At 62.2% G+C, this 110,949-nt stretch carries 115 protein-coding genes and 1 pseudogene (2 of these 116 running past the window's edge); 65 read left to right on the top strand and 51 right to left on the bottom strand.

The genetic code is table 11. The features are described from left to right. The 4 genes from Q8O96_RS14070 to Q8O96_RS14055 all read right to left on the bottom strand — a co-directional run. Positions 1-475: the start of an ABC transporter substrate-binding protein gene (locus Q8O96_RS14070; protein WP_102861123.1), read on the bottom strand. 1,151 nt of this gene lie to the left of the window's left edge; 475 of the gene's 1,626 nt are visible here — the first part of the coding sequence; the start codon lies at positions 473-475; its stop codon lies off the left edge, out of view. 113 nt (positions 476-588) lie between these two features. After that, positions 589-1,026: a hypothetical protein gene (locus Q8O96_RS14065; RefSeq protein WP_102861124.1), complete on the bottom strand. Its 438-nt coding sequence runs from the start codon at positions 1,024-1,026 to the stop codon at positions 589-591. Between the two features lie 263 nt (positions 1,027-1,289). Further along, on the bottom strand, positions 1,290-1,853 hold the full coding sequence (locus Q8O96_RS14060) for a helix-turn-helix domain-containing protein (protein ID WP_102861125.1): 564 nt from the start codon (positions 1,851-1,853) through the stop codon (positions 1,290-1,292). A 222-nt stretch (positions 1,854-2,075) separates the two neighbouring features. Continuing rightward, positions 2,076-2,792 (bottom strand): SIMPL domain-containing protein, encoded by a 717-nt coding sequence (locus Q8O96_RS14055; protein WP_102861126.1) that lies wholly within the window; start codon positions 2,790-2,792, stop codon positions 2,076-2,078. 239 nt (positions 2,793-3,031) lie between these two features. Here Q8O96_RS14055 and Q8O96_RS14050 point away from each other — a divergent pair, with 239 nt between their 5' ends. The 3 genes from Q8O96_RS14050 (at position 3,032) to Q8O96_RS14040 (ending at position 6,672) form a co-directional block, all read left to right on the top strand. Continuing rightward, entirely contained in the window at positions 3,032-4,294 is a 1,263-nt protein-coding gene (locus Q8O96_RS14050; RefSeq protein WP_102861127.1) for an ATP-binding protein, read from the top strand. Then, entirely contained in the window at positions 4,287-4,847 is a 561-nt protein-coding gene (locus Q8O96_RS14045) for a response regulator transcription factor (protein ID WP_025132017.1), read from the top strand. Before Q8O96_RS14050 ends, Q8O96_RS14045 begins: the two co-directional genes overlap by 8 nt. Positions 4,848-4,944: 97 nt before the next feature. Then, a complete protein-coding gene (locus tag Q8O96_RS14040) occupies positions 4,945-6,672 on the top strand; it encodes an ABC transporter ATP-binding protein/permease (protein WP_102861128.1) in 1,728 nt (575 codons plus the stop codon). 181 nt (positions 6,673-6,853) lie between these two features. On the opposite strand, the gene Q8O96_RS14035 is transcribed toward Q8O96_RS14040, so the two are convergent. Beyond that, the gene (locus Q8O96_RS14035) at positions 6,854-7,045 is read right to left on the bottom strand and encodes a hypothetical protein (RefSeq protein ID WP_102861129.1); all 192 of its coding nucleotides are present in this window, start codon (positions 7,043-7,045) and stop codon (positions 6,854-6,856) included. A gap of 13 nt (positions 7,046-7,058) precedes the next feature. Further along, positions 7,059-8,699 (bottom strand): phospholipase, encoded by a 1,641-nt coding sequence (locus Q8O96_RS14030; RefSeq protein ID WP_305948965.1) that lies wholly within the window; start codon positions 8,697-8,699, stop codon positions 7,059-7,061. 166 nt (positions 8,700-8,865) lie between these two features. Between Q8O96_RS14030 and Q8O96_RS14025 the strand changes: the two genes are divergently transcribed. Beyond that, entirely contained in the window at positions 8,866-9,807 is a 942-nt protein-coding gene (locus Q8O96_RS14025; protein WP_305948964.1) for an AEC family transporter, read from the top strand. 68 nt (positions 9,808-9,875) lie between these two features. Here Q8O96_RS14025 and Q8O96_RS14020 read toward each other — a convergent pair whose 3' ends face one another. The 6 genes from Q8O96_RS14020 to gatC all read right to left on the bottom strand — a co-directional run bounded on the left by Q8O96_RS14020 (position 9,876) and on the right by gatC (position 15,042). Next, positions 9,876-10,256 carry a carboxymuconolactone decarboxylase family protein gene (locus tag Q8O96_RS14020; RefSeq protein WP_102861132.1) on the bottom strand — a complete coding sequence of 127 codons (381 nt, stop codon included), beginning with the start codon at positions 10,254-10,256 and terminating at the stop codon, positions 9,876-9,878. After that, positions 10,253-11,317: a calcium/sodium antiporter gene (locus Q8O96_RS14015; RefSeq protein WP_284449923.1), complete on the bottom strand. Its 1,065-nt coding sequence runs from the start codon at positions 11,315-11,317 to the stop codon at positions 10,253-10,255. The genes Q8O96_RS14020 and Q8O96_RS14015 overlap by 4 nt, the downstream gene beginning before the upstream one ends. Before the next feature lie 50 nt (positions 11,318-11,367). Further along, on the bottom strand, positions 11,368-11,748 hold the full coding sequence (locus Q8O96_RS14010; protein WP_110596015.1) for a septal ring lytic transglycosylase RlpA family protein: 381 nt from the start codon (positions 11,746-11,748) through the stop codon (positions 11,368-11,370). 82 nt (positions 11,749-11,830) lie between these two features. Next, positions 11,831-13,276 (bottom strand): Asp-tRNA(Asn)/Glu-tRNA(Gln) amidotransferase subunit GatB, encoded by a 1,446-nt coding sequence (gene gatB / locus Q8O96_RS14005; RefSeq protein ID WP_102878366.1) that lies wholly within the window; start codon positions 13,274-13,276, stop codon positions 11,831-11,833. Between the two features lie 10 nt (positions 13,277-13,286). Continuing rightward, positions 13,287-14,738, bottom strand: a complete 1,452-nt coding sequence (gene gatA, locus Q8O96_RS14000) for an Asp-tRNA(Asn)/Glu-tRNA(Gln) amidotransferase subunit GatA (RefSeq protein WP_207167064.1) — start codon at positions 14,736-14,738, stop codon at positions 13,287-13,289. A gap of 16 nt (positions 14,739-14,754) precedes the next feature. Beyond that, entirely contained in the window at positions 14,755-15,042 is a 288-nt protein-coding gene (gatC, locus tag Q8O96_RS13995) for an Asp-tRNA(Asn)/Glu-tRNA(Gln) amidotransferase subunit GatC (RefSeq protein WP_011059250.1), read from the bottom strand. A 211-nt stretch (positions 15,043-15,253) separates the two neighbouring features. On the opposite strand from gatC, the gene mreB reads away from it, so the two are divergent. The 8 genes from mreB to tldD all read left to right on the top strand — a co-directional run bounded on the left by mreB (position 15,254) and on the right by tldD (position 26,431). Further along, on the top strand, positions 15,254-16,291 hold the full coding sequence (mreB, locus tag Q8O96_RS13990) for a rod shape-determining protein MreB (protein ID WP_002555108.1): 1,038 nt from the start codon (positions 15,254-15,256) through the stop codon (positions 16,289-16,291). Positions 16,292-16,433: 142 nt separating this feature from the next. Continuing rightward, positions 16,434-17,531 carry a rod shape-determining protein MreC gene (mreC, locus tag Q8O96_RS13985; RefSeq protein ID WP_102861137.1) on the top strand — a complete coding sequence of 366 codons (1,098 nt, stop codon included), beginning with the start codon at positions 16,434-16,436 and terminating at the stop codon, positions 17,529-17,531. Next, positions 17,531-18,022: a rod shape-determining protein MreD gene (gene mreD, locus Q8O96_RS13980; protein ID WP_102861138.1), complete on the top strand. Its 492-nt coding sequence runs from the start codon at positions 17,531-17,533 to the stop codon at positions 18,020-18,022. Before mreC ends, mreD begins: the two co-directional genes overlap by 1 nt. Before the next feature lie 43 nt (positions 18,023-18,065). Further along, positions 18,066-18,671 (top strand): nucleoside triphosphate pyrophosphatase, encoded by a 606-nt coding sequence (locus tag Q8O96_RS13975; RefSeq protein ID WP_102861139.1) that lies wholly within the window; start codon positions 18,066-18,068, stop codon positions 18,669-18,671. A gap of 56 nt (positions 18,672-18,727) precedes the next feature. Further along, complete coding sequence (rng, locus tag Q8O96_RS13970; protein ID WP_102861140.1) at positions 18,728-20,185, top strand: ribonuclease G; 1,458 nt, start codon at positions 18,728-18,730, stop codon at positions 20,183-20,185. Between the two features lie 75 nt (positions 20,186-20,260). Continuing rightward, complete coding sequence (locus tag Q8O96_RS13965; protein WP_102861141.1) at positions 20,261-24,064, top strand: YhdP family protein; 3,804 nt, start codon at positions 20,261-20,263, stop codon at positions 24,062-24,064. Between the two features lie 58 nt (positions 24,065-24,122). Next, positions 24,123-24,962 (top strand): carbon-nitrogen hydrolase family protein, encoded by an 840-nt coding sequence (locus Q8O96_RS13960; RefSeq protein WP_102861142.1) that lies wholly within the window; start codon positions 24,123-24,125, stop codon positions 24,960-24,962. Positions 24,963-24,988: 26 nt separating this feature from the next. Next, positions 24,989-26,431: a metalloprotease TldD gene (gene tldD, locus Q8O96_RS13955; protein WP_102861143.1), complete on the top strand. Its 1,443-nt coding sequence runs from the start codon at positions 24,989-24,991 to the stop codon at positions 26,429-26,431. Positions 26,432-26,479: 48 nt separating this feature from the next. Here tldD and yjgA read toward each other — a convergent pair whose 3' ends face one another. Next, a complete protein-coding gene (gene yjgA / locus Q8O96_RS13950; RefSeq protein ID WP_102861144.1) occupies positions 26,480-27,001 on the bottom strand; it encodes a ribosome biogenesis factor YjgA in 522 nt (173 codons plus the stop codon). Positions 27,002-27,109: 108 nt separating this feature from the next. Here yjgA and pmbA point away from each other — a divergent pair, with 108 nt between their 5' ends. The 6 genes from pmbA (at position 27,110) to Q8O96_RS13920 (ending at position 32,475) form a co-directional block, all read left to right on the top strand. Beyond that, positions 27,110-28,456: a metalloprotease PmbA gene (gene pmbA / locus Q8O96_RS13945; protein WP_102861145.1), complete on the top strand. Its 1,347-nt coding sequence runs from the start codon at positions 27,110-27,112 to the stop codon at positions 28,454-28,456. Between the two features lie 237 nt (positions 28,457-28,693). After that, positions 28,694-29,089, top strand: a complete 396-nt coding sequence (locus Q8O96_RS13940) for a FagA protein (protein ID WP_102861146.1) — start codon at positions 28,694-28,696, stop codon at positions 29,087-29,089. Further along, the gene (locus Q8O96_RS13935; RefSeq protein WP_305948963.1) at positions 29,082-30,458 is read left to right on the top strand and encodes an aspartate ammonia-lyase; all 1,377 of its coding nucleotides are present in this window, start codon (positions 29,082-29,084) and stop codon (positions 30,456-30,458) included. Before Q8O96_RS13940 ends, Q8O96_RS13935 begins: the two co-directional genes overlap by 8 nt. Before the next feature lie 27 nt (positions 30,459-30,485). Continuing rightward, complete coding sequence (locus tag Q8O96_RS13930; RefSeq protein WP_102861148.1) at positions 30,486-30,935, top strand: hypothetical protein; 450 nt, start codon at positions 30,486-30,488, stop codon at positions 30,933-30,935. Position 30,936: 1 nt separating this feature from the next. Continuing rightward, positions 30,937-31,548, top strand: coding sequence for a superoxide dismutase (locus Q8O96_RS13925; protein WP_102861149.1), 612 nt, complete (start codon positions 30,937-30,939; stop codon positions 31,546-31,548). 33 nt (positions 31,549-31,581) lie between these two features. Continuing rightward, positions 31,582-32,475, top strand: a complete 894-nt coding sequence (locus tag Q8O96_RS13920; protein WP_207815829.1) for a ZIP family metal transporter — start codon at positions 31,582-31,584, stop codon at positions 32,473-32,475. Between the two features lie 29 nt (positions 32,476-32,504). Here Q8O96_RS13920 and Q8O96_RS13915 read toward each other — a convergent pair whose 3' ends face one another. From Q8O96_RS13915 to Q8O96_RS13870, 10 genes are all read right to left on the bottom strand, one after another. Continuing rightward, positions 32,505-32,777 carry an HPr family phosphocarrier protein gene (locus Q8O96_RS13915; protein ID WP_041115979.1) on the bottom strand — a complete coding sequence of 91 codons (273 nt, stop codon included), beginning with the start codon at positions 32,775-32,777 and terminating at the stop codon, positions 32,505-32,507. A gap of 16 nt (positions 32,778-32,793) precedes the next feature. Beyond that, complete coding sequence (rapZ, locus tag Q8O96_RS13910; RefSeq protein ID WP_016966640.1) at positions 32,794-33,651, bottom strand: RNase adapter RapZ; 858 nt, start codon at positions 33,649-33,651, stop codon at positions 32,794-32,796. 2 nt (positions 33,652-33,653) lie between these two features. Next, positions 33,654-34,118 carry a PTS IIA-like nitrogen regulatory protein PtsN gene (ptsN, locus tag Q8O96_RS13905; RefSeq protein ID WP_011059267.1) on the bottom strand — a complete coding sequence of 155 codons (465 nt, stop codon included), beginning with the start codon at positions 34,116-34,118 and terminating at the stop codon, positions 33,654-33,656. 12 nt (positions 34,119-34,130) lie between these two features. Continuing rightward, positions 34,131-34,436: a ribosome hibernation-promoting factor, HPF/YfiA family gene (gene hpf, locus Q8O96_RS13900; RefSeq protein WP_016966642.1), complete on the bottom strand. Its 306-nt coding sequence runs from the start codon at positions 34,434-34,436 to the stop codon at positions 34,131-34,133. A 125-nt stretch (positions 34,437-34,561) separates the two neighbouring features. Beyond that, the gene (locus Q8O96_RS13895; protein ID WP_102861151.1) at positions 34,562-36,055 is read right to left on the bottom strand and encodes an RNA polymerase factor sigma-54; all 1,494 of its coding nucleotides are present in this window, start codon (positions 36,053-36,055) and stop codon (positions 34,562-34,564) included. Positions 36,056-36,237: 182 nt separating this feature from the next. Further along, complete coding sequence (gene lptB / locus Q8O96_RS13890; RefSeq protein WP_011059270.1) at positions 36,238-36,963, bottom strand: LPS export ABC transporter ATP-binding protein; 726 nt, start codon at positions 36,961-36,963, stop codon at positions 36,238-36,240. Further along, the gene (gene lptA / locus Q8O96_RS13885; protein ID WP_102861152.1) at positions 36,963-37,508 is read right to left on the bottom strand and encodes a lipopolysaccharide transport periplasmic protein LptA; all 546 of its coding nucleotides are present in this window, start codon (positions 37,506-37,508) and stop codon (positions 36,963-36,965) included. The genes lptB and lptA overlap by 1 nt, the downstream gene beginning before the upstream one ends. Beyond that, entirely contained in the window at positions 37,495-38,067 is a 573-nt protein-coding gene (gene lptC / locus Q8O96_RS13880) for an LPS export ABC transporter periplasmic protein LptC (protein ID WP_102861153.1), read from the bottom strand. The genes lptA and lptC overlap by 14 nt, the downstream gene beginning before the upstream one ends. A 9-nt stretch (positions 38,068-38,076) precedes the next feature. Then, a complete protein-coding gene (locus Q8O96_RS13875) occupies positions 38,077-38,601 on the bottom strand; it encodes an HAD family hydrolase (RefSeq protein ID WP_102861154.1) in 525 nt (174 codons plus the stop codon). Continuing rightward, a complete protein-coding gene (locus Q8O96_RS13870; protein WP_102861155.1) occupies positions 38,601-39,575 on the bottom strand; it encodes a KpsF/GutQ family sugar-phosphate isomerase in 975 nt (324 codons plus the stop codon). Before Q8O96_RS13870 ends, Q8O96_RS13875 begins: the two co-directional genes overlap by 1 nt. A gap of 264 nt (positions 39,576-39,839) precedes the next feature. Between Q8O96_RS13870 and Q8O96_RS13865 the strand changes: the two genes are divergently transcribed. From Q8O96_RS13865 to hisC, 10 genes are all read left to right on the top strand, one after another. Continuing rightward, positions 39,840-40,649, top strand: a complete 810-nt coding sequence (locus Q8O96_RS13865; RefSeq protein WP_102861156.1) for an ATP-binding cassette domain-containing protein — start codon at positions 39,840-39,842, stop codon at positions 40,647-40,649. After that, a complete protein-coding gene (gene mlaE, locus Q8O96_RS13860; RefSeq protein WP_102861157.1) occupies positions 40,649-41,446 on the top strand; it encodes a lipid asymmetry maintenance ABC transporter permease subunit MlaE in 798 nt (265 codons plus the stop codon). The genes Q8O96_RS13865 and mlaE overlap by 1 nt, the downstream gene beginning before the upstream one ends. Next, positions 41,446-41,913, top strand: coding sequence for an outer membrane lipid asymmetry maintenance protein MlaD (gene mlaD, locus Q8O96_RS13855; RefSeq protein ID WP_011059277.1), 468 nt, complete (start codon positions 41,446-41,448; stop codon positions 41,911-41,913). Before mlaE ends, mlaD begins: the two co-directional genes overlap by 1 nt. 11 nt (positions 41,914-41,924) lie before the next feature. Next, positions 41,925-42,578, top strand: a complete 654-nt coding sequence (locus tag Q8O96_RS13850; RefSeq protein ID WP_102861158.1) for a phospholipid-binding protein MlaC — start codon at positions 41,925-41,927, stop codon at positions 42,576-42,578. After that, positions 42,575-42,880: a lipid asymmetry maintenance protein MlaB gene (locus tag Q8O96_RS13845; protein ID WP_102861159.1), complete on the top strand. Its 306-nt coding sequence runs from the start codon at positions 42,575-42,577 to the stop codon at positions 42,878-42,880. The genes Q8O96_RS13850 and Q8O96_RS13845 overlap by 4 nt, the downstream gene beginning before the upstream one ends. Positions 42,881-42,997: 117 nt before the next feature. Further along, positions 42,998-43,237, top strand: coding sequence for a BolA family protein (locus tag Q8O96_RS13840; protein WP_011059280.1), 240 nt, complete (start codon positions 42,998-43,000; stop codon positions 43,235-43,237). Positions 43,238-43,259: 22 nt separating this feature from the next. Continuing rightward, positions 43,260-44,525 (top strand): UDP-N-acetylglucosamine 1-carboxyvinyltransferase, encoded by a 1,266-nt coding sequence (murA, locus tag Q8O96_RS13835; protein ID WP_102861160.1) that lies wholly within the window; start codon positions 43,260-43,262, stop codon positions 44,523-44,525. 129 nt (positions 44,526-44,654) lie between these two features. After that, positions 44,655-45,290 (top strand): ATP phosphoribosyltransferase, encoded by a 636-nt coding sequence (hisG, locus tag Q8O96_RS13830; protein ID WP_016968619.1) that lies wholly within the window; start codon positions 44,655-44,657, stop codon positions 45,288-45,290. Between the two features lie 154 nt (positions 45,291-45,444). Further along, positions 45,445-46,773 carry a histidinol dehydrogenase gene (gene hisD / locus Q8O96_RS13825; protein WP_047283941.1) on the top strand — a complete coding sequence of 443 codons (1,329 nt, stop codon included), beginning with the start codon at positions 45,445-45,447 and terminating at the stop codon, positions 46,771-46,773. Positions 46,774-46,775: 2 nt separating this feature from the next. Next, on the top strand, positions 46,776-47,828 hold the full coding sequence (gene hisC / locus Q8O96_RS13820; protein ID WP_305948962.1) for a histidinol-phosphate transaminase: 1,053 nt from the start codon (positions 46,776-46,778) through the stop codon (positions 47,826-47,828). A gap of 89 nt (positions 47,829-47,917) precedes the next feature. Here the strand turns inward: hisC and Q8O96_RS13815 are convergent, their stop codons facing one another. The 3 genes from Q8O96_RS13815 to algW form a co-directional block, all read right to left on the bottom strand. After that, complete coding sequence (locus Q8O96_RS13815; RefSeq protein ID WP_305948961.1) at positions 47,918-48,646, bottom strand: DUF4198 domain-containing protein; 729 nt, start codon at positions 48,644-48,646, stop codon at positions 47,918-47,920. A 12-nt stretch (positions 48,647-48,658) separates the two neighbouring features. Then, positions 48,659-50,764, bottom strand: a complete 2,106-nt coding sequence (locus tag Q8O96_RS13810) for a TonB-dependent siderophore receptor (protein WP_305948960.1) — start codon at positions 50,762-50,764, stop codon at positions 48,659-48,661. Positions 50,765-50,849: 85 nt separating this feature from the next. Next, positions 50,850-52,004 (bottom strand): Do family serine endopeptidase AlgW, encoded by a 1,155-nt coding sequence (gene algW, locus Q8O96_RS13805; protein WP_305948959.1) that lies wholly within the window; start codon positions 52,002-52,004, stop codon positions 50,850-50,852. A gap of 102 nt (positions 52,005-52,106) precedes the next feature. Here algW and Q8O96_RS13800 point away from each other — a divergent pair, with 102 nt between their 5' ends. From Q8O96_RS13800 to cysN, 3 genes are all read left to right on the top strand, one after another. Beyond that, positions 52,107-52,865: a Nif3-like dinuclear metal center hexameric protein gene (locus Q8O96_RS13800; RefSeq protein ID WP_170001147.1), complete on the top strand. Its 759-nt coding sequence runs from the start codon at positions 52,107-52,109 to the stop codon at positions 52,863-52,865. Positions 52,866-53,100: 235 nt separating this feature from the next. Further along, the gene (cysD, locus tag Q8O96_RS13795; protein WP_102861165.1) at positions 53,101-54,018 is read left to right on the top strand and encodes a sulfate adenylyltransferase subunit CysD; all 918 of its coding nucleotides are present in this window, start codon (positions 53,101-53,103) and stop codon (positions 54,016-54,018) included. Between the two features lie 9 nt (positions 54,019-54,027). Beyond that, positions 54,028-55,926 (top strand): sulfate adenylyltransferase subunit CysN, encoded by a 1,899-nt coding sequence (gene cysN / locus Q8O96_RS13790; protein ID WP_250329075.1) that lies wholly within the window; start codon positions 54,028-54,030, stop codon positions 55,924-55,926. A 120-nt stretch (positions 55,927-56,046) separates the two neighbouring features. Here the strand turns inward: cysN and Q8O96_RS13785 are convergent, their stop codons facing one another. From Q8O96_RS13785 to Q8O96_RS13775, 3 genes are read right to left on the bottom strand one after another with little or no spacing between them, the layout of a single operon-like run. Further along, positions 56,047-56,952, bottom strand: coding sequence for an acyltransferase (locus Q8O96_RS13785; protein ID WP_207167073.1), 906 nt, complete (start codon positions 56,950-56,952; stop codon positions 56,047-56,049). Next, on the bottom strand, positions 56,953-59,052 hold the full coding sequence (pta, locus tag Q8O96_RS13780) for a phosphate acetyltransferase (protein WP_102861168.1): 2,100 nt from the start codon (positions 59,050-59,052) through the stop codon (positions 56,953-56,955). A 57-nt stretch (positions 59,053-59,109) separates the two neighbouring features. Beyond that, complete coding sequence (locus tag Q8O96_RS13775; RefSeq protein WP_102861709.1) at positions 59,110-59,448, bottom strand: DUF3565 domain-containing protein; 339 nt, start codon at positions 59,446-59,448, stop codon at positions 59,110-59,112. On the opposite strand from Q8O96_RS13775, the gene Q8O96_RS13770 reads away from it, so the two are divergent. The 3 genes from Q8O96_RS13770 to Q8O96_RS13760 all read left to right on the top strand — a co-directional run bounded on the left by Q8O96_RS13770 (position 59,417) and on the right by Q8O96_RS13760 (position 61,797). Beyond that, a complete protein-coding gene (locus tag Q8O96_RS13770; protein WP_102861169.1) occupies positions 59,417-59,902 on the top strand; it encodes a peptidylprolyl isomerase in 486 nt (161 codons plus the stop codon). The two genes, Q8O96_RS13775 and Q8O96_RS13770, sit on opposite strands and share 32 nt — an antisense overlap. Before the next feature lie 122 nt (positions 59,903-60,024). Beyond that, the gene (locus tag Q8O96_RS13765) at positions 60,025-60,507 is read left to right on the top strand and encodes a glutathione peroxidase (RefSeq protein WP_102861170.1); all 483 of its coding nucleotides are present in this window, start codon (positions 60,025-60,027) and stop codon (positions 60,505-60,507) included. 186 nt (positions 60,508-60,693) lie between these two features. Next, positions 60,694-61,797 carry an NADH:flavin oxidoreductase gene (locus tag Q8O96_RS13760; protein WP_207167074.1) on the top strand — a complete coding sequence of 368 codons (1,104 nt, stop codon included), beginning with the start codon at positions 60,694-60,696 and terminating at the stop codon, positions 61,795-61,797. Here Q8O96_RS13760 and Q8O96_RS13755 read toward each other — a convergent pair. Beyond that, positions 61,794-63,074 (bottom strand): glycosyltransferase family 1 protein, encoded by a 1,281-nt coding sequence (locus tag Q8O96_RS13755; RefSeq protein WP_102861172.1) that lies wholly within the window; start codon positions 63,072-63,074, stop codon positions 61,794-61,796. The genes Q8O96_RS13760 and Q8O96_RS13755 overlap by 4 nt on opposite strands. A gap of 45 nt (positions 63,075-63,119) precedes the next feature. Continuing rightward, positions 63,120-63,869, bottom strand: coding sequence for a sulfate transporter CysZ (gene cysZ, locus Q8O96_RS13750; RefSeq protein ID WP_102878389.1), 750 nt, complete (start codon positions 63,867-63,869; stop codon positions 63,120-63,122). A 310-nt stretch (positions 63,870-64,179) separates the two neighbouring features. On the opposite strand from cysZ, the gene trxB reads away from it, so the two are divergent. Next, positions 64,180-65,142, top strand: a complete 963-nt coding sequence (gene trxB / locus Q8O96_RS13745) for a thioredoxin-disulfide reductase (protein ID WP_060837566.1) — start codon at positions 64,180-64,182, stop codon at positions 65,140-65,142. Between the two features lie 67 nt (positions 65,143-65,209). On the opposite strand, the gene Q8O96_RS13740 is transcribed toward trxB, so the two are convergent. From Q8O96_RS13740 to Q8O96_RS13715, 6 genes are all read right to left on the bottom strand, one after another. Continuing rightward, positions 65,210-65,548, bottom strand: coding sequence for a HopJ type III effector protein (locus Q8O96_RS13740; protein ID WP_102861174.1), 339 nt, complete (start codon positions 65,546-65,548; stop codon positions 65,210-65,212). Further along, complete coding sequence (locus Q8O96_RS13735) at positions 65,541-65,837, bottom strand: DUF1244 domain-containing protein (RefSeq protein ID WP_102861175.1); 297 nt, start codon at positions 65,835-65,837, stop codon at positions 65,541-65,543. Before Q8O96_RS13735 ends, Q8O96_RS13740 begins: the two co-directional genes overlap by 8 nt. Positions 65,838-65,917: 80 nt before the next feature. Next, positions 65,918-66,289 (bottom strand): dihydroneopterin triphosphate 2'-epimerase, encoded by a 372-nt coding sequence (folX, locus tag Q8O96_RS13730; RefSeq protein ID WP_102861176.1) that lies wholly within the window; start codon positions 66,287-66,289, stop codon positions 65,918-65,920. A gap of 2 nt (positions 66,290-66,291) precedes the next feature. Next, a complete protein-coding gene (gene folE / locus Q8O96_RS13725; protein WP_305948958.1) occupies positions 66,292-66,852 on the bottom strand; it encodes a GTP cyclohydrolase I FolE in 561 nt (186 codons plus the stop codon). A 23-nt stretch (positions 66,853-66,875) separates the two neighbouring features. Further along, positions 66,876-67,586 (bottom strand): dihydromonapterin reductase, encoded by a 711-nt coding sequence (gene folM / locus Q8O96_RS13720; protein WP_207167077.1) that lies wholly within the window; start codon positions 67,584-67,586, stop codon positions 66,876-66,878. Positions 67,587-67,722: 136 nt separating this feature from the next. Further along, the gene (locus tag Q8O96_RS13715) at positions 67,723-68,292 is read right to left on the bottom strand and encodes an antibiotic biosynthesis monooxygenase (protein ID WP_102861179.1); all 570 of its coding nucleotides are present in this window, start codon (positions 68,290-68,292) and stop codon (positions 67,723-67,725) included. 209 nt (positions 68,293-68,501) lie between these two features. Between Q8O96_RS13715 and Q8O96_RS13710 the strand changes: the two genes are divergently transcribed. Continuing rightward, positions 68,502-69,461, top strand: coding sequence for a MerR family transcriptional regulator (locus tag Q8O96_RS13710; RefSeq protein ID WP_102861180.1), 960 nt, complete (start codon positions 68,502-68,504; stop codon positions 69,459-69,461). An 18-nt stretch (positions 69,462-69,479) separates the two neighbouring features. Here the strand turns inward: Q8O96_RS13710 and Q8O96_RS13705 are convergent, their stop codons facing one another. Then, on the bottom strand, positions 69,480-70,085 hold the full coding sequence (locus tag Q8O96_RS13705) for a hypothetical protein (RefSeq protein WP_102861181.1): 606 nt from the start codon (positions 70,083-70,085) through the stop codon (positions 69,480-69,482). Positions 70,086-70,138: 53 nt separating this feature from the next. Then, entirely contained in the window at positions 70,139-70,612 is a 474-nt protein-coding gene (locus Q8O96_RS13700) for a PAS domain-containing protein (RefSeq protein WP_102861182.1), read from the bottom strand. Between the two features lie 159 nt (positions 70,613-70,771). On the opposite strand from Q8O96_RS13700, the gene Q8O96_RS13695 reads away from it, so the two are divergent. Next, entirely contained in the window at positions 70,772-71,227 is a 456-nt protein-coding gene (locus Q8O96_RS13695) for a flavodoxin (protein ID WP_102861183.1), read from the top strand. On the opposite strand, the gene Q8O96_RS13690 is transcribed toward Q8O96_RS13695, so the two are convergent. Then, entirely contained in the window at positions 71,208-72,104 is an 897-nt protein-coding gene (locus tag Q8O96_RS13690; protein ID WP_102861184.1) for a LysR family transcriptional regulator, read from the bottom strand. The two genes, Q8O96_RS13695 and Q8O96_RS13690, sit on opposite strands and share 20 nt — an antisense overlap. 98 nt (positions 72,105-72,202) lie before the next feature. Between Q8O96_RS13690 and Q8O96_RS13685 the strand changes: the two genes are divergently transcribed. The 9 genes from Q8O96_RS13685 (at position 72,203) to Q8O96_RS13645 (ending at position 83,081) form a co-directional block, all read left to right on the top strand. After that, positions 72,203-72,589: a CidA/LrgA family protein gene (locus Q8O96_RS13685; protein WP_102861185.1), complete on the top strand. Its 387-nt coding sequence runs from the start codon at positions 72,203-72,205 to the stop codon at positions 72,587-72,589. After that, positions 72,579-73,265 (top strand): LrgB family protein, encoded by a 687-nt coding sequence (locus Q8O96_RS13680; RefSeq protein WP_060837578.1) that lies wholly within the window; start codon positions 72,579-72,581, stop codon positions 73,263-73,265. The genes Q8O96_RS13685 and Q8O96_RS13680 overlap by 11 nt, the downstream gene beginning before the upstream one ends. 144 nt (positions 73,266-73,409) lie before the next feature. Then, a complete protein-coding gene (locus tag Q8O96_RS13675) occupies positions 73,410-74,192 on the top strand; it encodes a class II aldolase/adducin family protein (RefSeq protein ID WP_305948957.1) in 783 nt (260 codons plus the stop codon). After that, complete coding sequence (locus tag Q8O96_RS13670; protein ID WP_305948956.1) at positions 74,192-75,094, top strand: alpha/beta fold hydrolase; 903 nt, start codon at positions 74,192-74,194, stop codon at positions 75,092-75,094. The genes Q8O96_RS13675 and Q8O96_RS13670 overlap by 1 nt, the downstream gene beginning before the upstream one ends. A gap of 168 nt (positions 75,095-75,262) precedes the next feature. Continuing rightward, positions 75,263-76,174: an SDR family oxidoreductase gene (locus Q8O96_RS13665; protein WP_305948955.1), complete on the top strand. Its 912-nt coding sequence runs from the start codon at positions 75,263-75,265 to the stop codon at positions 76,172-76,174. A 162-nt stretch (positions 76,175-76,336) separates the two neighbouring features. After that, positions 76,337-76,696: a hypothetical protein gene (locus tag Q8O96_RS13660; protein ID WP_102861188.1), complete on the top strand. Its 360-nt coding sequence runs from the start codon at positions 76,337-76,339 to the stop codon at positions 76,694-76,696. Positions 76,697-77,179: 483 nt separating this feature from the next. After that, positions 77,180-78,979 carry a DUF1302 domain-containing protein gene (locus tag Q8O96_RS13655; RefSeq protein ID WP_305948954.1) on the top strand — a complete coding sequence of 600 codons (1,800 nt, stop codon included), beginning with the start codon at positions 77,180-77,182 and terminating at the stop codon, positions 78,977-78,979. Between the two features lie 24 nt (positions 78,980-79,003). Then, on the top strand, positions 79,004-80,371 hold the full coding sequence (locus tag Q8O96_RS13650; protein WP_305948953.1) for a DUF1329 domain-containing protein: 1,368 nt from the start codon (positions 79,004-79,006) through the stop codon (positions 80,369-80,371). 148 nt (positions 80,372-80,519) lie between these two features. Continuing rightward, on the top strand, positions 80,520-83,081 hold the full coding sequence (locus Q8O96_RS13645) for a LuxR C-terminal-related transcriptional regulator (protein ID WP_305948952.1): 2,562 nt from the start codon (positions 80,520-80,522) through the stop codon (positions 83,079-83,081). A gap of 10 nt (positions 83,082-83,091) precedes the next feature. On the opposite strand, the gene Q8O96_RS13640 is transcribed toward Q8O96_RS13645, so the two are convergent. Next, positions 83,092-83,892, bottom strand: coding sequence for an IclR family transcriptional regulator (locus Q8O96_RS13640; RefSeq protein ID WP_102861192.1), 801 nt, complete (start codon positions 83,890-83,892; stop codon positions 83,092-83,094). 167 nt (positions 83,893-84,059) lie between these two features. On the opposite strand from Q8O96_RS13640, the gene hmgA reads away from it, so the two are divergent. From hmgA to Q8O96_RS13620, 4 genes are all read left to right on the top strand, one after another. After that, positions 84,060-85,364: a homogentisate 1,2-dioxygenase gene (gene hmgA / locus Q8O96_RS13635; RefSeq protein WP_060837587.1), complete on the top strand. Its 1,305-nt coding sequence runs from the start codon at positions 84,060-84,062 to the stop codon at positions 85,362-85,364. Between the two features lie 3 nt (positions 85,365-85,367). Then, positions 85,368-86,672, top strand: coding sequence for a fumarylacetoacetase (gene fahA / locus Q8O96_RS13630; RefSeq protein WP_115581624.1), 1,305 nt, complete (start codon positions 85,368-85,370; stop codon positions 86,670-86,672). Positions 86,673-86,683: 11 nt separating this feature from the next. Beyond that, complete coding sequence (gene maiA / locus Q8O96_RS13625; protein ID WP_102861194.1) at positions 86,684-87,322, top strand: maleylacetoacetate isomerase; 639 nt, start codon at positions 86,684-86,686, stop codon at positions 87,320-87,322. 138 nt (positions 87,323-87,460) lie between these two features. Beyond that, the gene (locus Q8O96_RS13620) at positions 87,461-88,831 is read left to right on the top strand and encodes an aromatic acid/H+ symport family MFS transporter (protein WP_305948951.1); all 1,371 of its coding nucleotides are present in this window, start codon (positions 87,461-87,463) and stop codon (positions 88,829-88,831) included. Positions 88,832-88,843: 12 nt separating this feature from the next. On the opposite strand, the gene Q8O96_RS13615 is transcribed toward Q8O96_RS13620, so the two are convergent. From Q8O96_RS13615 to Q8O96_RS13605, 3 genes are all read right to left on the bottom strand, one after another. Continuing rightward, positions 88,844-89,311, bottom strand: coding sequence for a GNAT family N-acetyltransferase (locus tag Q8O96_RS13615; protein ID WP_102861196.1), 468 nt, complete (start codon positions 89,309-89,311; stop codon positions 88,844-88,846). Between the two features lie 56 nt (positions 89,312-89,367). Beyond that, on the bottom strand, positions 89,368-90,180 hold the full coding sequence (locus Q8O96_RS13610) for a class I SAM-dependent methyltransferase (RefSeq protein WP_371826179.1): 813 nt from the start codon (positions 90,178-90,180) through the stop codon (positions 89,368-89,370). 75 nt (positions 90,181-90,255) lie between these two features. Next, complete coding sequence (locus tag Q8O96_RS13605; protein ID WP_102861198.1) at positions 90,256-91,059, bottom strand: SirB1 family protein; 804 nt, start codon at positions 91,057-91,059, stop codon at positions 90,256-90,258. A gap of 182 nt (positions 91,060-91,241) precedes the next feature. Between Q8O96_RS13605 and Q8O96_RS13600 the strand changes: the two genes are divergently transcribed. The 3 genes from Q8O96_RS13600 (at position 91,242) to Q8O96_RS13590 (ending at position 93,048) form a co-directional block, all read left to right on the top strand. Beyond that, on the top strand, positions 91,242-92,261 hold the full coding sequence (locus Q8O96_RS13600; RefSeq protein WP_102861199.1) for a Glu/Leu/Phe/Val dehydrogenase dimerization domain-containing protein: 1,020 nt from the start codon (positions 91,242-91,244) through the stop codon (positions 92,259-92,261). A gap of 110 nt (positions 92,262-92,371) precedes the next feature. Continuing rightward, positions 92,372-92,626 (top strand): hypothetical protein, encoded by a 255-nt coding sequence (locus tag Q8O96_RS13595; RefSeq protein WP_102861200.1) that lies wholly within the window; start codon positions 92,372-92,374, stop codon positions 92,624-92,626. Then, the gene (locus Q8O96_RS13590; RefSeq protein ID WP_305948950.1) at positions 92,623-93,048 is read left to right on the top strand and encodes a hypothetical protein; all 426 of its coding nucleotides are present in this window, start codon (positions 92,623-92,625) and stop codon (positions 93,046-93,048) included. The genes Q8O96_RS13595 and Q8O96_RS13590 overlap by 4 nt, the downstream gene beginning before the upstream one ends. A 177-nt stretch (positions 93,049-93,225) precedes the next feature. On the opposite strand, the pseudogene Q8O96_RS13585 reads toward Q8O96_RS13590, so the two are convergent. Continuing rightward, a pseudogene (locus Q8O96_RS13585) lies at positions 93,226-93,480 on the bottom strand (YebG family protein); the annotation flags it as partial. A gap of 266 nt (positions 93,481-93,746) precedes the next feature. On the opposite strand from Q8O96_RS13585, the gene Q8O96_RS13580 reads away from it, so the two are divergent. Beyond that, positions 93,747-94,247, top strand: a complete 501-nt coding sequence (locus Q8O96_RS13580) for a phosphate-starvation-inducible protein PsiE (RefSeq protein WP_102861203.1) — start codon at positions 93,747-93,749, stop codon at positions 94,245-94,247. Here the strand turns inward: Q8O96_RS13580 and Q8O96_RS13575 are convergent. From Q8O96_RS13575 to Q8O96_RS13565, 3 genes are all read right to left on the bottom strand, one after another. Further along, positions 94,244-94,561 carry a DUF3509 domain-containing protein gene (locus Q8O96_RS13575; RefSeq protein WP_305948949.1) on the bottom strand — a complete coding sequence of 106 codons (318 nt, stop codon included), beginning with the start codon at positions 94,559-94,561 and terminating at the stop codon, positions 94,244-94,246. The two genes, Q8O96_RS13580 and Q8O96_RS13575, sit on opposite strands and share 4 nt — an antisense overlap. Positions 94,562-94,780: 219 nt before the next feature. After that, complete coding sequence (locus Q8O96_RS13570) at positions 94,781-96,076, bottom strand: serine/threonine transporter (RefSeq protein ID WP_102861205.1); 1,296 nt, start codon at positions 96,074-96,076, stop codon at positions 94,781-94,783. A gap of 63 nt (positions 96,077-96,139) precedes the next feature. Further along, positions 96,140-97,516, bottom strand: a complete 1,377-nt coding sequence (locus Q8O96_RS13565) for an L-serine ammonia-lyase (protein WP_305948948.1) — start codon at positions 97,514-97,516, stop codon at positions 96,140-96,142. Between the two features lie 135 nt (positions 97,517-97,651). On the opposite strand from Q8O96_RS13565, the gene Q8O96_RS13560 reads away from it, so the two are divergent. Next, entirely contained in the window at positions 97,652-98,599 is a 948-nt protein-coding gene (locus tag Q8O96_RS13560) for a LysR substrate-binding domain-containing protein (protein WP_102861207.1), read from the top strand. 213 nt (positions 98,600-98,812) lie between these two features. After that, a complete protein-coding gene (locus Q8O96_RS13555; RefSeq protein WP_102861208.1) occupies positions 98,813-99,220 on the top strand; it encodes an HPF/RaiA family ribosome-associated protein in 408 nt (135 codons plus the stop codon). A 67-nt stretch (positions 99,221-99,287) separates the two neighbouring features. Here Q8O96_RS13555 and fecA read toward each other — a convergent pair whose 3' ends face one another. From fecA to Q8O96_RS13540, 3 genes are all read right to left on the bottom strand, one after another. Further along, entirely contained in the window at positions 99,288-101,648 is a 2,361-nt protein-coding gene (gene fecA, locus Q8O96_RS13550; RefSeq protein ID WP_250329089.1) for a TonB-dependent Fe(3+) dicitrate receptor FecA, read from the bottom strand. 133 nt (positions 101,649-101,781) lie between these two features. Next, the gene (locus Q8O96_RS13545) at positions 101,782-102,747 is read right to left on the bottom strand and encodes a FecR domain-containing protein (RefSeq protein WP_305948947.1); all 966 of its coding nucleotides are present in this window, start codon (positions 102,745-102,747) and stop codon (positions 101,782-101,784) included. Positions 102,748-102,755: 8 nt separating this feature from the next. After that, positions 102,756-103,274, bottom strand: a complete 519-nt coding sequence (locus Q8O96_RS13540) for a sigma-70 family RNA polymerase sigma factor (protein WP_371826178.1) — start codon at positions 103,272-103,274, stop codon at positions 102,756-102,758. Between the two features lie 190 nt (positions 103,275-103,464). On the opposite strand from Q8O96_RS13540, the gene Q8O96_RS13535 reads away from it, so the two are divergent. The 9 genes from Q8O96_RS13535 to Q8O96_RS13495 all read left to right on the top strand — a co-directional run. After that, positions 103,465-103,770 carry a DUF3649 domain-containing protein gene (locus tag Q8O96_RS13535; RefSeq protein WP_305948946.1) on the top strand — a complete coding sequence of 102 codons (306 nt, stop codon included), beginning with the start codon at positions 103,465-103,467 and terminating at the stop codon, positions 103,768-103,770. After that, positions 103,767-105,332, top strand: coding sequence for a PepSY domain-containing protein (locus tag Q8O96_RS13530; protein ID WP_102861212.1), 1,566 nt, complete (start codon positions 103,767-103,769; stop codon positions 105,330-105,332). The genes Q8O96_RS13535 and Q8O96_RS13530 overlap by 4 nt, the downstream gene beginning before the upstream one ends. Further along, positions 105,332-105,658: a DUF3325 domain-containing protein gene (locus Q8O96_RS13525; protein WP_102861213.1), complete on the top strand. Its 327-nt coding sequence runs from the start codon at positions 105,332-105,334 to the stop codon at positions 105,656-105,658. The genes Q8O96_RS13530 and Q8O96_RS13525 overlap by 1 nt, the downstream gene beginning before the upstream one ends. Before the next feature lie 14 nt (positions 105,659-105,672). Beyond that, positions 105,673-106,248, top strand: coding sequence for an RNA polymerase sigma factor (locus Q8O96_RS13520; RefSeq protein ID WP_115581634.1), 576 nt, complete (start codon positions 105,673-105,675; stop codon positions 106,246-106,248). Further along, on the top strand, positions 106,245-107,234 hold the full coding sequence (locus Q8O96_RS13515) for a FecR family protein (RefSeq protein WP_115581635.1): 990 nt from the start codon (positions 106,245-106,247) through the stop codon (positions 107,232-107,234). The genes Q8O96_RS13520 and Q8O96_RS13515 overlap by 4 nt, the downstream gene beginning before the upstream one ends. A 168-nt stretch (positions 107,235-107,402) precedes the next feature. Next, positions 107,403-107,810, top strand: coding sequence for a biopolymer transporter ExbD (locus Q8O96_RS13510; RefSeq protein ID WP_060837609.1), 408 nt, complete (start codon positions 107,403-107,405; stop codon positions 107,808-107,810). 4 nt (positions 107,811-107,814) lie between these two features. Continuing rightward, complete coding sequence (locus Q8O96_RS13505) at positions 107,815-108,585, top strand: energy transducer TonB (RefSeq protein ID WP_305948945.1); 771 nt, start codon at positions 107,815-107,817, stop codon at positions 108,583-108,585. A gap of 43 nt (positions 108,586-108,628) precedes the next feature. After that, a complete protein-coding gene (locus Q8O96_RS13500; RefSeq protein WP_102861217.1) occupies positions 108,629-110,869 on the top strand; it encodes a TonB-dependent receptor in 2,241 nt (746 codons plus the stop codon). A 28-nt stretch (positions 110,870-110,897) separates the two neighbouring features. After that, positions 110,898-110,949: the start of a MotA/TolQ/ExbB proton channel family protein gene (locus Q8O96_RS13495; RefSeq protein ID WP_102861218.1), read on the top strand. 587 nt of this gene lie beyond the right edge of the window; the window shows 52 of its 639 coding nt (coding positions 1-52); its start codon is at positions 110,898-110,900; its stop codon lies off the right edge, out of view.

Genomic DNA, 110,949 nt, shown 5'->3' with positions numbered 1-110,949 from the left:
TCTTGTCGTCGACTTTCTCGACCTTGGTGATGTTGGTGTCCATCCCCATGTCGGTGAAGTACGGGAATTCGGTCGGGTATGCCTTACGGAACGGCATGTCCTTGTCGATCATGCGGTTGAAGGTGAACAGCACGTCGTCGGCGTTGAAGGTCCGGGTCGGGGTGAAGTACGGCGTGGTGTGGAACTTGACCCCTTCGCGCAGGTGGAAGGTGTAGGTCAGACCGTCGTCCGAGATGTCCCAACTGGTGGCCAGGCCCGGAATGACTGCGGTGCCGCCACGTTCGAACTGGCTGAGGCGGTTGTAGAGGGTTTCGGCTGAGGCGTCGAAGTCGGTTCCGGTGGTGTACTGGCCAGGGTCGAAACCGGCCGGGCTCCCTTCAGAGCAGAACACCAGGTTAGTCGCCGCGTGGGCGAAGGGGGTGCTGGCCAGCAAGCCGGCACTGACTAAAAACGGAAGGACTGCTTTTTTGAACATGGTGGCCTCATGATTTGTTGTCATTTTTGGTGTAGAGGGCGACCTTGTGAGTCGACCCGCCGATACTTATGCAGCCCTCATACCCATTGCAAGATGCAGGGCCGACACAAGTCTCAAAGAGTGGAACGAACGTACACGAATGACGCATTTGTATAAATATTGACGCATTTGACCGTTTGCGCAGGTCTTTTCTGGTGCATGCGTTGCTTTTCTATTGGGCAAACAGGGCTGTTCGCGCCCTCGCTTGGTGCATCAATGGAATGGGCGCCGACTGGCTTGTGCTTGAGCCGCCAGACCTTTTCAGGCAGGCGCAAATCTTCGACGCATCCGGTTGACCGGATGGCGTAGAACGACGGGGTAGGGGAGGCCGTTGGAGACGGTTGCCCGGGACCTTGCAGGCGATGGCGAATGGACAGCGCATCGTCGGCGGTGTTGAAGTCGCGGCTCGCAGTGAAGTTGTCACTGTGGAGGTTGCTGGTGGCGCGTGACAGTGGCGTATCGAGGATCAGCCCCGCTGTCTGCCAAACCCGGAGCGGAAAGGTCTTACGCATGCAAACCTCATTTTTTCTTTTTCTAGGGCATATCTGAGGATTGGCCTTGTGGGCCGCGGTAACTCGCCTTTCTATGGGGCGTGGATGCAGCCCCATGGACCCTGTGCGGCGATGGCGATCACTTGTTGTGTTGTTGTTTGTCGATTCGCCGATGCCGAAATTAAGTCATGCTGAAATCGTGGTCAACGAAAATTAAGCCTGACTAACATTTCTCTTGCGCACAGGTACCTCTGTAAGGTTCGGCAGGCGACTGCGGGTGGGGCTTACGCCGCCGAATGGTCGTCGAACAGGCCCATGGTCGTGACCGTCAGGACTTCCGCCGGGCCGTTACCGACATTGGCCAGGCAGTGGGTCTTGGTCGAGTCGAAGTGCACCGAGTCGCCGGCGCCAAGTGGGTATTGCTGATCTTCGATGGTGTAGACGATCTGTCCCGAAAGAACGTAGGAAAACTCAGAGCCATCGTGGGAGATCAGTTCCGACTGATAGCCCACCGGGATGTTCATTTTCACCGCGTTGATCAGGTTGCCGGGAAAGGAGCTGGACAGCCGTTCGTAGGCCAGTGGCTGACCTTCGATGGTGTAGCGCACGCGCTTGCCGTCGTGGGAGTCGGGTTGCGCCTGGGTCGGCTGGTCGAACAGAGCGTTCAGCGGAACGTTCAGCGACTTGGCAATGTTGACCAGAGACGAGATCGATACACCGGTGAGATTGCGTTCCGCTTGGGAGAGGAAACTGGCGGTCAGGCCGGATTCACTGGCAATTTGGCGCAGGGTTTTCTTGGCGGCGCGGCGATAGCGGCGCAGGCGTTCGCCGATGCGATCTGCGGTCATTAGAGAGACTCTTATAGGAAAGAAGCAGTATACCCGGCAGACACCCATGACGCCTGGCAGGCGCAATACCGAGGTGCGTAACTTTAGCATCACCCTGGTGGCCGAACGCACCTTCCCTGAGCTGAGTTCATCGAGTGCCGGTTGAAATGCCTGGTCACGAAAAACGGCGGTGACCTCGGTTTGCGCTGGAGGTTACCGCCGTTGGGGGACGCTGGGAGAGGTTTACGGCATCAGCACTTCGATGGCGCCGTCGGCGGTCATGCTGACCTGGCTGGTGCCAGCCTCGACTTCCGGAGTCACGGGCGCCGAATCCATGCTGGCGGCCTTCATCATCATTGGCGCACGCAGGTAGGGCTGTGGATAACCGTTGCTGTTGAGGTTCAGGTTGACGATTTTGTAGCCCTTGCCACCCAGGGCTTCGGTGGCCAGTTGAGCACGGGCCTTGAACGCCTTGACCGCGTCCTTGAGCAGGGCATCTTCGCTGGCCTTGCGGGTCGGGTCGGCGATGGCGAAGTCCATGCCCGCCATTTTCAGGTCGCCCAGCAGTTCGCCGGTGAGCTTGGACAAGGCGGCGAAGTCGGAGCTTTCCAGGCGCAGTTCGGCGCGCTCACGCCAGCCGGTGATCTTCTGGCCTTTGTCGTCGTAGATCGGATAGCTGTTGCGGCTGCCCTGGCGCAGCGTCACATCCTTGACCTGGCGGGCCTGACCCAGGGCCTTGTTCATGGTGCTGGTGATTTCTGCAGCAAGTTTGGCCGGGTCGCTGTTCTGCGATTCGCTGTAGAGGGTCACGATCATCAGGTCCCGTGCCACTTCCTGGCTGACTTCGGCACGCAGGGAAATCTGGTTGTAGTGCAGTTCATCGGCGGCCAGGGCGGGCAGACTGGTGAGGGTGCCGGCGCTGAGGGCCAGAAGGGCGAGGCTGCGACTGAAATGCTGCATGGAAACTCCTTGAGTGCGGTCCGCAGGATCAGCTCAGAGCCTGCGTGAAACATTCAGACAGTGTGGGGCTGCGGCAAGTTTCAAGCCGCAAGCTGCATGTTGAGAGCCAATACGCTTGTAGCTCAAAGCGTGCAGCTTGCCACTGTTTTTCTGTGACGCTTTGCCGCAGTTTTGCCTGTGGCGGGGGCTGCTTGGTTATACTCCCGCCGATTGCCCTGGAGCGCTCATCAGGAGAGCTCATGCTCGCCCCCGTAAAATTATTGTCTGCCACTCGTCAGAACCTCTGGCGCCTGACCTTTATTCGTACCCTGGTTCTGGCTGCTCAGGCCGGTTCGGTGGGGCTCGCCTATTGGTTGGAACTGTTGCCACTGCCCTGGTTGCAACTGGGCGTCACCTTGATGTTTTCCATGGTGCTCTGTGCCTTCACCGCCATCCGCTTGCGAACCTCGTGGCCGGTGACGGAGCTGGAATATGCCCTGCAACTGGCTTGTGACCTGTTTATCCACAGTGTGCTGCTGTATTTCTCCGGCGGCTCTACCAACCCCTTCGTCTCCTATTACCTGGTGCCCCTGACGATCGCCGCCGTGACCTTGCCCTGGCGCTATTCGGTGGTGCTATCGGGTATTGCCCTGACCCTCTACACCTTGTTGCTGGCGCGGTTCTATCCCTTGCAGACTTTCCCCATCGCCCGGGAAAACCTGCAGGTCTATGGCATGTGGCTGAGTTTTGCCCTGGCGGCGGCGGTGATCACCTTCTTCGCTGCACGCATGGCCGAAGAACTGCGCCGTCAGGAAGAGTTGCGGGCGATCCGCCGTGAAGAAGGCCTGCGCGATCAGCAATTGCTGGCCGTGGCGACCCAGGCCGCCGGTGCCGCCCATGAGTTGGGCACGCCGCTGGCGACCATGAGCGTATTGCTCAAGGAGATGCGCCAGGACCATCCCGACCCGCTGTTGCAGGATGACCTCAGCGTGCTCCAGGACCAGGTCAAGTTGTGCAAGGAAACCCTGCAGCAACTGGTGCGCGCCGCCGAGGCCAATCGCCGTATGGCGGTGGAGATGCAGGAAGTCACCCAGTGGCTGGACGAAGCCTTGAATCGCTGGCACCTGATGCGTCCCGAGGCCAGCTACCGCTTTCATCTGCTGGGAGAGGGACCAGTGCCGCGCCTGGCGCCGCCGCCGGACTTGACCCAGGCCTTGCTCAATCTGTTGAACAATGCAGCCGATGCCTGTGCCGAAGGTCTGGAAGTGCGCCTGGACTGGGATGCGGAAAACCTCACCATCAGTATTCGTGACCACGGCGCCGGAGTACCCTTGGCCATCGCCGAGCAGATCGGCAAACCGTTTTTTACCACCAAGGGCAAAGGCTTCGGCCTGGGCCTGTTTTTGAGCAAGGCCAGCGTGACCCGCGCCGGTGGCTCAGTGAAACTCTACAGTCATGAGGAAGGCGGAACGCTCACCGAGCTGCGCCTGCCCCGTGCCGCCCGAGGAGACGACCATGAGTGAAGAGATCCAAGTCGAAGGCGAAGAACTGCCGCATCTGTTGCTGGTGGATGATGACGCCACCTTTACCCGGGTAATGGCACGCGCCATGAGCCGCCGGGGCTTTCGCGTCAGTACCGCAGGTTCCGCGGAAGAGGGCCTGACCATCGCCCAGCAGGATCTGCCGGACTACGCCGCGCTGGACCTGAAGATGGATGGCGACTCCGGGCTGGTGCTGCTGCCCAAGCTGCTGGAGCTGGACCCGGAAATGCGCGTCCTGATCCTCACCGGCTATTCGAGCATCGCCACGGCGGTGGAAGCCATCAAACGCGGTGCCTGCAACTACCTGTGCAAACCCGCGGACGCCGATGATGTGCTGGCCGCGCTGCTCTCCGAACATGCGGACCTGGACACCCTGGTGCCGGAAAACCCGATGTCCGTGGACCGTCTGCAATGGGAGCACATCCAGCGTGTGCTGACCGAGCACGAAGGTAATATCTCCGCCACTGCCCGGGCCCTGGGCATGCATCGCCGTACCTTGCAGCGCAAACTGCAGAAGCGTCCCGTGCGTCGCTGAACCGCGACTGAATGAATGTCGCTGGACACCGTGAAAAAGCGAGCCGATCTACTAAGATCGGCTCAACGCTTGTCCTTCTCCCTATCGAGCCACAACGATGAATCAGAACGCTGAGTACTCCGCGGTCAACGATGCTGTGCGCGGTCAATTTTTTCGCCGGGTCTGGGCCATGATTACCCCTTACTGGCGTAGTGAAGAGAAGGGCAAGGCCTGGCTGCTGCTGATCGCGGTGATTGGCCTGTCGCTGTTCAGTGTCGCCATTTCGGTATGGATCAACAGTTGGTACAAGGACTTCTACAACGCCTTGCAGAAGAAGGACGAGGCGGCTTTCTGGAGCCTGATCCTTTATTTCTGCGGGATCGCCGCGGTGGCCATTCTCGGTGCGGTGTATCGCTTGTACCTGACCCAGATGCTGACCATCCGTTGGCGCGCCTGGCTGACCGAAAGACACTTTGCCCGTTGGCTGGGCAACAAGAACTACTACCAGCTGGAGCAGGGCGGCTACACCGACAACCCCGACCAGCGGATTTCCGAAGACCTCAACGGCTTCACCACCAACACCTTGTCCCTGGGCCTGGGTTTGATCCGCAACGTGGTCAGTCTGGTGTCCTTCTCCATCATCCTCTGGGGCGTATCCGGCAGTATCGAGGTCATGGGCTATACCATTCCCGGCTATATGTTCTGGTGCGCCCTGGTGTATGCGGCGGTCGGCAGTTGGCTGACCCACCTGATCGGGCGTCGCTTGATCGGCCTGAACAATCAACAGCAACGTTTTGAAGCCGACCTGCGTTTCTCCATGGTGCGAGTCCGGGAGAACGCCGAGAGCATTGCCCTTTACGACGGCGAGAAGAATGAGAACCAGCGTCTGAGCAGCCGTTTCAGCAAGGTCTGGCACAACTTCTGGGACATCATGAAGGTCTCCAAGCGCCTGACCTTCTTTACCGCCGGTTATGGCCAGATCGCGATCATCTTCCCGTTTATTGTCGCCGCGCCGCGTTACTTCGCCGGCAAGATCGAGCTGGGAGAGCTGATGCAGATCAACTCGGCGTTCGGCAATGTCCAGGAGAACTTCAGTTGGTTTATCAGCGCTTATTCGGACCTCGCTGCCTGGCGCGCTACCTGTGACCGTCTGTTGAGCTTCCGCCAGGCCATGAGTGAAAACGAGGAGCGTCCTCCGGCGATTGACGTGCAGCACCAGGGCGAACAATTGCAGGTGCGTGATCTGGGTCTGGATCTGGCGGATGGCCGTCATTTGCTGGCCGGTGCCCAGATGACCGTGAATCCTGGCGAGCGACTGATGCTCAGTGGTCGCTCCGGCAGTGGCAAGAGCACCCTGTTGCGAGCCATGGGACGCTTGTGGCCGGCGGGGCACGGGAGCATCTTGCTGCCGAACCAGCGCTACCTGTTCCTGCCGCAGAAGCCCTACCTGCCCATTGGCAGCCTGCGGGAAGCCTTGAGTTATCCACAGTCGGGTGACAGCTACCCCCAGGAGCGTTATGCACAGGTCCTGGAAACTTGCCGCCTGCCCCATCTGGTGGCGCGTCTGGACGAGAGCAATCACTGGCAGCGCATGTTGTCGCCGGGGGAGCAGCAGCGGCTGGCGTTTGCCCGGGCGCTGCTCTATGCGCCGCAATGGCTGTACATGGATGAGGCGACTTCGGCCATGGATGAAGAAGATGAAGCCAATCTGTACCAGGCGTTGATCGATCAGTTGCCGGGGCTGAGCATTGTCAGCGTCGGCCATCGCAGCAGCCTCAAGCGCTTCCATCCCCGCCATGTACGCATTGAGCAGGGGCATTTGCTGGAACAGACGGTGACCGTATGACGCTGGCCAGGTAAGCCTTGCCGCTTGGCTTGAGTGCAAGGTTCGGGAGGACGTCTCGGTGAAATCGGGGGTTGGCGATCATTGAGGGCAATGACGCCGGCTGCGCCAGGGCCATGAACCGGCGCTGGCGCAGCGGAGCAGGAGGCCTGCTCGCGGGTGAGCCCGCTCCTACAGCGCGCGGTTAGGCTTTGTGCAGGATCGAACGGTCAACTCGTACGGCCAGTTGGCCGCTTCCCGGCTTGGCGTTGAAGGCCACGTTGCCGTGTTCATCCACGCAGGCGCGGGCAATCGGAGCGCCGTTGAGCAGCAGCTCCAGAGGTGCGTCCTTGAGGGATTGCCCGGAGGCCAGTTGCAGTTTCAGGTTGATAGCCATGGTGATTTCCTTATCAGGCGTGACGGTCGATGAAGCGGCTGGCGTTCTTGTCGATGGAGCCGATCAGCTCCGGCGAGCCACCGCGGAACTGACGGAACACATTGCGTCCGGTGGCGCTGCTGTTGCTGGTGCCGGCCGGGATGCTCAAGGTCGGCTGGAAGCTGTCGCTCAGTTCCATGTAGGCCGACCAGGGACCGATGTATGACTCGTTCAAGCCGTTGGTTTCGCTGAGGGCATAGCGCACCGCCTGGCCAGGGAGCCAGTTGGGCTCGCTGGGGGTGTGGCTTTGCCAGCCATCGGCCAGGATTGTCGGGACCGCGCTTGGGGTTTCCAGGTAGCCCGCCGGCTTGTTCGGGCTGTAGTTCTTCAGCAGCAGGTAGGTGCTCCAGCCCCACCAGTTGTCGATGGTCTTGCTGTCATTGAGATTGTTGACGTCGCTGCGGCGCAGCACTTTGTCACCGCTCATCACGAACAGTGGCGAGAAGTTGCCGCTCTTGGCGGCATTCAGGTCCGGTAAGGCCTTGAGGGCCGCGTAACTGGCGGGCGCCGGCAGGTTGCCGCTGAGGTAGCTGGTAAAGATCTCGTCTGCCGAACGCTGCACCGCCTGTTTCACCTGCTGGCGATTGCGATGATCGACGCTGTCGAAATAACGCTTGTCGCCGTAGGCGTGCCAGCGGTCGCCCTGGGCGTTACTGACATTGAGGCCGAACTTGCTGTCCTCGTCGTGCATGAAACGGGTAATCAGCGAGCCCAGGTCGCTGGGGGTGACCACCGCCGCCACCTGTTTGCGTGGCACTCGTACGTGGCCGGCAGAAAACAGGTCGGTGAGGAAGTGGTCGGCGAAGGCGTTCATCGCGTAGGCCAGTTCCAGTTGCTTGTCGTCGGCAGTCTTGCCCGCCAGTACCGCTTGTTGCAGGGCGGCCGTGTGCCCGGCGATATACGCCGCCAGGGCCCATTCGCCAAAATGGTCGGCATTGTTGGCCGCCAGCTTCAGGTAGCGCCCTAGAGGGAACAGGGCGGAGACCACGCTGCCGCCGCCGGTGATCCGGTTCCACTCTTCAGACAGGGTATCGCCCAGGGCGTCATAGGCTTCGTGGGGCTGTTTGCCGTCGCGGATCGCCTGGTTGGCGGCAACGATTTCCTTCTGCATCACCGCGAGGATCTGTCGGGCTTCGTCTTTCGCCGCCGGCAGTACGGCCAGGGAGTTGAAGGCCGCGGTAAAGCGTTGCACTCGATCAGCCGGCGTTGCGCCTTCGCAGATCGGCTGCTCGGGAATACCGTAGAAATCGCCGCCGAGGGCAACCACCTGGCCGTAAGTCAGGGCCAGGCCGTTGGGCAGGTGCAGTTCGACCTGCCACGCGGGAATGGCCGGCGCATCCTTGACGAAGCGCAGCAGGGTGCTGTCGCCGATGGCGGTGTGTTCACCGCCCTCGAAACGCAATTGAGGCAGGCCCCTGGCGGACTTTTGCGGGGGGCGGGGCAAATCTTCCGGGCGGTGGTACTTGATGGTGTGGTGGCCGTCGGCGACCAGCACCAGGGTGTCGCCATCGCCGGAAATGGCGATGCCTTGTTCAGTGAACAAACGGTCCAGATCGGCAATGATCTTGCCGGCCTGCTGTGGCTGTTGCTGCATCTGTGCAGAGAGTCCTGACATTTCTAGCTCCTTGATATGTCATGGTTATGCTTGGTTTAACTGTATGTATATACAGTTATCGTGAGCATAATTGAAAATGACACGCCGTCAAGAAGACGGTTACGTGAGGGCGGGTTGATTGGATTATCATTAGCGCCCTAACGACAGGCTCAAGGTCCCCCTGCGCATGCTGGCTATTTTTTTCGAAACCCTGGCGATCACTGCGCCGGTGTTTGCGATGCTGTTTCTGGGGCTGCTACTCAAGCGGGTGGGGTGGATCAACGACAACTTCATCCATACGGCGTCGGCCCTGGTGTTCAACGTCACCATGCCGGCCTTGCTGTTTCTCGGCATTGTCCATGCCGACCTGCATGCCTCACTGAAGCCTGGCGTGCTGATCTACTTTTCGCTGGCCACCCTGGTCTGTTTTGCCCTGGCCTGGGGCTGGGCCATCTGGCGTTGCCCGAAGGTGGATCGGGGGATCTATACCCAGGGGGCGTTTCGCGGCAATAACGCGATCATCGGCCTGGCCCTGGCAGCCAGCATGTATGGGGATTACGGGATTTCCCTGGGGGCGCTGCTCGCCGCGTTGGTGATTCTTTACTACAACACCCTGTCGACGGTGGTCCTGGCGGTCTACAGCCCGGCGATCAAGTCCGACCCTTGGAGCATCTGCAAAAGTGTGTTCAGCAATCCGTTGATTGTCAGCGTGCTGGTGGCTGCGCCGTTTGCCTACTGGCAGATCAGCCTTCCCGGCTGGCTGGAGACTTCGGGAAAATACCTGGCACAGATGAGTCTGCCTCTGGCGCTGATCTGCATCGGCGGCACGTTGTCCATGGCGGCCTTGCGCAACAGTGGGCGGATGGCCATGAGCTCCAGCCTGCTGAAGATGGTCAGCCTGCCGACGCTGGCAACCTTTGGCGCTTGGTTATGCGGTTTTCGCGGGGCGGAACTGGGGATTCTGTTTCTGTATTTCGGCAGTCCGACTGCTGCAGCGAGCTATGTCATGGCCCGGGCGGCCAATGGCAATCATGAGCTGGCGGCGGCCATTATCGTCATCACCACCCTGATGGCGGCAGTGACCACCAACATTGGGATCTTTGTGTTGCAGTGGGGTGGGTGGATCTGAAGCTGTTCGCCGGCAAGCCGGCTCTTACAAGGCGGCGCCAGGAGGCGGCTTGTCGGCGAACAACGGGTTCACTGCGGCTGCTGATAAGCGTCAATCACTTCCTGGGCTGCGCGAAACGCATCGATGGCGGCCGGCACTCCGGCATACACCGCGCAATGCAGCAGCGCTTCACGTATCTCTTCCACGGTGCAGCCGTTGTTCAGGGCGCCACGCACGTGGCCCTTCAACTCCTGGGGACACTTCAGCGCGGTCAGCGTTGCCAGGGTGATCAGGCTACGGGTTTTCAACGGCAGGCCATCACGGTTCCACACGCCGCCCCAAGCGTGTTCGTTGACGAACTCCTGCAGTGGCTGGGTGAATTCGGTGGCGTTGCCCAGAGCTCGGTCGACGAAGGCGTCGCCCATCACTTGGCGACGCATTTGCAGTCCGCTTTTCTTGTTTTCGCTCATGGCGCTTCTCTCTTGTGTTGGCGGCGCCAGGCCCGTAGCGAACTGAACAGCAGAAACGCCACCAGCGCTGGCAGGACGAAAAACAGCATCAAGTGTTCCAGCTTGCCCGCCAGGGGCATGCCCGTGGTGAAGGACACCACGTGCAGCCCATAGGCCAGGTACAGGCCGAGAAACAGCAAGCCTTCGGCCCGGGTCACGCGATACCCCGAATAGAACACCGGCAGGCACAGCACCGCGACGCCGAGCATCACCGGCAAGTCGAAATCCAGGGCATTGGGCGAAACCGAGAGCGGCGTCGGAGCCACCAGGGCGGTAAACCCCAGGACCCCCAGCAAGTTGAAGAGATTGCTGCCGATGACATTGCCCACGGCGATATCCCGCTGGCCCCGCAGGGCCGCGAGCAGGGAAGTGGCGAGCTGGGGCAGGGAGGTGCTGACGGCAATCACCGTCAGTCCCATGACCCGCTCCGACAAGCCCAGATCGTCGGCCACGGTGACGGCGGCGCCTAGCAGCAAGTGTCCGGCGAAGACCAGCAGCCCCAGGCCGATAAGCACCATCAGCATGCTGCTGAACCTGGGCGCGAAACCGCGCTGGCCGGCTGGAGCGGGCAGGTGATGGCGTGCCGAGTGCCGCGACTGGCGCAACAGCAGGAGCAGGTACAGCACCAGGGCCGCCAGCAGGATGACGCCGTCGGAGGGGCTGAGACGCTCGTTATAGGCCAGGATGAATACCAGCAGGCTGGCACCGATCATCAACGGGATGTCCAGGCGCACCAGCTGTCGCGATACCCGCAGCGGAATGATCAGGGCCGATAGACCCAGGGTCACCAGGATGTTGAAGATGCTGCTGCCGATCACGCTGCCTACGGCGATATCGGTGTTGTCGGCCAGGGTCGCCTGCAGGCTGATGGCCATCTGCGGCGCGCTGCTGCCGAAGGCCACGATGCTCAAGCCCATGATCAGCGGACGTACATGCAGGCGTGCGGACAAACGTACTGCGGCACGCACCAGCAACTCGGCGCCGACGATCAGCATCACCAGGCCGCTGATGAGTTGGATCAGGCTGAGCAGGGGCAGTTCGGCAAAGGCGGTAATGGCTCGGGCTCCGTCGTTCAGTCGCTGAGGGCTTGGATGCGTACTTTGGCGGTGCCGCTGCGCAGCATGCCCAGCTGTTGCGCGGCAGCGCGGGATAAGTCGATCAGGCGGCCGCGAGTGTGCGGGCCACGATCGTTGATACGGACCACGACGCTTTTGCCGTTGCCCTGGTTGGTGACTTGCACTCGGGTGCCGAACGGCAGTTCGCGATGGGCCGCAGTGAGGCCGTTCTGATCGAAGGGCTCGCCGCTGGCGGTGCGTTTGCCATGATGGCGGGCGCCGTAATAGGAGGCTGTCCCGGTCTGGTCATAACCTCGAGGGTCGATGATATGGCTGCTGGCGCAGCCCGTGAGCAGAGCGAGCAGGGCACAGGCCACGAACCAGGGACGGGGAGTCATTATTCGCAGGAGCTGGCTTGCCAGCGAAGACGGGCTTGCATCCCCGCAATTTCGACTGACAAGCCAAGGCTGCATTTTTCGATCAGCCTTCGAGCTTGCTTTTCAGCAGCTCGTTGACCTGTTGCGGGTTGGCCTTGCCCTTGGAAGCTTTCATCGCCTGGCCGACGAAGAAGCCGAACATCTTGCCGCGCTTGGCCTCGTCGGCGGCGCGGTACTGTTCGACCTGTTCGGCGTTGGCCGCGAGCATTTCATCCAGCACCGCGGAGATCGCGCCGCTGTCGGTGACTTGCTTGAGGCCGCGCTTGTCGATGATCTCGTCGGCGCTGCCCTCGCCATTGGCCATGGCTTCGAACACGGTCTTGGCGATCTTGCCGGAGATGGTGTTGTCCTTGATCCGCAGCAGCATGCCGCCCAGTTGTTCGGCCGAGACCGGGGCTGCGTCGATTTCCAGGCCCTGCTTGTTCAGCAGGCTGCCCAGTTCGACCATGACCCAGTTGGCGGCGAGCTTGGCGTCACCGGCAATGCTGGCGACTTTCTCGAAGTAGTCCGCCTGCTCGCGGCTGGTGGCCAGGACGCTGGCGTCGTAGACCGACAGGCCGAACTGCTCCTGGAAGCGCTCGCGTTTCTGCGGTGGCAGTTCTGGCAGGGTGGCGCGTACCTGGTCGAGGAAGGAATCCTCGATAACCACGGGTAGCAGGTCCGGATCGGGGAAGTAACGGTAGTCGTTGGCTTCTTCCTTGCTGCGCATCGGACGGGTTTCGTCCTTGTTCGGGTCGTACAGGCGGGTCTGCTGGATCACTTTGCCGCCGTCTTCGATCAGATCGATCTGGCGACGGATCTCGCTGTTGATCGCCTTCTCGATGAAGCGGAACGAGTTGACGTTCTTGATCTCGCAGCGGGTGCCGAACTCGACCTGGCCCTTGGGGCGGACCGAGACGTTGCAGTCGCAACGCAGCGAGCCTTCGGCCATGTTGCCGTCGCAGATGCCCAGGTAGCGAACCAGCGCGTGGATCGACTTGACGTAGGCCACGGCCTCCTTGGCGCTGCGCATGTCCGGCTCGGACACGATTTCCAGCAGCGGCGTGCCGGCGCGGTTCAGGTCGATGCCGGTGGCACCGTTGAACTCTTCGTGCAGGCTCTTGCCGGCGTCTTCTTCCAGGTGCGCGCGGGTGATGCCGACGCGTTTCATGGTGCCGTCTTCCAGAGGGATGTCCAGGTGGCCCTTGCCAACGATTGGCAGCTCCATCTGGCTGATCTGGTAGCCCTTGGGCAGGTCTGGGTAGAAGTAGTTCTTGCGGGCGAACACGTTGTGCTGGCCGATCTCGGCGTCTACCGCCAGGCCGAACATCACCGCCATGCGCACCGCTTCCTGGTTCAGCACTGGCAGTACGCCGGGCATGCCCAGGTCGATCAGGCTGGCCTGGGTGTTGGGCTCGGCACCGAAGGCGGTGGAGCTACCGGAGAAAATCTTCGATTGAGTGGTGAGCTGGGTATGAATCTCCAGCCCGATCACGACTTCCCATTGCATGTGTGTCTCCTCAGAAGCCGGTTGGGGTGCGGGTGTGCCAGTCAGTGTTCAACTGATACTGGTGCGCAACGTTGAGCAAGCGGCCTTCCTGGAAATACGGGGCGAGCAGTTGCACGCCGACCGGCAAGCCGTCGACGAAACCGGCCGGCATCGACAGGCCCGGCAGGCCCGCGAGGTTGGCGGTAATGGTGTAGACGTCTTCCAGGTACGCGGCGACCGGATCGCTGCTCTTGGCGCCGAGCTTCCAGGCCGGGTTGGGCGTGGTCGGGCCGAGGATGATGTCGACTTCGTTGAAAGCGGTCATGAAGTCGTTCTTCACCAGGCGACGGATTTTCTGCGCCTTGAGGTAGTAGGCGTCGTAGTAGCCGGCGGACAGCGCGTAGGCGCCGACCATGATCCGGCGCTGCACTTCGCTGCCGAAGCCTTCGCCACGGGAGCGCTTGTACAGGTCTTCAAGGTTGGCCGGGTTCTCGCAACGGTAGCCGAAGCGCACGCCGTCGAAACGCGACAGGTTGGAGGAGGCTTCCGCCGGGGCGATCACGTAGTACGCGGGAATCGCGTGCTGCATGTTCGGCAGGCTGATTTCCTTGATCACCGCACCGAGCTTTTCCAGCTCCTTGATGCTGTTGTGGATCAGTTCGGCGATGTGCGGGTCGAGACCGGCGCTGAAGTACTCCTTCGGCACGCCGATGCGCAGGCCCTGCAGCGAGCCGCTGAGGCCGGCGCTGTAGTCCGGCACCGGTTCATCGATGCTGGTGGAATCGTTCGGGTCGAAGCCGGCCATGCCTTGCAGCAGGATCGCGCAGTCTTCGGCGGTGCGGGCCAGTGGGCCGCCCTGATCGAGGCTGGAGGCGTAGGCGATCATGCCCCAGCGGGAAACGCGACCGTAGGTCGGCTTCAGGCCGGTGAGGTTGGTGAAGGCGGCGGGCTGGCGGATCGAACCGCCGGTGTCGGTGGCGGTGGCCGCAGGCAGCAGGCGCGCGGCTACGGCGGCGGCGGAACCTCCGGACGAACCGCCGGGCACGTGCTCCAGGTTCCACGGGTTTTTCACTGCGCCGTACCAGCTCGACTCGTTGGCCGAGCCCATGGCGAATTCGTCCATGTTGGTCTTGCCCAGGGTCACGGCCCCGGCCGCGGCCAGCTTGGCGACCACGGTGGCGTCATAGGGCGCCTTGAAGTTGTCGAGCATCTTCGAACCGCAGCTGGTGCGGATGCCTTGGGTGCAGAACAGGTCTTTGTGGGCGATCGGTGCGCCCAGCAGGGCTCCGCTCTCACCGTTGGCGCGACGTTCGTCGGCGGCCTTGGCCTGGCCCAGGGCCAGGTCTTGGGTGAGGCTGATGAAACTGTTGATCTGCGGATCCAACTGAGCGATGCGCGCCAGCAGGGTCTGGGTCAGTTCTACAGAGGAAAACTTCTTGTCGGCGAGGCCGCGGGCGATCTCGGCCAGAGTCATGTGGTGCATTGCAGGCTCTTTCCCTTTAGTCGATGACTTTCGGAACCAGATACAGGCCGCTTTCGACCGCTGGTGCGATGGACTGATAGGCCTCGCGATGATTGGACTCGGTCACAACGTCTGCGCGCAGGCGCTGGCTGGCTTCCAGAGGGTGGGCCAGGGGCTCGATACCATCGGTATCGACTGCCTGCATTTCATCCACCAGCCCGAGAATGCTGTTAAGGGCGGAGGTGATGTGTGGAAGATCGCCTTCATTGAGCTTGATGCTGGCCAAATGAGCGATTTTTTCCACGTCGGAGCGTTCAAGCGCCATGGGATTCTCCAGTGGAAAACAAAAACGGATTTCGTCCGCGTGTTAGATTGTCGGAACACTACCGCATTTCTACGGTCTTATGGCCGCGATTGTGGGGTTTGGTGCACAGAAAAGCGGCCAATTTAACATATTGGCGCCTTGCCCAAAATCCCTGTCGTTGTTAGAGTTTGCCGCACTTTTTTACCCACGCGTTGCCTAGGGTCCCTTTCCCATGTTCAAGAAACTGCGTGGCATGTTTTCCAGCGATCTTTCCATTGACCTGGGCACTGCCAACACCCTTATTTACGTGCGCGAGCGCGGTATTGTCCTGAATGAACCATCGGTTGTGGCCATTCGGACCCACGGTAATCAGAAAAGTGTTGTTGCGGTTGGTACTGAGGCCAAGCGCATGCTCGGTCGTACTCCGGGCAACATTGCCGCCATTCGTCCGATGAAGGACGGCGTGATCGCCGACTTCAGCGTCTGCGAAAAGATGCTGCAGTACTTCATCAACAAGGTTCATGAAAACAGCTTTCTGCAGCCCAGCCCTCGTGTGCTGATCTGCGTTCCATGCAAGTCCACCCAGGTTGAACGTCGTGCCATCCGTGAGTCGGCCCTCGGCGCCGGTGCCCGTGAAGTGTTCCTGATCGAAGAGCCAATGGCCGCTGCGATCGGTGCCGGCCTGCCGGTTGAAGAAGCCCGTGGTTCGATGGTCGTGGACATCGGTGGTGGTACCACTGAAATCGCCCTGATCTCCCTGAACGGTGTGGTTTACGCCGAATCCGTACGTGTTGGCGGCGACCGTTTCGACGAGGCCATCATCACCTACGTGCGTCGCAACTACGGCAGCCTGATCGGTGAGTCCACCGCTGAGCGCATCAAGCAGGAAATCGGTACTGCCTATCCAGGCGGCGAAGTGCGTGAAGTCGACGTACGCGGCCGTAACCTGGCTGAAGGCGTGCCACGTGCCTTCACCCTGAACTCCAATGAAGTGCTGGAGGCTCTGCAGGAGTCCCTGGCAACCATCGTTCAGGCGGTGAAAAGTGCCCTGGAGCAATCGCCTCCGGAACTGGCTTCGGACATCGCCGAGCGCGGCCTGGTGCTGACCGGTGGTGGCGCTCTGCTGCGTGATCTGGACAAGCTGTTGGCCCAGGAAACCGGTCTGCCGGTGATCGTTGCCGAAGATCCGCTGACCTGTGTTGCTCGCGGCGGTGGCCGTGCATTGGAAATGATGGACAAACACACCATGGACCTGCTCTCCAGCGAGTAACTTCGCCGGTTGCATCTATGCTGTTGCGCTCACAGGCAGCACTTTGCAGTGCTGCCTGTGGCGTTTATCTTCTGTCAATCTGCATCCAGGCCGGTTTGATGCCGTATGAATAAACACAACATTTGCCTGGGAGGAGCGGCTTATTAAACCGCTTTTCGCCAAAGGCCCCTCATTGGGCGTGCGCCTCCTGGTGCTGGTCGTACTGTCGGTCGCACTGATGGTGGTCGATGCCCGCTTCACACTGCTCAAGCCAGTGCGTAGCCAGATGTCGCTGGTGTTGATGCAGTCCTACTGGATCACCGACCTGCCGCAGCGGCTATGGCAGGGCGTTGCCAGTCAATTCGGCAGTCGCACCGAGCTGGTCGCTGAAAACGAAAAACTCAAGACCGAAAACCTGCTGCTGCAGGGGCGCATGCAAAAGCTTGCCGCCTTGACCGAGCAGAACGTGCGTCTGCGCGAGTTGCTCAACTCTTCGGCACTGGTCAACGAGAAGGTTGAAGTGGCCGAGTTGATCGGCATGGACCCGAACCCCTTCACCCACCGCATCATCATCAATAAAGGTGAGCGCGATGGCGTCTTTCTCGGTCAGCCGGTGCTCGATGCCCGTGGCCTGATGGGACAGGTGGTGGAGTTGATGCCCTACACGTCCCGCGTGCTGCTGCTCACCGACACCACCCACAGCATTCCGGTACAGGTCAATCGCAATGGCCTGCGTGCCATTGCCAGTGGCACTGGCAACCCGGAGCGCCTGGAGTTGCGCCACGTGGCCGACACCGCCGATGTCAAGGAAGGCGATTTGCTGGTCAGTTCGGGCCTTGGCCAGCGTTTCCCCGCTGGATATCCGGTGGCCACGGTCAAGGAAGTGATCCACGATTCCGGTCAGCCATTCGCCATTGTGCGAGCGGTGCCCACTGCCGCGCTGAACCGCAGCCGTTACCTGTTACTGGTATTCAGTGATCCGCGCACGGCCGAAGAGCGGGCCAATGATGCGGCCCAGGCTCAGGAAGCCCAGGACCAGCAGGGTGGCAATACCACCCCGGTGGTGCCGACCACGGTGCCCAAGCCTGCGGTGACTCCAGCTGCGACCGCAGCCCCTGCCAGCGCCCCCGCGACTGCACCAGCGACTCCGGTCAAACCGGCCGCCCATGCTCCGGCCAAGCCGGTCAATAAACCTGTGGTGAAACCGGCGGCGGCCAAGCCTCCGGCTGCGGCACCGGCCACCACCGGAGGAAGAGAATAATGGCGGGTAGCACCTATTCGCAAAACGGCTGGATCGTCTGGCTGACGTTTCTGATCGGCATGCTGCTGAGTGTGTCGCCTTTGCCTCAGTTCATGGAAATCCTGCGCCCGCTATGGCTGGCCCTGCTACTGGCCTTTTGGGCCCTGGCCCTGCCGCACAAGGTGGGCATGGTCACGGCTTGGTGCCTTGGGCTGGCGGAGGATGTGCTTTACGGCACGCTCCTGGGGCAGAACGCCTTGATCCTGACGCTGATTACCTTCCTTGTGCTGTCCCTGCAACAGCGTCTGCGGATGTTCCCGATGTGGCAGCAGAGTTTGGTGATCCTGGTGATCTTTGGCTTGGCGCAGTTGGTCCAACTCTGGCTCAGTGCCCTGACCGGTAATCGCCAGCCGACCCTGGCGCTGGTCCTGCCAGCCCTGGTCAGTGCGCTGTTGTGGCCGTGGGTCAGCTTTGGCCTGCGTGGGTTGCGCCGACGTTTCAAAATCAATTAATTCGGTCAGGCATTGGCCCGCACCTCGACAGGGAGATGTCTTGATGAATCCGCTTTACCTCGCTTCCGGTTCGCCCCGTCGGCGTGAGCTGCTCACCCAGATCGGTGTGCCCTTCACCGCCATCAGCGCGGACATCGATGAAACTCCGCTGGCTGATGAATCCCCTGCGGCTTATGTCGAGCGTCTTGCCCGTGGCAAGGCGGCGGCCGGGCGCGCCCTGATCACCAGCAGCGAATCCCGGGCCCCGGCCTGTGTGCTGGGAGCCGATACGGCCGTGGTGCTGGACGGGCGGATCCTCGGCAAACCGCTGGACCAGGCCGACGCCCTGGCGATGCTCATGGCGCTGGCCGGGCGCGAGCACGAAGTGTTGACCGCCATTGCCCTGCTCGACGGGGAGCGCTGCGAGTCGAGAGTGGTGCGCAGCCTGGTGCGGTTTCGCGCCATCTCCCCTGAGGAAGCGAGCATCTACTGGGCCAGCGGCGAGCCTCGGGACAAGGCCGGCGGTTATGCAATCCAGGGGCTTGCGGCGGTGTTTGTGTCAGGGCTCAATGGCAGTTACTCCGCTGTGGTTGGCTTGCCGGTGTGCGAAACCGCAGAACTGCTTGGCCATTTCGGCATACCCTGTTGGCAAAACCTTCCAGTGCGCTAAAGCGCCGTACCCGACTGCTGCGGCCTTCTATGAACACGCCTGAACGAGACACTGCCATGAGTGAAGAGATTCTGATCAACATCACGCCGATGGAATCACGGGTGGCGGTGGTCGAAAACGGAGTGCTGCAAGAGGTTCACGTCGAACGGACCCAGCGCCGCGGTATCGTTGGCAACATCTATAAAGGCAAGGTGGTGCGGGTATTGCCTGGCATGCAGGCCGCCTTCGTCGATATCGGCCTGGACCGCGCAGCGTTTATTCATGCTGCGGAAATTTCCACCCGTGAAGGTACGGCGGTGGAAAGCATCAGTGCCCTGGTGCATGAAGGGCAGAGCCTGGTGGTGCAAGTCACCAAAGACCCCATCGGCACCAAGGGCGCCCGACTGACCACCCAGTTGTCGATTCCTTCACGTTATCTGGTGTACATGCCCCGTACCGCCCATGTCGGCATCTCGCTGAAGATCGAGGATGAAGCCGAGCGTGAGCGCTTGAAGCAGGTGGTCAGCGACTGCGTGGCCCAGGAAGGCATCAAGGAGGCGGGCGGGTTCATCCTGCGTACTGCCGCCGAGGGCGCCGGTGCCGATGAGATCCTGATGGACATTCGCTACCTGCGTCGGCTCTGGGATCAGATCGGCGTTCAGATCAAGACCATTGGCGCGCCCAATGTGATCTACGAAGACCTGGGCCTGGCGCTGCGTACCCTGCGGGATCTGGTGAGCCCGAAAATCGAGAAGATCCGCATCGACTCCCGGGAAACCTTCCAGAAGACCACTCAGTTCGTTGCCGAGCTGATGCCGGAAATCGCCGATCGCCTGGAGCACTACCCCGGTGAGCGGCCGATCTTCGACCTGTACGGCGTCGAGGATGAAATCCAGAAGGCCCTGGAGCGCAAGGTGCCACTCAAGTCCGGTGGTTATCTGGTGGTGGACCCGGCGGAAGCCATGACCACCATCGACGTCAACACCGGGGCCTTCGTCGGTCATCGCAATCTTGAGGAAACCATCTTCAAGACCAACCTCGAAGCCGCTACCGCCATTGCCCGGCAGCTGCGCCTGCGCAACCTGGGCGGGATCATCATCATCGACTTCATCGACATGGAAGACGAGGAGCATCAGCGTCAGGTACTGCGGACCCTGGAGAAGCAACTGGAGCGCGATCACGCCAAGACCAACATCATCGGCATCACCGAACTGGGCCTGGTGCAGATGACCCGCAAACGCACGCGCGAGAGCCTGGAGCAGGTGCTCTGCGAGCCCTGCAGCAGTTGTCAGGGACGGGGCAAGCTGAAGACCCCGGAAACCATCTGTTACGAAATATTCCGTGAAATCCTCCGTGAGGCCCGGGCTTATCAGGCAGAAGGGTATCGAGTGCTGGCCAATCAGAAAGTGGTGGATCGTCTGCTGGACGAAGAGTCGGGCAATGTGGCGGAGTTGGAAGGTTTTATCGGCCGTACCATCAGGTTCCAGGTCGAAACCATGTACTCCCAGGAACAATACGACGTGGTGCTGCTCTGATTTCCCGTGTTTTACACCACTGGAAACGGCTGGCTTCAGCTTTTTGCATGACTTTTGCCATGGGAGCCAACTGAGATGGAGCGGCTGATCCGCTTGTTCACCACGCTGATTCGCTGGGGGCTGGGTGCCTGCGCGTTGCTGTTGGTGGTGACGGCCTTGTACGTCAGCCTGGGTCGGGAACTGACTCCGCTGGTGGCTGAGTACCAGGCCGAGGTCGAAGCCAAGGTGCAGCAGGCCGTGGGGCTGCCGGTGCATATCGGTAGCCTGGAAGGGCGTTGGAGCGGACTGTCGCCGATTCTCCTGGCACACGATGTGATGGTGGGCGAGGGGGCCAACGCCCTGCGCCTGGACCAGGTCAGCGTGGCCCCGGACATGCTCGGCAGCCTGTTGGCCCGTGACCTGCGCATAGGGCGCCTGGAGCTCAGCGGTCTGAGTCTGAGCCTCAAGGAAGGCGCGGACGGCCAATGGCAATTGCAAGGCCTGCCAATGCAGCAGGACCAACCCATGGATCCGGGACAACTGCTGACTCGCTTGCAGCAAGTCGCGGAACTCTCCCTGTTGGACAGCCAAGTCACTTTGCTGCCGCAGGATCATTCGCCGCTGGCCCTGACCTATGTCGGACTCAATCTGCGCACCGGTCCCAGCCGCCAGCGCCTGGACCTGCGCCTGACCCTGCCGGACGGGCAGCCCTTGGCCGTCAACCTGCGCACACGCATCCAGGCGGATGCATGGCGCGACGCCCGGGCCGAGCTGTACCTGAGCCTGCCGCAAAGTGACTGGTCGCGCTGGCTGCCAGCCCGTGTCACTCAGCAATGGAAACTCTCCGAACTCAAGGCCGGTGGCGAGCTGTGGCTGACCTGGGCCAAGGGCACAGTGCAGAGCGCGGCGCTGCGCTTGAATGCGCCACAGCTCAGCGGCGCCTATGCCGAGCGCACGCCAGTCACCCTGAAGAATCTGGCGTTGAATGCCTTCTTCCAGCGCAGCGATCAGGGCCTGCAGGTACAACTCGATTCCCTGGCGCTGAGCCTTGGCGAAACCCGCTGGGAATCGCGCCTGCAACTGCAGCAAACCCAGGCCGGCGATAACCGTGAAGAACTCTGGCATCTGCAAGCCGACCGCCTGGACCTGACGCCGCTCACGCCGATCCTCAATGCCCTGGCACCTTTGCCGCAAGGCCTGGCCACCACCATCGAGCGCTTGAAGGTTAGCGGCGGGCTGCGCAATGTGCTGCTCGACTATCGCCCCCAGAACACCGGCGACCAGCGGCTGAGCTTTGCCGCCAACCTTGATCGGGTCGGCTTCGACGCCTATCACGGCGCTCCGGCGGCGCGAAACGTCAGTGGCAGCATCAGCGGCGACCTGGGTAAGGGCGAGCTGCGCATGGACAGCAAGGATTTCTCCCTGCACCTGTACCCGATCTTCGCCAAGCCCTGGCAGTACATCCAGGCCAACGCCACCCTGACCTGGAAACTCGACAAACAAGGTTTCACCCTGATCGCGCCCTACCTCAAGGTGCTGGGGGAAGAGGGCAAGATTGCCGGCGATTTCCTGATCCGGCTGCACTTCGACCACAGCCAGGAAGACTACATGGACCTGCGGGTCGGCCTGGTGGACGGCGATGGGCGCTACACCGCCAAGTACCTGCCCCAGGTGCTCAGTCCGGCGCTGGATGAATGGCTGCGTACGGCGATCCTCAAGGGCGCGGTGGATGAGGGGTTCTTCCAATACCAGGGTTCGCTGAACCATGACGCTATCGAGGCGGCTCGCAGCATCAGCCTGTTCTTCAAGGTGCATGACGCCGAACTGGCGTTCCAGCCGGGCTGGCCGCACCTGAGCAAGATCAGCGGCGACGTGTTCGTCGAAGACAGCGGCGTACGCATCGTCGCCAGCAAGGGGCAGCTGTTGGATACCAAGGTGCGGGATGTTTTCGTCAACATTCCCCATTCCGTTGCCGGTCAGAGCAGCCACATGTTCATCGACGGCAGTTTTGCCGGCGGCCTGGGTGACGGGGTGAAGATTCTGCAGGAAGCACCGATCGGCACCGCATCGACCTTTGCCGGCTGGCAGGGCGAGGGTGACCTGCAAGGCAAGCTGAACCTGGACATCCCCCTGGTCAAGGGCGAGGAACCGAAGATCCTGGTGGACTTCAAGACTGACAAGGCGCGCCTCAAACTCAGTGAACCCGAGTTGGAACTGACCCAGCTCAAGGGCGACTTCCGCTTTGACAGTGCCAGGGGCCTGAGCGGTACAGGCATCAGCGCCCAGGCTTTCGATCGGCCGGTCACGGCGCAGATCTTTGCCGATGGCAAGCCAGGCAAGCCCAATACCCGGGTGGTTGCCAAGGGCCAGGTTACGGTGAAGAAACTCACCGACTGGTTGAAAGTCAGCCAGCCGTTGCCGGTGTCCGGCGAAGTGCCCTTTCAGTTGCAACTGAACCTTGACGGTGCCGACAGTCAATTGATGGTCAACTCCAGCCTCAAGGGCGTGGCGGTGGACCTGCCGGCGCCGTTTGGCATGGCTGCCAGCACCGGGCGTAACAGTGTGTTTCGCATGACCCTGCAAGGGGCCGAGCGGCGCTACTGGTTCAAATACGGCGAGTTGGCCGACTTCACTTTCGCGGCGCCCAGCGGCAAGCTCGCCGAGGGTCGGGGCGAACTGTTCCTCGGCGATGGTGCGGCCTTGCTGCCTCCTGGCAAAGGGCTGCGGGTACGGGGGATCCTCTCCGAGCTGGATGTGGAACCGTGGAAGGCCCTGGTGGATCGCTATGCTGGAAAGGACCCGGGGGGCAGCGCCAAGCAGTTGCTCAGCAGTGCGGACTTCAAGGTCGGCAAGCTCAGCGCCTTCGGCACCTCGCTGGATCAGGTCAACCTGCTGCTGAGCCGCAAGCCCTCTGCCTGGGAGCTGCAGATCGACAGTCAACAGGCCAAGGGCAAAGTCGGGATTCCCGATGCCAAGGTGGCGCCAATGGTCATCGACATGGCGTACGTACGCCTGCCGGCCGCCGACCCGACGGCCCAGACCGATGAAAATGCACCTGATCCTTTGGCTTCAGTGGACCCGAAGAACGTTCCGCCCCTGGATATTTCCATTGCCCAACTGTTCCAGGGCCAGGACCTGATCGGTCGCTGGGCGCTCAAGGTTCGGCCGACGGCCAAGGGCATGGTCTTCAATGGCCTGGACCTGGGCCTCAAGGGCATGCAGTTGCAAGGCGAGGGGGGCTGGGAAGGTCAGGCCGGTGCCAGCAGCAGTTGGTACCGTGGCCGTATTGGTGGCAAGAACCTGGCGGATGTGCTCAAGGGCTGGGGCTTCGCACCGACCGTAACCAGTGAAGACTTTCACCTGGATGTCGATGGCCGCTGGCCGGGCTCACCGGCCTGGGTGGGCTTGAAGCGCTTCTCCGGCAGCCTGGACGCCACCCTGCGCAAGGGACAGTTCGTTGAAGTCGAAGGCGGGGCCCAGGCCCTGCGGGTATTCGGCCTGCTCAACTTCAACTCCATCGGCCGGCGCCTGCGCCTGGACTTCTCCGACCTGTTCGGCAAGGGCTTGAGCTATGACCGGGTCAAGGGCGTGCTGGCGGCGAGCAATGGCGTGTATGTCACTCGCGAGCCGATCACCCTCACGGGGCCGTCGAGCAATCTGGAGCTCAATGGCACCCTGGATATGGTGGCCGATCAGGTGGACGCCAAGCTGCTGGTGACCCTGCCGGTCACCAACAACCTGCCGATTGCCGCGCTGATCGTCGGGGCGCCTGCGGTGGGCGGGGCGTTGTTCCTGATCGACAAGCTGATCGGAGACCGCGTGGCGCGCTTTGCCAGCGTCAAATACAACGTCAAAGGCCCGTGGAAAGATCCCCAAATCACCTTCGACAAGCCGTTTTGAGAATCCTCGATTCGTGCCTATGGAGTAGCATGGCGGCCTACCCTACAAGGAGTTCGCCATGTCTCTTGCGGTGATTCAAATGGTCAGTCAGAGCGATGTGCTGGCCAATCTGAACCAGGCTCGGAGCCTGCTTGAGCAAGCCGCCGTTGCTGGCGCCAAGCTGGCCGTGCTGCCGGAAAACTTCGCCGCCATGGGCCGCCGCGACATGGCAGCCATCGGTCGCGCCGAAGCCCTGGGCGAAGGTCCGATCCTGCCATGGTTGAAACAGACCGCCCGCGACCTCAGGTTATGGATAGTGGCCGGCACCTTGCCGCTGCCCCCCGAGGATCAGCCCGAGGCCAAGGCCAACGCCTGTTCATTGTTGGTGGACGATCAGGGACAGATTGTGGCGCGCTACGACAAGCTGCATCTGTTCGATGTCGACGTGGCGGACAATCGCGGACGCTATCGCGAATCCGATGACTATGCTCATGGAGACCGCGTGGTAGTGGCGGATACGCCGGTGGGTCGGTTGGGGCTGACGGTTTGTTATGACCTGCGCTTTCCCGAGCTGTACAGCGAATTGCGCGCCGCCGGCGCTGAACTGATTACCGCGCCTTCGGCTTTTACCGCGGTGACCGGCGCCGCCCATTGGGAGGTGCTGATCCGGGCCCGGGCCATTGAAACCCAGTGCTACCTGCTGGCGGCGGCCCAGGGTGGCGTGCATCCCGGCCCACGGGAAACCTACGGCCATGCGGCCATCGTCGACCCATGGGGACGCGTGCTGGCGGAGCAGGATCAAGGTGAGGGCGTGCTGTTGGCCGAGCGCGACAGCAGTGAACAGGCGTCCATTCGGGCGCGGATGCCGGTGGTCAGTCACCGGCGCATTTTCTCGCAAGGCGTTCAACGGCTTGCATAAGTACGACGAATTTAAGGCCAAAGCATATGAGCGGGTTGTTGTCCTCAGTCAGTGAACATCTTCTAGCCCCTGGCGGCGTGACCATCGAAAGCTTGCAGGGCGTGCTGGGGGATCTGGCCGGCCCGGGCATCGATGCCGCCGACCTGTATTTCCAGGGGCAGATTTCCGAGTCCTGGTCCCTGGAAGACGGGATCGTCAAGGAAGGCAGTTTCAACCTCGACCAAGGGGTGGGTGTGCGTGCGCAGTCCGGGGAGAAGACCGGCTTTGCCTACAGCAACGCCATCACCCTGGAAGCCCTGGGACTGGCGGCCCGTGCTGCGCGTTCGATCTCTCGGGCCGGACAGAACGGTACGGTGCAGGCCTTCACCAGCCAGGACGTGGCGCAACTGTATGCGCCGGACAATCCTCTGGAAGTCATCAGCCGGGCCGAGAAAGTCGAACTGCTCAAGCGAGTGGACGCGGCGACTCGTGCTCTGGACCCGCGTATCCAGCAGGTCAGCGTGAGCATGGCCGGGGTCTGGGAGCGGATTCTGGTGGCCTCGACGGACGGCGGCCTGGCGGCGGATGTGCGGCCGTTGGTGCGCTTCAACGTCAGCGTCATCGTCGAGCAGAATGGCCGCCGCGAGCGCGGTGGCCATGGTGGCGGCGGGCGTACCGATTACCGCTATTTCCTCACTGAAGATCGGGCCATGGGCTATGCCCGTGAAGCGCTGCGTCAGGCCCTGGTCAATCTCGAAGCCATTCCGGCACCGGCGGGCACCTTGCCGGTGGTACTCGGCTCCGGCTGGTCCGGTGTGCTGCTGCACGAAGCCGTGGGCCACGGCCTGGAAGGCGACTTCAACCGCAAGGGCAGCTCGGCCTACAGCGGCCGCATGGGCGAGAGGGTGGCTTCCAAGCTTTGCACCATCGTCGACGATGGCACCCTGGCTGGGCGTCGCGGCTCCCTGAGTGTGGACGACGAAGGTACCCCGACCGAATGCACCACCCTGATCGAGAACGGTGTGCTCAAGGGCTATATGCAGGACAAACTCAATGCCCGCCTGATGGGCGTGGCCCGCACTGGCAACGGGCGTCGTGAGTCCTACGCGCACTTGCCGATGCCGCGCATGACCAACACCTACATGCTGGCTGGCGAAAGCGATCCGGCGGAAATCATCGCCTCGGTGAAGAAAGGCATCTATTGCGCCAACCTTGGCGGCGGCCAGGTGGACATCACCAGCGGCAAGTTCGTGTTTTCCACCAGCGAGGCGTATCTGATCGAAGACGGCAAGATCACCGCACCGGTCAAGGGCGCGACCCTGATTGGCAACGGTCCTGAAGCGATGAGCCGAGTGTCGATGGTGGGCAACGATTTGTCCCTGGACAGCGGCGTTGGCACTTGTGGCAAGGACGGGCAATCAGTGCCGGTAGGCGTCGGTCAGCCAACCTTGAAGATCGATGCGATCACCGTGGGTGGCACAGGGGCATAAGAGAAGAGGGCGCCGGGTGAACTGCTGGGCAGCTCACCCGTGGAGGACTTAACGCAGACCGCGTTGGGTCTCGTCCAGCTCGCGGATGTACTTGAAGATTTTACGGCTGGAGGCCGGTGCCTTGTTATGGGCCACCTCGTGCTGGGCCTGACGAATCAGGGAGCGCAGTTGCTGGCGATCGGCGTCCGGGTATTCACTGACGAACTTTTCCAGAACGTCATCGCCGCCGCCGATCAGGCGGTCACGCCAACGTTCCAGGTTATGGAAACGTTCGTTGTACTGCCGGGTGGAGGCGTCGAGTTGGTCGAGCAGTTGCAGAATCGCGTCGGTGTCCTGGTCACGCATCAGCTTGCCGATGAATTGCAGGTGGCGCTTTCGGGCGATATGGGCGACGTGCTTGGGCGCATCCGCCAGGGCCCGGCGCAAGGCGTCGGTCAACGGCAGTTTGTTCAGCAAGTCAGGCTTGAGAGTGGTAAGGCGCTCGCCGAGATCAACCAGAGCATGCAGCTCGCGTTTGACCTGGGATTTGCTTTTCTCCCCATCGAGGGAGTCGTCGTAAGAATCAACCATGGTGGCAGTCCGCAAAGAAACGCCGCCATGATAACCAGTCGAGGGCCGCTTGTCCGGCCCGGTCGCTCGCCGGCCTTAATCGAAAGCAGAATTTGAGTGGAGAACAGCATGAGTGCAGCACAAAGCGTCGGCCCACAGGCTTTGCCGGCCCTGCAGGAGCAAGTCGAGCAGATCGTTGCCGAGGCCAAGCGCCAGGGGGCCAGTGCCTGCGAAGTAGCGGTGTCTCTGGAGCAGGGCCTGTCGACTTCGGTGCGCCAGCGGGAAGTGGAAACCGTGGAGTTCAACCGCGACCAGGGCTTTGGCATCACCCTCTATGTGGGCCAGCGCAAGGGTTCGGCCAGCACCTCTGCCAGCGGCCCCGAGGCCATTCGTGAAACCGTGGCCGCGGCCCTGGCAATCGCCAAGCACACCTCCGAAGACGAAGCCTCGGGGCTGGCCGATGCATCCTTGATGGCCAAGGACCTGCAGGACTTCGACCTGTTCCATGCCTGGGACATCACCCCAGAGCAGGCCATCGAACAGGCCCTGGCCTGTGAAGCTGCGGCCTTTGCCGCCGACAGCCGGATCAAGAATGCCGACGGCACCACCCTGAGCACCCATCAGGGCTGCCGGGTGTATGGCAACAGTCACGGTTTTATCGGTGGTTATGCCTCCACTCGCCACAGTCTGAGCTGCGTGATGATTGCCGAGGCTGACGGCCAGATGCAGCGTGACTACTGGTATGACGTCAATCGCCAGGGCCAGTTGCTGGCCGACCCTGCGAGCATTGGTCAGCGTGCTGCCCAACGCGCAGCCAGTCGACTTGGCGCCCGCCCGGTGCCGACCTGCGAAGTGCCGGTGCTGTTTTCCGCGGAACTGGCCGGCGGCCTGTTCGGCAGTTTTCTCGGCGCGATTTCCGGCGGCAATCTGTATCGCAAGTCATCCTTCCTTGAAGGCGCCTTGGGCCAACAGCTGTTTCCCCAGTGGCTGACCATCGATGAGCGTCCGCACCTGATGCGCGCCATGGGCAGTTCGGCGTTCGATGGTGACGGCCTGGCCACTTACGCCAAGCCTTTCGTCAAGGACGGTGAACTGGTGTCCTATGTGCTGGGTACCTACTCGGGTCGCAAGCTGGGCATGCCGAGCACCGCCAACGCCGGTGGCGTGCACAACCTGTTCGTCACCCATGGCGATGAAGACCAGGCGGCGCTGCTGCGGCGTATGGGGCGTGGCCTGTTGGTGACCGAGCTGATGGGGCATGGCCTGAACATGGTCACCGGGGATTACTCCCGTGGTGCGGCGGGTTTCTGGGTCGAGAATGGCGAGATCCAGTTCGCGGTACAGGAAGTCACCATTGCCGGGAATTTGCGGGACATGTTCAAGCAGATCATTGCCGTGGGTAACGACCTGGAACTGCGCAGCAACATCCGCACCGGCTCGGTGCTGATCGAACGCATGACTGTCGCTGGTAGCTGACCGCCCTCCTGGGTCACCCCAACGCGCCACCTCCCCGGGTGGCGCGTTTTTTTGTGCCTGGCGCTTTCTAGGAGCTGGCTTGCCAGCGAAGGCGTCCTGACGCTCGATACCAGGCTCAGGGGCTCATTCGCCGCCAAGTCGGCTCCTACAAGAGTTGGGCAAAATTCGTACAAGTCAGATTGATTTGATTCTCAATATCATTTAATAATGAAAATCATTATTCAATGAGCCCAGGTCATGAGTTCTGCCTTGCACGAGCAGCCCTACCTCGAAAGCTGGCGCTGGATGAGTCGCCAGATCCGTTGCGCACTGGAACCGGACGAACCGCGTCTGATCGAGCATTACCTCGCCGAGGGCCGCTACCTGGCGTGCTGCACCGCGATGTCGGCCTGGACCGTCGCTGAAACCTCCTTCCGTTTGTTGATCGATACCGCTACCGATACTGCGCTGCCCTGGCACTGGCGCAGCCTGTGCCTGGATCAGGCCTGGCGGCCATTGCGTGACATGGAGCGGTTGTCTTTGTGCAAGTGCCGGCTCAAGCGCTGGCAAAGCCATGCCTGGCAACTGGCGACCTGCTCGCTGTTGCCTTCCATTCCTCTGATTGAACTGGTGCAAGGATTTCCCGATGAGTAATACCCGTATCGAACGAGACAGCATGGGCGAACTGCAGGTCCCGGAGCAGGCCTTGTATGGCGCGCAGACTCAGCGCGCGGTGGATAACTTTCCCATCAGCGGGCAACGCATGCCGGCAGCCTTCATTCGTGCCCTGATTCTGGCCAAGGCTGCAGCGGCCGAGGCCAACGTCGAGCTTGGGCAGCTCAGCGCATCCCAGGGCAAGGCCATTGTCGATGCCGCCCAGGGCTTGCTGGAGGGTGACTTCATGCAGCACTTCCCGGTGGATATCTTCCAGACCGGCTCCGGTACCAGTTCCAACATGAACGCCAACGAAGTGCTGGCGACCTTGGCCAGCCGCCTGATGGGCGAGCCGGTCAATCCCAATGACCACGTCAACTGTGGTCAGAGCAGCAACGACATCATTCCCACCACCATTCACGTCAGCGCAGCCCTGACCCTGCATGAGCAACTGCTGCCGGCACTGGTGCATCTGGTGGAGGTCATCGAGCGCAAGGCGGTGCAGGTACATCCCTTCATCAAGACCGGTCGTACCCACCTGATGGATGCCATGCCGGTGCGAATGAGCCAGGTGCTGGACGGTTGGGCGCAGCAGCTCAAGGCCAATATTGCTCACTTGCAGGACCTGCTACCGAGCCTGCAGGCCCTGGCTCAGGGCGGCACCGCCGTGGGTACTGGAATCAACGCTCACCCCGAGTTCGCTGCGCGCTTCAGCCGGCAGTTGAGCAAGCTGACCCAGGTGCAGTTCACCCCGGGCAAGAACCTGTTCGCCCTGATCGGCTCACAGGACACGGCGGTCACGGTGTCCGGCCAGCTCAAGGCCACTGCGGTGTCGTTGATGAAGATCGCCAACGACCTGCGCTGGATGAACTCCGGTCCACTGGCGGGGCTTGGCGAGATCGAGCTGGAGGGGCTGCAGCCGGGCTCGTCGATCATGCCGGGCAAGGTCAATCCGGTGATTCCGGAAGCCGTGGCGATGGTCGCGGCCCAAGTCATTGGCAACGACAGCACCATCACCGTGGCCGGGCAATCGGGCAACTTCGAGCTCAACGTAATGCTGCCGATCATTGCCCAGAACCTGCTCGGTAGCATTGAACTGCTGGCCAACTCCAGTCGCCTGTTGGCGGACAAGGCCATTGCCAGCTTCAAGGTCAACGAGCCCAAGCTCAAGGAAGCACTGTCACGCAACCCGATCCTGGTGACTGCTCTGAACCCGATCATTGGGTATCAGAAGGCCGCTGAAATTGCCAAGACTGCCTACAGGCAAGGTCGCCCGGTGATCGACGTGGCACTTGAACTCACTGATCTGCCACGCAGCCAGCTTGAGGTCCTGCTGGACCCGGAAAAACTCACCGCAGGCGGCGTTTAACTCCCAACACCGCTTTGGAGGCTCACCATGGAGCACTGGAAACGCACGATCGAAAGGGCCAATCGCCTCTTTATGCAGGGCGAACTGGTGGATGCTCGCGAGTTCTACCTGCAGGCACTGGCCTTGGCGCAGGTGTTGTTCGAGCGCTGGGGGGATGCTGACGAGGCGGTGGCAGCCTGTGTGATTTCCCATCACAACCTGGCGGACCTGCATTTGCGCCTGAACCAGCCGGAGGAGAGCGCAGAGTACCTCTGCGCGATCCACCAGCGCCTGCTGCAGACCATGCAGGACAGCCGCCTCAGCCCGGCCTTGCGCGAGGCGGCTTTGCGCCAGAGCAGCAAGACCTACGTCGAACTGCTGAATTTCATCGGTGATCACGGTGAATACCCCCGTACTCATCGTTTGCTGGACAGCAACGTCGCGGGCCTGTCAGCCGACAGCCCGCTAGCCGACAGCCCCTCTTACGGAGCCCATTGATATGTCCTTTACCTTGCCTGCACTGCCTTATGCCTACGACGCCCTGGAGCCGCACATCGATGCGCAGACCATGGAGATTCACTACAGCAAGCACCACCAGACCTACATCAACAATCTCAATGCCGCTGTAGAAGGCACTGAATGGGCGGGCTGGGAAGTCGAAAAACTGGTGGCCAGCGTCCAGCAACTGCCGGAAAAACTTCGGGCCGCGGTGATCAACCAAGGGGGTGGCCACGCCAACCATTCGCTGTTCTGGGCGGTGATGACCCCGGCCGGCGGCGGTAAGCCCGAGGGTGCCCTGGCTCAGGCAATCGAGCAGCAGCTGGGTGGTTTCGAGCGCTTCAAGGAGGCGTTCACTAAGGCTGCGCTGACCCGTTTCGGCAGTGGCTGGGCCTGGCTCAGCGTGACTCCGGAGAAAAAGCTGCTGGTGGAAAGCAGCGGTAACCAGGACAGCCCGCTGATGAATGGCAACACGCCGATTCTCGGTCTGGACGTGTGGGAGCACGCCTACTACCTGCGTTATCAGAACCGTCGGCCGGAATACATCAATGCGTTCTACAACGTGATCAATTGGCCGGAAGTCGCTCAACGCTATCAGGCCGCGATGGCCTGATACCTCCATTCATAACAAGACCTAAGGCCGACTATGGGCACTGAAACACTGGCGATCAGCAGCGGACGGATGTTTCGTTATGCCTTCGGTTCGCTGTTGCTGTTGGCGGGCACTGCGCTGCTGGTGGCTCAAGGGCTGAGCTGGCTGGATCTGGAGCCAAGGTTGTTGCGCGCCTTGCAGGGTGGGTCGCTTTGCGCACTGGGCACGGCACTGGGGGCGGTCCCGGTGCTGGTGATCCGCAGAATGCCGATGGCCGTGAGCGATACGTTGCTGGGTTTTGGCGCTGGGGTGATGCTGGCGGCGACGGCGTTTTCGCTGATCGTTCCCGGTATTGCCGCTGCTCAAGACTTGGGCTTGTCTGCCTGGGGCTCCAGTGGCCTGGTTTGCGCCGGCATCATGCTGGGGGCTTTTGGCTTGTTCCTGGTGGATCGCAAGGTGTCGGGAGCCAGCCCTGAAGTGCTGGTAGGTACGGCGGAGCGTCCGGTGATTGCGCCACGCATCTGGCTGTTTGTCTTCGCCATCATTGCCCACAACATTCCGGAAGGCATGGCGGTGGGGGTGTCGGCAGGGGGCGGCATGGCGGACGCGGACAGCTTGGCCATGGGGATTGCCCTGCAGGATGTACCGGAGGGGCTGGTGATCGCTCTGGTGCTGGCGGGGGCGGGGATGTCGCGGGTCAGGGCATTTCTGATTGGCGCCGCTTCAGGCTTGGTAGAGCCGGTCTTTGCCTTGCTCTGTGCCTGGTTGGTCAGTCTGGCGCAGGTGCTGCTGCCGCTGGGGTTGGCCTTGGCGGCGGGAGCCATGTTGCTGGTGGTGACTCACGAAGTGATTCCCGAGTCCCGCCGCAATGGTCACGAAAAGCTCGCCAGCCTCGGATTGTGCATCGGCTTTTGCCTGATGATGGTGATGGACACGGCGCTTGCCTGAGGGCCGTTTGGCGAGTGGCCCGCAGGGGCTTACTCGCCCTCGTCGAAGTAGTTGTTGATCAATGCCACCAGCGCATTCAGCGCTTCCTGTTCCTGCTCGCCTTCGGTCTTCAGATGGATCTTGGTGCCCTTGCCTGCGGCGAGCATCATCATGGCCATGATGCTTTTGCCGTCCACCATTGACTCCGGGCTCCTGCCGGCGCGGATCTGGCAGGGGAACTGTCCCGCTACACCGACGAATTTGGCTGAAGCGCGGGCGTGCAAACCCAGTTTGTTGATGATCTCGATTTCCAGAGCTGGCATCGCGGGGTAGATCCTTTCAGCTAAGGTCGCGGTGGCGAACCTGGACGTTCTTCAGGGTTTTTTGCAACACCTTGCCCAGGCGCTCGGTCAGGTACACGGAGCGGTGATGTCCGCCGGTGCAGCCAATGGCAATGGTCACGTAGGCGCGGTTGCTGGCAGCGAAGCGTGGCAGCCACTTGAGCAGATAGCTTTCGATGTCCTGGAACATTTCTTCGACATCGGGCTGTGCGGCCAGGTATTCGGCCACGGGAGCGTCCAGACCGGATTGGGCGCGCAGTTCGGGCTTCCAGTACGGATTGGGCAGGCAGCGCACGTCGAACACCAGGTCGGCGTCCACCGGCATGCCGCGCTTGAAACCGAAAGACTCCACCAGGAACGCGGTCCCGGGTTCGGGTTGGTTCAGCAGGCGCAGCTTGATGGTGTCCCGCAATTGGTAGAGGTTCAGATTGGTGGTGTTGACCTTGAGGTCGGCCAGATCGACGATCGGCCCCAGCAGTTGAGTCTCATCGTGGATGGCTTCAGCAAGCGAGCGATTGGCACTGCTCAGCGGGTGGCGCCGCCGGGTTTCCGAGAAGCGCTTGAGCAGGGTTTCCTCATCGGCGTCCAGATAGAGCACGTCGCACTGGATATGCCGGCTGCGCACTTCTTCCAGCAACTCGGGGAAGCGCGACAGATGGCTGGGCAGGTTTCGGGCGTCGATGGAAACCGCTACCAGAGGTTGTGCCAGTTCCGTGTGAATCAACGCGCGCTCGGCCAGCTCGGGCAGCAAGCCGGCGGGAAGGTTGTCGATGCAGTAGTAGCCGTGGTCCTCAAGAACATCGAGGGCGGTGCTTTTACCTGAGCCGGAGCGGCCGCTGACAATGATCAAGCGCATGGTTACTGACCGTTTTGCTCGTCCAGGACAACCTGATACAAGGCTTCATTGCTGGTGGCACTGCGCAGCCGGTCACGGACTTCCTTGCGATCGAGCATGCTGGCGATCTGCCGGAGCAGTTCCAGGTGTGCGTCGGTGGCGGCTTCCGGAACCAGGAGGACGAACAGCAGATCCACGGGGGCACCGTCGATGGCGTCGAAATCGATCGGAGCGTCCAGGTGCATCAATGCACTGATAGGCGACTCACAGCCTTTGAGGCGGCAGTGGGGAATGGCGATGCCGTTGCCAAAACCGGTGGAACCGAGTTTTTCACGGGCGATCAGGCTCTCGAAGACATCCTGCATCTCCAGATCAGGCACTTCGCGGCTGATCAGGTTGGCAATTTGTTCGAGGGCGCGTTTTTTACTGCCGCCCGGCACGTTCACCAGGGAACGGCCGGGGGTCAGGATACTTTCAAGTCGGATCATGGGAGGGGAGTGTTAGCGACCCGTGCCTTGGAGAAGGTGGAGTTGCTTTTCCTTATGCTTTTTCAGTTGGCGGTCAAGCTTGTCCGTGAGCAGGTCAATTGCGGCATACATATCGTCATGTTCTGCATTGGCGACGACCTCCCCACCGTGGATGTGCAGGGTGGCTTCGATTTTCTGTTTCAGCTTCTCGACAGCCATGGTGACCTGCACATTGGTAATCTTGTCGAAGTGCCGCTCCAGCCGGTCGAGTTTCTCGCCGATGTAAGCGCGCAGAGGTTCAGTCACTTCGAGTTGGTGTCCACTGATGTTGACTTGCATACAGCTTCTCCTTCGTTGCCAGTGCATAACGCGACAGGCTGGGTTGCCTGCCACCTAGACCGCGTTTGAAACCGACTTTCGGCCTGTTTCAAACACACTCTGAAACGCTGTGGCCAGCCCTGCGGCTACATCAACCGCTTCCGTTCGCTGGAAGGCGCGATCCCAAGGGATTCGCGGTACTTGGCGACGGTACGACGGGCTACCTGAATGCCTTGTGCCTCCAGTAAACCAGCGATCTTGCTGTCACTCAACGGCTTTTTCTGATTTTCCGCAGCCACCAGTTTTTTGATGATCGCGCGGATCGCCGTGGACGAGCATTCGCCGCCTTCGGAGGTGCTGACGTGGCTGGAGAAAAAGTATTTCAGTTCATATATGCCCCGGGGGGTATGCATGAATTTTTGCGTGGTTACACGGGAAATGGTCGATTCGTGCATGCCCACAGCTTCAGCGATGTCATGCAGAACCAGAGGTTTCATGGCTTCGTCGCCGTACTCCAGGAAGCCTCGTTGGTGCTCAACGATCTGAGTGGCGACTTTCATCAGGGTTTCGTTGCGACTCTGCAGGCTCTTGATGAACCAGCGAGCTTCCTGCAACTGATTGCGCATGAAAGTGTTGTCGGCACTGGTGTCGGCGCGGCGAACAAAGCCGGCGTACTGTGCGTTGACCCGCAGGCGTGGCACCGATTCCTGATTCAGCTCCACCAGCCAGCGCTCGTTGTCCTTGCGCACGATGACGTCCGGTACTACGTACTCGGCTTCGCTGGATTCGATCTGTGAGCCCGGGCGCGGATTGAGGCTCTGCACCAGCTCGATGACTTGACGCAGTTCGTCTTCCTTGAGCTTCATGCGGCGCATCAGCTGGCTGTAGTCGCGACTGCCCAGGAGGTCGATGTAGTCACTGACCAGGCGCTGGGCTTCGCTCAGCCAGGGAGTTTTCGCTGGCAGTTGGCGCAGTTGCAGCAGCAGGCATTCACCCAGGTTGCGGGCGCCGATGCCGGCCGGCTCGAACTGCTGGATGCGGTGCAGGACGGCTTCGATCTCGTCCAGCTCGATGTCCAGCTCCGGATCGAAGGCCTCGAGAATCTCCTCAAGGGTTTCGTCCAGGTAACCCTGATTGTTGATGCAATCGATCAGGGTCACGGCAATCAGGCGATCGGTATCCGACATTGGCGCCAGGTTCAGTTGCCAGAGCAGGTGGCTTTGCAGGCTCTCGCCGGCCGATGTGCGAGTGGTGAAGTCCCATTCATCGTCATCGCTGCTGGGCAGGCTGCTGGCGCTGGTCTGGTAGACGTCTTCCCACGCGGTGTCCACCGGTAGCTCGTTGGGGATGCGTTCGTTCCATTCGCCTTCCTCGAGGTTGTCCACCGTGGGGGCGGTTTCCTGGTAGGAGGGTTCCTGAATCTCGGTGTTGGGTTTGGACTCGGTGTTGTCGGCCAAGGGGTCGCTGTTGTCGAAGTCTTCGCCATCTTCCTGGCGTTCGAGCATCGGGTTGGACTCCAGGGCCTCCTGGATTTCCTGTTGCAGGTCCAGGGTCGACAATTGGAGCAGGCGGATGGCCTGTTGCAGCTGCGGTGTCATCGTCAGCTGCTGGCCCATTCTCAGGACTAGCGATGGTTTCATGGCAGGGGCTTAACACCTTATTTGCCGGCGCACATGCGCCATCCACTACAGGGCGCCGGAGCGCCAAACATAAGCAAATTATATGCCTGAAACTGAAGTGTTTGCCTAGAGCGCTGTAACAATAAAATCAGTAGGGATTTATTGTTCCTGGCGCTCTGGCATCTAGCCCGACACCTCAGCCTTTACAGGCGGAACTCATGGCCCAGGTAGACTTCCTTGACCAATTCGTTGGCCAGGATGGTCTCGGAGTCGCCTTCGGCAATCAGTTGCCCGTCATTGACGATATAGGCGGTTTCACAGATGTCCAGGGTTTCGCGGACATTGTGGTCGGTGATCAGCACCCCGATGCCCTTGGCCTTCAGGTGATGGATGATCTGCTTGATATCGCCGACCGAGATCGGGTCCACGCCGGCGAAGGGTTCGTCCAGCAGGATGAACTTGGGCGCGGTGGCCAGGGCGCGGGCGATTTCCACGCGACGGCGCTCACCACCGGACAGGCTCATGCCGAGGTTGTCGCGGATATGGTTGATGTGGAACTCCTGCAGCAGGCTTTCCAGTTCCTGGCGACGGCCGGCCTTGTCGAGTTCCTTGCGGGTCTCGAGGATGGCCATGATGTTGTCGGCCACCGACAGCTTGCGGAAGATCGAGGCTTCCTGTGGCAGGTAGCCGATGCCGGCGCGGGCGCGACCGTGCATCGGTTGGTGGCTGACATCCAGGTCGTCGATCAGGACGCGACCCTGATCGGCCTGGACCAGGCCGACGATCATGTAGAAACAGGTGGTCTTGCCGGCGCCGTTGGGGCCGAGCAGGCCGACGATCTGGCCGCTGTCGATGGACAGGCTGACGTCACGCACGACCTGACGGCTCTTGTAGCTCTTGGCCAGGTGCTGAGCTTTCAGAGTTGCCATTACTGGGCCTTTTGCTCGTCGGTTTTCTTTTTCGGCTGGATGACCATGTCGATCCGCGGACGTGGCGCGGTGACCGAGCTGCCATTGGCGCGACCGGCGTTAGCCACTTGCTTGACGGTGTCGTAGACGATCTTCTCGCCTTCGGTGGTGTTGCCGTCGTTGATGACCTTGGCTTTGTCGATCAGCACGATGCGATTCTGCTGAGCGTGGTACTGGATGGTCACAGCGTAGGCCTGAACCGGTTTCGGGTCGGTCTGCTTCTGCAGTTGCTCGAAGTAGGCGAGGTTGCCCACCGACGTCACTACGTCGATTTCGCCGCTCTGGGCTCGGGTGATGGTCACGGTGTTGCCAGTGATCTTCATCGAACCCTGGGTGATGATCACATCGCCCTTGTAGGTGGCTACGCCGTTCTTGTCGTCCAACTGGGCGTCGTCGGCCTGGATGCGGATTGGCTGTTGGCTATCGTTCGGCAGAGCCCAGGCGCTCACGCTTCCCAGTGCTGCGCCCAGACTGAGCAAAATAGGGAGGGTTTTAACGAGCCTCATACTGTCCTCTTACGTTCGATAGCAGGTTCATCCTGCCGTCTTTCAAATACGCTTTCATTCCCTTGGCCGTAGTCACGCCGCCGGCGCCGTCGATTCTAACGGCTTGCTCGGTCTGCGCATATTGCTTCTGCGGGAATACTGTCATGCGGCTGGTGGTGATCAGCAGGTTGCGGTTGCGCTCATCAGTGCGGGAAACCCGTACCGAATCGATCAGCTCGACCTCGGTGCCGTCCGGATTGACTTCGCCGCGCTCGCTCTGGACGTGCCAGGGGAAAGTGGTGCCGCGGTACATCTGCAGGTCCGGCTTGGTCAGCAGCGTCACTTCGCTGGCCTTGACGTGCTCCACTTTGTCCGAGGTCATTTCGTACTGCAGCTTGCCGTCAGGCAGGTACTGCACGCTGCGGGCGTTGATCACGTAATAGTCGATGGCGTTGTCGTCGACCTGCACTACCGGCTTGTCTAGGAAGCGCTCAGGGCTGATGTTCCAGTAACCGACCGCCGCGAACAGCAGGGCGATGATCCCGAATATCAGGATGTTGCGAATCTTTTTACTCAGCATGGGAGGGCTCTATAAATAAGCGGCGTTGGCTGCTTCAAGGCGGTCCTGGGCTTGCAGGATCAGCTCGCAGAACTCGCGGGCAGCGCCTTCGCCACCGCGGGCTACAGTAATGCCATGGGCGTGTTCGCGGACAAAGCCGGCTGCGTTGGCCACCGCCATGCCCAGGCCGACACGGCGGATCACCGGCAGGTCGGGCAGGTCGTCGCCCAGATAGGCGACCTGTTCATAGCTTAGGCCTAGTTGGGCAAGAAGTTCGTCCAGCACCACCAGCTTGTCTTCACGACCCTGGTACAGGTGGGGAATCCCCAGGTTCTTGGCCCGGCGCTCCACCACGGGGGTCTTGCGCCCGCTGATGATCGCCGTTTGCACCCCGGCGGCCATGAGCATCTTGATGCCTTGGCCGTCGAGGGTATTGAACGTCTTGAACTCGCTGCCGTCCTCAAGGAAGTACAGGCGACCGTCGGTCAGTACGCCGTCGACGTCGAAAACCGCCAGCTTGATGTTTTTACCGCGTTGCAGCAGGTCGGCACTCATTACATCACTCCCGCGCGCAGCAGATCGTGCATGTTCAAGGCACCGATCGGCCGGTCTTCCTTGTCCACCACCACCAGGGCGCTGATTTTATGGTCTTCCATGATCTTCAGGGCTTCGGCTGCCAGCATATCGGCGCGTGCCGTCTTGCCGTGAGGAGTCATGACCGAGTCGATGGTGGCGTGATGAATATCGATGGCGCGATCCAGGGTGCGGCGCAAGTCGCCGTCGGTGAAGATCCCGGCCAGGCGGCCATCGGCCTCCAGGATCACGGTCATGCCCAGGCCCTTGCGGGTCATCTCCATGAGCGCGTCCTTGAGCAGGGTGCCCCTTTGCACCTGCGGCAACTCGGTGCCTTCATGCATCACATTCTCCACCTTGAGCAGCAGACGGCGGCCCAGGGCGCCTCCGGGATGGGAGAAAGCGAAGTCTTCGGCGGTGAACCCGCGAGCTTCCAGCAGGGCCACGGCCAGGGCATCGCCCATGACCAGGGCGGCAGTGGTCGAGGAGGTCGGCGCCAGGTTCAGCGGGCAGGCCTCGTGTTCGACATGCACATTGAGGTTGACGTCGGCGGCCTTGGCCAGCGGCGAGTCAGGGTTGCCGGTCAGGCTGATCAACTGGATGCCCAGGCGCTTGATCAAGGGCAGCAGGGTGACGATTTCGTTGGTGGAGCCGGAGTTGGAGAGGGCCAGGATCACGTCGTCGCGAGTGATCATGCCCATGTCGCCATGACTGGCTTCAGCCGGGTGGACAAAGAAAGCCGTGGTGCCGGTGCTGGCCAGGGTGGCGGCGATCTTGTTGCCGACGTGCCCGGACTTGCCCATGCCGACCACTACCACGCGGCCTTTACTGGCCAGAATCATCTCGCAAGCGCGTACGAAATCTGCATCGATATGGGGCAGCAAGCCTTCTACGGCCTGAAGTTCGAGGCGGATGGTGCGTTGTGCTGATTGAATCAGGTCGCTGGATTGGCTCATGTCTGAAATCGTATAGCCCGATGAAAAGGCGGCGATTATAGCGGTAATGAACAAATCCCTCACGCAAGTTCGTCAGCCTTTATCTGGCCGGTATTAGGATTCCTCCGATTTTGCCTGTCTTGGACCTGAACGTTCACGGCTTCGGCCTTGGGGGCTCCGTATCAGCAGTGATATAGTTCGCCGCCAGTTCGGCCTGCCCAGGGGCACGTACTCCCGGCAGGGAGCCAAGCGTCCGAGTGATAGGCTGCATCGCAAGGAGTTTAGATGAGTGCCGATAACGCCTACGCGGTCGAGCTGAAGGGACTGTCCTTCAAGCGCGGTACGCGCAGCATTTTCAATAACGTGGATATCCGTATTCCGCGGGGCAAGGTCACCGGCATCATGGGGCCTTCAGGCTGCGGAAAAACCACCCTGTTGCGCTTGATGGGCATGCAATTGCGGCCCAGCAGCGGCGAAGTGTGGGTCAACGGCCAGAATCTGCCGACCCTCTCGCGCAGCGATCTGTTCGATGCACGCAAGCAAATGGGCGTTCTGTTCCAGAGCGGTGCGCTGTTCACCGACCTGGACGTGTTCGAGAACGTGGCCTTTCCGCTGCGGGTACATACCGAGCTGCCGGACGAAATGATTCGTGACATCGTGCTGCTCAAGCTACAGGCGGTGGGCCTGCGCGGTGCCGTCGACCTGATGCCTGACGAGCTGTCCGGCGGCATGAAGCGTCGGGTCGCCCTGGCCCGGGCCATCGCCCTGGACCCTCAGATTCTCATGTACGACGAGCCTTTCGTGGGCCAGGACCCGATTGCCATGGGCGTCCTGGTGCGCTTGATTCGCCTGCTCAACGATGCCCTGGGCATTACCAGTATCGTTGTGTCCCACGATCTTGCGGAAACCGCGAGCATTGCCGATTACCTCTATGTGGTCGGCGATGGCCAGGTATTGGGGCAGGGAACTCCTGACGAACTGATGGACTCCGACAATCCGCGTATCCGTCAATTCATGAAGGGCGATCCCGACGGCCCAGTGCCGTTTCACTTTCCAGCGACGGACTACCGCGCAGATCTTCTGGGGAAGCGCTGATGCGCAAAATATCGCTAATCGAGAGGGTTCGCCTCTTCGGTCGCTCGGGCATCGATGTCCTGGCGGTACTGGGGCGCTCCACGCTGTTCCTGTTTCATGCGTTGCTGGGGCGCGGCGGCATTGGCGGCAGTTTTGGCCTGCTGGTCAAGCAACTGCATTCGGTGGGCGTGATGTCCCTGGTGATCATCGTCGTGTCCGGGATCTTCATCGGCATGGTGTTGGCGCTGCAGGGCTTCAACATTCTGTCCAGCTACGGTTCGGAGCAGGCCGTCGGGCAAATGGTTGCCCTGACCTTGCTGCGGGAGTTGGGGCCGGTGGTGACTGCGTTGCTGTTCGCCGGTCGTGCCGGGTCGGCGCTGACCGCGGAAATCGGCAACATGAAGTCCACCGAGCAACTCTCCAGCCTGGAGATGATCGGGGTCGATCCACTCAAGTACATCATTGCGCCGCGCTTGTGGGCCGGCTTCATTTCCCTGCCGTTGCTGGCGATGATTTTCAGCGTGGTGGGAATCTGGGGCGGTTCCTGGGTGGCTGTCGACTGGCTGGGCGTCTATGACGGTTCCTACTGGGCGAACATGCAGAACAGCGTGACCTTCACCGGTGACGTGCTCAACGGTGTGATCAAAAGTATTGTTTTTGCGTTTGTAGTGACCTGGATCGCCGTATTCCAAGGCTACGACTGTGAGCCCACTTCAGAGGGGATCAGCCGTGCCACTACCAAGACCGTGGTGTATGCCTCGTTGGCCGTACTCGGCTTGGACTTTATTCTGACCGCCTTGATGTTTGGAGATTTCTGATGCAAAACCGCACCCTGGAAATCGGTGTCGGCCTTTTTCTGCTGGCCGGCATCCTGGCTTTGCTGTTGCTTGCCCTGCGGGTCAGTGGCTTGTCTCCGACTGCGAGCACCGATACCTATAAACTTTACGCCTACTTCGACAATATCGCCGGTTTGACGGTCAGAGCTAAGGTGACCATGGCCGGTGTGACCATCGGCAAGGTTACAGCGATCGATCTGGACCGTGACAGCTTCACCGGCCGGGTGACGATGCAACTGGAAAAGCGTGTGGATAATCTGCCGACCGACTCCACTGCATCTATCCTGACGGCTGGCCTGTTGGGTGAGAAGTACATCGGTATCAGCGTGGGCGGGGAAGAAGCCTTGCTCAAGGATGGTGGAACCATCCACGACACCCAGTCGTCGCTGGTGCTGGAGGACCTGATCGGTAAATTCCTGCTCAATACCGTTAGCAAAGACGCCAAATGAGGAGTTTTTCGATGATCTCTATCTTGCGACGTGGCTTGTTGGTCCTGCTGGCGGCCCTGCCGTTGCTGGCCAATGCGGCAAGCACGCCTTCCGCGCATGATCTGGTGCAGGATACGACCACCCGTCTGCTGGCGGATCTGGCGGCCAATAAAGAGAAGTACAAGCAAAGCCCGAACGACTTCTACAACGCCTTGAACGGTATTGTCGGTCCGGTGGTGGACGCCGATGGCATCTCCCGCAGCATCATGACCGTGAAGTATTCGCGCAAGGCCACTCCGGAGCAGATGGCGCGCTTCCAGGAAAACTTCAAGCGCAGCCTCATGCAGTTCTATGGCAATGCCTTGCTGGAGTACAACAACCAGGGCATCACTGTTTCTCCGGCCAAGGATGAAAGCGGTACCCGTACCAGCGTGGATATGCAGGTCAAGGGCAACAACGGCGCGATCTACCCGGTGTCCTACACCCTGGAGAAGATCAACGACGAGTGGAAAGTGCGTAACGTGATTATCAACGGCATCAATATCGGCAAGCTGTTCCGTGATCAGTTCGCCGATGCCATGCAGCGTAACGGCAACAACCTGGACAAGACCATCGACGGCTGGGCCGGCGAAGTGGCCAAGGCCAAGGAAGTGACCGAAGACGCCGCAGATAAGGTTGCGCAATGAGCGAGTCCGCCGTACGCCTCGGGGACGCCGGGGAGTTGCTGATCAGCGGTGTGCTGGATTACCGCAGCGGCCCGGGTCTGCGCAAGCAGGGCCAGGCATTGATCAAGTCGAGCAGCGCTGCGGCGTTGGTGCTGGATTGCTCGGCGGTGGAAAAGTCCAGCAGTGTCGGCCTGGCCCTGCTGCTGGCCTTCATGCGTGATGCCCAGGACCTGGGCAAGGCAGTGAGTGTTCGTGCCTTGCCCGAAGACATGCGAGAAATTGCCGAAGTATCCGGGGTCACCGAGATCCTTCTCCATCCGTAGTAACCCACATCTATATAGAAGCCCCCCGTCAGAGTCCTGCTATGCGGGGTTCGCAGGCGCGGGGCTTTTTTGTATGATGTCCGACCCGCGCGCACAGGGCGCCGATTGAGGTTGAGCATGCAGGCCAACGAAGTGAAGAGCTTTCTTGAGGGAAAGCTGCCCGGAGCTCAGGTAGAAGTTGAGGGCGAAGGCTGCAACTTTCAGCTGAACGTGATTAGCGACGAACTGTCGGCCTTGAGCCCGGTGAAGCGTCAGCAGAGCATCTATGCCCATTTGAATCCATGGATTGCCGATGGCAGCATCCACGCGATCACTATGAAATTTTTCAGCCGCGCGGCCTGGGCCGAGCGCACCTGAGCCCAAGGGCGTCGAGACTGTTATGGATAAATTGATTATTACCGGCGGCGTTCGCCTTGATGGCGAGATCCGCATTTCCGGGGCCAAGAACTCCGCGCTGCCGATTCTGGCAGCAACCCTGCTGTGCGATGGCCCGGTCACCGTGGCCAACCTCCCGCACCTGCACGACATCACCACCATGATCGAGCTGTTCGGTCGCATGGGCATCGAGCCGGTGATCGACGAGAAACTGAGCGTCGAAATCGATCCGCGCACCATCAAGACCCTGGTGGCGCCGTACGAGCTGGTGAAAACCATGCGCGCCTCGATCCTGGTCCTGGGGCCGATGGTTGCCCGTTTCGGCGAAGCCGAAGTGGCCCTGCCTGGCGGTTGCGCCATCGGTTCGCGTCCAGTGGACCTGCACATTCGCGGCCTGGAAGCCATGGGCGCGGTGATCGATGTCGAGGGCGGCTACATCAAGGCCAAGGCGCCTGAAGGCGGCCTGCGCGGTGCTAACTTCTTCTTCGATACCGTGAGTGTGACCGGTACCGAGAACATCATGATGGCCGCTGCCCTGGCCAAGGGTCGCAGCGTGCTGCAGAACGCCGCCCGCGAACCTGAAGTCGTCGACCTGGCGAACTTCCTGATCGCCATGGGTGCGAAGATTTCCGGCGCTGGCACCGACACCATCACCATCGATGGTGTCGAGCGTCTGCATTCGGCGATCTACAAAGTGATGCCTGACCGTATCGAAACCGGTACCTACCTGGTGGCCGCAGCCGTCACCGGCGGCCGGGTCAAGGTCAAGGACACCGATCCGACTATCCTTGAAGCCGTTCTGGAAAAGCTCAAGGAAGCGGGCGCTGAGGTTACCACCGGCAGCGACTGGATCGAGCTGAACATGCATGGCAAGCGCCCCAAGGCGGTCAACGTGCGTACTGCTCCGTACCCGGCGTTCCCGACCGACATGCAAGCGCAGTTCATTTCCCTGAACGCGATTGCCGAAGGCACGGGCGCGGTCATCGAGACCATCTTCGAAAACCGCTTCATGCACGTGTACGAGCTGCACCGCATGGGCGCCAAGATCCAGGTCGAAGGCAACACCGCGATCGTTACCGGCACCGAGATCCTCAAGGGCGCGCCAGTCATGGCCACCGACCTGCGGGCCTCGGCCAGCCTGGTGATCTCGGCCCTGATGGCCGAAGGCGACACCCTGATCGACCGCATCTACCACATCGACCGTGGTTACGAGTGCATCGAAGAGAAGCTGCAGATGCTTGGCGCCAAGATCCGCCGCGTACCGGGCTAGTTGCATGACGGGCACAGGGAGGTGCCCAACGCTGAATCAGTTCCACGTCGAGCCTGTCTTCAGGCTCGACGCATGTCTGGCGCCGTTTGCGTCCGGGCATCAGTCGCCGCATAAGGACTTACGTTACTCATGTTGACCATCGCACTGTCCAAGGGCCGTATCCTCGACGACACGCTGCCGCTTCTGGCTGAAGCGGGCATCGTGCCAACCGAGAATCCGGACAAGAGCCGCAAACTGATCATCCCCACGACCCAGGACGACGTTCGCCTGCTGATCGTGCGTGCCACTGACGTACCGACCTATGTCGAGCATGGCGCCGCCGACCTCGGGGTGGCCGGCAAGGACGTCCTGATGGAGTACTCCGGCCAGGGCCTGTACGAACCGCTGGACCTGCAGATTGCCCAGTGCAAGCTGATGACTGCCGGTGCGATTGGCGCCGTCGAACCCAAGGGGCGCCTGCGCGTGGCCACCAAGTTCGTCAACGTGGCCAAGCGTTACTACGCCGAACAGGGCCGCCAGGTGGACATCATCAAGCTTTACGGCTCGATGGAGCTGGCGCCGCTGATCGGTCTGGCGGACAAGATCATCGACGTGGTCGACACCGGCAACACCCTGCGGGCCAACGGCCTGGAGCCCCAGGAACTGATCGCTACCATCAGCTCCCGCCTGGTGGTCAACAAGGCATCGATGAAGATGCAGCACGCCCGTATCCAGGCGTTGATCGATACCCTGCGCAAGGCAGTGGAATCGCGACACCGCGGCTGATTCACATGCGTGGCCTTGAGCCGCGCCCATCTATCCGCGTCATAGCCAGAATGCTCAGGTGCCCACGCGGATGGCTTGGTAGTCTTGCGGCGCCTGAGCTTTGCAAATCCAAGCTTGCCCTTTTGTGCACTCGCCAATCATTGAGGCCTTCGCTATGACCGCTCCGACTGCAATTCGCCGACTCAACGCTGCCGACCCGGATTTCGCCCGTCATCTGGATCATCTGCTGAGCTGGGAAAGTGTCTCTGACGATTCGGTCAATCAGCGGGTGCTGGACATCATCAAGGCCGTGCGCGAGCGCGGCGATGCGGCGCTGGTGGAGTTCACCCAGCGTTTCGACGGCCTGCAAGTGGCCTCCATGGCCGACCTGATCCTGCCGCGCGAGCGCCTGGAACTGGCCCTGACCCGAATCACCGTGGCCCAGCGCGAAGCCCTGGAGAAGGCCGCGGCGCGGGTGCGCAGCTACCACGAGAAGCAGAAGCAGGACTCCTGGAGCTACACCGAGGCCGACGGCACGGTGCTGGGCCAGAAGGTCACGCCGCTGGACCGCGCCGGCCTGTATGTACCGGGGGGCAAGGCGTCTTACCCGTCATCGGTGCTGATGAACGCGATCCCGGCCAAGGTGGCGGGCGTGACCGAGGTGGTGATGGTGGTGCCGACCCCCCGTGGTGAAGTCAACGAGCTGGTACTGGCCGCTGCCTGCATCGCCGGGGTTGACCGGGTGTTCACCATCGGTGGCGCCCAGGCCGTGGCCGCGCTGGCCTACGGCACCGAAAGCGTGCCTCAGGTGGACAAGGTGGTCGGCCCGGGCAACATCTATGTGGCCACTGCCAAGCGCCATGTGTTCGGCCAGGTCGGGATCGACATGATCGCCGGTCCGTCGGAGATCCTTGTGGTCTGTGACGGCCAGACCGATCCGGACTGGATCGCCATGGACCTGTTCTCCCAGGCCGAGCACGACGAAGACGCCCAGGCAATCCTGGTCAGCCCGGACGCCGAGTTCCTGGACAAGGTGGCGGCGAGCATCGCCAAGCTGCTGCCGACCATGGAGCGCGCGGAAATCATCAACACCTCGATCAATGGCCGTGGCGCCCTGATCCAGGTTCGCGACATGCAGCAAGCCATGGACGTGGCCAACCGCATTGCCCCCGAGCACCTGGAGTTGTCGGTGGCCGACCCGCAAGCCTGGCTGCCGCAGATCCGCCACGCCGGGGCGATCTTCATGGGCCGTCACACCTCCGAGGCGCTGGGCGATTACTGCGCCGGGCCGAACCACGTGCTGCCGACGTCCGGTACTGCGCGTTTCTCCTCACCGCTGGGGGTGTATGACTTCCAGAAACGCTCGTCGATCATTTTCTGCTCCGAGCAGGGCGCGTCCGAGCTGGGCCGGACCGCCTCGGTGCTGGCCCGTGGCGAGTCACTGACCGCCCACGCCCGCAGCGCCGAATACCGCATCGTCGACGACCAAGATCAGGGGCAATGAACATGAGCAAATTCTGGAGTCCGTTCGTCAAGAACCTGGTGCCCTACGTGCCGGGCGAGCAACCCAAGCTGACCAAGCTGGTCAAGCTCAACACCAACGAAAACCCCTATGGCCCGTCGCCCAAGGCCCTGGCGGCGATGCAGGCCGAGCTCAACGACAACCTGCGCCTGTATCCCGATCCCAACAGCGACCTGCTCAAGCAGGCGGTGGCCCGCTATTACGGGGTGCAGGGCAATCAGGTGTTCCTCGGCAACGGTTCCGACGAAGTCCTGGCGCACATTTTCCATGGCCTGCTGCAGCAGGATAAGCCGCTGCTGTTCCCGGACATCAGCTACAGCTTCTACCCGGTGTATTGCGGCCTGTACGGCATCGACTACCAGGCGGTGCCCCTGGACGAACAGTTCCAGATCCGTGTGGCCGACTACGCCCAGCCCAACGGCGGGATCATCTTCCCCAACCCGAATGCGCCCACCGGCTGCCTGCTGGCCCTGGACGCGGTGGAGCAGATCCTCCAGGCCAGCCCGGATTCGGTGGTGGTCGTGGACGAAGCCTATATCGACTTCGGCGGCCAGACCGCCATCAGCCTGGTGGACCGCTACCCCAACCTGCTGGTGACCCAGACGCTGTCCAAGTCGCGCTCCCTGGCCGGCTTGCGGGTGGGCCTGGCAGTGGGGCATCCGGACCTGATCGAGGCCCTGGAGCGGATCAAGAACAGCTTCAACTCCTACCCGCTGGATCGCCTGGCCATTGTGGGTGCAGCGGCGGCCTTCGAGGACCACGAGTACTTTGCCAAGACCTGTCAGCTGGTGATCGACAGCCGCGAGTGGGTGGTGGCGCAGTTGCAGGCCAAGGGTTTTGAAGTATTGCCGTCGGCGGCCAACTTCATCTTTGCCCGCCACCCGCAGCACGACGCAGCCGGCCTGGCGGCCAAGCTGCGTGAGCAAGGGGTGATCGTGCGTCACTTCAAGCAGGAACGGATTGCCCAATTCCTGCGCATCAGCATCGGCACGCCGGAGCAGAACCAGGCGCTGATCGACGGGTTGGGGCAGCTTTAAGCCGCAGGCTGCAAGTTAGAAGCCCAGAGCCAATGCTTGGAGCCTCTGGCTTGCAGCTACAAGCTTGTAGCTGCAGCCCGCGGCTGCTCTCACTCGTGGTGCGGCTCGCCGAGGAAGGTCAGGGAGCTGAACAGGCCGCGTGAAGCCACATCCGGGTCGTCCTTGAGCGGTACTTCAAGCTCTGCGGCAATCACGTTCAAGCCTTCATTTCTCACCAACACTTGAGCGCGTCCCTGGGCATCGGTTTCGGTGCTCAGGGTGCTCGGTGCATTGCGGTAGTCGCCGATCAACTTGACCCCAGCCACGGGCTGCCCATCCAGCAGTACCCGTACCGGCAGGCTATTGCCCTGGCCCACGGTCAGCGGGTCGACTTCCGGCAGGATCAGCAGCTTGAGCTGTTCCAGCTTGGGCAGCTTCGCCCCCGCTTGATAGATCGCCAGGCTGTACTTGAAGGTGTGGGTCGAGGCGATGGCCCCCGGGACTTTGCTGCGCCCCTGGTTGCCCCAGCGTTTGTCCGCCGTTTGCGACCACGGACCGTTGTCCAGCGCCACGGCCAGCACCGCCGCTGGCTTGAGTGGTTGCAGGCGCGCGTGGTCGGCCAGGCGTTGCACGCTCACCGGAATCATTCTGGCTGCGGCGTCGTAGGCCCAGGCACCACTGACCTTCTTGGCCTTGAAGGCGTCGTCTTCGGCTCCGTGGCCGTAGATCACTTCGATATTGCCGCGGCGCTGTTCGGTCCACAGACCGTGGGCCGAGGCCTGGGTGGTACCCAGGGTGGCGAGCAGGCCCAGCAGGGCGATTGATTTGAGATTGTGCATGGCGATTTCCGGCTACAGGTTGAGTGTCAGGCTGACGGTGAAGTTGCGCGGCTCGCCGGGCGTGACCCAGTAGTTGCTGTAGGAGCGCTCGTAGTACTTCTCGTCGAACAGGTTGTTCAGGTTCAGGCCCAGGGTCAGGTTGTCACTGGCCTTGTAGTGGGCCAGCAAGTCCAGGGTGCGGTAGGCGGGCAACTCGAAGCGGCCTCCGGCCTCGCCCGAGCGATCGCCGACGTAGGTCAGGGCGGCGCCGACGTCCGAGCCTTTGAGTCGTCCGTCCTGGAACTCATAGACGCCCAACAGGCTGCCACTGTGCTTGGCCACGCCGAGTATGCGACTGCCGGCGGGGATCGCCCGATCGCCCTTGGTGACCTCGGCATCGATCAGCGCATAGGCACCAATCACCCGCACCGCATCGCTCAACTGGCCGGTCACTTGCACGTCGAAGCCCTGGCTGCGGGCCTTGCCCACGGCGCGGCTGGAGTCGGTGCCGGGGTCCAGGGCCAGGACGTTTTCCTTGTCGATATGGAAGGCGGCGAGGGTGGCGCTCAGGCGTTCGTCGAACAGCTCGCTCTTGATCCCCACTTCATAACCGACCCCTTCCTCGGGCTTGAAGGTCTTGCCGGCCGCATCCAGCCCGTTGTTGGGCTTGAACGAGGTGGAGGCGTTGGCGAACAGGCCCAACTGCGGAGTCAGTTGATAGAGCAGGCCGGCGCGCTGGGTCAGGGCGTCGTGGCTCTGGCGGCTGCGCTTGCCGGTGGTGTGGTCGTCGATCCGTTGCTCGAAGTGTTCAAAGCGGGCGCCGAGCATGCCGCGCAAGCGGTCGTTGAAGACAATCTGGTCCTGCAGGTTGAGGGCCTGGCTTTCGACATGTTCGAAAAAGTCCGTGCCGGAACGTTTGCCGTTGGGCTTGGCCTGGCCGTAGATCGGGTCGTAGATGTCGACAGCGTAGGCGCCGCCGGCGAGGGTGGTGACCCGCTCGTTCTTGCGGTAGTTCTCGTATTCGCTGCCGATCAGCAGTTCGTGCTGCCAACTGCCGATGTCGAACAGGCCGCGCAGTTCCAGTTGGGTGATGCTGTCGTGCCAGTTGTTGTCGCGCTCGCGATAGCGCCGGTTGACGGTGTGCTGGTCGGCATTCAACGGGCGGGTTTCCGAGGCAAAGCCCCACAACTTGCCTTCCTTGTAGTGGCTGGCCAGGCGCAGCTTCCAGCTGTCGTTGAGGTGATGTTCCAGGGCGGCCTGGAGCATGGTGTTGTGGTTGTCGATGTTGCCGTCGTTGGGTTCACCGAGGAAGGTCGAGCGCGAGACGCCGCTCCGGCGATTGTTGGGCGCGACGATGCCGCGGTCGAAGGTCGAGCTGTGGCGCACGAACTCGCTCTCCACCAGGAGGCTGGTGTCCGGGTTCAGCTGCCAACTGAAGGAGGGGGCGACGAACAACCGGCGGCTGTCCACATGGTCGCGGAAGCTGTGGTTGTCCTCCACCGCCAGGTTGACCCGGGACAGCAGGTTGCCCTGGTCATCCAGCGGGGTGTTGAGGTCCAGGGCGGTGCGGTAGCGGTCCCAGCTGCCGGCGCTGGTCTGCAGGGTGGCGAAGGCTTCGGGCTGAGGTTTCTTGGTGACGATGTTCACCGTGCCGCCGGGATCGCCCCGGCCATAAAGGCTGGCCGCCGGTCCCTTGAGCACTTCGATGCGTTCGATATTGGCCGCATCCGGGGTGCTGGGATAACCGCGATTGGCGCTGAAACCGTCCTTGTAGAACTCCGAGGTGGTGAAGCCGCGCACGCTGTATTCATACAGGGTCAGGCCGCCGAAGTTGTTCTGCTTGGAGACTCCGCCGGCGAACTCCAGGGCTCGCTCGACGTTACTGCTGCCCAGGTCCTTGAGCACGCTGGCGGGGATCACGCTGATGGACTGCGGGATATCGCGGATTGCCGTGTCAGTCTTGGTGGCGCTGGCCGAGCGAGTAGCCCGGTAACCTTTGACCGGGCCGCTGGCAGACTCGTATTCGGTGGTGATGCGGGTGGTTTCAAGTTCCAGCGACTGCGGTTCTTCGGCAAGCAGCGGGTCTGCCAGCAGGCCCAGGGTCAGGCCTGCCAAGGGGAGGATTTTTCGGGACGTCATCGGGCTGTTCCAATAGCAATATTGAAACAATATAACATGACTGATGAGAATGTATGTTGTTAGCCCGGCATGGCCGGGCGCACATTCACTTTTCTTCTTTGACCGGTGCGGGCGGTGGACGCAGGCCGATTTCTGCGGTCAGCTTGAGTTCCTTGCCGTTGCGCATGACCTGGATCGAGACTTTGTCCGTCGGCTTGATCCGCGCCACCTGATTCATCGAGCGACGACCATCGCCGGCGGGTTCGCCGTCGATGCTGAGGATCACATCACCCAGCTGCATACCGGCCTTCTGCGCCGGACCGTCGCGGAAGATCCCGGCCACCACGATTCCAGGCCGCCCGGCCAGGCCGAAGGACTCTGCCAGCTCCTGGGTCAGCGGCTGCACTTCGATGCCCAGCCAGCCCCGGATCACCTGGCCATGCTCGATGATCGACTTCATCACCTCCATGGCCAGTTTGATCGGGATCGCGAAGCCGATGCCCTGGGAACCGCCGGACTTGGAGAAGATGGCGGTGTTGATCCCGGTCAGGTTGCCGTTGGCGTCTACCAGTGCGCCACCGGAGTTGCCTGGGTTGATCGCGGCATCGGTCTGGATGAAGTCTTCGTAGTTGTTCAGGCCCAACTGGTTGCGCCCGGTGGCGCTGATGATGCCCATGGTCACGGTCTGGCCGACCCCGAACGGGTTGCCGATGGCCAGGGCGACATCACCGACACGGACGCTTTCCGAGCGGCCGACGGTGATCGAAGGCAGTTTTTTCAAGTCGATCTTGAGTACCGCCAGATCGGTTTCCGGATCGCTGCCGATGACCCTTGCCAGGGTTTCACGGCCATCCTTGAGCGCCACCACGATCTGCTCGGCGCCGGAGGTCACGTGGTTGTTGGTCAGCAGGTAGCCTTCGGGGCTCATGATCACCCCGGAACCCAGGCTTGACTCCATGCGCTGCTGCTTGGGCAGGTTGTCGCCGAAGAAACGCCGGAACTGCGGGTCTTCAAACAGCGGATGCGCGGGTTTGTTGATCACTTTGGTGGTGTACAGGTTGACCACCGCGGGCGCGGCAATCAGTACCGCATCGGCGTAGGAGACTGGCCCCTGCTGGGTACTGGTGGTTTGCGGAGCTTGCTGCAGGTTGACGTCCAGGCTGGGTAGCCCGACCCATTGCGGATAACGCTGAATAATCAACAACGCGATAAGCACGCCGGCCAGTAGCGGCCAGCCAAAAAAACGCAGAGCCTTGAGCATTGAGCAAGTCCTGGGTGGTTACGAAGGGCTGCGCACGGCCCATAATGTCGCGCATTATACGAGGCCGCGCGCGCCTCTGAACGGGATATTTAGGAGTCTTTTATGGCCGTTGCCCTGAGCACACTGGTGGAAGAAGCGGACCGCTACCTGGGCAGTTCACGTATCGCCGACTATTGCCCCAATGGTTTGCAAGTCGAAGGACGCCCGCAGGTGATGCGCATCGTCAGTGGCGTGACCGCCAGCCAGGCGTTGCTGGACGCAGCCGTGGAGGCCAAGGCCGATCTGGTGCTGGTGCATCACGGCTACTTCTGGAAAGGCGAGAACCCCTGCATCACCGGAATGAAGCAGCGTAGGTTGAAAACCCTGCTCAGGCACGACATCAGCCTCTTGGCCTATCACCTGCCCCTGGACCTGCACTCGGAGGTGGGCAACAACGTGCAGTTGGCCCGGCAGTTGGATATCACCGTGGAAGGCCCATTGGACCCGGAGAACCCCAAGGTCGTCGGTCTGGTCGGTTCCCTCAGCGAACCCATGACGGCGCGGGACTTTGCCCGGCGGGTGCAAGAAGTGATGGGCCGCGAACCCTTGCTGATCGAAGGCAGCGAGATGATCCGTCGGGTCGGCTGGTGCACCGGCGGCGGCCAGGGCTACATCGACCAGGCGGTCCAGGCCGGCGTCGACCTGTACCTGAGTGGTGAGGCTTCGGAACAGACCTTCCACAGCGCCCGGGAAAACGACATCAGCTTCATTGCTGCCGGTCACCACGCCACTGAGCGTTATGGCGTCCAGGCCCTGGGCGACTACCTGGCCCGGCGCTTCGCCCTGGAGCATCTGTTCATCGACTGCCCCAACCCGATCTGACCCCGTGCAGGAGCCGGCTTGCCGGCAAAAAGATCTTCAGCCCTGAAGTGCGCTTGCAAGCGCCTTCGCTGGCAAGCCAGCTCCTACAGAGGGGCGTTTGGGGGCTAACGGAGCGGTATATTCATATACCGTTTCGTTCTAGTTGGCGTCCTGATTAGAAGCAGGTCGCTGTGCTAGCATGCCCCGCTCGAACACGGCCCGCTGGCCGTCCATAAGAAAGCTTTCGTGAGTAGCCATGGTCGACAAACTGACGCATCTGAAACAGCTGGAGGCGGAAAGCATCCACATCATCCGCGAGGTGGCCGCCGAGTTCGACAACCCGGTGATGCTGTACTCCATCGGTAAAGACTCCGCCGTGATGTTGCATCTGGCCCGCAAGGCGTTCTTCCCCGGCAAGCTGCCGTTCCCGGTGATGCACGTCGATACCCAGTGGAAATTCCAGGAAATGTACAAGTTCCGCGATCGCATGGTCGAGGAACTGGGGCTGGACCTGATCACCCACGTCAACCCGGATGGCGTGGCCCAGGGCATCAACCCGTTCACCCACGGCAGTGCCAAGCACACCGACATCATGAAGACCGAGGGCCTCAAGCAGGCTCTGGACAAGTACGGTTTCGACGCCGCATTCGGCGGTGCCCGTCGCGATGAAGAGAAGTCCCGCGCCAAGGAGCGCGTCTACTCGTTCCGCGACAGCAAGCACCGCTGGGACCCGAAGAACCAGCGCCCCGAGCTGTGGAACGTCTACAACGGCAAGGTCAACAAGGGCGAGTCGATCCGCGTGTTCCCGCTGTCCAACTGGACCGAGCTGGACATCTGGCAGTACATCTACCTGGAAGGCATCCCGATCGTGCCGCTGTACTTCGCCGCCGAGCGTGAAGTGATCGAGAAGAACGGCACCCTGATCATGATCGATGACCAGCGCATCCTCGAGCATCTGTCCGATGAAGAGAAAGCCCGCATCGTCAAGAAGAAAGTGCGTTTCCGTACCCTTGGCTGCTACCCGTTGACGGGCGCGGTGGAGTCCGAGGCCGAGAGCCTGACGGACATCATCCAGGAAATGCTCCTGACGCGAACTTCCGAGCGCCAGGGTCGGGTCATCGACCACGATGGCGCCGGCTCGATGGAAGATAAAAAACGTCAGGGTTATTTCTAAGGGGCTGTCATGTCGCATCAATCTGATTTGATCAGCGAGGACATCCTCGCTTACCTGGGCCAGCACGAACGCAAAGAGCTGCTGCGCTTTCTCACCTGCGGTAACGTCGACGACGGCAAGAGCACCCTGATCGGGCGTCTGCTGCACGACTCGAAGATGATCTACGAAGACCATCTGGAAGCCATTACCCGGGATTCGAAGAAGGTCGGCACCACCGGTGACGACATCGACCTGGCGTTGCTGGTCGATGGCTTGCAGGCCGAGCGCGAGCAGGGCATCACCATCGATGTCGCCTATCGTTATTTCTCCACCGCCAAGCGCAAGTTCATCATCGCCGACACCCCCGGCCATGAGCAGTACACCCGCAACATGGCCACCGGTGCTTCCACCTGTGACCTGGCGATCATCCTGGTGGACGCCCGCTACGGTGTGCAGACCCAGACCCGTCGTCACAGCTTCATCGCCTCCCTGCTGGGCATCAAGCACATCGTCGTGGCCATCAACAAGATGGACCTCAAGGACTTCGATGAAGGTGTGTTCGAGTCGATCAAGGCCGACTACCTGAAGTTTGCCCAGGGTTTGAAGATCCAGCCCACCAGCCTGCACTTCGTGCCAATGTCGGCCCTCAAGGGCGACAACGTGGTGAACAAGAGCGAGCGTTCGCCCTGGTACACCGGCCAGTCGCTGATGGAAATTCTCGAGACTGTGGAAGTGGCGGGTGACCGCAACTTCACCGACCTGCGTTTCCCGGTGCAGTACGTCAACCGTCCGAACCTGAACTTCCGTGGTTTTGCCGGCACCCTGGCCAGCGGCATCGTGCACAAGGGCGACGAAGTCGTGGTGCTGCCGTCGGGCAAGAGCAGCCGGGTCAAGTCCATCGTCACCTTCGAGGGCGAGCTGGAGCAGGCCGGTCCAGGCCAGGCCGTGACCCTGACCATGGAAGACGAGATCGACATCTCCCGCGGCGACCTGCTGGTGCATGCCGACAACGTGCCGCCGGTCACCGACAGCTTCGAAGCCATGCTGGTGTGGATGGCTGAAGAACCGATGCTGCCGGGCAAGAAGTACGACATCAAGCGCGCCACCAGTTACGTGCCGGGTTCGATTGCCAGCATCAATCACAAGATCGATGTGAACACCCTGGAAGAGGGCGCGGCCAGCGCGCTGCAACTGAACGAGATCGGCAAGGTCAAGATCAGCCTCGACGCGCCGATTGCCCTGGATGGCTACGAGAGCAACCGCACCACCGGTGCTTTCATCGTTATCGACCGCTTGACCAACGGCACCGTCGGCGCCGGCATGATCATCGCCCAGCCAGTGGCCCATGGCAGCGCCACACACCATGGCAAGCTGGCCCATGTGGCCACCGAAGAGCGTGCCCAGCGCTTCGGCCAGCAACCGGCCACCGTGCTGTTCAGCGGCCTGTCGGGCGCGGGCAAGAGCACCCTGGCCTACGCGGTGGAACGCAAGCTGTTCGACATGGGCCGTGCGGTGTATGTGCTCGATGGCCAGAACCTGCGGCATGACTTGAACAAAGGCCTGCCACAGGATCGTGCCGGGCGTACCGAGAACTGGCGCCGTGCGGCTCACGTGGCCCGGCAGTTCAACGAAGCTGGCCTGCTGACCCTGGCCGCGTTCGTGGCGCCGAGTGCCGAAGGGCGCGAGCAGGCCAAGGACCTGATCGGCAAGGATCGTCTGTTGACGGTGTATGTCCAGGCATCGCCTGCGGTGTGCGCTGAGCGTGATCCTCAAGGCCTGTACGCTGCCGCTGGGGACAACATCCCGGGCGAGTCCTTCCCCTATGACGTTCCGCTCAACGCCGATCTGGTGATCGATACCCAGGCGCTGTCGGTGGAAGAGAGCGTCAAGCAGGTGCTGGACCTGTTGCGTGGCCGCGGCGTGATCTAAGCCGTAGCAAAAAGCCCGCAGCCGAGTGATCGGCTGCGGGCTTTTTTGTGCGCTGCCGATAGCGTCAGCCGGCCAGGACGGTGCAGCTGCGCAGGCGCTGGCCTGCCAGCGAACAGGCCCTCAGGGCTTTGCCGGATACTCGCGATGCAGTTCTTCCAGCAGCGCGTCCTTGTCCAGCCACTGCTGGTTGATCCAGCCCTGGAATGCCTGGCGATAGGTCGTGTCCTGCTCGTAATTCTTGCCAATGAACTGCGGTGGAATCTGCACTTCCTCAAAGCGCACCACCACCTCCTTGACCCTGCCGCACAGCAGGTCCCAGAAACCGGGCCGGCCAGCGGGGTAGTGGATGGTCACATCGATGATCGATTGCAATTGCTCGCCCATGGCATCCAGGACAAAGGCGATGCCGCCGGCCTTGGGCTTGAGCAGGTAGCGGAACGGCGACTGTTGCTGGGCATGCTTGCCTTCGGTGAAGCGCGTGCCCTCGACGAAGTTGAAGATCCCCACCGGGTTGTTGCGGAACTTCGCGCAGGTCTTGCGAGTGGTTTCCAGGTCCTTGCCCTTTTTCTCCGGATGCTTTTCCAGGTAGGCCTTGGAGTAGCGCTTCATGAACGGAAAGCCCAGGGCCCACCAGGCCAGGCCAATCACCGGCACCCAGATCAGCTCCTGCTTGAGGAAGAACTTCAGCGGGCGGATGCGGCGGTTGAGCACGTACTGCAGGACCATGATGTCGACCCAGCTCTGGTGGTTGCTGGTGACCAGATAGGAGTGCTGGTAATCCAGGCCTTCAAGGCCTTTTACGTGCCAGCGGGTGCGGCACACCAGCTGCATCCAGGCCTTGTTATTGCTGATCCAGGCTTCGTGGGTGTGGTTCATCAGCCAGTGGGTGAAGCGCTGGGTGAGGGCGAAGGGCAGGGCCTTGCAGATCGCCACGCAGAACAGGAACGAGCACAGCAGGATGGTGTTCAGCGCCAGCAGGATCGAAGCGATGATCCCGCGCACGGCGGCAGGTAGGAATTCCAGCATTTAGACATCCATGGGTCGGTTGGCGGCTTGAATCGCGGTCAGGGCGATGGTGTAGACAATGTCATCCACCTGGGCGCCCCGAGGCAGGTCGTTAACAGGCTTGCGCAGGCCTTGCAGCATCGGCCCCAGGCTCACGCAATCGGCACTGCGTTGCACGGCCTTGTGGGTGGTGTTGCCGGTGTTCAGGTCGGGGAACACGAAAACCGTGGCCTTGCCTGCCACCTGGCTGTTGGGGGCCAGTTGCCGGGCGACGTTTTCGTTGGCCGCAGCATCGTATTGCAGCGGGCCGTCGATCAACAGCGAACGCTGGGCTTCATGGGCCAGCAGGGTCGCCTCGCGGACTTTCTCCACTTCTTCGCCGCTGGCCGAGTCGCCGCTGGAGTAGCTGATCATGGCCACTCTTGGGGTAATGCCGAACGCCGCCGCCGAGTCGGCACTCTGCAGGGCGATCTCCGCCAGTTCGCTGGCGCTGGGGTGCGGGTTCATCACGCAGTCGCCGTAGACCAGCACCTGCTCGGGGAACAGCATGAAGAAAACCGAGGACACCAGGGTGCAGCCCGGGGCGGTCTTGATCAGTTGCAGGGCCGGGCGGATGGTGTTGGCGGTGGAATGGATGACCCCCGATACCAGGCCATCCACCTCATCCAGGGCCAGCATCACGGTGCCGATCACCACCGGGTCCTCCAGTTGCTGCTCGGCCATGGGGGCGTTGAGGCTCTTGCTCTTGCGCAGGGCCACCATGGGCTCCACGTAGCGCTCGCGAATCAGGTCCGGGTCGAGAATCTCCAGGCCTTCGGGCAACTCGATGCCCTGGGCCCGGGCTACCGCATGCACTTCCTCTGGCTTGGCCAGCAGTACACAACGGGCGATGCCCCGGGCCTGGCAGATGGCGGCGGCCTGTACGGTCAAGGGTTCGCTGCCTTCGGGCAGGACGATACGCTTGTTGGCGTCCTGTGCCCGCTGGATCAACTGATAGCGGAACACCGCTGGCGACAGGCGCATTTCCCGCGGAGTGCCGCAGCGCTGGTGCAGCCAGTTGGCGTCCAGGTGGCTGGCGACGAAGTCGGTGATGATTTCCGCGCGCTCGCGGTCATCGATGGGGATTTCCTTGTTCAGGCCATTGAGCTGGTTGGCGGTGTCGTAGGACCCGGTGCTGACCGACAGTACCGGCAGGCCGGCGTTCAGGGCACCACGGCACAGATCCATGATGCGCGGGTCGGGCAGGGTGTCGCTGGTCAGCAGCAGGCCGGCCAGGGGCACACCGTTGATCGCCGCGAGACTCACGGCGAGGATGATGTCGTCGCGATCCCCCGGGGTCACCACCAGTACGCCGGGCTTGAGCAGTTCCACGGTGTTGCGCATGGTGCGGGCGCAAATGATGATCTTGGTCATGCGCCGGGTTTCATAGTCCCCGGCATTGAGCACCTGGGCGCCCATCAGGTCGGCTACGTCGCGGGTGCGCGGTGCGTTCAGTTCCGGCTGGAAGGGAATGCAGCCCAGCAGGCGGAAGTCGCCGCTGCGCAGCAAGGGCGAGTGCTCCTTCAAACGGGCGGAGAACGCCTCCATGCTTTCGTCGGTACGCACTTTGTTGAGGATCACCCCCAGCACTTTCGGGTCTCGCGGGCCGCCGAACAACTGCGCCTGCAGCTCGACCCGTCCCGACAGCTCGGTGAGCACTTCGTTTTCCGGAGCAGAGACCAGGATCACTTCGGCATCCAGGCTTTTGGCCAGGTGCAGGTTGACCCGGGCGGCGTAGCTGGCGCTGCGGGTCGGCACCATGCCTTCGACGATCAGCACGTCCTTGCCGATGGCGGCCTGCTGGTAGAGGGTGATGATTTCCTCCAGCAATTCATCCAGCTGGCCATCGCCGAGCATTCGCTCCACATGGGCCAGCCCCAGGGGTTGTGGCGGCTTCAGGCCGTGGGTCCGGGCTACCAGCTCGGTGGAACGCTCGGGGCCGGTATCACCGGGGTGGGGCTGGGCAATGGGCTTGAAAAAGCCGACCTTGAGGCCGGCCCGTTCCAAGGTACGCACCAGCCCGAGGCTGATGGAGGTCAGACCCACACCAAAATCGGTGGGCGCGATAAAAAAAGTTTGCATGCGAGTTCTCAGAAGGTGCATGGCAAAGGCGACGGTCTGCAGCCGTCTGCCTGGTCGTCAGGCGCTAAGGTTATCGTTATCCGGTGCTTGAGCACACCAGCCGCAGTCAAAGCGCTGGCCTATTTTTTCCGCCCGCAACTGCGGGTCCAGCACCCAGGCCCGGGATTGCCAGGGCGGCAAGTGGCGCAGGTGCTGGGTATGCCCACAGGACAGTTCGGCCACCCAATGACCCTCTTCGTCCTGATGGAAACCGCAGATTGTCGAGTGATTTTTCACGTTCCGTTGGTCCGGGTTCCGTTCGCTTTCGAGCGATTGCTTCGCTAAACTTGCCCGTTCTTCATTCTTATGCAAAAGGTCCCGCCCCATGCTGATCGCCGCCAATAAGGCTGTCTCCATCGACTATACCCTCACCAACGATGCTGGTGAGGTCATCGACAGCTCTGCCGGCGGCGCCCCGCTGGTTTACCTGCAAGGCGCAGGTAACATCATTCCTGGTCTGGAAAAGGCTCTGGAAGGCAAGCAAGTCGGTGACGAACTGAACGTCTCCGTGGAACCTGAAGATGCCTACGGCGAATACGCTGCCGAACTGGTCAGCACCCTGAGCCGCAGCATGTTCGAAGGCGTCGACGAACTGGAAGTGGGCATGCAGTTCCACGCGTCCGCTCCGGACGGCCAGATGCAGATCGTGACCATCCGTGATCTGGACGGTGACGACGTGACCGTAGACGGCAACCACCCGTTGGCCGGTCAGCGCCTGAACTTCCAGGTCAAGATCGTTGCCATCCGTGATGCCAGCCAGGAAGAAGTCGCTCATGGTCACGTCCATGGCGAAGGTGGCCATCACCACTGATTTTCTGCGCTAAGCTCAAGCTTACTGGAGAGGCGCCCGAGGGCGCCTTTTTAGTCCGCGGCTTTTGGCTGTACTGTCGAGAGGCTGTTTTTCTGTAAGAACACAGGAATTTGGAGTTCGTCATGAGTGCTTTTCACGACCTTAAATTGAAAGCCCTGGATGGTCAGGAGCTGCCGCTCGCGCCCTTCAAGGGGCAAGTCGTGCTGGTGGTCAACGTCGCCTCCAAATGTGGTCTGACACCACAATATGCGGCGTTGGAGAATCTCTACCAGCAATACAAGGCCCAGGGATTCAGCGTGCTGGGGTTGCCCTGCAACCAGTTCGCCGGGCAGGAACCGGGCACCGAGCAGGAGATCCAGGAGTTTTGCAGCCTCAACTACGGGGTGACTTTTCCCTTGAGCAGCAAACTGGACGTGAACGGTCCCGAGCGTCATCAGCTGTACCGTTTGCTGGCGGGCGAGGGCGCGGAGTTTCCCGGGGATATCACCTGGAACTTCGAGAAATTCCTGTTGGGCAAGGACGGTCGGGTACTGGCGCGTTTCTCGCCCCGTACCGCTCCGGATGATCCGACTGTGGTCCAGGCCATCGAAAAAGCCCTGAGCTAAGCACTGCCGGGCCCCTCTTTCACGCCGCTGCAATGCGGCGTTTTTGCATCTAAATCACTCAAATCAATAATGCTGTGCAGCACTGTGAGGGGGCCATATTATCCTCATCATAAGTGCGCCGGGGCAGGTACCCGGCGCAGTCTTGTGCGTCGAGTATCGACTCGAGCCTTTTTGTCGGAGTGCAGCATGCCTGTTCAAGCCTTGTTCAAACCCTTTCAACTCGGCGCGCTGGAGCTGCCGAGCCGCGTAGTGATGGCGCCGATGACCCGTTCGTTTTCTCCGGGTGGCGTGCCCAACGCCAAGGTCATCGAGTATTACCGTCGCCGCGCTGCTGCGGGTGTCGGCCTGATCATCACCGAGGGCACCACGGTGGGGCACCAGGCCGCCAACGGTTACCCCAATGTGCCGCAGTTCCATGGCGAGGCGGCCCTGGCCGGGTGGAAGAAGGTGGTGGATGCGGTCCACGCCGAAGGTGGCAAGATCGTTCCGCAACTGTGGCATGTGGGTAATGTGCGGCGCCTGGGCACCGAGCCGGACGCCAGCGTGCCCGGCTATGGCCCGACCGAGAAGCTCAAGGACGGCAAGGTGCTGGTGCACGGCATGACCCACCAGGACATCCAGGAAGTGATCGCAGCCTTTGCCCTGGCCGCCAAGGATGCCCAGAGCATCGGCATGGACGGTGTGGAAATCCATGGTGCCCACGGTTACCTGGTGGATCAGTTCTTCTGGGAGGGCACCAACCAGCGCACCGACGAATACGGCGGCGATCTGGCGCAGCGCTCGCGTTTCGCCATCGAGTTGATCCAGGCGGTGCGGGCTGCCGTCGGCCCGGATTTCCCGATCATCCTGCGTTTCTCCCAGTGGAAGCAGCAGGATTACAGCGCGCGTCTGGTGCAGACCCCGGAAGCTCTGGGCGCCTTTCTCAAGCCGTTGGCAGATGCAGGTGTGGATATCTTCCACTGTTCGACGCGACGCTTCTGGGAGCCGGAGTTCGAAGGCTCGGACCTGAACCTGGCAGGCTGGACCCGCAAGCTCACCGGCAAACCCACCATCACCGTGGGCAGCGTCGGCCTGGACGGCGAGTTCCTGCAGTTCATGGTCAACACCGACAAGGTGGCGCAGCCGGCCAGCCTGGAAAACCTGCTGCAGCGCTTGAACAACGACGAGTTCGACCTAGTGGCCGTGGGTCGGGCGCTGCTGGTGGACCCGGATTGGGCGCAGAAAGTCCGTGAAGGCCGTGAGCAGGACATCCTGCCGTTCAGCCGTGAAGCACTGACGACCCTGGTTTAACTTCTGGCCCCGGGCGGTGAGGGGGGCAGCCTCCTTGCCGCACCTAGTGCCTCTGTGGCGCTGCGTGGTTCCAGCGCTGCTTCGATCATCCCTTCGTAATCCACGACCGGTGCTGGCTGGCAGACACTGCGCAACTGATCCTCAAACTGTGCGATCACGGCCGGCCAGCCCTGGCGGCTGGCGTGTTGCCGGGCGTTGAGACGTACCCGGCGCAGGGTTTCCGCCTCCTCCAGCAGCCAGCCGGCGGCCTCACAGAACGCGCCTTCATCCCCGGGCATGGCCAGCACGCCGTTGTAGCCATGGCGGATATGCTGGGCTGCCGCGGCCTGATCGTAGGCCACCACCGCCAGCCCGGAAGCCAGGGCTTCCAGCACCACATTGCCGAAGGTTTCCGTAAGACTGGGAAACAGGAACACATCCCCCGAAGCGTAATGGGCCGCCAGGGCTTCACCCCGCTGACTGCCACAGAACAGGGCCTCGGGCAGGCTTTTCTCCAGGGCGGCGCGTTGTGGGCCGTCACCCACCACGATCAGTTTCATCTTCCGCTGTGGATAAGTGGCCTTGAGCTGCTCGAAGCAGCGCTTGAGCAGGCTCAGGTTCTTCTCCGGGGCCAGGCGCCCGACATGGATCACCGCCAGATCATCGTTGCCCAGGCCCCAGCGCGTGCGCAGCTCATTGAGGCGTTTGGCCGGATGGAACAGTTGGCTGTCGACGCCACGGGACAGCAGGGCCAGGCGTTCGAAGTGCCGACGCTCCAACTCCAGGCGCTGACTGGCGCTGGGCACCAGGGTCAGCTTCGAACGGTTGTGGAACCAGCGCAGGTAATGGGTCAGCAAGCGCGTCAGCAAACCCAGGCCGTACTGGCTGGAATACTGCTGGAAGTTGGTATGGAAGCCACTGACCACCGAAATTCCCAGACGTTTCGCCGCCCGCAGCGCGGACAGCCCCAGCGGGCCCTCGGTGGCGATGTATAGCACGTCCGGGCGTTGGCGTTTCCAGCGTCGCAGCAGTTTGTGCATCGACGACTGGCCCCATTGCAGCCCCGGGTATCCCGGCAGCGGCCAGCCGCGGCACAGCATCAGGGCCTCGTCGCTGGGGCGGCTCTGATCACAACCCTGGCGCGGACGCACCAGTTCCACCTGATGCCCACGGGCACGCAGGCCATCACACAGGCGGCCAAGGGTATTGGCCACGCCATTGATTTCCGGTGGGAAGGTTTCAGTGATGAGGGTGATGTGCAGAGCTGTCGTCATGACCTCAGTGTCGACTGAGGCCATGTCGTCATTGTGACGTCTGGATGATGGATTTATGACGCGCCAGCCTTATTTGGCTGGCAGGTTCTCCATCCCGCGCTCACGCACCCAGAAGAGCGTCGCCCCGGCCACGGCGGCCGGCATCATCAGGATGTTGACGAAGGGGATCATCAGCGCCAGGTAGACGATGCCGCCAAAACCCAGGCTCTGCCAGCGCTTCTGCCGCAGCCAGACGATCATCTCCTGCCAGCTCATCTTGTTGTTATCCGCCGGGTAGTCGATGTACTGGATGGCCATCATCCAGACGCCGAACAGCAGCCACAGCGGCGCGGCAATCAGGTTGACCACCGGGATCAGCGACAGGATGAACAGGCCGATGGCCCGGGGCAGGAAGTAGCCGAGCTTGCGCATTTCCCGGGATAGGGTGCGGGGGATCATGGCGATCAGTTCGCCCCAGCTGAAGGGCGGGAAATCGTCAGTGCCACGCACCACGATTTCGACTTTTTCCGATAGAAAGCCGTTGAAGGGAGCGGCAATGATATTGGCCAGCATGGTGAAGGTGAAAAACACCATCAACACCACCAGCACCATGAACAGCGGCCAGAGGATGTAGCTCAGAAAGCTCAGCCATTGCGGCAGGGTCGGCATCAGGGTGTCGATCCACAGGCTGAACTGGTGGCCGGCGAAATAGATCAATCCGACGAACAACACCAGGTTGATCACCAGGGGCAGTAGTACGAACAGGCGCAGGCCGGGACTGAGGACCAGTTTCAGGCCTTCACGCAGGTATTGCGGGCCGGACAGTACGGGGGCGGGCATAGAACGCTCCGAGCAGATGGAAAACGCGCCGACCTTACCGGCTTTACCCGGGGGGCGAAAGCACCGTGAACAGGTCGACATCAACGGTAACAAAGACCCTTTCAAATGGGCCTGCTGAGGATAGAGACCGCCTATGAGCTGGATTGTTAAACCGTATTTCCTTAATCTTCGCCCCCTCTATACGCTTCACCCATTATTTTTTGGACGGTCGAGTTCAAGCCTTCCCCAAGGTTTCACCGTCCTTTTTTATTCCAGCCGGCAATCCGGCGTTCCGCGCCAGGGCACCCGGGCCGGTCGATAGGAGTGAGTCATGTCTGAAGTACGCCATTCGCGTGTGATTATTCTCGGTTCCGGCCCTGCCGGTTACAGCGCCGCCGTCTATGCCGCCCGTGCCAACCTGAAGCCGCTGCTGATCACCGGCATGCAGGCCGGTGGCCAACTGACCACCACCACTGAAGTCGACAACTGGCCTGGCGACGTGCACGGCCTGACCGGCCCGGCGCTGATGGAGCGGATGCGCGAGCACGCCGAGCGTTTCGAAACCGAAATCGTCTTCGACCATATCAATGCCGTGGACTTCGCTGCCAAGCCTTACACCCTGACCGGCGACAGCGCGACCTACACTTGCGACGCCCTGATCATCGCCACCGGCGCCAGCGCCCGTTACCTGGGCCTGCCTTCGGAAGAAGCGTTCATGGGCAAGGGTGTATCGGCCTGCGCTACCTGTGACGGTTTCTTCTATCGCAACAAGCCGGTGGCGGTGGTCGGTGGTGGCAACACCGCTGTCGAAGAAGCCCTGTACCTGGCCAACATCGCCAGCACCGTGACTTTGATCCACCGTCGCGAAACCTTCCGCGCCGAGAAAATCCTGATCGACAAGCTCAACGCCCGCGTGGCCGAAGGCAAGATCATCCTCAAGCTCAATGCCAACCTGGACGAAGTCCTGGGCGACAACATGGGTGTGACCGGTGCGCGCCTGAAGAACAACGACGGCAGCTTCGACGAGCTGAAAGTCGACGGCGTGTTCATCGCCATCGGCCACACCCCGAACACCTCGCTGTTCGAAGGCCAGTTGACCCTCAAGGACGGTTACCTGGTGGTGCAGGGCGGTCGTGACGGCAATGCCACGGCCACCAGCGTCGAGGGTATCTTTGCCGCTGGCGACGTGGCTGACCACGTTTACCGTCAGGCCATCACCTCGGCCGGCGCCGGCTGCATGGCGGCACTGGACACCGAGCGTTACCTGGACGGTCTGCAGAACGCTGCACACTGATTTCCAGGCGATAAAAAAACCGGCGCAAGCCGGTTTTTTTATGGGTGATGGTTTTGTCGGAGCCAGATCAGCGGCGAGTCAGCGGCTGGGCGGCGAACTTGACCCCGGCCAGGCCGTGGGCGATCAGGGCGCGGATATTGCCGTGGTCAGTGCCTTCGGGGGTGGCCAGTACCGAGCGGTAGTGCTCGCCGAAGGCGAGCAGGGCTTCTGTGTCGCTCAGGCCTTCCAACAGGGCCAGGCCCAGGGTCTTGCACGAGCCTTCGTTCTGCCCGGCGGCGTTTTCCACGCCACCGTTGTTGAAGGCCTGGGGCTGGTAGTCGTAACCGGCGGCGACAAAGGCCAGGGTGTCGGCAAAAGCGTGTTCACCGCTGTTCAGGCTGGCGCGCAGGGTGTTCAGATCAGTCATGGGACTTTCCTTTGGCGAACGCCGCTTGCTGCTCGGCGCTGGCTTCTTTCTGGTAGAGATTTTTCCATTCGGCGTATGGCATGCCGTACACCACTTCACGGGCGTCATCGAGGCTGACCTCGATCTGGCGTTCGTCGGCCTCGGCCTTGTACCACTTGGACAGGCAGTTGCGGCAGAACCCGGCCAGGTTCATCAGGTCGATGTTCTGCACGTCCTTGCGGTTGTCCAGGTGGGCCACCAGGCGGCGAAAGGCCGCGGCTTCCAGTTCCAAGCGTTGTTGAGGGGACATAAGACTCACTGCACGTAGAGGGATGGGAATAGCTGCCAGCGGCCAATCAAAGCCGAATCGCTTTGACTGGCCGCTTGGTGCTAGCGACTTGCCGCTAACGTGATCGATACCGATTCGGCAAAGCGCAGGGCGTGGGGTTTGTCGACTTCGACTTCGGCGTACTGCACCGAGAGGTTGCCCATCACCAGGTCCAGCAGTTCCTGGGTCAGGCGCTCCAGCAAGGCGAAGCGATTGCCTTCGACGTGGGCAATGATTGCCTTGGTGATGGTGCGGTAGTTCAGCGCGTGATCGATGTCGTTGTCGCGCACCGCATCCTGGGCGGGGTACAGGATGGTCAGGTTGATCAGCACATCCTGCTTGTTGAGGATCTCTTCCTCGTTGATTCCGATATAGGTCCGCAGGAGCAGGTCCTTGACTCGGATACGAGCCATTCCTGGCTGAAGTTGTGGCATTGCTACTTGCTCCGTCCAATCAATTGCAGGAATTCCTGGCGAGTGGTGCTCGAATCGCGAAAGGCGCCGAGCATCACCGAGGTGTGCATGGTGGAATTCTGTTTCTCGACGCCGCGCATCATCATGCACATGTGCTTGGCTTCGATCACCACCGCGACGCCCGCGGCCTGGGTCACGCTTTGCACCGCGTCGGCGATTTCCCGGGTGAGATTTTCCTGGATCTGCAGGCGTCTGGCGAACATATCGACGATCCGGGCGATCTTCGACAGCCCCAGCACCTTGCCGGTAGGAATATAAGCCACATGGGCCTTGCCGATGAAGGGCAGCAGGTGATGTTCGCACAGGGAGTACAGCTCGATGTCGGCGACTATCACCATTTCGTCGCTGTCAGAGGCGAACAGTGCGCCATTGACGATCTCGTCCACCGACTGGCTGTAGCCATGACACAGGTACTGCATGGCCTTGGCCGCGCGCTTGGGGGTGTCGAGCAAACCTTCGCGCTTGGGGTCTTCACCGAGGCCCTTGAGGATCTCGCGGTAGTGTTGGGGCAGGGAAAGGCTCATGCAAGGTCCTCGTGGGGGCCGGCTTATTTGACGTGCCGCCCGCCGTTGACGGTCAAGGTGGTGCCGGTGACATAGGGGTTGTCCAGCAGGTAGCGCAGGCTCTGGTAGATCACTTCGCTGCCGGGTTCGATGCCCAGGGCGGATTTGGCCAGGGTCTTGGCGCGGTACGCCGCGTCGTCGTCGGGGTTGAACAATAGCAGGGCCGGAGCGATGCCGTTGACCTTGATTGCCGGGGCGTATTTTGCCGCGAAGGACAGGGTCAGGCTGTCCAGCCCGGCTTTGCTGGCGCAGTAGGCGATGTGCTTGCTGCTGCCCTTGCGGGTCACGTCGTCGCTGATGTGGATGATGTCCGCCGGGCTCGAACGCTGCAGCAACTCTGCGCAGTGCAGGTTGATCAGGTAGGGCGCGAGCATGTGCACGCTGAACATCCGGGTAAAGGCGGCGCTTTCCTCGCCTGGGCTTTCTTCCAGCCACTCTGAGGCGTTGTGGACGATGGCCCGCAAGCGGTCGGTGTGGTGTTTCACCGCGCTGATCAGGGCCAGGATTCCGGCTTCGCTGGAGAAGTCGGCATGCAGCAGGATCGCGCCCTTTTCCCGCAAGGTCTGCAGGCCCGGGCGGTCGCTGCGGTAAGTGACGATCACCGGCTGCCCGTCTTCCAGCAGGCGCAGGGCGCAATGCAGGCCGACACGCTGGCTGGCACCAGTGATCAGGATCGGAGCGGAGGAGGTGTTCATGAAGGGCTCGCGTCGCGGGTAGGGGAAAACTATACCAGCGGTGGGACGGGTTGTGCCTGTTGCTCGGGGGCTGCGCTGGCAAGCCAGATTAGCAGCCGACTCCTGCGCAGTGTGCAGGAGCCGGCTTGCCGGCGAATCACGGATTCTGCGTCGAGGCGCTGGTCGGTAGCGGGCGCGCCGGTGTGCTGTTGAGCCAGTTAGCCAGCAGGCGGGTGGACATCGGAATGAAGAAGTAGACCATCAACGGGGTCAACGCCAGGGTGCTGACAAACACTCGGGGCAGCAGGCTCAGGTCGCTGAGCAGGGGACCTAAGACGAAGTTGAACAGCAGCGACACCGGGAAGAACGCCAGCCAGATGGCCACGGCCTGTTTCCAGCGCGGTGGTCGTTGTCCGGCTGCGCCGAACCAGCCATCGATACCGCTGACGCGATGTTCCGATGGGTGGGCAAACAAGTCGCTGCCCCGGGCCAGCCAGGCGGTGCGCGAGGCGGAGTGTTCCCAGGTGTGCAGGGTCTGTTCGTCGGCGAAGCGGAAGATGATCTGGAATTCGTCGTCGTCAGGTGGTGGGGCCAGAACGCCGGAACCCAGGTAGCCGGGAAAGTCGGTGGCCAGTTGTTCGCCTTCGCGCAGCCAGGCGATCAGGTCCTGGTAACGGCCGTCGGCAACGCGCCGGGCAACCATCAGGGTGACGGGTGAGGTAGACATTATGTATCTCCGTAAACCAATGCGCGGCCTGGGTAAGGCAGTCGCTGACGTGGCACCGGGGTAGTGGGCCGCGCCTGAATCAAGCAAGGATTATTCCTGATTGGCGCGAGGCTACCAATGACACCGGTCGGTTTTTCTCGCGCTTGAAGCATTTGCACCTGGGGAGAGTAGAATGGCCGCCACTTTGTTTACTGGTGTTTTCTCCCCAGATGCCCGTCATGACTGAACCTGTCCCTGTTGCTCCGGCTCCTGACCCTGCCCGTCAGGATGAGCTGTTTCCGATCCGTGAAGTGGCGCGCCTGACTGGAATCAACCCGGTGACCCTGCGAGCCTGGGAACGACGCTACGGTCTGATCCAGCCGACGCGCACCGAAAGCGGGCATCGCCTGTATTCCATGCACGATGTTGAGGCGGTGCGGGAGATTCTGGGTTGGATCGAGCGCGGTGTGGCGGTCAGCAAGGTCGGCAAGATTCTGGCCAAGAGCCGGGCAGACCAGGCTCAGGCCAAGGTGGCGGTGGACGATGGCCTGCAAGGTGAATATGGCCAGTGGCGCGATCAGTTGAAGCTGGCGGTGAGCGCTTTCGATGAAGAGCAACTGGAGCGTCTCTACGGCCAGGTCTTCTCCAGCTACGCCTTGCCGGTGGTATTCCAGGACATTTTCCTGCCGTTCTGGAAGCAACTGCTGCAGGACCGGGAGACTTTCGGTCAGACCAGCGAGTGGTTGTTTCTGGATGGTTTTTTGCGGGCGCGGATCACGCAAAGGCTGGTGTTGCAGCGTGCCACTCAGCACCGGCAACTGCTGCTGACGGCGCTCAGCCCGCAGTGCCGCGAACTGGAGCTGCTGGTGGCGGCGCTGATGCTCGGGCATGACCAGATCGGTGTCCGCCTGCTGGGGCCGGGAGCACCGCTGGATGAACTGACCCTGGTCTGCGAAAAACTCAAGCCTGTGGCCCTGGTGGTGTTTTCCAATCACGCGCCGACGGCGGAGTTGCCCAAGCGCCTCAAGCGTCTGGCGCTGACTCTGGACTGTCCATTGATGCTTGCCGGAGATGCGGCGGACCTGGCCCAGGAAAGCTTCAGCGGTTCGCCGGTGGCGTGCCTGGGAAATGAGGGGCGCCTGATGCAGAAGCGCCTGCGGCAGTTCCTTAGCGGTCGCCTGGATACCTGAAACGGCTCTCGGTCAGCTTCAGGCGTGCAGGGCCGGATGGGTATGGCGGTGCTGCTGGAGGATGAACTGGCGCAGGCGTTCGGTTTCTTCCGCGTCACTCTGATCCAGGCGATAGGCATAGAAACCGGCTTCGGTCTGGCGCTCGAAGCGCCCGTGCAGCGCAATCCGTTCATATCCCGAAGGGCTGAACCACTGGGCGAACTGCTTGGGGGGCCGGGTCCGGTTACGGATCTCCAGCAATACGCCCTTGAACGACACCTCCCGCACCCACAGGCGTCCAGGCTGGCCCCTGGAGTTTTCCAGGGCCACCGGCTCTTCCAGCGTCAGGCGCCAGGGCCGGATCATGGGGCCGTCCTCGAAGATGCTCGGCACCCCCAGGCGCAGATGCAGGGCATGGAATTCGTCTTCCACCAGATGCAGGGGGAAGGTCATCTGCTGGTTGTCGAAATGGGCCTGGATGGTGACCTTTTCATTGGCAGCCAGACGGGTCAGCAGGTCACGGATCTGCGAGCCGCCATTGACCAGCAGGCTCGATGTGGCATCGCGCACATTGAGCTGCGGGTTGTGCTGCATGGTTTGGATGAAGTCCAGTTCATCCTGAGTGAGGAGAGCGTCACGCTGCATGATGTTGCTCGAAGGGTGAAGGACAAATCGGTGGGGAATATCCCTACAGACCACTAAATCTGCGACTTATTAGAGCCGTCGGTCGCCTTGAGGGCGGCGAGCTCGGCTTGCACTGCGGCCAGTTGCTGCTCCAGCTGGAGCAAGCGTTGCTGCGCCTTGATCTGCACACTGACGTCTTTCTGCACGCCAATGAAATAGGTCAGTTGATCGCTGTCGTTGAATACCGGGGTGATCGACAGTTCGTTCCAGAAGTGGCTGCCGTCCTTGCGATAGTTGCGCAGCACCTCGCGGCATGGCTGACCCTGGCTCAGGGCCTGGCGAATCCGTTCCAGCCCCGGCTGGTCACGGTCTCCTGACTGCAGGAAACGACAATCCTGATACAGCACTTCGTCGGCGCTGTAGCCGGTCAGTCGCTCGAAAGCCGGATTCACGTAAATCACGATGTTGTCTTCGCCTTCCTGTTCCGCGACCACAATCCCGTCGTTGGAGGCGTTGATCATCTTTTGCAGCAGATGAGCGTTGATCATCCCGAAGTTCCGCTATCAATCAGCAAGTGTTGAATTGAATTCTAAGTCACGCTGGCACGCTGTCCACAGGCGCTTTTGAGCGGTGCGGGCAGCAGAGGCGGGATTTTACTCCGTAGCTGGTAATATCCCAGTCTTTTAGTCAGCTTCAGGAACAGATTGATGAAAGTCGCCATCCTTTCCGGCTCGGTGTACGGCACGGCTGAAGAAGTCGCCCGGCACGCCGCCAAGCTCCTCAACGCCGCAGGTTTCGAGGCCTGGCACAACTCTCGGGCCACTTTGACCGAGCTTCAGGCCTTCGCACCGCAGGCGTTGCTGGCCGTGACCTCGACCACCGGCATGGGCGAACTGCCAGACAACCTGCTGCCGCTGTATTCGAGCATTCGCGATCAGTTGCCCGCCGCCTGGCGTGGGCTGCCCGGAGCGGTGATCGGCCTGGGGGATTCCAGCTACGGCGATACCTTCTGTGGCGGTGGCGAGCAGATGCGTGAGCTGTTTGCCGAGCTGGGAGTGGAAGAAGTGCTGCCGATGTTGCGCCTGGACGCCAGCGAGAGCGTGACCCCGGAAACCGATGCCGAGCCCTGGCTGGCCGAGTTGATCAGCGCCCTGCGGGGCTGACCGGCTGTTCCCGTAGCAGCGCCAGCCAGGCTTGCGCTGCCTTGGACAGATACGCGCCCTGGCGCCAGATGAAGGCAATGTCCCAGCGCAGATAGTCCGGGGCCTTCAGCGTCAGGCGCACCACCCCCGGCCGCACCAGGCCGCGGGCCACCACACTGGGCAGCAACACCACACCTTGACCGGCGGCCACCAGCGCCGCAAGAAAGTCTGCCTGGCCGCTACGTCCTCCCTCCTTTGGCGTGAAGCCCACCTGCTGGCAGGCCTGGAGCAGTCGGTCGTTGAGCACAAAGCTGCGCTGATAGAGGAGGAAGGGCGTATCGGCCAGTTCTTCCAGGCGCACCTGGGCGTTCAGCGCCAGGGGATGATCGGCGGGCAGCAAGGCATCCAGGGGCTCATCGCAGAAGGGTTGATAGGCAAACGCCGGGTCCTTGGGGGTCAGGCTGCCGCCCAGTTCCAGCTCGCCACTGCGCACGGCCTGCTCGACATTCAGGCTGCCGCCTTCGAGCAGTTGCACCTGGATATTCGGGTAGCGCCGGCGGTATTCGGCGAAACGGCTGGCGAACAGTGCATCGCTGCCCAGCAGCGGCAGACCCAGGCGCAGTTCACCCCGTGCCAGTTGGCTCAGGTCATCCAGTTCACTGAGCAGTTCATGGCGCAGGCGCAGCATGTCCTCGGCCCGCTGCAGCACCACGCCGCCGGCGGCGGTGAGATGAATGTGCGAGCCCTGGCGCTCCAGCAGGGGCGTGCCCAGGCTTTGCTCCAGCTGCGCGATCTGCTTGCTGACCGCCGACTGGCTGATGTGCAGGGTCCTGGCCGCCTGGGTGAAACCGCCCTGGCGGATGACTTCGACAAAACTGCGCAGTTGTTTGAAATCCATGGTGGTAATTCCAGATTGGAATGGTTTCAAGTCTAACAATTCGCTTCGGTGATGCAGGGACTTTTCATAAAATGGGCCCCTGAGAGGACTCAACCACCATGAACATTTCCACCTGTAAACGCCTGGGCCGCCTGATTGGCGAATTGGCCGTGCTGCTGGCCATCTATTTTCTCGGTTGCCAACTGGCTACCTGGCTGCCCTGGCCGATTCCCGGTGGGGTCATTGGCCTTGCGCTGTTGCTGCTGGCCTTCGCCCTGGGCTGGGTCAAGCCGGCGGCCTTGCAACTGGGGGCCGGCCTGCTGATGGCGGAGATGCTGCTGTTCTTCATTCCGGCGCTGATGAGCTTGCTGGACTACGGCGGCCTGCTGCGTCAGGACGGCTGGCGGATTCTGCTGGTGATCGGTATCAGCACCCTGCTGGTGATGCTGGTGACCGCACTCACGGTGGAGATGGTCTGCCGCTGGAGGATGCGCCATGAAGCTTGAACTGATGCCGATGTTCTGGCTGGCCCTGACCCTGGGGGCGTATCTGTTCAGCCGCTGGATCTACCGGCGCACCGGGCGCTACCTGCTGTCGCCGTTGATCCTGGTGCCGGCCCTGCTGCTGGCAATTGCGGTGCCGCTGCACACCGCCTATGCCGAATACGCCGCCAATACCCACTGGCTGATGCTGGTGCTGGGGCCGGTGACGGTGGCCTTTGCGATTCCCATCTGGCAGCAGCGCCAGTTGCTGATGCGCCACTGGTCGGCCCTGTTGCTGGGCATGCTGGCGGGCAGCGCCGCGTCCATCGGCAGTTCCTTCGGCTTGGCGAAGATGCTGGCCCTGGACAGCTCGGTGACCCTGTCCCTGGTGCCACGTTCCATTACCACGCCGTTCGCCATGCCCCTGGCCCATGACCTGGGCGGCGTGCCTGAGTTGACGGCGGTGTTCGTGATGTTCACCGGGGTGTTCGGTGCCATGCTCGGCGGTGTGCTGCTGCGCTGGCTGCCCTTGCGCAGTGCCCTGGCCCGGGGCGCGCTGTTTGGTGTCGGCGCCCACGGAGCCGGAGTCAGCCGGGCCCATGAAGTCGGGGGTGAAGAGGGCTCGGTGGCCGGCCTGGTGATGGTGTTGACCGGGTTGCTTAACCTTTTCGCGGCCCCTTTGCTGGCGTCGGTGCTTTGACGCAAAGCCGCGGACCAGAGCCTTCTCTCCGTCTGACCCGCAGGGTCATCAAGCTGGCTGTCAATGCAACTCCGCAGTCGATGCAAGCTGTCTAGACTCTGGGGGTTCCCTCATCCAATAAGAACCATCACCGAGGTCCTTGCCGTGAGCCTAGCCCCCGTTCAATCGACACCGAGTGTAAAAAAACAAGTCAGCGCCGTTGAGTGGCAAACCCGTCTGGACCTCGCCGCCTGCTACCGTCTGGTGGCCATGCACGGCTGGGACGACCTGATCTTCACCCATATCTCCGCCAAGGTGCCGGGCACCGAAGACTTCCTGATCAACCCCTTCGGCATGATGTTCCACGAGATCACTGCCTCCAGCCTGGTGAAGGTCGACCAGGCCGGTAACAAGCTGATGGACAGCCCCTACGAGATCAACCCGGCGGGCTACACCATTCACAGTGCCGTGCACGCGGTGCGTCACGATGTGCTCTGTGTGCTGCATACCCACTCGGCCGCCGGGGTCGCGGTGTCGGCGCAGAAGCAGGGCGTGCTGCCCATCAGCCAGCAGTCGCTGTTCGTGCTGTCGAGCCTGGGCCGTCACCCTTATGAGGGCGTGGCCCTGAACCCCGAGGAGAAAGAGCGGCTGCAGGCCGACCTGGGGGACAACAACTTCCTGCTGCTGCACAACCATGGCTTGCTGACCTGCGGCGCCAGCATCGCCGATACCTTCCTGATGATGTTCATCTTCCAGCGTGCCTGCGAGATCCAGGTGCTGGCGCAGAATGGCGGCGCCGAGCTGATTACCATTCCCGCGTCGATCCTGGCGGGGGCCAAGGCGATGATCGCCGGTGTCACCCGCAGTGCCCAGGGGATGGGGGGCGCACTGGCCTGGCCGGCCCTGTTGCGCAAACTCGATCAACTCGACCCGGGTTACAAAGTCTGATGCCTATCACCGAGATTCCTCTGTGTGTCTGGCGCAAGCGCGGCAAGGACTTTGTGTTTCGCGGCCAGCGCATTCGTTACTGGGTGGCGGGGCAAGGAGAGCCGCTGCTGTTGATCCATGGCTTTCCCACTGCCAGCTGGGACTGGCATTACCTGTGGCAACCCCTGGCGCGGCGCTATCAGGTGATCGCCTGCGACATGCTCGGCTTCGGCGACTCGGACAAGCCGCTGGACCATGAGTACAGCCTGCTGGAGCAGGCAGACTTGCAGCAGGCGTTGCTGGCCCATTTGCAGATCCAAGAGCCGCTGCACCTGCTGGCCCATGACTACGGCGACAGCGTCGCCCAGGAACTGCTGGCCCGGCATTATGAAGCGCGGATCGAGATCGCCAGCTGCGTGTTCCTCAATGGAGGTCTGTTTCCGGAAACCCATCGCCCGGTGCTGACCCAGAAGCTGTTGCTCAGCCCCCTGGGCTGGATGCTCGGGCGAGTGTTCAGTCGCCAGGGGCTGGCGAACAGCTTCCGGCAGATCTTCGGCCCCCAGACCGGTCCCAGCGAGTCGGTCCTGGATGACTTCTGGAGCCTGGTGCACAGCAACAACGGGCCGCGCATCCTGCACAAGTTGATCGCTTATATCCCCGAGCGACGGGCCCAGCGCGAGCGTTGGGTCGGCGCCATGCAACGTGGCGAGGTGCCGCTGCGGGTGATCGATGGCGCCCAGGACCCGATTTCCGGGGCGCACATGGTGGAGCGCTATCGCCAGCTGATCCCCGAGCCGGACACCGTGCTGCTGCCGGGCATCGGCCATTACCCGCAGATCGAGGCGCCGTTGCCGGTGCTCAAGCATTACCTGGGGTTTCGCGACACATTGTTCGCGCCGCCACGCCAGGCAATGGGTTCCTGAGCGCCTTGGGTCACTGTGTGGCCCAAGGCAGGGGCGTGCTCTTGTGCGGGCGGGGCGATTATCCCGCTGTCTTATTGGGCACCATTCAGGCCCGGACGTTTTTATTGTGACCGCCGGCTGGCTGTCCGACACTCGAAGAATTGTCCATTGGCCCTGCTGGAGTTCGGTATGAGTGAATCTGTGCGCTTGCAAGACAAAGTAGTGATCATCACCGGAGCCGGCGGCGGCCTGGGCCGGGCCCATGCCTTGCTGTTCGCCAGGCACGGGGCCAAGGTGCTGGTCAACGACCTGGGGGGCTCGGCCCAGGGCGAGGGCGCCAGTGCCTCGGCGGCCGATCGGGTGGTGGCGCAGATCCGCGAGGCTGGAGGCATCGCCGAGGCCAACCACGACTCGGTCACCGAGGGCGAAAAGATCGTGCAGAACGCCCTGGATGTGTTCGGCCGGGTCGATGTGGTGGTCAACAACGCTGGCATCCTGCGGGACAAGACCTTCCACAAGATGGACGACGCCGATTGGGACCTGGTGTACCGGGTGCATGTCGAAGGGGCCTACAAAGTCACTCGTGCCGCCTGGCCGCATCTGCGGGACCAGGCTTACGGGCGGGTGATCTTCACCGCGTCCACATCAGGCATCTACGGCAACTTCGGCCAGTCCAACTACGGCATGGCCAAGCTCGGCCTGTACGGCCTGACCCGGACCCTGGCCATCGAAGGGCGCAAGAACAACATCCTGGTCAACGCCATTGCCCCGACCGGTGGCACGCGGATGACCGAGGGCCTGATCCCGCCACAGGTGTTCGAGCAGCTCAAGCCGGAACTGGTGAGCCCGCTGGTGGTGTACCTGGGCAGCGAGCAGTGCCAGGAAACCTCCGGCCTGTTCGAAGTGGGCGGCGGCTGGATCGGCAAGGTGCGCTGGGAGCGCAGCCTGGGCGCCGGTTTCGATCCGCGCCATGGCTTCTCGCCCGACGATGTGGCGGCGCACTGGCAGCAGATCTGCGATTTCGAAGGGGCGGCCCATCCCAAGGACAACATCGAGGCGCTGAAAGAGATGATGCAGAATCTGCAAAAGTACGCCCTCTGACGCTGCGCGGACCAGCCTTGTCCGGCGATGATCGGCGGGCATTCTTCCCTGGCTTGAAAACAGCCATTCCATGACCCGCCGGAGCCTGGGCTCCGGCGGTTTTACTCCTGTGGCGTTCGTCTCTATGCTCGACGGTTGGCGAACGCACAAGGAGCGCTTGAGATGTATGAATCAAAGGATCAGCCGGTACTGTCGCGACTGCTGTTTATCCGGCGTCTATGTGTTCACGGCCTGGTGGTTCTGGCCCTGATCAGCTTTTCGGTGTTGCTGGGCATCAGCGGTCTGCTGTACTTCGAGCAGGACATTTCCTTTCACGACGCCTTGTATGACGCAGCCATGATCCTCGGCGGCATCGGGCCCATCAACATGCCGCAAACCCCTGGCGGCAAACTGTTTTTTGCCACCTACGGGCTCTACACCAACCTGGTGTTCGCCGCCACTCTGGGCTTGATCCTGTCACCGGTGGCGCATCGTCTGTTGCACAAGTTTCATTACGACGATGGTGATGACGACACCTTGTAAGGCCAACTGGGCCGTTGTCTTGCGCGCATAAAAAAGGCCGCTGCAAGAGCAGCGGCCAAGGTAAGACGTTAGATCAAGGAGCTACAAAATCAACGTCGGTGAACCTGGGGTAGTGGCCTGAACTGAATCTTTTCAAGCCAACTGGAAGTCTGTTTCGGGCAACGGGCGGCGGGCTCTTTGCGCGGCAGTGGCGTGGCGTTGTTTGCCGTGACTGCGAGGTAAGAATAAGCCCTGGCATGACCTGGAAAAATAGCCATTCAGGACAAGGACTGTTACAGCTTGAGCAACAGTCCAGAGTGCGCAGCACCTGTATCGATGCACTTGATGGTCGCGTATCCAGCCCGTGGATACATCTCTGAACGGCCCCTGTGGCAAGGGCGCTAATCCTTTCGGGCGACAACTCGAATACCTCCTTGGTGCGCTTATCGGCCGTGGTACCCCGGCAGTAGGGTGAGGCCTCCTGTCACTCACCGGGGAAGACGCATGACAAGAACAACAATGCGCGCCATCTTCAAACCGCAGGCGCTGGCTGTCGCGGTAGCGCTGGGCTGCAGCGCTCAGGCGCAGGCGGTTTCGTTCAATATTGGGGAAATTGAAGGGCAGTTCGACTCATCGTTGTCCGTCGGCGCCAGTTGGGGCATGCGTGATGCCGACCGGGCGTTCGTCGGTACGGTCAACGGCGGCACCGCGCAGTCTTCCACCGGTGACGATGGCCGCTTGAACTTCAAGAAGGGCGAGACTTTCTCGAAGATCTTCAAGGGCCTGCACGACCTTGAGCTCAAGTACGGCGACACCGGCGTCTTCGTGCGCGGCAAGTACTGGTACGACTTCGAACTCAAGGACGAGGATCGCCAGTTCAAACCCATCAGCGACCACAACCGCAAGGAAGGCGCCAAGTCCTCGGGCGCACAGATTCTCGACGCCTTCGTCTACCACAACTACTCGATTGCCAACCTGCCGGGTACCGTGCGCGCCGGCAAGCAGGTGGTCAGTTGGGGCGAGAGCACCTTCATCGGCAACTCCATCAACAGCATCAACCCGGTGGACGTCTCGGCTTTTCGCCGCCCGGGGGCCGAGATCAAGGAAGGCCTGGTGCCGGTGAACATGCTGTTCGCCTCCCAGGGCCTGACCAACCAGTTGACCGTGGAAGGTTTCTATCAGCTGGAGTGGGACCAGGCCGTGGTGGACAACTGCGGCACCTTCTTCGGCAACGATGTGGTGGCCGATGGCTGCACCACCGGCTACACCGTCGGCAACCCGGCGATCGCACCGTTACAACCGGTGGCAGCGGCCTTCGGCCAGGGCTTTCAGGTGTCCCGTGAAGGGGTGATCCTGCCCCGCGGCGGCGACCGTGATGCCCGGGATTCCGGGCAGTGGGGCGCCGCTCTGCGCTGGCTTGGCGATGACACCGAGTACGGCCTGTATTTCATGAACTACCATGCGCGCAGCCCGGTGGTGAGCACCACCACGGCCAACATCAGTCCGGCCACCCTGGGGGCTATTGGTGCCGCAGGAGCTGCGGCCGCGCCCACGGTTCCCGGCGCGGGAGCCAGCCTGGTGCAAAGCGTGATGCTCGGCCGTGGCCAGTACTACCTGGAATACCCCGAAGACATCCGCCTGTATGGCGCCAGCTTCTCCACCACCTTGCCCACGGGCACCGCCTGGACCGGCGAGATCAGCTACCGCCCCAACGCCCCGGTACAGGTCAACACCAACGACCTGACCCTGGCCCTGCTCAACCCCATCGCCGGGGGCGCGGCGTCGCCGATCAAGACCGCCCTGGGCGCCGACAACACCGGCTACCGGCGCAAGGAAATCACCCAGATCCAGAGCTCCATGACCCAGTTCTTCGACCAGGTGCTGGGGGCTGATCGCCTGACCCTGGTGGGCGAGGCGGCGATCGTCCGGGTCGGTGGCCTGGAGGACAAAAGCAAGCTGCGCTACGGCCGCGACTCGGTCTACGGCCAGTACGGCTATGGCGGCGACACCGATGGGTTCGTCACCACCACTTCCTGGGGTTATCGGGCCCGGGCCATCCTCGACTACAGCAACGTGATCGGCGGGGTCAACTTCAAGCCCAACCTGTCCTGGTCCCATGACGTCAACGGCTACGGCCCCAACGGCTTGTTCAACCAGGGCGCCAAGGCCCTCAGCGTGGGTGTCGACGCCGACTACCGCAACACCTACACCGCCAGCCTCAGCTACACCGACTTTTTTGGCGGGCGCTACAACACCCTCACCGACCGGGACTTCCTCGCGTTGAGCTTTGGCGTGAACTTCTGAACCGGCACAAGAAGGAGCACTTGAATGCGCAAGATGATTCTGCAATGCAGCGCCCTGGCACTGGGCCTGTGGGCGGCCAACCTGATGGCTGCAGTGAGTCCGGAAGAAGCCGCCAAGCTGGGCACCAGCCTGACTCCCGTGGGGGCGCAGAAGGCCGGCAACGCCGATGGCTCGATTCCGGCCTGGACCGGCGGCATCCCGAGGAACGCCGGGGCGGTGGACAGCAAGGGCTTTCTCGCCGATCCCTTCGCCAATGAGAAACCGTTGTTCATCATTACCGCGGCCACGGCGGACCAGTACAAGGACAAGCTGTCCGCAGGGCAGCTGGCGATGTTCAAGCGTTACCCGGACAGTTACCGGATTCCGGTCTACCCGACCCATCGCAGCGTCGGCCTGCCACCGGAGATCTACGAGTCGGCCAAGCGCAGCGCGCTGAACGTGACCACCACCAACGACGGCAACGGACTGGCCAACTTCACGGGCAACCGCTACTACGCCTTCCCGATTCCGAAGAGCGGCATCGAGGTGCTGTGGAACCACCTGACCCGCTATCACGGTGGCAATCAGAAACGCATCATCACCCAGGCCACCCCGCAGACCAACGGCAGCTACACCTCGATCCGTTTTGAAGAGGAAGTGGCGGCGCCGCAACTGATCCCCGACCTGGACCCGGCCAAGGGCGCCAACGTGCAGAACTTCTTCAAGCAGTCGGTGACCGCCCCGGCGCGGCTGGCGGGCAACGTGCTGCTGGTCCATGAAACCCTGGATCAGGTCAAGGAGCCCCGCTCGGCCTGGATCTACAACGCCGGGCAGCGCCGTGTACGTCGCGCCCCGCAGGTGGCCTACGACGGTCCGGGCACCGCCGCCGACGGCCTGCGCACCTCGGACAACTTCGACATGTTTTCCGGCGCCCCCGACCGTTACGACTGGAAACTGGTGGGCAAGAAGGAGATGTACATCCCCTACAACAGCTACAAGCTGGACTCGCCGAGCCTCAAGTACGACGACATCATCAAGGCCGGGCACATCAACCAGGACCTGACCCGCTACGAACTGCACCGGGTCTGGGAAGTGGTGGGCACGGTCAAGCCCAACCAGCGGCATATCTATGCCACCCGCCACATGTACATCGATGAGGACAGCTGGCAGGTGGCGCTGGTGGATCACTACGACGGTCGTGGCCAGTTGTGGCGAGTGGCCGAGGGACACGCGCAGTACTACTACGACCATCAGGTCCCGGCCTACACCCTGGAAGCCCTGTATGACCTCAACGCCGGTCGCTACCTGGCCCTGGGCATGAAGAACGAGGAAAAGCACAGCCTGGAATTCGGCTTTGCCGCCAAAGCGGCCGACTACACCCCGGCCGCCTTGCGCGCCAGCGGGGTGCGCTAGGCACCGGTGACGCACGAGGTGCAAAGGCGACCGCCCGGTCGCCTTTTTTATGGCAGAGGATCAGCCCGCTGAATACTTCTTCAACAGGTCGGGAGGTCGAGGCTAGGGTGGGGGCACGCTGGCTAAAACTATAAAAAGGCTCGCCGCAATGACTGCCATGACTCGTTGTCCAGAGCGTCCCGGGTTCATGCCCCGTTTGTCTTCCCATCATTCTCCACGCGACCACCTGAGTACGCCGTTGCTGGCCTCCAGTGCGCGGGTCAAGTTGTTGTGTGCCCCCGCCGGCAGTGGCAAGACCGCCCTGCTCAGCGAATGCCTGCAGCTGGCCCCCGCTTCGTGCCGGGTCATCTGGTTGCCCCTGGGCGGTGCGTGCCAGAGTCCTGAAGACTTGTGTCGTGTCCTGGCCGACGCCTTGGACCAGGTCGATGCCGATCCCGATCCCGCCGCGCTGCTGTTACACCTGGCTCATCTGCCCAGTCCGGCCTGGCTGTGCATTGATGACTATTGCCGTTTGCCGGCTCCGGAGCTGGACGGGCTGCTGGACCGCTTGCTGAGCATCGACAACCCCTTGCTCACCTGGTGGATCGGCAGTCGCCGCCGCCCCCAATGCAACTGGCCACGCCTGTTGCTGGACGACCAACTCTATGAGCTGGACGGCAGCGCCCTGGCCTTCAGCCAGCGTGATATCGAGCAACTGCTGCAACGTTTGCCGCAACCTTTGTGTGCCCAGACCGCCAGCAGCATCCTGCAGCGCAGTGGCGGCTGGTGTGCCGGGGTGCGCATCGCCTTGCTCGATGGCAGCGAGCGGGTGACCCAACCCTGCAAGCCAGGGCGCCCCAATACCTTGCTCGAATACCTGGAGCATGAGCTGTTCAGCGTGTTACCGGCGGAACTGGCGGAAGTCTGGCAAGTGCTGGCCCAGATGCCGCGGTTCAATGCCGAGTTGTGCGAGCACCTGTTTGGCGCCGGAGAAGGGGCCCAGTACCTGCGTACCCTGCAGGACCTGGGCTGCTTTATCGAACCCTGGGAAGGCGGTGCCGACTGGCTGCAGGTATTTGCACCCCTGGCCCGGCTGATGCGGGATGAGGCCTGGCCCGCCGGGCGCTCCTGGCATCGGCGGGCGTGCCAGTGGTTTACCGCTCAGGAGGATTGGCAGTCGGCCTTTGAGCAGGCGCTATTGGCCCAGGAGTACGAAGTCGCGGTCAGCCTGCTGGAGCATTTCAATATTGAGTTCCTGTTCCAGCAGCACAATGGCTTGTTGCTGTTGCAACTGCATGAGCGCCAGGGCGCCGAGTTGCTGCTGGGCAGTCCGCAGTTACTGGGGTTGCTGGTGGCGGCCATGCTGTTTGCCGGACGCTTCGAACAGGCCGGGCAATGCATGGCCCAGATGGCACGGTTTGCACCGCAACCTTCGGCGGTTGAACAACGTCAGCTGCTGGCTCGCTGGCAGGCGCAGCAAGGGTGGCTGTTGCACCTGGGCGGGCGGATGGAGGACGCGCGGCAGCACTTTCGCGAAGCCTTGAACGAGTTGGAGGACGGCGCCTGGACCACCCGTTTGCTGTGCCTGTCCGGCCTGACCCAGCAAGCGCTGCTGTGCGGCGAGCTGGAGGCGGCCCAGTCCCTCAATCGTGAGGCGTTGTGTCTGGCCCGGGCCCAGGATGCGTTGTTGTTCGAAGGCTTGCTGGAGCTCGATCATGCCCAATTGCTGGAACAACGCGGCGCGCCCCATCGGGCGCAAAGTTTGCTGGAACAGGTGATCGAGCGTTTGTCCGGGCAAGCGCTGCGCGCCACGCCCTTGCTCGGGCGCCTGGCCTTGCGCCTCGGCCGGCTGGCGTTGCGCCAGGGAAACGATGGGCAAGCAGCCGAGTATTTTCGCCGAGGGCTTGAGGATTGCCTGGTCAGTCATGACAAGCGCGCCTTGTATGGCTTTCTCGGTGAAGCCCAGTTGGCGGCCAACCAGGGCGACTACGCCCAGGCGTTCGTGTGCCTGCGGGACGCCGAGCGGCTGATGCAGCAACGGCAGATCCCGGACACGGTCTACCGTGGCGTGCTGTTGCAGGTCAGCAGCCAGCTCTGGCTGCAGCAGGGCCGACCGGAACTGGCTCACGAAGCCTTGAGCCGGGTGCTCCGGCACTTTCGCGGGCCCCAGGCCCTGCAGGCGCCGCCGGCCTCCCTGGAATTGATCCCGAGCATTGAGTACCTGCTGGTGCTGGCCGAGGTCCATCTGGGGCGGGCCCAGGCGCCAGTGGCCACGTTGCAGGGGCTGCTGGCCCGGGCCCAGCGCCACGGCATGCTGGGGCTGGAGGCACAGGTGCAATTGGCCCTGGCCGAGGTGGCCTTCATCCTCGGCGATCAAGCCTTGGCGGCGCAGGCGTTGCAGGCCGGGCAGGAGCGGGTGGCGCGCTGCAATCTGCCCCAGGCCCTGCACGAGTTGCGCCTGCGACAACCAGCGTTGTTGCAAGCACTGGACAGCCCGCCAACCACGTCCGCGGCGCCGCCGCAGGAGGATCACGACAGCCTGCTCAGCCTGCGGGAGTTGCAAGTGCTGCAATTGATTGCCCAGGGCTGCTCCAACCAGCAGATTGCCGAGCAGTTGTTCATCTCCCTGCACACGGTGAAGACCCACGGCCGCAGGATTCACAGCAAGCTGGGGGTCGAGCGGCGCACCCAGGCGGTGGCCAAGGCCCAGGCCCTGGGGCTGATGAGTTGAGGCGCGCCGGTTACTCGGGCTGCGGTTGATAACCCATGCGCCAGCTCACCGCAGAGCTGGCCGCCAGCAGGCGTTGGGCCGCGGGTCCATGTTCGTCGGCGTGGAACAGCGACGTCGGCCCTACCACGGTCAGCACCGCGGCGATCTTGCCGGTGGCATCGAATACCGGCGCCGACAGGGCATCGACCCCAGGCATCAGTAAACCGTGGACATGGTGCAAGCCGCGCTGGCGGATCTGCTCGGCCAGTGCGTCGTGGACCTGCGGGTCGGCCAGGGCATGGGGGGCACCTGTGGACAGTTCCTGCTGGCGCAGATCGAGGGTTTCCCGTTGTGGCAGGTAGGCGTTGAACACCAGCCCGGTGGATGAGCTGAGCAGGGGCAGCACCGAGCCCAATTGAGTGACCACGGTCACCGCTCGCACCGCCGGCTCGATGTGCACCACGGTCGCGCCCTGATTGCCCCACACCGCAAGGAAGCAGGTTTCGTTCAATTCGTCCCGCAGTTCCGCCAGGGGCAGGGCGCCCACTTTCAACACATCCATGCTGCCCAGGGCCGCCAGCCCCACCCGCAAGGCTTCACGACCCAGGCCGTAATGATTGGTGGCGGTGTTCTGCTCGGCAAAACCGCTGGCGATCAACGCCTGCAGATAACGGTGCACCTTGCTCGCCGGCATCTGCACATGTTCGGCCAGGCGCGAAAGAGAAGTGGCCGGTGACAGTTCGGCCAGGGCCTTGAGGATGTCGGTGCCGACTTCGGCCGAGCGGACTTTCTGTTTACCGGTGCTGTCGCTGGTGCTGCGCGGCTTTTCCATGGAGGTGTCGGGGTCCCGTGACAAGTGGCGGTCTTTATAGCTTGACGCTCATAGGCAATCAAATTACGTTATGCGTAATTGGATTACGATAAAAATAACCCAGGCGTGCCGATAACTCTTGTGAAGGAGTGGTGGGCCCCTGCCTATTCCAACTTCCAGGAGGCTCCATGAACCTCGATTCTTCGGCGTCGGCCCTCAGCTACCAATCGGGCTTCGGCAATGAATTCGCCAGCGAAGCCCTGCCGGGCGCACTGCCCGTCGGCCAGAACTCCCCGCAAAAAGCCCCTTACGGCCTGTACGCCGAACTGTTTTCCGGCACCGCCTTCACCATGACCCGCAGCGAAGCCCGGCGCACCTGGATGTACCGCATCCAGCCTTCGGCCAAGCACCCGGCTTTTGCCAAGCTGGCGCGGCAACTGGCAGGCGGCCCGTTGGGTGAAGTCACCCCCAACCGCCTGCGCTGGAGCCCCTTGCAGATTCCAGGCGAGCCCACCGACTTCATCGACGGCCTGGTGGCCATGGTGGCCAACTCGGCAGCGCAGCATCCGGCCGGTATCAGCGTCTATCACTACCGCGCCAACCGCTCGATGGAGCGGGTGTTCTTTAACGCCGATGGCGAGTTGCTGCTGGTGCCAGAACTGGGCCGCCTGCGCATCGTCACCGAGTTGGGTGTGCTGCAGCTGGAGCCGCTGGAAATCGCCGTGCTGCCTCGCGGCCTGAAATTCCGCGTCGAGCTGCTGGACCCGCAAGCCCGTGGCTATGTCGCCGAGAACCACGGTGCGCCATTGCGCCTGCCGGACCTCGGACCCATTGGCAGCAACGGCCTGGCCAACCCTCGCGACTTCCTGGCGCCGGTGGCCCATTACGAAGACCTGCGCCAGCCCACCACGCTCATCCAGAAATACCTCGGCGAACTCTGGGGCTGCGAGCTCGACCACTCGCCGCTGAACGTCGTCGCCTGGCACGGCAACAACGTGCCGTACAAATACGACCTGCGCCGTTTCAACACCATCGGCACGGTCAGCTTCGACCACCCGGACCCGTCGATCTTCACCGTCTTGACCTCGCCCACCAGCGTGCCGGGCCTGGCCAACCTGGATTTCGTGATCTTCCCGCCACGCTGGATGGTGGCCGAGAACACCTTCCGTCCACCGTGGTTCCACCGCAACCTGATGAACGAGTTCATGGGCCTGATCCAGGGCGCCTACGATGCCAAGGCCGAAGGCTTCCTGCCCGGCGGGGCGTCGCTGCACAGCTGCATGAGCGCCCACGGCCCGGACGGCGAAACCTGCACCAAGGCGATCAACGTCGAGCTGCAGCCGGCCAAGATCGATAACACCATGGCCTTCATGTTCGAAACCAGCCAGGTGCTGCGCCCGAGCCAGTTCGCCCTGGAATGCCCGGAGCTGCAGAACGACTACGATGCTTGCTGGGCCTCGCTGCCCGTCACCTTCAACCCGAATCGGAGATAACCCATGACCTTGCCCACCATCACCCGTAGCTGGGTCGAGTCCGCCAACGGTCACCCCGACTTCCCGTTGCAGAACCTGCCCCTGGGGGTCTTCAGCACCCAGGGTTCGGCGCCCCGCAGTGGCGTTGCCATTGGCGAACAGATTTTCGACCTGGAAGCGGCGCTGGACGCCGGCCTGTTCGAAGGCCAGGCCAAGGCCGCGGTGCAAGCCGCCCGTGGTGGTCAGTTGAACGCTTTCTTCCAGCTTGGCCGTCCGGCCCGCGTCGCCCTGCGTGAGCGCCTGCTGGAACTGCTGGGCGAGGGCAGCAGCCTGCGCGACAAGATCCAAGCCCTGGGCGCGAAGCTGCTGCCCCTGGCGGCGGACTGCCAGATGCACCTGCCGGCCAAGATCAATGACTACACCGACTTCTATGTCGGCATCGAGCACGCGCAGAACGTCGGCAAGCTGTTTCGTCCCGACAACCCCCTGTTGCCCAACTACAAGTACGTGCCCATCGGCTACCACGGTCGCGCCTCGACCATCCGCGTCTCCGGTGCCGATGTGCGCCGGCCCAAGGGCCAGACCCTGCCGGCCGGGCAGAGCGAGCCGACCTTCGGCCCCTGCGCACGCCTGGACTATGAACTGGAACTGGGCATCTGGATTGGCCAGGGCAACGAGATGGGCGAGCCCATCGCGATTGGCGACGCCGCCGAGCACATTGCCGGTTTCTGTCTGCTCAACGACTGGTCGGCGCGGGACATCCAGGCCTGGGAATACCAGCCGCTGGGGCCGTTCCTGTCGAAGAGCTTCATCACCAGTATTTCGCCCTGGGTGGTGACCGCCGAAGCCCTGGAGCCGTTCCGCCAGGCCCAGCCCCAGCGTCCTGAAGGCGACCCGCAACCCTTGCCTTATCTGCTGGACAAGCGCGATCAGGCCGCTGGCGGCTTCGACATCGAGCTGGAAGTGCTGCTGATCACCCAGGCCATGCGCGAGCAGGGCTTGCCGGCCCACCGCCTGACCCTGAGCAACACCCAGTACATGTACTGGACCGTGGCGCAGATGGTGGCGCACCACAGCGTCAACGGTTGCCAGTTGCAGGCGGGCGACCTGTTTGGTTCGGGCACCTTGTCCGGTCCGCAGAGCGGCCAGTTCGGCAGCCTGCTGGAGATCACCGAAGGCGGCAAGAAGCCCATCGAGCTGGCTTCCGGCGAGGTGCGCAAGTTCCTCGAAGACGGCGATGAAATCATCCTGCGCGGGCGTTGCCGCCGCGAAGGTTTCGCCTCCATCGGCTTCGGCGAATGCCGGGGCACGGTCCAACCGGCACGTTAAGGGAGAGCCTCATGCAGCTCTATACCTACTACCGTTCCACCGCCTCCTATCGGGTGCGGATTGCCCTGGCCCTCAAGGGCCTGGAGTTCCAGGCCATCCCGGTCAACCTGCTGGTGCCCAAGGGCGGCGCCAACCGCCAGCCGGAGTACCTGGAGATCAACCCCCAGGGACGGGTACCGGCCCTGCGCACCGACGACGGCGACCTGCTGATCCAGTCCCTGGCGATCATCGAGTACCTGGAGGAACGTTATCCACAGGTGCCGCTGCTGTCCGAGGACCTGGCCAGCCGTGCCCGGGAACGGGCGGTGGCGGCGATCATCGGCTGCGACGTCCATCCGCTGCATAACTCCAGCACTCTCAACCTGCTGCGCGAGTGGGGGCATGAGGAAGAACAGTTGCTGGTGTGGATCGACCACTGGATCAGCCAGGGCCTGGCCGCCCTGGAACAACTGATCGGTGACCACGGCTTCTGTTTCGGCGATGAGCCGGGGCTGGCCGATGTGTTCCTGATTCCCCAGCTGTATGCCGCCGAGCGCTTCAAGGTGTCTCTGGATGAGTATCCACGGATTCTCCGAGTCGCAGCCCTGGCTGCGGCGCACCCGGCGTTCCAGGCTGCGCACCCGGCCAACCAGCCGGACACCCCGGCCTGAGCCTGCACGCTGCCCCGGCGTGCGGGGCAGCGTGGCATCCGTATCAACCGGGCCCCGCAACGGGGCTTGAGCGGTCACCGCCTGTGACCTGCGCAACACTGCTGCTCATAACCATAAAAAACGAACAGGTACCTTGCGATGCAAAATCAGATTGCCAGCTTTCGTGCTGCGCTCGACGCCCGCCCGGTGTCCCGCTATCAGTGGTTGCTCCTGTTGCTTCTCGCCTTGCTGCTGGTCACTGACGGCTACGATGCCCAGGTCCTGGGTTATGTGGTGCCGGCCCTGGCCCAGGACTGGGGCCTGGAAAAGTCCGCCTTCGGCCCGGTGTTCAGCGCCAACCTGCTGGGCTTGACTCTCGGCTCTCTGGCAGTGACACCTCTGGCAGACCGGTTCGGGGTGCGACGGATTCTGCTCGGTTGCGTGCTGATCTACGCCAGCCTGACGGTGCTGATGGTGTTCGCCAACTCCCTCGACAGCCTGATGGCCGCGCGCTTTATCTGCGGGATTGGCATGGGCGGCGCCATGCCCAGCGCCATGGCCCTGATGTCCGAGTATTCGCCGCCACGCTTGCGCACCTTGATGGTGACCTTGGCCGCCTGCGGTTTCTCATTCGGTGGCGCTGCCGGTGGTTTTGTCGCTGCCGGTTTCATCGACCGCTTCGGTTGGGAGGCGGTGTTCCTGGCCGGTGGGATCACGCCGTTGTTGCTGTTTCCGTTCCTGTTCTGGCGCCTGCCCGAATCCTTGCCGCGCTTGCTGCGCGATGCGCCGCCTTATGCGCGCTTGCGCAAGGTCACTGCGCAGATGCTCCCGGACTGGCAGCCACCGCCGGTTGTCAGCGACGCCACTGAAGCACCGGCAGGCAGCAAGCTCACAGTGCTGGAGCTGTTCCGCCAGGGCTATGCGCGGCCAACGCTGCTGATCTGGTCGACGTTTTTTGTCAGCCTGATCCTCCTGTACTTCATGATCAGTTGGTTGCCGACCTTGCTGCTGGAAAGTGGCCTGGCCCTGAAACAGGCCAATCTGGTGACCTCGATGTTCCTCTTCGCCGGCACCCTGGGGGCGATCTGCATGGCCTGGTTCGCCGACCGCCTCAAGCGCAAGGTGCGCTTGCTGGCGGCCGTGCTCGGCGCCGCGGCCCTGTGCACGGTGTTGCTCGGCCTGAATCACGACAACCCGCGTTATCTGGTGGTGTTCGTGTTCGCCGCCGGTTTTTGCATTATCGGCGGCCAGCTGACCCTCAACGCCTTCGCCAGCAATTTCTATCCGGCTCAGGTGCGCGCCACCGGCACTGGCTGGGCGCTGGGGGTGGGGCGCTTCGGTTCGATCCTCGGGCCCTTGTTCGGCAGCCTGCTGTTGGCGATGCATATCCCGGTGCAGCAGATTTTCTTCTTCTGCGCGATTCCGGCGGTACTGGCGGCCTTGCTGATCATCCAGGTGCGCTCGCCGTCCGAGGCTCCCGCAGGGGGGGCGGGAGTGGCCCCCGAGCTGCAGGCACCGCTCAAGTCCTGATGTGCTGTCGGTTCAGCGTGCCAGGTGCTTGATCATCGGCACGCAGGCCAGAGTCAGGCCCCGGGGCGACTGGTACTGGGCGATCCGCTCGCCGACGAAACCGCACTGACGATAGAAGTGGGCGGCGTTCAAGGTCGAGTCCAGGATCAGATGCGGCAGCCCGGCTTGCAGTGCCCGTTCCTCAAGGTAGGCCATCATCTGCCGGCCAATCCCCTGGCCCATGTAGGGCGGGTCGACGAACACCGCGTCGACCTGTCCGGTCTCCAGGTCGAGCAGGCCGCTGGCGGTTACCTGGTCGTCGATGACGGCCACGTAGCCGGTGTTTTCCACCACTTCGATGAAGTAGTCCGCCAGGCTGCCGGCGGTCCATACCTGCAAGTCGGCGTCGGGGTAGTGGCCGCGGCACTGGTGGTTGATGGCTTGGTTACGAATGTCGAAGACCCGTTGCGCGTCGCCGCCATGAGCTTTTCTGATCAGCATGCTGTGCCCGTTCCGTGGAGTGAGCCGAGCATCCTGCCTGAGCTCGGGTGGGGCTGTCATGCGGCCCTGGCCTGGATCAGCAGCAGCCCCCAGCCGGTCAGCAGCGTGCCGTCCGTCCGCAGCAAGGGTTGCATGGCCCCGTGCAGTTCGTCCTTCATCAGTGTGCAGGTGGCGGGCGTCAGACGGTCAAGGTCGTAGGTTTCCCCCAGGGAGTCCCAGAACTCCTCGAAGGTGGGGGTCCATTCAAGGTCCAGCTCTTCGAATTGCACGTCACGGTAATGGCGCGCCAACAGTTCTTGCCAGCCACTCGGGGACTGGGTACGTGGGTCCACCAGAGGCAGGGGCGCTAGCCGGTCGCGTTGGGCGGCGGCACGAAAGGCCTGCAAGTAGCGCTGGCCCGGTTCGCCCAGGAGAAAGCTGCGGCCGACGATGGCCGACAGTTGTCCACCCCGGGCCAGGACTCGATGCACTTCGGCCAGTACCTGTTCGATATCGCTCATGAGCATCAGCGCCAGGTGCGAGACCACAGCGTCGACGCTATCGGTGGCCAGGGACAGGGACTGGGCACGCTCATTGAGCAACATACTGCGCTCCCCGAGACGGGCGCGTGCAGCCTGCAGTTCGGTGGTGCTCATATCCACACCGACCAATCGCACCGCGGGATACTGCCTGGCGAGCAGATCCAGCAGGAAACCGTCGCCGCAGCCCAGGTCCAGTAGTTGCGCACCGGGCCGAGCGGCGGCCAGTGTGGCGGCCAGCATGTCGTAGGAGGAACCGCGTCCCGGCAGGCTCAACCCGGAAAAGGCCGGTGGCGTGGTGCCGGGGCGGCGCTGGTGAAAGTCCTGAAGAAAGCGTTCGGCACTGTTCATGCTGTTCATCCTTGATGCAAGCGGTGAGCGGAGGTGGCGCGCGGGTGATTGTCGCACGCAGGCAGTGCCCAGCTCTCAATGGACGATGTTGTTGGGCGGCAGATGCCCCAGGCGCTCGGTCAGGCGCAGGCGCTGGATCGGGTCGTCGCTGAGCAGCAAGGCGTGCTCCAGGTCGAAGCGCTCGGCATTCGGGCACTCCAGGCGTTGATAGAGGCTGGCCCGGGCCAGGTAGTCGGCGGCGCTGCCGTTGCCCAGTTCCAGCACGCGCTCGGCATTGATCAGGGCCGCCAGGTTGTCGTCGTAGGACAGGTGCAACTGGCGCAGATTGCGCGACAGGCGCTGGAACATCTGCAGCGGCTCGGCATTGGCCAGGTGTTCGGCACTGAGCTTGATATGGGCGCCGTACTGGCGTTGCAGCAGTTCCCGGCAGTCGGCGGGGTACAGTCGGCGTCCGCCGCAGGGATCGAGCAGATGGTCGGCGCCGGGCACCCGCAGCAGAAAGTGCCCGGGGAAGTTCACCCCCACCAGGGGAATCTGCAACCGTTGTGCCAGCTCCAGGGCAATCAGGGCCAGGGCCAGGGGTTGCCCGCGGCGCGATTCCAGGACCTTGTCCATCAGCGCCGCCTGGGGGCGCAGAGGCAGGTGCTCGTCCTGCTGGAAGCCCAGGTCGTTCATGCGTCGCAACAGTGGCTGGCCCAGTTCGTTCGGCGGTAGATGAGGCAGGCTGCTGCCGATCTGCAGCTGGATCTCCTTGAAGGCTTCCAAGTGACGCTCGGGCACAAGTTTTGGTGCATGCTCGGCGGCAATCCACAGGGCCGCTTCCAGCAGGGCTGGTGGCGAGCGGTGCAGGCAGGCGAAAAAGGCTTGGCGCGGGTTCATCTCAACCTCCGACGGATGCCTCGTTTTAGCCTCGTGGCGCAAGTTCGTCCAGTGCTGACACAGGTGGTAGCAGGTTATTTCCCAATGCCTGCAAAAGCCTGCGGCTTATTCCAGCCTGGCGCAGCAAATTCCAGGCGCAAGCCTATACTGGCGACTACAAGAAGTGATTCGGGAGCCCGTCGATGTTCGCTCTCATGCACAGCACTCGCCTTGAATCGCTGCACCTCAGCGTCGACCCCAGCACCGGGTTGAAGGCAGTGATCGCCATCCACAACAACCGCCTGGGGCCCGCCCTGGGCGGTTGCCGTTATCTGGCCTATCCCGACACCACCAGTGCCGTGGAAGACGCTGCGCGACTGGCCCAGGGCATGAGCTACAAGGCGGCCCTGGCCGGCTTGCCTCAAGGCGGCGGTACCGCGGTGATCATCCGTCCGGCCCATGTGGAAAACCGCGCGGCGCTGTTCGAGGCCTTTGGCCGTTGCATCGAGCAACTGGACGGGCGCTACATCACCGCCATCGACAGCGGCACCTCGGTGGCCGACATGGACTGCATCGCTCAGCAGACCCGCTACGTCACCAGCACCAGCGCCGCCGGAGACCCGTCGCCCCACACTGCCATGGGTGTATTCGCCGGGATTCGCAGCACCGCCATGGCCCGCCTGGGCAGCGACAACCTGGAAGGCCTGCGGGTGGCGATCCAGGGCCTGGGCAACGTCGGCTTTGCCCTGGCCGAGCAACTGCACGCCGCCGGTGCCGAGCTGCTGGTCAGCGACATTGATGCCGGCAAGGTGCAGTTGGCCATGGAGCAACTCGGGGCGCATCCCGTCGCCAACGATTCGTTGCTCAGCACCCCTTGCGACATCCTCGCCCCTTGCGGCCTTGGCGCCGTGCTCAACAGCCTCAGCGTGGCCCAGTTGCGCTGCGCGGCGGTGGCCGGTTCGGCCAACAATCAACTGACCAACCTGCAAGTGGCCGATCAACTGGAGCGGCGCGGGATTCTCTATGCGCCGGACTACGTGATCAATTCGGGTGGCCTGATCTATGTGTCCCTCAAGCATCGCAATGAGCAGCTTCCGGTGATCACCGCGCACCTGTCGAAGATCAGCCTGCGGCTGACGGAGATCTTCGCCCACGCCCAGGCGGAAAAACGCTCCCCGGCGCGGGTCGCGGACGAACTGGCGGAGCGGGTGCTGTACCGTTAGGTAGCTGTGTCTTATCCCTTTGGCTTGCCCTCTGTAGTATCAGGGCCCGGGAAAGGTTGCCGGGCTGAGCCTGAACCCTCGCAGGCCAACGACAAGGAGTGAATTCGACGATGCCTCAAGTGCTGGATAGTGGCCTGGATGAGCAGTTGTCCTCGCTGTTGCGCAAAGGTGCGGATATTCAATCGATACGCCAGCTTCTTGAGCGGTGCCGGGACTGGGGCGTTGGCGCGCAGGCGGTGTACAACTATCTGGCGTCGCTCAGGCATGACGCATCTGCAGAACTTGAAGACAGAATCCTGGAAGCCATGGATATAGCGTCCGGATACTGCTCCCCAGGCTGCAGGGTGTGGGAGGTTGCGCCATGACCCAGGCCCATACCGACCAACCATTGATCGGGTGTTCTGTCAGGGACCGGCAGTTGTACGCTGCGGCGTGCCTGGAGGCTTACTGCCTGAGCAAAGGTATTGCTCATCCTGCTGTAGATGACTTGTTAAAGCACCTTGAGGACTACCCGGAAAAAGATCGTTTACTGGCCTGGGACAGGGCCGGAGCGCAACTGGCATTGAATGGTCGAGGGGATGATTTGCCACAAAGCCTTGTTGCTTTGATAGCGCCTGAAGATATCGAGGCGTTCTCCAGTCTTGTCGACAGCGCGGTTGAGGTTGGAATGGTCGACCTGTATGGAGGCGCGACCGATTTGCCCGTGATTTTCATAGGCAAGATCACTGCGATATTGCGTCGCAACCTGATCGATTTGCCCGAGCCGAAAGGCGCGGCAGTCGTTTGACCGGCGGCTGCATCAAGGGCACTCCTTGATCGGCAAACATGAAAAAAGCCCTGTGCCATGGACACAGAGCTTATTCAATTCGCGTAAAGCCTATTTCGCTGCCTTGGCCGCTTTCGCCGGTTTGGTCGGCGCCTCGACTTCAGCAGGTTGCTGCGCTTCAACCACCTCCAGCGCGGGAGCGGGGGCGCTGAGCAATTCGGACAACGCATCCGGCTGGCTCTTGAAGGCCCTGGCGAATACATCGCGGTTCTTCGCCATGTAGATCCCGGCTTCTTCCACCTGTTGCTCGCTCAGCGACGGCACGGCTTTTTGCAACACTTGCGCCAGCACTTCAGCCAGTTCGAGCATTTTGTCATGACGGTCAGCTTCGGCTTTATCCATGAACAAGCGCTCCAGATCTCGGCTGCTGCGGTATACCACTTCGACGGCCATTCACCACCTCACATGCCTTCACGATAATGGGTCTGTATAAACACTGTATCTATATACAGGTCGAGAGAATAGGCGAATCCTTTTCCCTTGGATAGTGGCTTTTTAATGTAGACGGAATTTTTTTCCCGGGTCGATTGTGATGGGGCCGTGCCTCGTTGCGGGCGGCCACCATCTCATTGACGGCTCCTGGCCTTTTTTCTGCATGCAGAACAACCGTCACGTCCAATCCGCATCATCCGGTCGAACCGACCTAAGGAAGAACCATCGTGAAAATCAATTGGGCCGAGAACCTGCGGCAGAACGTCCATCAACTGGCCGAGTCCCTGGGCAACCTGTTTGTCGAGTCGTTCCATTACCTGGCGCTGTTCGCCATTGGCGCGGTGACTGCCTGGGCGGCGGTGATGGAATTCCTGCAGATGCTCGAGGCAGGCCACATCAAGATCGATGACATCCTGCTGTTGTTCATCTACCTGGAATTGGGGGCGATGGTCGGTATCTACTTCAAGACCAACCATATGCCAGTGCGTTTCCTGATCTACGTGGCGATCACCGCGCTGACCCGGCTACTGATTTCCAACGTCTCGCACCACAGCCCGCCAGACCTGGGGATCATCTACCTGTGTGGCGGCATCCTGCTGCTGGCCTTCGCCATTCTGGTGGTGCGCTACGCCTCGTCGCAGTTTCCCTCGGTGAAGATCGAGCATCCGCAACGCAAGATCGGCGCGGGCTCCGGCGAGCACCCGGAAGTGGAGAAGGGCGAGCTCTAGAAACGCAAGGCCTGGGGCGCGGGCTTATGGCCAGCGGACGGCAGCAGTGCGAGGCTGTCGCCGTTGGTCATGGCTTCGAGGATGGCCACGGCGCTGTGGCCTTGCTCGATGGCGATGCCGAATTGGATGCTTTGCACCAGGCGCTTGATGCGCTGCGGATCATTGCGCTGGGATGCGCTGATCATGCGCTTGGCCACCACCCGGCCGGCCTGGGACAAGGTCAGCATGATGCTGCCGTCCAGGCCCTGGATGCTCAGGTTGACCTGATAATCCGGGGTGAAGGTGTCGGTAATCAGTTGAAATGGGTTGTCCATGATGCGTCACCGCCTGATTGGATCGTGCAGTCATTGACTGGCAGGGCGCGGAATTAGTTCGCGATTCCAGACCGCTGGCCGGTCGTGTGCCGAGGTTTGCCTACGTCCGTGTTGCTCAAGGATGAACAAAGCAAGGGGCATGCCGGGAACCTCGCCGGGCAATGATTGCGGGGACAAAAAAGCGGACCACAAGGTCCGCTTTTTTTATTCCTGCCCGTTTCAGGGCACGACCGAGTAAATGATCGCAGACAGTGCGATCAGGCCGATCAGCACCACGAACAGGTTCGACAGCTGGCCCGAATACTGGCGCAGCGAAGGCACCCGCTGGATCGCGTACATCGGCATCAAAAACAGCAGGCAGGCGATCACCGGTCCGCCCATGGTCTCGATAATGTGCAGGATGCTCGGGTTGAAGGTGGCCACGGCCCAGCAAGTGAGGATCATGAACAGCGCGGTGATCTTTTCCAGGCGGGTGGACGACAGCGAGCGCCCCCGCAGGTTTTTTACGATCAGCCCCTGAAAGCCTTCGCTGGCGCCGATGTAGTGGCCCAGGAACGACTTGGTAATGGCCACCAGGGCGATCAGCGGTGCGGCGTAGGCGATGACCGGGGTCTGGAAGTGGTTGGCCAGGTACGACAGGATCGAGATGTTCTGTTCCTTGGCCGCCACCAGGTCCGCCGGCGACAGGGCCAGCACGCAGCTGAAGCAGAAGAACATCACCGTCAGCACCATCATGGCGTGGGCCGTGGCCAGGATGCCGCTGCTCTTGCGTTCGGCCTGGGCGCCGTAATGGCGTTTCTGATCCAGGGCGAAGGCCGAGATGATCGGCGAATGGTTGAAGGAGAACACCATCACCGGAATCGCCAGCCACAGGGTCTTGAAGAACAGCGGCAGGGGCATGCCCTCGCTGGCCGAGGCGAAGAACGCGCCGTTCCAGTTGGGAATCAGGCTCAGGGCCAGTAGCAGCAAGGCGGCGACGAACGGATAGACCAGCAGGCTCATGGCCCGCACGATCACGTCCTGGCCACACCGCACGATGGCCATCAAGCCGAGGATCAGCAGCAGCGACAGCAGCGCCCGAGGCGGCGGGGTCATGTGCAGCTGGTGCTCCATGAAGTTGCCCAGGGTGTTGGTCAGGGCCACGCTGTACACCAGCAGGATCGGGAAGATGGCGAAGAAGTAGAGCAGGGTGATCAGCTTGCCGGCACCGACCCCGAAGTGTTCTTCCACCACCTCGGTGATGTCCCCGGAGCGCCCGGAGAGGACGAAACGGGTCAGGCCGCGGTGAGCAAAGAAGGTCATGGGGAAGGCCAGCAGCGCCAGCACGATCAATGGCCAGAAGCCACCGACCCCGGCGTTGATCGGCAGGAACAGGGTGCCGGCGCCGATGGCGGTGCCATACAGGCCGAGCATCCAGGTGGTGTCGTGCTTGCTCCAGCCTTGCCGGGCTGTCGCCGTGTCGCGGGGTGTGGCTACTGCGGGATTTTCGGCAGCAGGTGTGGGTACATCGGTCATCGGTATCGCCTCGTTATTATTTTTGCTCGGGCTCACGTGTTACGGACGGTCAGGGAAGGCTCCTCAGCATTCCACCCAGCTCACTGCCAGGCCGCCCCGTGAAGTTTCTTTGTATTTGTCATGCATGTCGGCGCCGGTATCGCGCATGGTGCGGATCACCCGGTCCAGGGAAATGAAGTGTTTGCCGTCGCCGCGCAGGGCCATCTGGGTGGCGTTGATCGCTTTCACCGCGGCAATCGCGTTGCGCTCGATGCAGGGCACCTGCACCAGCCCGCCCACCGGGTCGCAGGTCAGGCCGAGGTTGTGTTCCAGGCCGATCTCGGCGGCGTTCTCCAGTTGCTCGGGGGTGGCGCCGAGGACTTCCGCCAAACCCGCTGCGGCCATGGCGCAGGCCGAGCCCACTTCGCCCTGGCAGCCGACTTCGGCGCCGGAGATGGAGGCGTTCTTCTTGCACAGGATGCCCACGGCTGCGGCGCCGAGGAAAAAGCTCACGACATCGTCGTCAGAGGCCTGGGGATTGAACTTCATGTAGTAATGCAGCACCGCCGGGATGATCCCCGCCGCACCGTTGGTAGGAGCGGTGACCATGCGCCCGCCGGCGGCGTTTTCCTCGTTTACCGCCAGGGCGTAGAGGTTGACCCACTCCATGGCCGAGAGGGTCGAGGTGATGACATTCGGCTTGCCGATTTCCAGCAGGCTGCGGTGCAGCTTGGCGGCGCGCCGGGGGACATCGAGGCCGCCAGGCAGGATGCCTTCGTGGCGCAGGCCCTGTTCGACGCATTCGCGCATCACCGACCAGATATGCAGCAGGCCGCTACGGATTTCGGCGTCGCTGCGCCAAGCCCTTTCGTTGGCCAGCATCAGCTCGCCGACCCGCAGCTTGTGGGTCTTGCACAGCGCCAGCAGTTCAGCAGCGCTGTTGAAGTCGTAAGGCAATTCGACGCTGGCGCCGGCTTCAGTTCCGGCCTCGACCTGGGCGGCCTCGATGATGAAGCCACCACCCACCGAGTAGTAGGTCTGTTCCAGCAGCGTGCCTTGCTCGCCTGAGGCGGTCAGGGACATGGCGTTGGGGTGGTAGGGCAGGCTTTGGTCCAGCAGGAGCAGGTCCTGTTGCCAGTCGAAGGCGATGTTCGTGCGCCCCCCCAGCAGCAATTGGCCGCTGTCGCGCAGTTGCTGGATGCGTGGGCCGATGCTGCCCGGGTCGATGCTGTCGGGCCATTCGCCCATCAGCCCCATGACGCTGGCGCGGTCGGTGGCATGGCCGACACCGGTGGCGGAGAGGGAGCCGTAAAGGCGGATCTGCACCCGCTGTACCTGATCCTCCAGGCCCAGGTCGAACAGTGCCTGGGCGAAGGTGGCGGCGGCGCGCATCGGGCCCACGGTGTGGGAACTGGAGGGACCGATACCGACTTTGAAAAGATCGAAAACACTGATAGCCATGCTAAAGCCTTACAAGCAATGGAAGGTGGATCGCTGCCATTTTTTGTAGGCCAAGCGCAATGTCGGCGATACTGCCCGGGTCGGTCGGAACTGACCAACGAAACTTCCTAAGAGATCCTTTAGCAGGACTAAACGATGAGCCGTCAGTTTCATGCCCAGACCTATGTCTGGCTGCATGTGTTTTCCTGTGCCGCGCGGCACCTGTCCTTTACCCGCTGTGCCGAAGAACTGCACATCACCCCCGGTGCGGTCAGCCAGCAGATCCGCCAGTTGGAAGAGCGCCTGGGTCTGCGCCTGTTTCACCGTCGGCCCCGGGGAGTGGAACTGAGTGCCGAAGGCCAGCGGCTGGCGCTGACGGTGAGCGAGGCCTACGGCAGCATCGATGCGGAACTGCGGCGCCTGGACGCGGGAATGATCAGTGGCACCCTGCGTCTGCGTTCGATCCCTTCGTTTCTCGGCAAGTGGCTGACCCCGCGCCTGCCGCGGCTGCAGCAGCGTTATCCGGAGATCCAGCTGCGGCTGGTGGCCGAAGACAGCAGCGTGGCCTTGCACGAAGGCGACTTCGACCTGGCCATCGACCTGAACGACGGCAGCTACCCCGGCTTGCAGTCCACTGCGTTGCTGGATGAGCAGATTTTCCCGGTCTGCGCGCCGAGTCTGCTGCGGGGCCGTCCGCCGTTGCACGGGCCGGCAGATCTGGCGCATTTCCCCCTGCTGCACGACATCACCGCCTGGCGCGGCAGCTTTGAATACGCTGAATGGGAGTTCTACCTCAATGCCATCGGCTTCGAAGGCGCGGATGTGCGTCGTGGCCACACCTTCAACCGCAACCACCTGACCATCGAGGCGGCGATCGCCGGCATGGGCGTGGCGATTGCCCGGCGCACCCTGCTCAATGACGAACTGGAGCGCGGCACCCTGATCGTGCCTTTCGGCCTGGCGGTGCCCAATCACAAGCGTTATGTACTGCTCTATGCACCGGGCGCCCTGAGCCATCCGGGGGTGCGTGCGGTGCATGACTGGCTGGTGGAAGAAGCGGAGATCTTTCGCGGCTTGCACCCCCTGGGAGAGGGGCAATTATGAGGGGTTGAGCGAGGAAGCCGAATCGAGCTAACTCCCGACCTTAACAGCGCCTTTGCAGTTTGTCCGGCTTTATTTGCGTATGAATATTTATCTTTTTTAAGGGGTTGAAATGTTCGCCGCCGTGCCTAATTGTGTAATCAAGAGGTCACGAAATGCAGGTCCAAACGTCCTGCCTTGACCCTCTTACGAGCAAGCTGAAATAAGGGAAGAACTATGCAAATCCAAGTCCATAGCGATAACCATATTCAAAGCAGCCTTCGGTTGGAGGAGTGGGTGCGCAGCACCGTTGAAAGCACGCTCGAACGCTACGAAGAAGACCTGACCCGGGTCGTGGTCCACCTGCGGGACGAGAACGGTGGCAAATCAGGTCCGGACGATATGCGCTGCCAGCTGGAAGCCCGTCCGAAAGGTCACCAGCCGATTTCCGTGACCCACAAGGCCGACACCCTGGAACAGGCCATTGATGGTGCGACCATCAAGCTGGAAAGTGCCCTGGAGCACATGTTCGGTAAATTGCGCGGCAAACGTGCGGCGGCCGTGCCCAGCAGCGACGGCACCGAGGCGGATGCCCTGCTCGAAGAAGAATTCCTGGAAAACCAACAGGCCGCGCTCAATAGCTGACGGCTGAGTTTCTCCCCCAACCCACGGGCCTGCATTGCAGGCCCGTTTTGTTTTGTGGCGAGAAAAGTCAGAACGCCACTGACGTTTGTACATAGAGCGTGCGTGGCTCACCCACGTACTTGCCCTTGTTGTTGTCATCGAAGGAGCGGGTGAAGTACTGGTGGTTGAAGATGTTCTTCACGCCCACCGCCACATTCAGATCCGACAATTGCGGGCCGAAGTCGTAGCCGGCACGGGTGCCGAACAGCATGTAGCCGGGGATGCGGCCGTTGCTGCCGTCGGCACTTTCACGCGAGGTGTTGGCGTTGTCGGCGAACTGGCTGCTCTGGTAGCTGCTGTCGAGGTTGAGCTTCCACGGACCTTCGGTGTAGCTCACCCCCAGGGTGCCCTTGTGCTTGGAGGAGAAGGGCACGCGGTTGCCCTTGTTCGGACCGTCCTCACGAATCGTGGCATCGACGTAGGCATAGGTGGCGTAGACATTGAAACCGGCCAGCGCCGGATCGAGGCCGTCCAGGGCATAGTTGATGCTGCTCTCGATACCCTGGTGGCGGGTTTCGCCCCGGGCGATCACCGTGTCGTTGGTCTGGTTGCTGTCGTACTGATTGTCGAAGTTGATCAGGAAGGCGCCGATCTCCGCCCTCAGGTTGCCATCGTCATAGCGGGTGCCCAGTTCCCAGGTGCGGGCCTTTTCCGGTTTGACCTCGCCGCTGGCCACCCGGTTGGGCATCTGGCTGTATTGCACGCTGCCGAAGGAGCCTTCGGTGTTGGCGTAGAGGTTCCAGCTCTCGTTGAGGTGATACAGCACATTCAGCGCCGGCAGCGCGGTGTTGTAGTCGCCCTGGTATTTGACGTGGGTGAGGTTGTTGCTCTGCTGGGACTCGATCATCTCGTAGCGGATGCCCGGGGTCAGGGTCCACTTGCCGATATCGATCCGGTCGTCGACGAAGAATGCGTGGGCCTCGGTGCCGCCACGAGTGTCCCGGTCGTTGCGACTGTTGCTGGTGGGCAGTTGCTGATTGGCGGTCAGCGGTGTGCGATAGCGCAGTTCATGCCCGGCTTCGTTGATGTAGCGGTAGCCGACGCCCACTTCATGGCTGCTGTCCCCCAGGTCGAAGCCCTGGGCGAAGCGGGTTTCCAGGCCACGGACCCAGTACTCGCGGGGTGACAGGGAGAGGAAGCTGCCCTGGTCCAGGTAGCCGCTGCGCAGGGTCTTGGTGAAGAAGCTGTTGACGCTGAACTCCCGGCGATCTTCCTGATAGTGATAGCCGACATTGAACATCGTGCGCCGGCCCCAGAATTTGTCATAGGGACGAGTGGACTGATACGGATCGGCCTTGTAGTCCGCCACGTTCAGGCCGCCGGGCATGTCCGCTTCACCCTCGTAGTACTGGGCCATGGCATTGAAGCTGTTGGCCTCGTCGAGCTGGTACTTGCCCTTGAGAATCAGGTCGTCGATCTGCGTGTCGCTGTGTTCGCGCCAGTCGCCGCCGCGGGTGCCGGAATACAGCAGGGCGCCACCCAGGCCGTTGTCGGCCGTGCCGCCGGCCAGCAGGTTGGCGCTGGTCTTGAAACCGTCATGGCTGGAGGAGGGGCTGGTCTCGGTCTGAAAACCACCCTTGACCGTTGGCGCATCGGGAATCGCCCGGGTCACGAAGTTGACGATGCCGCCGACGTTCTGCGGGCCGTAGCGCACGGCGCCGCCGCCACGCACCACGTCCACGGCATCCATGTTGCCCATGCTGATGGGGGCAAATGACAGTTGCGGCTGACCGTAGGGGGCGAACGGTACCGGGATGCCGTCCATCAGCACCGTGGAACGCGAAGCCAGACGCGGATTGAGGCCGCGAATGCCGAAGTTCAGGGCCATGTCGTGGCTGCCGGTGCCGTTGTTGTCCGGTGCATTGACCCCGGGAATCCGATTGAGTACGTCCCGGGCCTGGGTCGCGCCTTGACGCTCGAACTCTTCCCGCCGAATCACGTCCCGCGCGCCGGGGTGCTCGAAGACATCGCTCTGCTGGGCATCGCCGAGCCAGTCACCAACCACGCTGGAGGTCTCCAACTGCACCGACGCCGGGGTTGCCTCGGGGTTGGCCGGTTGCAGGCTGAAGGCATTCTGGCCCTCGGCCCGGGCTTGCAGGCCGGTGCCTTGCAGCAGGGCTTTGAGGCCCTGTTCCGGGCTGTAGTTACCTTCCAGGCCACGACTTTGCATACCACGGGTGACCTCTGAGCCGAAGGAGATCAGTACCCCGGCTTCACGACCGAACTGGTTCAGCGCGCTTTCCAGGCTGGTCGGGGCAATGTGGTAAGGCTTGGTCTCGGTGGTGGCGGCCAGGACCTGGGGCAGGCTGGCAAGACTCAGGCTGGCGCCTAGCAACAGGTGACGCAGGGTACGGGCCAGGGGTGTGAGGCGGATGGGGTGCTCGGTCATGAACGGCGATCCTGAGAAGGGGGAATCAAGGTGGCTTTCCCTCTCTGTCACCCGAGCCGGGCAAAACGGCTCAACGGCCATGAAAAAATCTTCCTGAGCGAAAGAACCAGCGACGGATGGCGGTTGCCGACAATCAGGCCCGAGCCTCAACCGTGACCCAATAGCGGGTAAAACGCCGCACCCTGACCGGCAGACTGATGGCCAGCAGGTCGAGAATCCGCTCGCTGTCATCCAGGGGATAACTGCCTGAGATCAGCAGGTCCGCCACCTGGGCATCGCAGTTCAACTGGCCACGACGGTAGCGCCCCAACTCGTCGAGGAAATCCGCCAGGCGCATATGGGCCGCCACCAGCATGCCTTCGCTCCAGGCACCGCTGCCGGCATCCAGCGCTCGGGGCGGCTGCCAGCTGCTGTGGGTGAAATTCAGTTGTTGTCCGGCCGCTACCTGAGGCGGCAGTGCGCTGTAGTGCGCAGGCGTCACACTGACCGTTCCGGAAAACACCGCCAGCTGACTGTGCTCCTTGAACTGGCGCAGGTTGATTCGTGCGGCAGCGGGGCGGACCTGCCCCTGGGCGGTCTGTACCACCAGCGGCCGGGCGTCCTGGCCGGCGCTGAGCATGATCTCGCCCTCCAGCAGGCGGATCAGTCGTTGCTGTCCATCGAAACGCACATCCACCGCGCTGCGGGTGTTGAGCTGCAACTGGCTGCCATCGCTCAGTTGCAAGGTGCGCCGCTGGCCCACGGCGCTGCGGTAGTCCGCCAACAGCGGCGGCAGCGGGTTGTGTTCCCGCAGGCCCCAGGCGGCGGCCGAGCCGGCACCGAGGATCAGCAACAGCTTCAGGGCCTGGCGCCGGCTGGCGGATTTCGGTGCATTCAAGGCCGCGTGGGCCAGGGGCGAGGACAAGCCGCGCAAGCGCTGATTGACCCTTTGGATATGCGCCCAGGCTCGCTGGTGTTCGCTATGGGCGTCGTGCCATTGCTGCCAGGCCGCCTGCTGGCGCGGGCTCAAGGGGCCGCCTTGCATTTCGATCAGCCAGTGCACGGCCTGTTCGGCCACGGCGTTGCTGAAGTCGGGCTGGCCATTGAGGTGTGGATTCATCGAGGTGCTCACAGGGCGAAATAACAACGCATGGCGGCTTTGTTCAGATGACGTTTGACTGTGGCGATGGAGATGTTCAATTGTTCGGCAATCTGACCGTAGGTCAGGCCATCGAGCTGACAGAGCAGAAAGGCCCGCTTGACCGGGCGTGGCAGGCCGTCGAGCAAGGCGTCCAGCTCCATCAGGGTCTGCAGGATGATGGCCCGTTCCTCCTCGGAAGGGGCCACCTGTTCCGGCATCTGCGCCAGGGTTTCCTGATAGGCCCGCTCCAGATCCTGGCGCCGGTAGTGGTTGAACAGCACCCGTTTGGCGATGGTGGTGAGAAACGCCCGGGGCTCGATCAGGGTTGGTGTTTCCCGGGCGCTGAGCACACGAATAAAGGTGTCCTGGGCCAGGTCGGCGGCACTGTGCGGGCAGCCGAGCCGGCGCCGCAACCAAGTGTTCAGCCAGCTGTGATGGGCTTGGTAGAGGCCTTCGACGGTAGCGCAATGGGACAAGTCGGACGCTCCTGCACCCACAAGGCGCATAAGAGAACAAGAATTGTTCGCATTGTAGTGTTGCGACAGGGCATTCGGCAATCAGCCCGTACCGACAGAAATGGGCCGCGTTGTCGGTGTTTTTTTGCACATGAGAATATTTATCATTAGTATTGTGCGCCTGTTTCTCCCCGACGGCCTGCGCAGTGCCCCGGGCATCCCCTCGCTGCAAGGTTCAAACATGAAAAGCAAGGCCGGCGGAGTTCCCGCTTCCTATCGTCTGGCAGTGGTCTCGCGGGTCTGTGCCGCGGTCCTGGGTGGTTACCTGCTGGCGGCGCTGTCCAGCGTCTGCCTGACCCTGCTGCTGCCCATTCCCCGGGCCGACGCCGTGCTCAGCGGGATGATGGCCTCCTTTGTGTTCTATCTCTTGGCGGTGCTCTGGTGCTTCGCCTGTCGCACTGCCTGGCAGGCCTGGTTCGGCCTGTTGCTGCCAAGCCTGGTGCTGGCGCTGATCGCCGGCAGCGCCTATTGGGTGGCATTGCCATGAAGGAAGGTTTGCGTCAGTCCATGGCCTGGCTGCACACCTGGGCCGGGCTGGTGTTCGGCTGGTTGCTGTTCGCGATTTTCTTCACCGGAACCCTGTCCTACTTCAAGGAAGAAATTACCCACTGGATGCAGCCGGAGGCTCCGGTTCGGGCCGTGCATGCCGATATCAGCCTGGATCTGGCCCAGCGTTACCTGGAACAGCACGGCCAGGGCGCGCAGCGCTGGTTCATTACCCTGCCCGATGCGCGTCAGCCGCTGCTGTCGGTGGCCTGGCAGGCGCCGAGTGCCCCGGGCGAGCGCGGCGAGTTCACGGAAAAACTCCTGGACCCCAGCACCGGCAGCGAACTGCAGGTGCGCGATACCCGTGGCGGCGAGTTCTTCTACCGCTTCCACTTCCAGTTGCAAATGCCTTATCCCTGGGGCCGCTGGTTGTCGACCCTGGCCGCCATGGTGATGTTCGTGGCCCTGATCAGCGGCATCATCATCCACAAGAAAATCTTCAAGGACTTCTTCACTTTCCGGCCCCGCAAGGGCCAGCGCACCTGGCTCGACGGGCACAACGCGGTGGGCGTGCTGGTGCTGCCATTCCACTTGATGATCACCTACAGCAGCCTGGTGATCTTCATGTCCATGGTCATGCCGGCGAGCATCCTGGTGGCCTACAAGGGCGACAGCAATGCGTTCTTCAAGGACTTGCGGCCGGCCAGCAACAGCATCCCGGCGGCTGGGCAGCCGGCAGCGCTGACGCCCCTGGACCCGCTGCTCAAGCACGCCCTGGAGCAGTGGCCGGGGGGCCATGCGCAGCGCCTGGTGGTCAACCACCCGGGGGATGTGAACGCGTCGGTGCACGTCATGCGCCACAGCGCCGACCGGGTGGCCCGGGATCTTGGCAGCAGCGTGTCGTTCAACGGGGTCACTGGCCAGCCGTTGGACGCCAGCCCCGAACAGTCCCTGCCCATGGCCATCGGCGGCAGTTTCTATGGCTTGCACATGGGCCTGTTCGCCGGTCCGGTGTTGCGCTGGCTGTACTTTATCTGCGGCCTGGCGAGCACCGCGATGATCGGCACCGGGCTGGTGATCTGGCTGGGCAAGCGCCAGCTCAAGCACGCCAAGCGCGGGGTCATGCCCTTCGAGCTGCGCCTGGTGGAAGTGCTGAACATTGCCAGCATGTCCGGGCTGGTGCTGGCGGTGGCCGGCTTCTTCTGGGCCAACCGGCTGTTGCCGGCAGCCTTCGCCGAGCGCGCCGAGTGGGAGGTCAACAGTTTCTTCATCCTGTGGGGCCTGAGCCTGGTGCATGCCGTGGTCCGGCCCGGGCGGCGTGCCTGGGTCGAGCAATTGAGCCTCGCCGCCTTGCTGTTCTCCAGCATCCCCTTGCTGGACGCGGTGACCAGCCCGAGCCTGATGGACGGCTTCATGGTGCGTGGCGACTGGATGCTGGCGGGCTTCGACCTGGCCTGCCTGAGCAGTGGCCTGTTCCTGGCCTGGGCTGCGCGCAAGCTGCATCGCGGCCAGCACGCACCGGCCCGGCAGCGGCCTCTGCCCCCTGACACCGAGGTGAACTGATGTTGCTGGCGCTGCTGTTGTGTTTTAGCGGATTCACCGGCCTGTGCCTGTCCCTGGACCGGCATCACGGCGAAGTGCTGGGGCACAAGCCCACGACTCGGCGCCAACAGGGCCTGCGCCTGGGAGGCTGGTTGTTGCTGGGCCTGTCGCTGGCGGCGGCAGTGCAGGGCACCGGCTGGAGCCTGGGGCTGGTGCAGTGGTGCGCCGTGCTGATGTGCAGTGCCTTACTGCTGGTGTTGCTGCTGCCCTATCGCCCGCGTCTGGTGCTGTCGATGGCGGGGGCCAGTCTGTTGGCCTGCCCCCTTGCGGCCCTGGCCCGGTTCTGAGGGAGCGGACCGTGATGAGCGCCCTGCCACCGGACCCCGGCGACCTGGATCACCCCGATCTGCGGGGCAGTCGTGCGCATTTTCTGCAGGTGTTCCTGTCCCAGCGTTCGCAGATGGAAGCCTTGGTCAGCCGCCGGGTCGGCTGCCGGGCCACCGCCGCGGACCTGGTGCAGGACCTGTTCCTGCGCTTCTGGCGCCGGCCCCTGGTGCAGGTCGAAGAGCTCAGCACCTACCTGCTGCGCTGCGCTGGCAACATTGCCATTGATCATTTGCGCAGCGAAGGCGCGCGGGTGCGGGTCAGTGAAGGCTGGCTACCGGAACAGCAGGACAACCAGGGCAGCGAGCCCCAGGCCGCCCTGGAAGCCGGCAATGACTTGCGACACGTGGAGGCCGCCCTGCGCAGCCTGCCGCAGCGAACCCGGCAGATCTTCCTGCTCAACCGTATCCACGGACGCAAGTACGCCGAGATCGCCAAGGTCATGGGGCTGTCCCAAAGCGCCGTGGAAAAACACATGATGCGCGCCCTCGAAGCCTGCAAGGCCAGCCTGCGGGAACCTGCGCCCCCGCGCACGCCAAGGAATGCACCGTGAATCAGCGCTCCAGAGTCATCCCGACGCCAGCCCAGGAACAGGCCGCCCTGGCCTGGCTGAGCCTGCTCCACGACCAGCCCAGCAGCGGCGATCAGGCCACCTTCAGCCAATGGCTGCAGGCCGATCCGGCCCACGTCGAAGCCTATGCCCAGGCCCAGGTGCTGTGGGAGTTGAGTGAACAGCCGGCGCGGACCCTGGCGGATGAAGACGCCTTGGCCCTGCAGGGCCTGCTGCGCGCCATGGACGGAGCCCGGGCTCGGGCCCGGCGGCGCTGGTCGGCAGGGTTGGCCATGGCCGCCAGTGTGCTGCTGGTGATCGCCCTGGGCGCCGGCTGGCAACCGGGCCGTTGGCTCGATGACCTGGGCGCCGATTACGTTTCCGCGCCGGGTCAGGTACGCACGGTGATGCTTGCCGACCAGAGTCAGGTCACCCTGGACGCCGACAGCGCCATTGCCGTGGACTTCAGCCGCGGCGAACGTCATGTGCAGTTGCGTCGTGGTGCCGGGTTCTTCAGCGTCAGCCACACGGGCGCGCCCTTTGTGGTGGCGGCCGGGGAGGGCGAAGCGCGGGTCCTGGGCACCCAGTTCGAAGTGCGTCTGCAAGCCGACGGTGCCCAGGTCACGGTGCTGTCCGGGCGTGTCGCGGTCACGGCCGCCAAAGGCGCGGCGCAGCAGGTGCTCGGTGCCGGCCAGCAGGTGGCGTACGGTCATGGCCAGGCGACCCCGTTGCAGGGTGTCGACAGCGAAGCGCAACTGGCCTGGCGCCAGGGTTGGCTGAACTATTACCACGCGCCCCTGGCCGAGGTGGTGCAGGACCTGCGGCGCTATTTCCCCGGACGCATCCTGCTGCTCAATGACCAACTGGCAGCGCGCCGGGTCAGTGGCAGTTTCTCCAGCAAGGACCCTCAGGCGGTCCTCGATTCCCTGCAGGCGGCCTTAGGGTTCGAACAGCACCAAGTCCTCGGCAGGTTCATAGTCCTGCGCTGAAAGGCCCGTCCCAGAGCTCCCGAACATTCATCGATATCACACCTTTCTGTCACCAAACCGTTATATCAGGCGCGGATGATCTGCGGATTCCTGAGCACATGGTCAGGATCGGCGAGGGTTGTGATTCAGCTCTCACAAGGGAGGGAAGGCTGAAGCGGGAGCAAGACGATGCGCAGCTGGGATGTCGCAAAAAAGAAGAAGGCCCACATCGAAATCATTCCGATGATCGATGTGATGATGTTTCTCCTGGTGTTCTTCGTACTGATCAGTCTCAACGTGATTCCCGCCGTGGGAATCAAGACGCAGTTGCCGGTGGCCAGTACCGCGCAACAATTGAAGCCGCAAAACAAGGCGGTGATTACCCTGGGTCTGCAAGAGCGCCTGCAACTCGACGGCCAGGACCTGGATGAAGGGGCGCTGTTGGCACAACTTAAAGTGCTGAACAACGGCAGCGAAAAGTTGGTGATCATTATCAACAGCGATCAGGGCGTGGAAGTTAAACGCCTGGTTTCGGTGATGGACTTGCTCAAGGGCAATGGCTTCTCTTCCGTCTCCATCGCTACGCGCAAGTCCTGACGCCATGTTCGGTTTATATAGAACTCGCAAGTGGCTGGCGTGCCTGCTGCCGGCCGGCCTGCTGTTTCTGCTGATCTATGCCAGTCAGTTGCAACAGTTGCAGATCAAGCCGGTGTATGACGAAAGCACGGTGGAAATTGCCCTGGTGGATGCGGCGGAACTGGTGGCCGCGGCAGAGCCACCACCGCCTGAGCCCGAGCCGCTGCCGATCGAGCCCGAGCCACCGCTGGTGGTGCCTGAGGAAGAGTCGCTGGTGATCGAGCCGCCCAAGCCCAAGCCGGTGGTCAAGCCCAAGCCCCCAGCGCCCAAGCCGTTGCTGGCCAAGCCGCAACCACCCAAGCCGGCTCCGGCTCAGGTGGCCAGGAGTGCCCCCGCGGCGCAGCCGGCGGTGGTTGCAGCGCCGCAACCGGTGGTGGCGCCAGCGGCTCCTGCACCGGCTCCGGCCCCCGCACCTGCGGCGCCCGCCAGTGCAATCAAGGAAAGCCTGTACACCGCCGCTTTGCGCAAGGAACTGGAAAAGCACAAGCAGTACCCCAGCGGCCGCGAGGCCTCGCTGCAACGTCCCCAGGGCGATGTGGTGATCTGGCTGGAAGTCGATCGGGCCGGCAACGTGCTCGACAGTGGCATCGAAAACAAGGCGCCGAACATGTTGCTCAATCGCGCGGCGCAAACCAGTTTGCGCCGCGTGGAGAAAGTTTCACCGTTTCCCTCGGACGCGTTCTCCGGCAAGAACAAGCAACGTTTTACCGCGACCTTTAGTTACAACGTGGAATAAACCCATCACCTATTAACGAAAGTTGTAAGCAAGGGATTGACCCGTGAAGATCAATAAACTTTATGCCCTGCTTCTGGCATCGGGCCTGGGCAGTTTTGCGCCATTGGTTTTGGCCGAAGATACAGTTGACGTCGGTTCGGTGAACGTTGCCGGTAAACAGACCCTGGGCAACGGCCACATGATCAAGGAAGAAAGCGCCAAGGGACGTTCCACCGTGACCAAGGAGGCCATGGACCAGATGGCCCCCACTGCCAACGCCGTGGACAAGCTCAAGTACACCCCGGGGATCAACGTTTCCAGCACCGACGCCACCGGCCTGAGCGGCACCAACTTCACCATGCGCGGGATGAACTCCGACCAGGTGGGTCTGTCCGCCGATGGTTTCCCGATCAACGACTCGGGGGACTACAGCATCTACCCGAACCTGATGGGCGACCCGGAGAACTTCAGCGAAGTCTTCGTCACCCAGGGCTCGTCCGAAGCCGACGGCCCGCACATCGGCTCCAGCGGCGGCAACATCGGCCTGGTGACCGTGCGCCCGACCAAGGACTTCGGCGTGTTCGCCAAGCAGTCCATCGGCTCGAACAACGTGCGCAAGAGCTTCGCCCGTCTCAACACCGGTGACCTGGGCGGCTTCAAGACCTGGGTCTCGGCGTCCCACACCGAGGGCGACAAGTGGCGCGGCAAGGGCACCCTGCGGGCTGACAAGGTCGAGTGGAACACCCTGTTCGAAGACGGCAACGGCAACTCCACCAACGCCATCGTCAAGTACAACCAGCAGGAAAACTACAACTACAACAGCCTGAGCAAGGCCCAGTTCCAGAACCAGGGCCGGCGCCTGGACTACTCGGAAAGCACCGTGTTCAAGAACGGCAGCGTGTCCCAGTCCTACAAGCTCAATCGCAACCCTTTTGAAAGCCTGACCGCCTCGGTGACCCAGCGCTTCCAGCTGCGCGACGACCTGAGCCTGACCTTGAACCCCTACTACGTGTGGTCCAACGGCGGCAGCTTCAGCGGCCAGACCGCCACCAGCTTGTCCGCCAGCTCGAACAAGGCCGGCAACTACGACCTGAGCGGCTTGCCTGCCGGCACCTACTACCGGCCGTCGTGGACCGAAACCTGGCGCCCCGGGATGACCACCAAGCTCAAGTGGGACCTCAACGAAGAGCACAGCCTGGACGTCGGTTACTGGTACGAGCGCGCCCGCCAGCGCCAGACCCAGCCCTTCATCGGGATCAAGGGCAATGGCGCCCCGGAAAATGTCTGGGGCGACTACAACGGTTCCGACCAACTGGTGGACCGCAACGGCGCCACGGTCCAGGGCCGTCACCAATACACCGTGACCCCGGCGCAGAAACTCTGGGTGCAGGACACCTGGCAGGCGACCCCGGACCTGACCCTGACCGGGGCCCTGGCCTACCAGTACGTGGAACGTGACGGCAACAACCTCGGCAGCCTCACCGACAAGCCGGAAAAACGCGACGCCAAGTACCACGAGTTCCTGCCCAGCTTCAACGCCAAGTACCAGATCGACCCGAACAACCAGGCCTTCTACAACGTCACCCGCAACATGCGCACGCCGCCCAACTACGTGCTCTACAACAAGGGCGATTCCATCAGCCTGAAACCCGAGCTGAGCTGGAACCAGGAACTGGGCTGGCGCTACAGCGAAGACAACATGGCCCTGAGCGCGACCCTGTTCTACATCAGCTTCAAGGACCGGCAGATCTCCACCACCGACGTCAACGGCGACTATGTGGTGGCCAACGTTGGTGAAGTGAAGAACCGCGGCCTGGAACTGGAGTGGAGCGGCAAGTTGCCCCACGACTTCAACTACTACGCCTCGTACACCTACACCCAGTCCGAGCAGATGGACGACCTGAGCAACAAGAACGTGCTGCTGCCCACCTCCGGCAAGCAACTGGCCAACGTGCCGGAAAACATGTTCAACCTGAGCCTGGGCTACGACGACTCGCGCTACTACGGCAACGTGGTCGGCAAATACGTCGGCGCCTTCTACGGCGACCTGACCAACGACGAGAAGATCGCCGGCCGCACCGTGGTGGATCTCAACGCCGGTATCCACTTGCCGGTGGACAAGAAGGTGCTGAAGTCCGCGACCCTGCGCTTCTCCATGCTCAACGTGTTCGACAAGGAATACCTGGCCTCGACCCGCACCGTGTCGTTCAACACCCAGCGCACCAATGGCCTGGCACCGAGCACCGCCTACTACAACGTCGGTGAGGAACGCACCGCGATGGTCTCCCTGGAAGCCGGGTTCTGATGCCCTTCGGGCCCAAGAGGAAATGACGATGGACATGAATCTGCTGCACGACATCACCTTCTACACCATGTACGGCGCCG

Origin of the sequence: Pseudomonas sp. LPH60 (genome assembly GCF_030718165.1) — a bacterium.
Classification (GTDB): Bacteria; Pseudomonadota; Gammaproteobacteria; order Pseudomonadales; family Pseudomonadaceae; genus Aquipseudomonas; species Aquipseudomonas danubii.
Note: the sequence above shows the minus strand (reverse complement) of the source record. Positions and strands in the feature narration are given on the sequence as shown.

Coding starts and splice junctions, on each gene's coding strand:
- Q8O96_RS14065 (WP_102861124.1), bottom strand. CDS start 1,026: ATGCGTAAGACCTTTCCGCTCCGGGTTTGGCAGACAGCGGGGCTGATC.
- Q8O96_RS14060 (WP_102861125.1), bottom strand. CDS start 1,853: ATGACCGCAGATCGCATCGGCGAACGCCTGCGCCGCTATCGCCGCGCC.
- Q8O96_RS14055 (WP_102861126.1), bottom strand. CDS start 2,792: ATGCAGCATTTCAGTCGCAGCCTCGCCCTTCTGGCCCTCAGCGCCGGC.
- Q8O96_RS14050 (WP_102861127.1), top strand. CDS start 3,032: ATGCTCGCCCCCGTAAAATTATTGTCTGCCACTCGTCAGAACCTCTGG.
- Q8O96_RS14045 (WP_025132017.1), top strand. CDS start 4,287: ATGAGTGAAGAGATCCAAGTCGAAGGCGAAGAACTGCCGCATCTGTTG.
- Q8O96_RS14040 (WP_102861128.1), top strand. CDS start 4,945: ATGAATCAGAACGCTGAGTACTCCGCGGTCAACGATGCTGTGCGCGGT.
- Q8O96_RS14035 (WP_102861129.1), bottom strand. CDS start 7,045: ATGGCTATCAACCTGAAACTGCAACTGGCCTCCGGGCAATCCCTCAAG.
- Q8O96_RS14030 (WP_305948965.1), bottom strand. CDS start 8,699: ATGTCAGGACTCTCTGCACAGATGCAGCAACAGCCACAGCAGGCCGGC.
- Q8O96_RS14025 (WP_305948964.1), top strand. CDS start 8,866: ATGCTGGCTATTTTTTTCGAAACCCTGGCGATCACTGCGCCGGTGTTT.
- Q8O96_RS14020 (WP_102861132.1), bottom strand. CDS start 10,256: ATGAGCGAAAACAAGAAAAGCGGACTGCAAATGCGTCGCCAAGTGATG.
- Q8O96_RS14010 (WP_110596015.1), bottom strand. CDS start 11,748: ATGACTCCCCGTCCCTGGTTCGTGGCCTGTGCCCTGCTCGCTCTGCTC.
- gatB (WP_102878366.1), bottom strand. CDS start 13,276: ATGCAATGGGAAGTCGTGATCGGGCTGGAGATTCATACCCAGCTCACC.
- gatA (WP_207167064.1), bottom strand. CDS start 14,738: ATGCACCACATGACTCTGGCCGAGATCGCCCGCGGCCTCGCCGACAAG.
- gatC (WP_011059250.1), bottom strand. CDS start 15,042: ATGGCGCTTGAACGCTCCGACGTGGAAAAAATCGCTCATTTGGCCAGC.
- mreB (WP_002555108.1), top strand. CDS start 15,254: ATGTTCAAGAAACTGCGTGGCATGTTTTCCAGCGATCTTTCCATTGAC.
- mreD (WP_102861138.1), top strand. CDS start 17,531: ATGGCGGGTAGCACCTATTCGCAAAACGGCTGGATCGTCTGGCTGACG.
- Q8O96_RS13975 (WP_102861139.1), top strand. CDS start 18,066: ATGAATCCGCTTTACCTCGCTTCCGGTTCGCCCCGTCGGCGTGAGCTG.
- rng (WP_102861140.1), top strand. CDS start 18,728: ATGAGTGAAGAGATTCTGATCAACATCACGCCGATGGAATCACGGGTG.
- Q8O96_RS13965 (WP_102861141.1), top strand. CDS start 20,261: ATGGAGCGGCTGATCCGCTTGTTCACCACGCTGATTCGCTGGGGGCTG.
- Q8O96_RS13960 (WP_102861142.1), top strand. CDS start 24,123: ATGTCTCTTGCGGTGATTCAAATGGTCAGTCAGAGCGATGTGCTGGCC.
- tldD (WP_102861143.1), top strand. CDS start 24,989: ATGAGCGGGTTGTTGTCCTCAGTCAGTGAACATCTTCTAGCCCCTGGC.
- yjgA (WP_102861144.1), bottom strand. CDS start 27,001: ATGGTTGATTCTTACGACGACTCCCTCGATGGGGAGAAAAGCAAATCC.
- pmbA (WP_102861145.1), top strand. CDS start 27,110: ATGAGTGCAGCACAAAGCGTCGGCCCACAGGCTTTGCCGGCCCTGCAG.
- Q8O96_RS13940 (WP_102861146.1), top strand. CDS start 28,694: ATGAGTTCTGCCTTGCACGAGCAGCCCTACCTCGAAAGCTGGCGCTGG.
- Q8O96_RS13935 (WP_305948963.1), top strand. CDS start 29,082: ATGAGTAATACCCGTATCGAACGAGACAGCATGGGCGAACTGCAGGTC.
- Q8O96_RS13930 (WP_102861148.1), top strand. CDS start 30,486: ATGGAGCACTGGAAACGCACGATCGAAAGGGCCAATCGCCTCTTTATG.
- Q8O96_RS13925 (WP_102861149.1), top strand. CDS start 30,937: ATGTCCTTTACCTTGCCTGCACTGCCTTATGCCTACGACGCCCTGGAG.
- Q8O96_RS13920 (WP_207815829.1), top strand. CDS start 31,582: ATGGGCACTGAAACACTGGCGATCAGCAGCGGACGGATGTTTCGTTAT.
- Q8O96_RS13915 (WP_041115979.1), bottom strand. CDS start 32,777: ATGCCAGCTCTGGAAATCGAGATCATCAACAAACTGGGTTTGCACGCC.
- rapZ (WP_016966640.1), bottom strand. CDS start 33,651: ATGCGCTTGATCATTGTCAGCGGCCGCTCCGGCTCAGGTAAAAGCACC.
- ptsN (WP_011059267.1), bottom strand. CDS start 34,118: ATGATCCGACTTGAAAGTATCCTGACCCCCGGCCGTTCCCTGGTGAAC.
- hpf (WP_016966642.1), bottom strand. CDS start 34,436: ATGCAAGTCAACATCAGTGGACACCAACTCGAAGTGACTGAACCTCTG.
- Q8O96_RS13895 (WP_102861151.1), bottom strand. CDS start 36,055: ATGAAACCATCGCTAGTCCTGAGAATGGGCCAGCAGCTGACGATGACA.
- lptB (WP_011059270.1), bottom strand. CDS start 36,963: ATGGCAACTCTGAAAGCTCAGCACCTGGCCAAGAGCTACAAGAGCCGT.
- lptA (WP_102861152.1), bottom strand. CDS start 37,508: ATGAGGCTCGTTAAAACCCTCCCTATTTTGCTCAGTCTGGGCGCAGCA.
- lptC (WP_102861153.1), bottom strand. CDS start 38,067: ATGCTGAGTAAAAAGATTCGCAACATCCTGATATTCGGGATCATCGCC.
- Q8O96_RS13875 (WP_102861154.1), bottom strand. CDS start 38,601: ATGAGTGCCGACCTGCTGCAACGCGGTAAAAACATCAAGCTGGCGGTT.
- Q8O96_RS13870 (WP_102861155.1), bottom strand. CDS start 39,575: ATGAGCCAATCCAGCGACCTGATTCAATCAGCACAACGCACCATCCGC.
- Q8O96_RS13865 (WP_102861156.1), top strand. CDS start 39,840: ATGAGTGCCGATAACGCCTACGCGGTCGAGCTGAAGGGACTGTCCTTC.
- mlaE (WP_102861157.1), top strand. CDS start 40,649: ATGCGCAAAATATCGCTAATCGAGAGGGTTCGCCTCTTCGGTCGCTCG.
- mlaD (WP_011059277.1), top strand. CDS start 41,446: ATGCAAAACCGCACCCTGGAAATCGGTGTCGGCCTTTTTCTGCTGGCC.
- Q8O96_RS13850 (WP_102861158.1), top strand. CDS start 41,925: ATGATCTCTATCTTGCGACGTGGCTTGTTGGTCCTGCTGGCGGCCCTG.
- Q8O96_RS13845 (WP_102861159.1), top strand. CDS start 42,575: ATGAGCGAGTCCGCCGTACGCCTCGGGGACGCCGGGGAGTTGCTGATC.
- Q8O96_RS13840 (WP_011059280.1), top strand. CDS start 42,998: ATGCAGGCCAACGAAGTGAAGAGCTTTCTTGAGGGAAAGCTGCCCGGA.
- murA (WP_102861160.1), top strand. CDS start 43,260: ATGGATAAATTGATTATTACCGGCGGCGTTCGCCTTGATGGCGAGATC.
- hisG (WP_016968619.1), top strand. CDS start 44,655: ATGTTGACCATCGCACTGTCCAAGGGCCGTATCCTCGACGACACGCTG.
- hisD (WP_047283941.1), top strand. CDS start 45,445: ATGACCGCTCCGACTGCAATTCGCCGACTCAACGCTGCCGACCCGGAT.
- hisC (WP_305948962.1), top strand. CDS start 46,776: ATGAGCAAATTCTGGAGTCCGTTCGTCAAGAACCTGGTGCCCTACGTG.
- Q8O96_RS13815 (WP_305948961.1), bottom strand. CDS start 48,646: ATGCACAATCTCAAATCAATCGCCCTGCTGGGCCTGCTCGCCACCCTG.
- Q8O96_RS13810 (WP_305948960.1), bottom strand. CDS start 50,764: ATGACGTCCCGAAAAATCCTCCCCTTGGCAGGCCTGACCCTGGGCCTG.
- algW (WP_305948959.1), bottom strand. CDS start 52,004: ATGCTCAAGGCTCTGCGTTTTTTTGGCTGGCCGCTACTGGCCGGCGTG.
- Q8O96_RS13800 (WP_170001147.1), top strand. CDS start 52,107: ATGGCCGTTGCCCTGAGCACACTGGTGGAAGAAGCGGACCGCTACCTG.
- cysD (WP_102861165.1), top strand. CDS start 53,101: ATGGTCGACAAACTGACGCATCTGAAACAGCTGGAGGCGGAAAGCATC.
- cysN (WP_250329075.1), top strand. CDS start 54,028: ATGTCGCATCAATCTGATTTGATCAGCGAGGACATCCTCGCTTACCTG.
- Q8O96_RS13785 (WP_207167073.1), bottom strand. CDS start 56,952: ATGCTGGAATTCCTACCTGCCGCCGTGCGCGGGATCATCGCTTCGATC.
- pta (WP_102861168.1), bottom strand. CDS start 59,052: ATGCAAACTTTTTTTATCGCGCCCACCGATTTTGGTGTGGGTCTGACC.
- Q8O96_RS13770 (WP_102861169.1), top strand. CDS start 59,417: ATGCTGATCGCCGCCAATAAGGCTGTCTCCATCGACTATACCCTCACC.
- Q8O96_RS13775 (WP_102861709.1), bottom strand. CDS start 59,448: ATGGAGACAGCCTTATTGGCGGCGATCAGCATGGGGCGGGACCTTTTG.
- Q8O96_RS13765 (WP_102861170.1), top strand. CDS start 60,025: ATGAGTGCTTTTCACGACCTTAAATTGAAAGCCCTGGATGGTCAGGAG.
- Q8O96_RS13760 (WP_207167074.1), top strand. CDS start 60,694: ATGCCTGTTCAAGCCTTGTTCAAACCCTTTCAACTCGGCGCGCTGGAG.
- Q8O96_RS13755 (WP_102861172.1), bottom strand. CDS start 63,074: ATGGCCTCAGTCGACACTGAGGTCATGACGACAGCTCTGCACATCACC.
- cysZ (WP_102878389.1), bottom strand. CDS start 63,869: ATGCCCGCCCCCGTACTGTCCGGCCCGCAATACCTGCGTGAAGGCCTG.
- trxB (WP_060837566.1), top strand. CDS start 64,180: ATGTCTGAAGTACGCCATTCGCGTGTGATTATTCTCGGTTCCGGCCCT.
- Q8O96_RS13740 (WP_102861174.1), bottom strand. CDS start 65,548: ATGACTGATCTGAACACCCTGCGCGCCAGCCTGAACAGCGGTGAACAC.
- Q8O96_RS13735 (WP_102861175.1), bottom strand. CDS start 65,837: ATGTCCCCTCAACAACGCTTGGAACTGGAAGCCGCGGCCTTTCGCCGC.
- folX (WP_102861176.1), bottom strand. CDS start 66,289: ATGCCACAACTTCAGCCAGGAATGGCTCGTATCCGAGTCAAGGACCTG.
- folE (WP_305948958.1), bottom strand. CDS start 66,852: ATGAGCCTTTCCCTGCCCCAACACTACCGCGAGATCCTCAAGGGCCTC.
- folM (WP_207167077.1), bottom strand. CDS start 67,586: ATGAACACCTCCTCCGCTCCGATCCTGATCACTGGTGCCAGCCAGCGT.
- Q8O96_RS13715 (WP_102861179.1), bottom strand. CDS start 68,292: ATGTCTACCTCACCCGTCACCCTGATGGTTGCCCGGCGCGTTGCCGAC.
- Q8O96_RS13710 (WP_102861180.1), top strand. CDS start 68,502: ATGCCCGTCATGACTGAACCTGTCCCTGTTGCTCCGGCTCCTGACCCT.
- Q8O96_RS13705 (WP_102861181.1), bottom strand. CDS start 70,085: ATGCAGCGTGACGCTCTCCTCACTCAGGATGAACTGGACTTCATCCAA.
- Q8O96_RS13700 (WP_102861182.1), bottom strand. CDS start 70,612: ATGATCAACGCTCATCTGCTGCAAAAGATGATCAACGCCTCCAACGAC.
- Q8O96_RS13695 (WP_102861183.1), top strand. CDS start 70,772: ATGAAAGTCGCCATCCTTTCCGGCTCGGTGTACGGCACGGCTGAAGAA.
- Q8O96_RS13690 (WP_102861184.1), bottom strand. CDS start 72,104: ATGGATTTCAAACAACTGCGCAGTTTTGTCGAAGTCATCCGCCAGGGC.
- Q8O96_RS13685 (WP_102861185.1), top strand. CDS start 72,203: ATGAACATTTCCACCTGTAAACGCCTGGGCCGCCTGATTGGCGAATTG.
- Q8O96_RS13680 (WP_060837578.1), top strand. CDS start 72,579: ATGAAGCTTGAACTGATGCCGATGTTCTGGCTGGCCCTGACCCTGGGG.
- Q8O96_RS13670 (WP_305948956.1), top strand. CDS start 74,192: ATGCCTATCACCGAGATTCCTCTGTGTGTCTGGCGCAAGCGCGGCAAG.
- Q8O96_RS13665 (WP_305948955.1), top strand. CDS start 75,263: ATGAGTGAATCTGTGCGCTTGCAAGACAAAGTAGTGATCATCACCGGA.
- Q8O96_RS13660 (WP_102861188.1), top strand. CDS start 76,337: ATGTATGAATCAAAGGATCAGCCGGTACTGTCGCGACTGCTGTTTATC.
- Q8O96_RS13655 (WP_305948954.1), top strand. CDS start 77,180: ATGACAAGAACAACAATGCGCGCCATCTTCAAACCGCAGGCGCTGGCT.
- Q8O96_RS13650 (WP_305948953.1), top strand. CDS start 79,004: ATGCGCAAGATGATTCTGCAATGCAGCGCCCTGGCACTGGGCCTGTGG.
- Q8O96_RS13645 (WP_305948952.1), top strand. CDS start 80,520: ATGACTGCCATGACTCGTTGTCCAGAGCGTCCCGGGTTCATGCCCCGT.
- Q8O96_RS13640 (WP_102861192.1), bottom strand. CDS start 83,892: ATGGAAAAGCCGCGCAGCACCAGCGACAGCACCGGTAAACAGAAAGTC.
- hmgA (WP_060837587.1), top strand. CDS start 84,060: ATGAACCTCGATTCTTCGGCGTCGGCCCTCAGCTACCAATCGGGCTTC.
- fahA (WP_115581624.1), top strand. CDS start 85,368: ATGACCTTGCCCACCATCACCCGTAGCTGGGTCGAGTCCGCCAACGGT.
- maiA (WP_102861194.1), top strand. CDS start 86,684: ATGCAGCTCTATACCTACTACCGTTCCACCGCCTCCTATCGGGTGCGG.
- Q8O96_RS13620 (WP_305948951.1), top strand. CDS start 87,461: ATGCAAAATCAGATTGCCAGCTTTCGTGCTGCGCTCGACGCCCGCCCG.
- Q8O96_RS13615 (WP_102861196.1), bottom strand. CDS start 89,311: ATGCTGATCAGAAAAGCTCATGGCGGCGACGCGCAACGGGTCTTCGAC.
- Q8O96_RS13610 (WP_371826179.1), bottom strand. CDS start 90,180: ATGAACAGTGCCGAACGCTTTCTTCAGGACTTTCACCAGCGCCGCCCC.
- Q8O96_RS13605 (WP_102861198.1), bottom strand. CDS start 91,059: ATGAACCCGCGCCAAGCCTTTTTCGCCTGCCTGCACCGCTCGCCACCA.
- Q8O96_RS13600 (WP_102861199.1), top strand. CDS start 91,242: ATGTTCGCTCTCATGCACAGCACTCGCCTTGAATCGCTGCACCTCAGC.
- Q8O96_RS13595 (WP_102861200.1), top strand. CDS start 92,372: ATGCCTCAAGTGCTGGATAGTGGCCTGGATGAGCAGTTGTCCTCGCTG.
- Q8O96_RS13590 (WP_305948950.1), top strand. CDS start 92,623: ATGACCCAGGCCCATACCGACCAACCATTGATCGGGTGTTCTGTCAGG.
- Q8O96_RS13575 (WP_305948949.1), bottom strand. CDS start 94,561: ATGGACAACCCATTTCAACTGATTACCGACACCTTCACCCCGGATTAT.
- Q8O96_RS13570 (WP_102861205.1), bottom strand. CDS start 96,076: ATGACCGATGTACCCACACCTGCTGCCGAAAATCCCGCAGTAGCCACA.
- Q8O96_RS13565 (WP_305948948.1), bottom strand. CDS start 97,516: ATGGCTATCAGTGTTTTCGATCTTTTCAAAGTCGGTATCGGTCCCTCC.
- Q8O96_RS13560 (WP_102861207.1), top strand. CDS start 97,652: ATGAGCCGTCAGTTTCATGCCCAGACCTATGTCTGGCTGCATGTGTTT.
- Q8O96_RS13555 (WP_102861208.1), top strand. CDS start 98,813: ATGCAAATCCAAGTCCATAGCGATAACCATATTCAAAGCAGCCTTCGG.
- fecA (WP_250329089.1), bottom strand. CDS start 101,648: ATGACCGAGCACCCCATCCGCCTCACACCCCTGGCCCGTACCCTGCGT.
- Q8O96_RS13545 (WP_305948947.1), bottom strand. CDS start 102,747: ATGAATCCACACCTCAATGGCCAGCCCGACTTCAGCAACGCCGTGGCC.
- Q8O96_RS13540 (WP_371826178.1), bottom strand. CDS start 103,274: ATGCGCCTTGTGGGTGCAGGAGCGTCCGACTTGTCCCATTGCGCTACC.
- Q8O96_RS13535 (WP_305948946.1), top strand. CDS start 103,465: ATGAAAAGCAAGGCCGGCGGAGTTCCCGCTTCCTATCGTCTGGCAGTG.
- Q8O96_RS13530 (WP_102861212.1), top strand. CDS start 103,767: ATGAAGGAAGGTTTGCGTCAGTCCATGGCCTGGCTGCACACCTGGGCC.
- Q8O96_RS13525 (WP_102861213.1), top strand. CDS start 105,332: ATGTTGCTGGCGCTGCTGTTGTGTTTTAGCGGATTCACCGGCCTGTGC.
- Q8O96_RS13520 (WP_115581634.1), top strand. CDS start 105,673: ATGAGCGCCCTGCCACCGGACCCCGGCGACCTGGATCACCCCGATCTG.
- Q8O96_RS13510 (WP_060837609.1), top strand. CDS start 107,403: ATGCGCAGCTGGGATGTCGCAAAAAAGAAGAAGGCCCACATCGAAATC.
- Q8O96_RS13505 (WP_305948945.1), top strand. CDS start 107,815: ATGTTCGGTTTATATAGAACTCGCAAGTGGCTGGCGTGCCTGCTGCCG.